The sequence below is a fragment of the Streptomyces sp. NPDC059740 genome (assembly GCF_042733155.1).
GTDB lineage: Bacteria > Actinomycetota > Actinomycetes > Streptomycetales > Streptomycetaceae > Streptomyces.
This window is the reverse complement of sequence record NZ_JBHWGP010000001.1, coordinates 482,226-597,568: the sequence shown is the minus strand read 5'-3', so window position 1 is coordinate 597,568 and position 115,343 is coordinate 482,226. Positions and strand designations below refer to the sequence as shown.

94 protein-coding genes, 3 tRNA genes and 1 pseudogene (2 of these 98 cut by a window edge) are annotated in these 115,343 nt (G+C 72.6%); 37 read left to right on the top strand and 61 right to left on the bottom strand.

Translation table 11 applies throughout. From position 1 onward, the window contains the following. Positions 1-1,399 carry the 3' portion of a VWA domain-containing protein gene (locus ACFV3R_RS02250; RefSeq protein WP_385573845.1) on the top strand. 152 nt of this gene lie to the left of the window's left edge, so 1,399 of the gene's 1,551 nt are visible here — the last part of the coding sequence; its start codon lies beyond the left edge, outside the window; the stop codon is at positions 1,397-1,399. Between the two features lie 90 nt (positions 1,400-1,489). On the opposite strand, the gene ACFV3R_RS02245 is transcribed toward ACFV3R_RS02250, so the two are convergent. The 4 genes from ACFV3R_RS02245 to ACFV3R_RS02230 all read right to left on the bottom strand — a co-directional run bounded on the left by ACFV3R_RS02245 (position 1,490) and on the right by ACFV3R_RS02230 (position 3,992). Continuing rightward, positions 1,490-1,891 carry a hypothetical protein gene (locus ACFV3R_RS02245; protein WP_385573841.1) on the bottom strand — a complete coding sequence of 134 codons (402 nt, stop codon included), beginning with the start codon at positions 1,889-1,891 and terminating at the stop codon, positions 1,490-1,492. Positions 1,892-1,988: 97 nt separating this feature from the next. After that, positions 1,989-2,114, bottom strand: a complete 126-nt coding sequence (locus ACFV3R_RS02240) for a hypothetical protein (RefSeq protein ID WP_385573838.1) — start codon at positions 2,112-2,114, stop codon at positions 1,989-1,991. A gap of 230 nt (positions 2,115-2,344) precedes the next feature. Beyond that, a complete protein-coding gene (locus tag ACFV3R_RS02235; RefSeq protein ID WP_385573833.1) occupies positions 2,345-2,734 on the bottom strand; it encodes a DUF6415 family natural product biosynthesis protein in 390 nt (129 codons plus the stop codon). 76 nt (positions 2,735-2,810) lie between these two features. Then, positions 2,811-3,992, bottom strand: a complete 1,182-nt coding sequence (locus tag ACFV3R_RS02230) for a helix-turn-helix domain-containing protein (RefSeq protein ID WP_385573828.1) — start codon at positions 3,990-3,992, stop codon at positions 2,811-2,813. Between the two features lie 208 nt (positions 3,993-4,200). On the opposite strand from ACFV3R_RS02230, the gene ACFV3R_RS02225 reads away from it, so the two are divergent. Next, entirely contained in the window at positions 4,201-4,683 is a 483-nt protein-coding gene (locus ACFV3R_RS02225; RefSeq protein ID WP_385573823.1) for a hypothetical protein, read from the top strand. 324 nt (positions 4,684-5,007) lie between these two features. Here ACFV3R_RS02225 and ACFV3R_RS02220 read toward each other — a convergent pair whose 3' ends face one another. Then, positions 5,008-6,150 carry an FAD-dependent monooxygenase gene (locus ACFV3R_RS02220; RefSeq protein ID WP_385573819.1) on the bottom strand — a complete coding sequence of 381 codons (1,143 nt, stop codon included), beginning with the start codon at positions 6,148-6,150 and terminating at the stop codon, positions 5,008-5,010. Positions 6,151-6,317: 167 nt separating this feature from the next. On the opposite strand from ACFV3R_RS02220, the gene ACFV3R_RS02215 reads away from it, so the two are divergent. Further along, entirely contained in the window at positions 6,318-6,653 is a 336-nt protein-coding gene (locus ACFV3R_RS02215; protein WP_385573816.1) for an ArsR/SmtB family transcription factor, read from the top strand. A gap of 286 nt (positions 6,654-6,939) precedes the next feature. Here the strand turns inward: ACFV3R_RS02215 and ACFV3R_RS02210 are convergent. After that, positions 6,940-7,176: pseudogene (locus tag ACFV3R_RS02210) on the bottom strand (SDR family oxidoreductase); the annotation flags it as partial. Between the two features lie 42 nt (positions 7,177-7,218). Between ACFV3R_RS02210 and ACFV3R_RS02205 the strand changes: the two are divergent. Then, positions 7,219-7,389 carry a hypothetical protein gene (locus ACFV3R_RS02205; protein WP_385573812.1) on the top strand — a complete coding sequence of 57 codons (171 nt, stop codon included), beginning with the start codon at positions 7,219-7,221 and terminating at the stop codon, positions 7,387-7,389. Between the two features lie 124 nt (positions 7,390-7,513). Here the strand turns inward: ACFV3R_RS02205 and ACFV3R_RS02200 are convergent, their stop codons facing one another. From ACFV3R_RS02200 to ACFV3R_RS02190, 3 genes are all read right to left on the bottom strand, one after another. Then, positions 7,514-7,789: a hypothetical protein gene (locus ACFV3R_RS02200; RefSeq protein ID WP_385573808.1), complete on the bottom strand. Its 276-nt coding sequence runs from the start codon at positions 7,787-7,789 to the stop codon at positions 7,514-7,516. A 362-nt stretch (positions 7,790-8,151) separates the two neighbouring features. After that, positions 8,152-8,433, bottom strand: a complete 282-nt coding sequence (locus ACFV3R_RS02195) for a helix-turn-helix domain-containing protein (protein WP_385573805.1) — start codon at positions 8,431-8,433, stop codon at positions 8,152-8,154. After that, positions 8,433-8,918, bottom strand: a complete 486-nt coding sequence (locus ACFV3R_RS02190) for a DUF2975 domain-containing protein (protein WP_385573802.1) — start codon at positions 8,916-8,918, stop codon at positions 8,433-8,435. Before ACFV3R_RS02190 ends, ACFV3R_RS02195 begins: the two co-directional genes overlap by 1 nt. 330 nt (positions 8,919-9,248) lie before the next feature. On the opposite strand from ACFV3R_RS02190, the gene ACFV3R_RS02185 reads away from it, so the two are divergent. Further along, the gene (locus tag ACFV3R_RS02185) at positions 9,249-9,659 is read left to right on the top strand and encodes a VOC family protein (RefSeq protein ID WP_385573798.1); all 411 of its coding nucleotides are present in this window, start codon (positions 9,249-9,251) and stop codon (positions 9,657-9,659) included. Between the two features lie 36 nt (positions 9,660-9,695). Here the strand turns inward: ACFV3R_RS02185 and ACFV3R_RS02180 are convergent, their stop codons facing one another. After that, a complete protein-coding gene (locus ACFV3R_RS02180) occupies positions 9,696-10,802 on the bottom strand; it encodes a MarR family transcriptional regulator (protein ID WP_385573793.1) in 1,107 nt (368 codons plus the stop codon). Positions 10,803-11,460: 658 nt separating this feature from the next. Further along, positions 11,461-12,297 carry a DUF1206 domain-containing protein gene (locus ACFV3R_RS02175; protein ID WP_385573790.1) on the bottom strand — a complete coding sequence of 279 codons (837 nt, stop codon included), beginning with the start codon at positions 12,295-12,297 and terminating at the stop codon, positions 11,461-11,463. A gap of 403 nt (positions 12,298-12,700) precedes the next feature. Between ACFV3R_RS02175 and metG the strand changes: the two genes are divergently transcribed. Continuing rightward, positions 12,701-14,419 (top strand): methionine--tRNA ligase, encoded by a 1,719-nt coding sequence (metG, locus tag ACFV3R_RS02170; RefSeq protein WP_385573787.1) that lies wholly within the window; start codon positions 12,701-12,703, stop codon positions 14,417-14,419. A gap of 171 nt (positions 14,420-14,590) precedes the next feature. On the opposite strand, the gene ACFV3R_RS02165 is transcribed toward metG, so the two are convergent. Both ACFV3R_RS02165 and aspS read right to left on the bottom strand, forming a co-directional pair. Beyond that, complete coding sequence (locus tag ACFV3R_RS02165; protein WP_385573783.1) at positions 14,591-16,234, bottom strand: hypothetical protein; 1,644 nt, start codon at positions 16,232-16,234, stop codon at positions 14,591-14,593. A 273-nt stretch (positions 16,235-16,507) separates the two neighbouring features. Further along, positions 16,508-18,274 (bottom strand): aspartate--tRNA ligase, encoded by a 1,767-nt coding sequence (aspS, locus tag ACFV3R_RS02160; protein WP_385573778.1) that lies wholly within the window; start codon positions 18,272-18,274, stop codon positions 16,508-16,510. A 343-nt stretch (positions 18,275-18,617) separates the two neighbouring features. Here aspS and ACFV3R_RS02155 point away from each other — a divergent pair, with 343 nt between their 5' ends. Next, positions 18,618-20,879, top strand: coding sequence for a SpoIIE family protein phosphatase (locus tag ACFV3R_RS02155; protein ID WP_385573775.1), 2,262 nt, complete (start codon positions 18,618-18,620; stop codon positions 20,877-20,879). 185 nt (positions 20,880-21,064) lie between these two features. On the opposite strand, the gene ACFV3R_RS02150 is transcribed toward ACFV3R_RS02155, so the two are convergent. The 3 genes from ACFV3R_RS02150 to ACFV3R_RS02140 form a co-directional block, all read right to left on the bottom strand. Then, positions 21,065-22,258, bottom strand: coding sequence for an AI-2E family transporter (locus ACFV3R_RS02150; RefSeq protein ID WP_385573772.1), 1,194 nt, complete (start codon positions 22,256-22,258; stop codon positions 21,065-21,067). Between the two features lie 230 nt (positions 22,259-22,488). After that, positions 22,489-23,460, bottom strand: coding sequence for a pirin family protein (locus ACFV3R_RS02145; protein WP_385573768.1), 972 nt, complete (start codon positions 23,458-23,460; stop codon positions 22,489-22,491). Between the two features lie 224 nt (positions 23,461-23,684). Continuing rightward, on the bottom strand, positions 23,685-24,161 hold the full coding sequence (locus tag ACFV3R_RS02140) for an SseB family protein (protein ID WP_385573764.1): 477 nt from the start codon (positions 24,159-24,161) through the stop codon (positions 23,685-23,687). Between the two features lie 404 nt (positions 24,162-24,565). Here ACFV3R_RS02140 and ACFV3R_RS02135 point away from each other — a divergent pair, with 404 nt between their 5' ends. The 6 genes from ACFV3R_RS02135 to ACFV3R_RS02110 all read left to right on the top strand — a co-directional run bounded on the left by ACFV3R_RS02135 (position 24,566) and on the right by ACFV3R_RS02110 (position 29,936). Further along, a complete protein-coding gene (locus tag ACFV3R_RS02135; RefSeq protein WP_385573760.1) occupies positions 24,566-26,392 on the top strand; it encodes an acyl-CoA dehydrogenase in 1,827 nt (608 codons plus the stop codon). A 150-nt stretch (positions 26,393-26,542) separates the two neighbouring features. Then, complete coding sequence (locus ACFV3R_RS02130; RefSeq protein WP_385573757.1) at positions 26,543-26,743, top strand: hypothetical protein; 201 nt, start codon at positions 26,543-26,545, stop codon at positions 26,741-26,743. Further along, positions 26,740-27,138, top strand: coding sequence for a type II toxin-antitoxin system death-on-curing family toxin (locus tag ACFV3R_RS02125; RefSeq protein ID WP_385573752.1), 399 nt, complete (start codon positions 26,740-26,742; stop codon positions 27,136-27,138). Before ACFV3R_RS02130 ends, ACFV3R_RS02125 begins: the two co-directional genes overlap by 4 nt. A 99-nt stretch (positions 27,139-27,237) precedes the next feature. Further along, on the top strand, positions 27,238-28,530 hold the full coding sequence (locus tag ACFV3R_RS02120; RefSeq protein ID WP_385573749.1) for a M18 family aminopeptidase: 1,293 nt from the start codon (positions 27,238-27,240) through the stop codon (positions 28,528-28,530). A gap of 140 nt (positions 28,531-28,670) precedes the next feature. Then, positions 28,671-28,895 carry a hypothetical protein gene (locus ACFV3R_RS02115; RefSeq protein WP_385573745.1) on the top strand — a complete coding sequence of 75 codons (225 nt, stop codon included), beginning with the start codon at positions 28,671-28,673 and terminating at the stop codon, positions 28,893-28,895. A gap of 363 nt (positions 28,896-29,258) precedes the next feature. Further along, positions 29,259-29,936 (top strand): DUF4232 domain-containing protein, encoded by a 678-nt coding sequence (locus tag ACFV3R_RS02110; protein ID WP_385573739.1) that lies wholly within the window; start codon positions 29,259-29,261, stop codon positions 29,934-29,936. Between the two features lie 67 nt (positions 29,937-30,003). On the opposite strand, the gene ACFV3R_RS02105 is transcribed toward ACFV3R_RS02110, so the two are convergent. After that, positions 30,004-31,968 (bottom strand): NHL domain-containing thioredoxin family protein, encoded by a 1,965-nt coding sequence (locus ACFV3R_RS02105; RefSeq protein WP_385573735.1) that lies wholly within the window; start codon positions 31,966-31,968, stop codon positions 30,004-30,006. 136 nt (positions 31,969-32,104) lie between these two features. On the opposite strand from ACFV3R_RS02105, the gene ACFV3R_RS02100 reads away from it, so the two are divergent. The 3 genes from ACFV3R_RS02100 to ACFV3R_RS02090 all read left to right on the top strand — a co-directional run bounded on the left by ACFV3R_RS02100 (position 32,105) and on the right by ACFV3R_RS02090 (position 35,084). Beyond that, a complete protein-coding gene (locus tag ACFV3R_RS02100) occupies positions 32,105-33,241 on the top strand; it encodes an NADH:flavin oxidoreductase (RefSeq protein ID WP_385573731.1) in 1,137 nt (378 codons plus the stop codon). A gap of 191 nt (positions 33,242-33,432) precedes the next feature. Then, positions 33,433-33,927, top strand: coding sequence for an LURP-one-related/scramblase family protein (locus tag ACFV3R_RS02095; RefSeq protein WP_385573727.1), 495 nt, complete (start codon positions 33,433-33,435; stop codon positions 33,925-33,927). A gap of 335 nt (positions 33,928-34,262) precedes the next feature. After that, a complete protein-coding gene (locus ACFV3R_RS02090; protein ID WP_385573724.1) occupies positions 34,263-35,084 on the top strand; it encodes a maleylpyruvate isomerase family mycothiol-dependent enzyme in 822 nt (273 codons plus the stop codon). Between the two features lie 105 nt (positions 35,085-35,189). On the opposite strand, the gene ACFV3R_RS02085 is transcribed toward ACFV3R_RS02090, so the two are convergent. The 7 genes from ACFV3R_RS02085 to pdhA all read right to left on the bottom strand — a co-directional run bounded on the left by ACFV3R_RS02085 (position 35,190) and on the right by pdhA (position 43,014). Continuing rightward, a complete protein-coding gene (locus ACFV3R_RS02085) occupies positions 35,190-36,509 on the bottom strand; it encodes a nitrate/nitrite transporter (protein ID WP_385573719.1) in 1,320 nt (439 codons plus the stop codon). Continuing rightward, positions 36,506-37,186 (bottom strand): GntR family transcriptional regulator, encoded by a 681-nt coding sequence (locus ACFV3R_RS02080; RefSeq protein WP_385573714.1) that lies wholly within the window; start codon positions 37,184-37,186, stop codon positions 36,506-36,508. The genes ACFV3R_RS02085 and ACFV3R_RS02080 overlap by 4 nt, the downstream gene beginning before the upstream one ends. Before the next feature lie 514 nt (positions 37,187-37,700). After that, positions 37,701-38,426 carry a transglycosylase family protein gene (locus tag ACFV3R_RS02075; RefSeq protein ID WP_385573710.1) on the bottom strand — a complete coding sequence of 242 codons (726 nt, stop codon included), beginning with the start codon at positions 38,424-38,426 and terminating at the stop codon, positions 37,701-37,703. A gap of 265 nt (positions 38,427-38,691) precedes the next feature. Continuing rightward, positions 38,692-39,192 (bottom strand): NUDIX domain-containing protein, encoded by a 501-nt coding sequence (locus tag ACFV3R_RS02070; protein ID WP_385573707.1) that lies wholly within the window; start codon positions 39,190-39,192, stop codon positions 38,692-38,694. 140 nt (positions 39,193-39,332) lie between these two features. Next, complete coding sequence (locus tag ACFV3R_RS02065; RefSeq protein WP_385573703.1) at positions 39,333-40,826, bottom strand: dihydrolipoamide acetyltransferase family protein; 1,494 nt, start codon at positions 40,824-40,826, stop codon at positions 39,333-39,335. Positions 40,827-40,849: 23 nt separating this feature from the next. Next, a complete protein-coding gene (locus tag ACFV3R_RS02060) occupies positions 40,850-41,833 on the bottom strand; it encodes an alpha-ketoacid dehydrogenase subunit beta (protein ID WP_385573700.1) in 984 nt (327 codons plus the stop codon). A gap of 2 nt (positions 41,834-41,835) precedes the next feature. Continuing rightward, on the bottom strand, positions 41,836-43,014 hold the full coding sequence (gene pdhA, locus ACFV3R_RS02055; RefSeq protein WP_385573697.1) for a pyruvate dehydrogenase (acetyl-transferring) E1 component subunit alpha: 1,179 nt from the start codon (positions 43,012-43,014) through the stop codon (positions 41,836-41,838). A 465-nt stretch (positions 43,015-43,479) separates the two neighbouring features. On the opposite strand from pdhA, the gene ACFV3R_RS02050 reads away from it, so the two are divergent. Further along, entirely contained in the window at positions 43,480-44,532 is a 1,053-nt protein-coding gene (locus ACFV3R_RS02050) for a phosphotransferase (RefSeq protein ID WP_385574254.1), read from the top strand. A gap of 148 nt (positions 44,533-44,680) precedes the next feature. Here ACFV3R_RS02050 and ACFV3R_RS02045 read toward each other — a convergent pair whose 3' ends face one another. After that, positions 44,681-46,264, bottom strand: coding sequence for a protein kinase (locus ACFV3R_RS02045; protein ID WP_385573694.1), 1,584 nt, complete (start codon positions 46,262-46,264; stop codon positions 44,681-44,683). A gap of 582 nt (positions 46,265-46,846) precedes the next feature. Between ACFV3R_RS02045 and ACFV3R_RS02040 the strand changes: the two genes are divergently transcribed. Continuing rightward, complete coding sequence (locus ACFV3R_RS02040; protein ID WP_385573690.1) at positions 46,847-48,538, top strand: protein kinase; 1,692 nt, start codon at positions 46,847-46,849, stop codon at positions 48,536-48,538. 145 nt (positions 48,539-48,683) lie between these two features. Beyond that, positions 48,684-49,991: an MFS transporter gene (locus ACFV3R_RS02035; RefSeq protein ID WP_385573687.1), complete on the top strand. Its 1,308-nt coding sequence runs from the start codon at positions 48,684-48,686 to the stop codon at positions 49,989-49,991. Positions 49,992-50,264: 273 nt separating this feature from the next. Here ACFV3R_RS02035 and ACFV3R_RS02030 read toward each other — a convergent pair whose 3' ends face one another. The 8 genes from ACFV3R_RS02030 to ACFV3R_RS01995 form a co-directional block, all read right to left on the bottom strand. Then, complete coding sequence (locus ACFV3R_RS02030) at positions 50,265-50,822, bottom strand: bacterial proteasome activator family protein (RefSeq protein WP_385574252.1); 558 nt, start codon at positions 50,820-50,822, stop codon at positions 50,265-50,267. Between the two features lie 363 nt (positions 50,823-51,185). Beyond that, positions 51,186-52,118: a hypothetical protein gene (locus ACFV3R_RS02025; protein WP_385573684.1), complete on the bottom strand. Its 933-nt coding sequence runs from the start codon at positions 52,116-52,118 to the stop codon at positions 51,186-51,188. Between the two features lie 853 nt (positions 52,119-52,971). Further along, a complete protein-coding gene (locus ACFV3R_RS02020) occupies positions 52,972-53,958 on the bottom strand; it encodes an NAD(P)H-quinone oxidoreductase (RefSeq protein ID WP_385573680.1) in 987 nt (328 codons plus the stop codon). A gap of 258 nt (positions 53,959-54,216) precedes the next feature. After that, the gene (locus tag ACFV3R_RS02015; RefSeq protein ID WP_385573676.1) at positions 54,217-55,890 is read right to left on the bottom strand and encodes a molybdopterin molybdotransferase MoeA; all 1,674 of its coding nucleotides are present in this window, start codon (positions 55,888-55,890) and stop codon (positions 54,217-54,219) included. 1,252 nt (positions 55,891-57,142) lie between these two features. After that, positions 57,143-58,174, bottom strand: a complete 1,032-nt coding sequence (locus tag ACFV3R_RS02010) for an NTP transferase domain-containing protein (RefSeq protein ID WP_385573673.1) — start codon at positions 58,172-58,174, stop codon at positions 57,143-57,145. A 100-nt stretch (positions 58,175-58,274) separates the two neighbouring features. Continuing rightward, positions 58,275-60,071, bottom strand: a complete 1,797-nt coding sequence (locus tag ACFV3R_RS02005; RefSeq protein WP_385573670.1) for a dihydrolipoamide acetyltransferase family protein — start codon at positions 60,069-60,071, stop codon at positions 58,275-58,277. Next, the gene (locus ACFV3R_RS02000) at positions 60,068-61,123 is read right to left on the bottom strand and encodes an alpha-ketoacid dehydrogenase subunit beta (protein WP_385573667.1); all 1,056 of its coding nucleotides are present in this window, start codon (positions 61,121-61,123) and stop codon (positions 60,068-60,070) included. Before ACFV3R_RS02000 ends, ACFV3R_RS02005 begins: the two co-directional genes overlap by 4 nt. Then, positions 61,120-62,292, bottom strand: a complete 1,173-nt coding sequence (locus ACFV3R_RS01995; protein ID WP_385573664.1) for a thiamine pyrophosphate-dependent enzyme — start codon at positions 62,290-62,292, stop codon at positions 61,120-61,122. The genes ACFV3R_RS02000 and ACFV3R_RS01995 overlap by 4 nt, the downstream gene beginning before the upstream one ends. A 192-nt stretch (positions 62,293-62,484) precedes the next feature. Between ACFV3R_RS01995 and ACFV3R_RS01990 the strand changes: the two genes are divergently transcribed. After that, positions 62,485-63,075 carry an Lrp/AsnC family transcriptional regulator gene (locus ACFV3R_RS01990; protein WP_385573661.1) on the top strand — a complete coding sequence of 197 codons (591 nt, stop codon included), beginning with the start codon at positions 62,485-62,487 and terminating at the stop codon, positions 63,073-63,075. 63 nt (positions 63,076-63,138) lie between these two features. Here ACFV3R_RS01990 and ACFV3R_RS01985 read toward each other — a convergent pair whose 3' ends face one another. After that, on the bottom strand, positions 63,139-63,720 hold the full coding sequence (locus tag ACFV3R_RS01985) for a TetR/AcrR family transcriptional regulator (protein WP_385573658.1): 582 nt from the start codon (positions 63,718-63,720) through the stop codon (positions 63,139-63,141). A 7-nt stretch (positions 63,721-63,727) separates the two neighbouring features. Then, positions 63,728-65,263, bottom strand: a complete 1,536-nt coding sequence (locus tag ACFV3R_RS01980) for a 3-hydroxyacyl-CoA dehydrogenase (protein ID WP_385573653.1) — start codon at positions 65,261-65,263, stop codon at positions 63,728-63,730. Positions 65,264-65,480: 217 nt separating this feature from the next. Between ACFV3R_RS01980 and paaN the strand changes: the two genes are divergently transcribed. After that, complete coding sequence (gene paaN / locus ACFV3R_RS01975; protein WP_385573650.1) at positions 65,481-67,163, top strand: phenylacetic acid degradation protein PaaN; 1,683 nt, start codon at positions 65,481-65,483, stop codon at positions 67,161-67,163. 191 nt (positions 67,164-67,354) lie between these two features. Here the strand turns inward: paaN and ACFV3R_RS01970 are convergent, their stop codons facing one another. The 3 genes from ACFV3R_RS01970 to ACFV3R_RS01960 form a co-directional block, all read right to left on the bottom strand. Then, positions 67,355-68,095 carry a TrmH family RNA methyltransferase gene (locus tag ACFV3R_RS01970; RefSeq protein ID WP_385573646.1) on the bottom strand — a complete coding sequence of 247 codons (741 nt, stop codon included), beginning with the start codon at positions 68,093-68,095 and terminating at the stop codon, positions 67,355-67,357. Positions 68,096-68,200: 105 nt separating this feature from the next. Further along, positions 68,201-69,553: an HTTM domain-containing protein gene (locus ACFV3R_RS01965; RefSeq protein WP_385573643.1), complete on the bottom strand. Its 1,353-nt coding sequence runs from the start codon at positions 69,551-69,553 to the stop codon at positions 68,201-68,203. Between the two features lie 11 nt (positions 69,554-69,564). Continuing rightward, the gene (locus ACFV3R_RS01960) at positions 69,565-70,239 is read right to left on the bottom strand and encodes a DUF5819 family protein (protein WP_385573638.1); all 675 of its coding nucleotides are present in this window, start codon (positions 70,237-70,239) and stop codon (positions 69,565-69,567) included. Positions 70,240-70,807: 568 nt separating this feature from the next. Between ACFV3R_RS01960 and paaA the strand changes: the two genes are divergently transcribed. From paaA to ACFV3R_RS01935, 5 genes are all read left to right on the top strand, one after another. After that, positions 70,808-71,797, top strand: coding sequence for a 1,2-phenylacetyl-CoA epoxidase subunit PaaA (paaA, locus tag ACFV3R_RS01955; RefSeq protein WP_385573633.1), 990 nt, complete (start codon positions 70,808-70,810; stop codon positions 71,795-71,797). After that, the gene (gene paaB, locus ACFV3R_RS01950) at positions 71,794-72,084 is read left to right on the top strand and encodes a 1,2-phenylacetyl-CoA epoxidase subunit PaaB (protein WP_385573630.1); all 291 of its coding nucleotides are present in this window, start codon (positions 71,794-71,796) and stop codon (positions 72,082-72,084) included. The genes paaA and paaB overlap by 4 nt, the downstream gene beginning before the upstream one ends. Next, positions 72,081-72,893, top strand: coding sequence for a 1,2-phenylacetyl-CoA epoxidase subunit PaaC (paaC, locus tag ACFV3R_RS01945; protein ID WP_385573627.1), 813 nt, complete (start codon positions 72,081-72,083; stop codon positions 72,891-72,893). Before paaB ends, paaC begins: the two co-directional genes overlap by 4 nt. Continuing rightward, the gene (gene paaD, locus ACFV3R_RS01940) at positions 72,887-73,534 is read left to right on the top strand and encodes a 1,2-phenylacetyl-CoA epoxidase subunit PaaD (RefSeq protein ID WP_385573623.1); all 648 of its coding nucleotides are present in this window, start codon (positions 72,887-72,889) and stop codon (positions 73,532-73,534) included. Before paaC ends, paaD begins: the two co-directional genes overlap by 7 nt. A gap of 452 nt (positions 73,535-73,986) precedes the next feature. Beyond that, entirely contained in the window at positions 73,987-75,018 is a 1,032-nt protein-coding gene (locus ACFV3R_RS01935; RefSeq protein ID WP_385574249.1) for a 2Fe-2S iron-sulfur cluster-binding protein, read from the top strand. 371 nt (positions 75,019-75,389) lie between these two features. Here ACFV3R_RS01935 and ACFV3R_RS01930 read toward each other — a convergent pair whose 3' ends face one another. From ACFV3R_RS01930 to ACFV3R_RS01920, 3 genes are all read right to left on the bottom strand, one after another. Then, entirely contained in the window at positions 75,390-75,734 is a 345-nt protein-coding gene (locus ACFV3R_RS01930) for a rhodanese-like domain-containing protein (RefSeq protein ID WP_385573620.1), read from the bottom strand. A gap of 332 nt (positions 75,735-76,066) precedes the next feature. Continuing rightward, a complete protein-coding gene (locus ACFV3R_RS01925; RefSeq protein ID WP_385574246.1) occupies positions 76,067-76,993 on the bottom strand; it encodes a hypothetical protein in 927 nt (308 codons plus the stop codon). 277 nt (positions 76,994-77,270) lie between these two features. Further along, complete coding sequence (locus ACFV3R_RS01920; RefSeq protein ID WP_385573615.1) at positions 77,271-78,812, bottom strand: DUF2252 domain-containing protein; 1,542 nt, start codon at positions 78,810-78,812, stop codon at positions 77,271-77,273. Between the two features lie 288 nt (positions 78,813-79,100). On the opposite strand from ACFV3R_RS01920, the gene ACFV3R_RS01915 reads away from it, so the two are divergent. Further along, positions 79,101-79,493, top strand: a complete 393-nt coding sequence (locus ACFV3R_RS01915; protein WP_385574243.1) for a MarR family winged helix-turn-helix transcriptional regulator — start codon at positions 79,101-79,103, stop codon at positions 79,491-79,493. A gap of 239 nt (positions 79,494-79,732) precedes the next feature. Here the strand turns inward: ACFV3R_RS01915 and ACFV3R_RS01910 are convergent. Continuing rightward, positions 79,733-79,816 (bottom strand) — tRNA-Leu (locus tag ACFV3R_RS01910). 1,155 nt (positions 79,817-80,971) lie between these two features. Here ACFV3R_RS01910 and ACFV3R_RS01905 point away from each other — a divergent pair. The 6 genes from ACFV3R_RS01905 to pknB all read left to right on the top strand — a co-directional run bounded on the left by ACFV3R_RS01905 (position 80,972) and on the right by pknB (position 88,994). Then, complete coding sequence (locus ACFV3R_RS01905) at positions 80,972-81,784, top strand: FhaA domain-containing protein (RefSeq protein ID WP_385573612.1); 813 nt, start codon at positions 80,972-80,974, stop codon at positions 81,782-81,784. A 10-nt stretch (positions 81,785-81,794) separates the two neighbouring features. Then, positions 81,795-82,316 (top strand): FHA domain-containing protein, encoded by a 522-nt coding sequence (locus ACFV3R_RS01900; protein WP_385573608.1) that lies wholly within the window; start codon positions 81,795-81,797, stop codon positions 82,314-82,316. A gap of 129 nt (positions 82,317-82,445) precedes the next feature. Next, positions 82,446-83,966 (top strand): Stp1/IreP family PP2C-type Ser/Thr phosphatase, encoded by a 1,521-nt coding sequence (locus tag ACFV3R_RS01895; protein ID WP_385573604.1) that lies wholly within the window; start codon positions 82,446-82,448, stop codon positions 83,964-83,966. Between the two features lie 29 nt (positions 83,967-83,995). Further along, positions 83,996-85,378 (top strand): FtsW/RodA/SpoVE family cell cycle protein, encoded by a 1,383-nt coding sequence (locus ACFV3R_RS01890; protein ID WP_385573600.1) that lies wholly within the window; start codon positions 83,996-83,998, stop codon positions 85,376-85,378. Then, entirely contained in the window at positions 85,375-86,850 is a 1,476-nt protein-coding gene (locus ACFV3R_RS01885) for a penicillin-binding transpeptidase domain-containing protein (protein ID WP_385573597.1), read from the top strand. Before ACFV3R_RS01890 ends, ACFV3R_RS01885 begins: the two co-directional genes overlap by 4 nt. Before the next feature lie 146 nt (positions 86,851-86,996). Then, on the top strand, positions 86,997-88,994 hold the full coding sequence (gene pknB, locus ACFV3R_RS01880; RefSeq protein ID WP_385573592.1) for a Stk1 family PASTA domain-containing Ser/Thr kinase: 1,998 nt from the start codon (positions 86,997-86,999) through the stop codon (positions 88,992-88,994). 327 nt (positions 88,995-89,321) lie between these two features. On the opposite strand, the gene ACFV3R_RS01875 is transcribed toward pknB, so the two are convergent. From ACFV3R_RS01875 to ACFV3R_RS01855, 5 genes are all read right to left on the bottom strand, one after another. Then, complete coding sequence (locus ACFV3R_RS01875; protein WP_385573588.1) at positions 89,322-89,978, bottom strand: class E sortase; 657 nt, start codon at positions 89,976-89,978, stop codon at positions 89,322-89,324. A 226-nt stretch (positions 89,979-90,204) separates the two neighbouring features. Then, a complete protein-coding gene (locus tag ACFV3R_RS01870; protein WP_385573585.1) occupies positions 90,205-91,449 on the bottom strand; it encodes a class E sortase in 1,245 nt (414 codons plus the stop codon). A 194-nt stretch (positions 91,450-91,643) separates the two neighbouring features. Beyond that, positions 91,644-92,306 carry an aminodeoxychorismate/anthranilate synthase component II gene (locus tag ACFV3R_RS01865; protein WP_385573582.1) on the bottom strand — a complete coding sequence of 221 codons (663 nt, stop codon included), beginning with the start codon at positions 92,304-92,306 and terminating at the stop codon, positions 91,644-91,646. After that, positions 92,303-92,479 (bottom strand): hypothetical protein, encoded by a 177-nt coding sequence (locus ACFV3R_RS01860; protein WP_385573578.1) that lies wholly within the window; start codon positions 92,477-92,479, stop codon positions 92,303-92,305. The genes ACFV3R_RS01865 and ACFV3R_RS01860 overlap by 4 nt, the downstream gene beginning before the upstream one ends. Positions 92,480-92,684: 205 nt before the next feature. Then, the gene (locus ACFV3R_RS01855) at positions 92,685-93,464 is read right to left on the bottom strand and encodes a DUF881 domain-containing protein (RefSeq protein ID WP_385573574.1); all 780 of its coding nucleotides are present in this window, start codon (positions 93,462-93,464) and stop codon (positions 92,685-92,687) included. 141 nt (positions 93,465-93,605) lie between these two features. Between ACFV3R_RS01855 and crgA the strand changes: the two genes are divergently transcribed. Next, entirely contained in the window at positions 93,606-93,860 is a 255-nt protein-coding gene (gene crgA / locus ACFV3R_RS01850) for a cell division protein CrgA (protein ID WP_385573571.1), read from the top strand. A 276-nt stretch (positions 93,861-94,136) separates the two neighbouring features. Here the strand turns inward: crgA and ACFV3R_RS01845 are convergent, their stop codons facing one another. Both ACFV3R_RS01845 and ACFV3R_RS01840 read right to left on the bottom strand, forming a co-directional pair. Beyond that, positions 94,137-94,973, bottom strand: a complete 837-nt coding sequence (locus ACFV3R_RS01845; RefSeq protein WP_385573568.1) for a rhomboid family intramembrane serine protease — start codon at positions 94,971-94,973, stop codon at positions 94,137-94,139. 380 nt (positions 94,974-95,353) lie between these two features. Beyond that, positions 95,354-95,881 carry a peptidylprolyl isomerase gene (locus ACFV3R_RS01840; RefSeq protein ID WP_385573565.1) on the bottom strand — a complete coding sequence of 176 codons (528 nt, stop codon included), beginning with the start codon at positions 95,879-95,881 and terminating at the stop codon, positions 95,354-95,356. A 323-nt stretch (positions 95,882-96,204) separates the two neighbouring features. Between ACFV3R_RS01840 and ACFV3R_RS01835 the strand changes: the two genes are divergently transcribed. Then, the gene (locus ACFV3R_RS01835; protein WP_385573561.1) at positions 96,205-96,915 is read left to right on the top strand and encodes a DUF5324 family protein; all 711 of its coding nucleotides are present in this window, start codon (positions 96,205-96,207) and stop codon (positions 96,913-96,915) included. 175 nt (positions 96,916-97,090) lie between these two features. Here ACFV3R_RS01835 and ACFV3R_RS01830 read toward each other — a convergent pair. Then, a tRNA-Ala gene (locus ACFV3R_RS01830) sits at positions 97,091-97,163 on the bottom strand. A 148-nt stretch (positions 97,164-97,311) separates the two neighbouring features. Here ACFV3R_RS01830 and ACFV3R_RS01825 point away from each other — a divergent pair. Together ACFV3R_RS01825 and ACFV3R_RS01820 are read left to right on the top strand one after the other, a co-directional pair. Next, complete coding sequence (locus tag ACFV3R_RS01825) at positions 97,312-97,863, top strand: helix-turn-helix domain-containing protein (RefSeq protein ID WP_385573558.1); 552 nt, start codon at positions 97,312-97,314, stop codon at positions 97,861-97,863. 271 nt (positions 97,864-98,134) lie between these two features. Next, a complete protein-coding gene (locus ACFV3R_RS01820) occupies positions 98,135-99,760 on the top strand; it encodes a serine/threonine-protein kinase (RefSeq protein ID WP_385573553.1) in 1,626 nt (541 codons plus the stop codon). Positions 99,761-99,850: 90 nt separating this feature from the next. Here ACFV3R_RS01820 and ACFV3R_RS01815 read toward each other — a convergent pair whose 3' ends face one another. From ACFV3R_RS01815 to dnaA, 11 genes are all read right to left on the bottom strand, one after another. Continuing rightward, entirely contained in the window at positions 99,851-101,362 is a 1,512-nt protein-coding gene (locus tag ACFV3R_RS01815) for a hypothetical protein (RefSeq protein WP_385573550.1), read from the bottom strand. A 208-nt stretch (positions 101,363-101,570) separates the two neighbouring features. Beyond that, entirely contained in the window at positions 101,571-101,705 is a 135-nt protein-coding gene (locus ACFV3R_RS01810; RefSeq protein WP_003958712.1) for a DLW-39 family protein, read from the bottom strand. 348 nt (positions 101,706-102,053) lie between these two features. Then, a tRNA-Ile gene (locus ACFV3R_RS01805) sits at positions 102,054-102,127 on the bottom strand. A gap of 115 nt (positions 102,128-102,242) precedes the next feature. Next, positions 102,243-102,860 carry a DUF3566 domain-containing protein gene (locus tag ACFV3R_RS01800; RefSeq protein ID WP_385573547.1) on the bottom strand — a complete coding sequence of 206 codons (618 nt, stop codon included), beginning with the start codon at positions 102,858-102,860 and terminating at the stop codon, positions 102,243-102,245. A 194-nt stretch (positions 102,861-103,054) separates the two neighbouring features. Continuing rightward, complete coding sequence (gyrA, locus tag ACFV3R_RS01795) at positions 103,055-105,718, bottom strand: DNA gyrase subunit A (protein WP_385573543.1); 2,664 nt, start codon at positions 105,716-105,718, stop codon at positions 103,055-103,057. Between the two features lie 101 nt (positions 105,719-105,819). Continuing rightward, positions 105,820-107,904, bottom strand: a complete 2,085-nt coding sequence (gene gyrB, locus ACFV3R_RS01790; RefSeq protein WP_385573538.1) for a DNA topoisomerase (ATP-hydrolyzing) subunit B — start codon at positions 107,902-107,904, stop codon at positions 105,820-105,822. A 715-nt stretch (positions 107,905-108,619) separates the two neighbouring features. Then, positions 108,620-109,099: a DUF721 domain-containing protein gene (locus tag ACFV3R_RS01785; protein ID WP_385574240.1), complete on the bottom strand. Its 480-nt coding sequence runs from the start codon at positions 109,097-109,099 to the stop codon at positions 108,620-108,622. Positions 109,100-109,215: 116 nt separating this feature from the next. Then, entirely contained in the window at positions 109,216-110,382 is a 1,167-nt protein-coding gene (recF, locus tag ACFV3R_RS01780) for a DNA replication/repair protein RecF (RefSeq protein ID WP_385573535.1), read from the bottom strand. A gap of 168 nt (positions 110,383-110,550) precedes the next feature. Further along, positions 110,551-111,432 carry a phosphogluconate dehydrogenase (NAD(+)-dependent, decarboxylating) gene (gene gnd, locus ACFV3R_RS01775; RefSeq protein ID WP_385573532.1) on the bottom strand — a complete coding sequence of 294 codons (882 nt, stop codon included), beginning with the start codon at positions 111,430-111,432 and terminating at the stop codon, positions 110,551-110,553. Positions 111,433-111,600: 168 nt separating this feature from the next. Next, positions 111,601-112,731 carry a DNA polymerase III subunit beta gene (gene dnaN / locus ACFV3R_RS01770; protein ID WP_385573527.1) on the bottom strand — a complete coding sequence of 377 codons (1,131 nt, stop codon included), beginning with the start codon at positions 112,729-112,731 and terminating at the stop codon, positions 111,601-111,603. A gap of 1,179 nt (positions 112,732-113,910) precedes the next feature. After that, positions 113,911-115,343: the 3' portion of a chromosomal replication initiator protein DnaA gene (gene dnaA, locus ACFV3R_RS01765; RefSeq protein ID WP_385573522.1), read on the bottom strand. It continues 793 nt past the right edge of the window; only the last 1,433 of its 2,226 coding nucleotides appear in the window; the start codon falls outside the window, past its right edge; the stop codon is at positions 113,911-113,913.

Below are 115,343 nucleotides of genomic sequence, written 5' to 3'. Positions count from 1 at the left end.
GGCCCGCGAGGAGTCCGTTCCCCAGAACGATCCCGCCCTGCCCGCCGCACGCACCGCACCGTCCGAGGCCACCGCCGACGTCACCGCCGAGGCCGCCCCGCACCGCGAGGCGGATGCCGAGGGCACCACGGCCACCGCCCCGAGACCGGCCTCAGGGGGCACCGGCGCGTCCGGCGCCGCCCCCGAGGACACCGCCTCGGCCACTCCGGAGCACCCCACGGCGACCGAACCCTCGGTCCCCGCCCAGAGCCCGCCCCGGGACACCGCCGCCGGCCGCGGCTCCTCCGCGGCGGACGCTTCCTCGGAGGACGCCAGCGACCTGGTGCGAAAGGCGTTCGACAGCGCCCGCTCCGCGGACCCGGCAGCGAGCGCACGCGTGGCCACGGCCGAGGCCAAGGACGAGCGCCGCGCGGACACGGCGGACGGCGGCCAGGCGGAGACGGAGGCCGAGGCCAGCGCCGGGGCCGAGGAGGAAGGCAAGGCGGAGGCCGAGGCCACGGAGGGCGGCAAGGCGGAGGCCGAGGCACCCGGCACCGAGGAGACCTCCGCCCGCGAGGCCGAGCCGGCCGCCCCGGCTGAGGCAGCCGCCCCGGTGACCGCCCCCGCCCCGGAGGCCGACCTCGCTCCTGCGCCTGCCGCAGCCCCGGCCGCCGCAGCCGTCCCCTCCCCGCGGGCCGCCGCGGCCCGCACCACCGCCCTCAAGAAGCGGGCGCCGGGCCTGGTGAGCCTCTACAAGGCGGCCGGGACCTCGCTGAAGAAGCACGGCCTGGCCGGTGAGCGCGCCGCCGTCTACCTCGTGCTGGACCGTTCCGGCTCGATGCGCGGCTACTACCGGGACGGCACCGTCCAGCACCTCGCCGAACAGGCCCTGGGCCTCTCCGCGAACTTCGACGACGACGGCACCGTCCCCGTCGTCTTCTTCTCCACCGAGGTCGACGGCACCGCCGAGCTCGACGTGACCTCCTACGAGGGCCGCATCGAGGAACTCCACGCCGGACTCGGGCACATGGGCCGCACCAACTACCACGCAGCCGTCACCGCCGTCATCGAGCACTACCAGGCGTCCGGCAGCACCGCCCCCGCCTTCGTCGTCTTCCAGACCGACGGCGCTCCCACCTCGCGGGCGGAGGCGGAGAAGGCGATCTGCGAGGCCGCCGCCCTCCCGATCTACTGGCAGTTCGTCGGCTTCGGCGACCCGGAGTCCAAGGCCTTCGACTTCCTCCGCAAGCTCGACGGCCTCACCGTCCCCGACCGGCGCAAGGTGGCCAACACCGGCTTCCTGCACGCCGGCAAGGACCCCCGTGCGATCACCGACACCAAGCTCTACTCGCAGCTCGTCGCCGGCTTCCCGCAGTGGCTCGCCGACGCGCGGGCGGCAGGCGTGGTGAAGGACGCCTGACCTGCGCGAGACGGTCCCACCGGGGCCGCGCTCTCTCGAACCGGGCCCTCTCGTCGCGCGACGAGGGGGCCCGGTTCGTTGCGGGGAGGCTCACCGCAGAGGGCAGGCGTAGTCGGGGCGTCGTTGGTGGGGGCAGGCGATCAGGTTGAGGGACAGGAACCGCTGTCCGCTCACCCACCACCCGCCGACCACGTCCTCCCCGGCCAGCAGACGTCGCACGACCTCGCCGGGGTCGGCGACCGGAGCGTAGGTGCCGGTGAACGCCCCGCGGTGCTCGGCCAGCCGGTCGGCCCACCACCCGGCCGCCTCCTTGGGCTCCTGGAAGGTCCCCTTGACGACTCCGGCCGGCTTGAGCAGCCAGTCGGCACACTCCAGCGGCATCACGGCGGCGGACCGGAAGTCGGGGCTGCCCGGTCGGCGGTGGGCGTCGCCGGGCCTGATCAGGGTCTGGCCGTCGCCCAGCCAGGTGTACGCGTGGTGGTGCAGGGTCACAGGTCTCCTCCGGGTCACCGGTATCCGCCGGTCGGCAGGCGACCCCGCCGCCGGACGGGGCCGCCTGGTTCAACGAGGGTCGGTACGGGGCTGTGGGTCAGGAACGGCCGCAGCCGTCACCCTCGTCACAACCTCCGGCGGTCTCGCCCCCGTTGTCGCCCCCTCCGTCGTCGTCCTCGTCCGGGAAGACGGCCAGGTTGACCGCCCGCAACAGGTCACGCATCGTGGACCTCCTGTGTCGTGCCGGTCCGGCTTGTCCGGACCGGCTGGTGCAGTGCTCCGGGTCCCGCTGGGGACCCGACCCGTCCGGCCGGGAGTCTTGGCAGGCACCGGCCGGGCGGGGGTCTGGGGGTACTGGTGGTACTGGGCGTGGGCGCTCAGCCGCAGGCGATGCCCACGGCGAGCAGGGCGGCCGCAACGGCGAGAACCGTGAGGTACATGGCCGCCGCCTCCCTACGCGGACGCATCGGCGTCCAGTTGCGCCAACAGCCACTCGCAGCCCCGTGCAAGCTGCTGCGCGCCCGAGTAGGCGGCGCCCGCGCTCGGGGCGATCGGCCGGGCGTGCAGCGCGGTGAGGCGTTGGAGGTGGATCTCCATTCGGCTGCGGTCGAACGAACCGCGCGGCATCTTCTCGGCGAGGCCGCGTCCCTCGTCGAGGAGTACGGCCAGGTGGCCGCGGAGGGCCAGGTGGAGGAGGGCGACCTCGTCGTGGACGAGGCGGGCACGGCTTTTGGCGCGCACGGCGGCGATGGTGGCGTGGATCGTTTCGACGTCCACGAGGAGCGGCCTCGTACGGTCCGGGCCCATCACAGTGGACTTGTCCAGGGGAGTTTCGTGACTCACACCATCAGGGTGGCCAAGGACCAAGGCCTCAACTGGCAAGAGCGACTGCCAGTTGAGGCCCTGGATGCACTCAGGGTCACATTCCCAACCACTGGGCGTACGCCGAGAAGCTGTCCGGCACCGATCGGTAGTGCGAGGTGAGGTCCTCCATGGTCTGTCGCACGACCGGGCTGTACCGGATCTGTTGGGGCGCCACCGAGCGCGCGAGTCTCAGTGTCCGGTAGGCGTCCTCAGGCTTGCCGGACCACAACTGGGCTCGTGCCACCTCTGCGTGGTGGTGGCCGATCCGGGAAGCGGGAAGGGTGTCCAGGGCCGCCGCGCGCGAAGCCTCGACGGCTTCGGGGTACCGGCCCATTTCGACAAGTGCCGCAACCCTGTGCAGCGTGACGTTCGCCGGGCCGAAGCTCACCCACAGGGTGCGTTCCGCCGGTCCGGTGCGGGCGGCGATCCGGTCGGCCTCGCCCAGATGCCCCGCCATGCCGTCGGAGTCCCCGTCCCGCGCTGCGAGAATCGCGGCTCCCAGGTGGAGCTGTCCGGTCACGACGTCCCGCGGGCGCCCTGCTTCAGCCTGCTCGACCGTCCGCAGCCCCACGGTCACGAGGCGCTGTCCCGTCTCGTACTGGGCGGCCCGGAGGTAGGCCAGCCCACGGAGGTACTGGCGCAGCGTCCCGAGGACGGCGTCCGAGGCCCGTTCCGCCGCCCATGCGAGTCGGTCGAGTGCGACGCTGGCGAGATCGACATAGCCCAGCTTCGTCGCCACGTCGTACGCCGACCTGTACAGGCTCGCCAGCGTGCGCCACATGGCGTCCGAGGGATCGAGGTGGGCAGCGGTCGTCGCCTCGTACACCAGTCCCGGCAGCACGGCGGCGGCCTGCTTGATGTTGGTGTCACGGACCGTGGCGCACAGCTGGTCGGCCGCGGCGGCGATCGCGGCCTGGCCGCGCGGCGACACCCCGGGCTCAGGCCCGAGGTCGTAGACGTCCAGCGACTCACGGATCGGTTGGATGAGCGCGTCGAACTGATCGGTACGCAGCTCGTCGAGGTATGGCTGCCCGGTGATGTCGGTGACCGGTACGGAGAGGGCGCGGGCGACGGCGCCGACGAAGGCCGGGGTCGCCGGGGCGGTGCCCTGCTCGACCTTGGACACGAGGGAGACGGACACGTGTGCTCGGTCGGCGAGACCCTGCTGCGTGAGGTGGCGCAGGGTGCGCAGCCGCTTGACTCGCGCGCCGGTGTGTTCGGGCGTAACGGGAGGCATACTGTGCTCCGTTCTGACTCGACACCAGAACGGTACCGCCCAGCCCGGGACCGCGCCCACGGCAGAAGGCCCTCGGCACCACGGTGGTCGACGGCCCTGACGACCGACACAGCGCCGGCCGTTCGTACGCCGGCCGACCGGGACCGTGCCGTCCGCGCACTGGGGTGCGGAGCCCGTCCGAGACGTCCTGCAACCTGAGGAGCGCCCCGTGCCCACGATCGCCGTGACCGGCCACATGGATCTGAGCCCCGACACCGTGCCCCTGGTGAGGAAGGCCCTCAGCGCGCTGCTGGTGGACCACCGCGACGGCGAGTTGGTCGGGGTGACCTGTCTCGCCCGGGGATCGGACACCCTGTTCGCGGAGGCGGTCGTCGAGGCGGGTGGGCGGCTGGTGGTGGTGCTGCCGTCCGCCGACTACCGGGAGGCGAAGGTGAAGCCCGACCACGCGCCGGTCTTCGACCGGCTGGCCGGTCTCGCCGAGGTCGTCGTGATGCCGCACGAGACCGCCGACCGCGCGGCCTACGCAGCGGCCAACGCCGAACTGCTGGCTCGGGCGGACCGGCTGGTGGCCGTCTGGGACGGCGTGCCGCCCTCGGGCAGGGGCGGCGGGACAGCGGACACCGTCCAGTTGGCGCAGGAGTCCGGGTTGCCCGTGGACGTGGTCTGGCCGGCGGGAGCCGCCCGCGGGTGACCGCTGCCGCCCGCGGGTGACCGCTGCCGCCCGCGGGTGAGCCCGTCCCGACGAGCCGGGCGTCTTCCTGCCGGTTCACCGACGGGCGCGCTCCGTCGGGAACCAGGACAGACCGTGCGCACAGGTGGTGTGGGGTGGCCGCCGAGGTGGGACGGCCGCTCGCGCAGGCGCGGTAGGCGCCGCGGCGAGGGTGTCCCGTCAGGCCCCGGGGCGGGGGCAGCCGGTCCGCTCGCGGCGCGAGGCGCACGGCCACTGCGTGGAGTGCGCCTCAGGCTGAGGCGTGACGAAGGTCGGGGACCGGTGACCGTTCGGTGCGGACTCGGTCTACGCGTTCGCGGCTTCGTGAGTGGCGATCCGGTTCGTGCGACTGACCGCGCGGCCCACCGCGTTGCGCACCGCGAGGCCCGGCCGGGTGCGGGGCACCAGGAGCCTGGAGAGCACACCGACGCGTCGCTGCCGCGGGCCTACCTCACGGCGGAGCCGCGACTCGTAGGCGGCGAAGGCGCGGGTGTGGTCCCCGGGTTGGGCGGCGAGCTCTTCCGCGAGGGCGTACGCGCCCGCCATCGCCATGCTGGACCCGTCACCCAGCAGAGCCGTCGCCGCCGCCGCGTCCCCGAGCAGTACGACCCGTCCGCGGGACCACGAAGGCACCCGGACCGTGGTCAGGGGGTCGAAGAACGGAGCCGGGTGGGCGAGGAACGCCGCCACGAGTTCCGGTGCCCGCCACCGCACGTCGGCGTAGGCGTCGGCCACGGTCTGCTTGTGAAGGGCGAGGTTCTTTCGGTCGTAGGGCGCCGGCTGTGCGGCCCGGAAGGTGAAGATCGCGAGCGGGGTGGTCCGCGAGGGGTGGACGACCAGCATCCGGTTCGGCACAGTCAGCATCGTCATCTCGCTCGGGTCCTCGACGGCGTCGGGGCCCAGCGGCACGGTCGCGCCGTACAGGCCCAGGTCGCTCGCGAACTGCCGCTCGGGGCCGAATACCAGGCGCCGCACGGTGGAGTGCATCCCGTCGGCACCGACCACCAGGTCGAAGCGCCGCGGTGCGGACCGTCGGAAGGTGACGTCGACCCCGCCTCCGTCCTGGTCGAGAGCGGTGACCGTGTCGTCGAACAGGAATTCGGCCTCGGTCTGCGCGGACCGGTGGAGCACTTCGGACAGGTCGGCCCGGGTCACCTCGACCGTCGGTGCCTCGTCCGAGGTGAGCGGGAGTCGCAGGATTCGCCTGCCGTCGGGGTCGAGCAGGGACAGTGACCGATTGCGGGTGGCGAGCTCGCGGAGCTGCGGGAGGACGCCCATGCGGTCGGCGACCGGTACCGCGGGCCCCTTGACGACGATCGCGCTGCCACCGGAGCGCAGCTGCCGGGCATGTTCGACGACCGTCGGCCGGTAGCCGTTTCGGGAGAGCCAGTACGCGAGTGCGGGCCCTGCGATCCCGGCACCGACTATCAGCACCTCGGGCTTCTTCATGACGATGACCTCTCGGAACGTTGATGACCAGGTCCCCGGTGGGTGTTCGGGGCGGGTCTCAGGGCGGCGGCACGGGCAGCGCAGCCACCTAAGGTACGAAGAACTTCGTACCTTAGGGGAGCATACGCTTCAGGTACGATGCAAGTAGTACCTGGAGGGAGTGTCGCGTGACCGGGAAGAACCTGGTCGGCCCGGAGGCCGACGCGCTCGATCTGGGTGCGGTGTTCCGCGCCCTCGCCGACACACACCGTCGTGCGGTGTTGACTCAGTTGGCCGCCGACCGCAGTGACAAGGAGCGGGGCTGCAACTCGTTCGATCTTCCGATCTCGAAGCAGACCCAGACTCACCACTTCCGCGTCCTGCGCGAGGCAGGTCTCATCGACGAGATCGACTACGGCAACCGCAAGGGCATCCGTCTCCGACGCGCGGACATCGAGAAGAGGTTCCCCGGGCTGCTCGCCCTCCTGGGAGCAGAGCCTCCGGGCGATACCGCACCTCGCTGAGGAGTCAACGCAACTGGTGAATCCTCGGCAGCGGTGGTTCTAGGGCGTCTGCGGGTCTCGCGAAGCCGAAGGCGGGAAAGCCTTCGGCTTCGCGCCCGTCGCGACGAGGGAGCCGACGGACCGCACCGGAAACCAGGTGCGGTCGCGGTGCAGCGCGCACCAGTGATGACAGCGTTGCATGGAGCGTCCCTGGATTCGGCCTGGCCCCGCTCAGCCACGACCTGCCCGCAGAGTTCACCGTGGCGCCGCCGCCTCAGCCGCGTCCCGCCACTGAGCACCGACGCCCCCGCACCTTGCGCGGCAGCAGCTCACGGGCCAGCGTGCGCGTCATCGACCGCAGGGCCGCCTTGCTCGCCGAGTAGACACTGAGCGCGTCCAGCCCCAGGACGTTCACCACCGACGTGGCGAGGACCACGCCGCTGCCCTGGCGCAACAGCGGCGCCAACGCCTCCACCGTGAAATACGGGCCCTTGGCGTTGATGTCGAAGAGCGCGTCGTACATCTCCTCCGTCGTCGCGTCGAACACCGTGTCGCGATCTTCCCTGCCGGTGACCGACGCGCCGCGGTGCGCGAGGACATCGCCCTGGTGCCCGTCGTCGACATCGACCCCTGCGAAGTCGTACTGGTCCGGCGCGCCGACGACCCGAACCCACTGCTCGGATCACTGGAGGACGCCGCACGCACCCTGCTCGGCACACCCTTCCGACGGGATGCCGTGGAACTGCCGGCCAGTTGATCCCCTCGTTCTCCTCTGCCACTTCCTCGGGAACAAACAGAGCCAGGACGAGGAAGCGGCGGGACGCGGCTCTCTCCGGGGGCTTTGTCGCCGCATCGGAACCCGCGGTCTGAACCATTGGCCGTCACCGGTGCACGCGAAGGGTCGGCAACACCGACGTGTGCACCCCTTCCCGGTCCAGGACGCGCTGCGCCAGGCGGCGCACGGCGCACCACCCGGGGTCCCTGCCGAGCGCTTCCGGCGTCCATCGGTCCTTGTTCTCGTGGCCCGACATCTCGTCGAAGATCGAGTTGATCAACCCCAGGTCGGACAGCGCGGCACGGTCGAGGAGCCCCTCCTCCACCAGGCGCTCCGTCATGCGGAAGGCGTGATCGAAATCGAGGGCGATCTCGTCCGTCAAGACTCCGCCCCTTTCCAGCCATTCCGCCTGAGCCGACGCAGGCGCCGCCGCGACCGTCAACGCCTCGATCAGAAGTCGCCGACGAAACGAAGAATTAGTCTCCACAGCGAAACCGTCCCACTCCTCCCCGAGCAAGAAAACGCCTTTTCGACTGCCCCGGCGACTGACCTGAGGCGCTGGACGCCTGGGTCTCCGTACGACAGAGCACCGGCGAGGGCGCTGGGGACTGCCCGAGCGCGGCGGACAGGTCGGGGGCGGACAGGTCGGGAAGAGAAGGCAGCGGGCAGGTCGGCCGGCGCCGGTGGTGCGGTCGCGCCGGGTCGCCTTGCACGGGGATGCGACCGCCTGCCCCGGGCTCGTCATCAATGAGCCGGGTCTTCGGCGACCTCGGGATCTCCGGCGTCCTCTCCGTGCTCGCCGTCCCCGCCGTCCCCGGTCTCGTCCGGCTCCCAGCGCAGCAGGTCGCCAGGCTGGCACCGGAGCGCCTCGCAGAGCGCGGCGAGCGTCGCGAAACGCACGGCCTTGGCGCGGCCGTTCTTGAGTACCGCCAGGTTGGCGGGGGTGATCCCCACGCGGTCCGCGAGCTCGCCCACGGACATCTTCCGCCGGGCCAGCATCACGTCGATGTCGACGGCGATCGGCATCAGATCACCTCGTCCAACTCGGCCTTCATCCGGCCCGCTTCGACATCCCGCGCGACGGCCTGGGCGAGCAGCTGCCGCAACACGAGGACGATGAGCGCGACCCCCAGGATGGCCAGGCCCACCCCGGCCATGATCACGGTGACGCCCGGGTCGGCCCGCTGACCCGGGGCGTTGAGGGCCGTGACCGTGAACCAGACGAGGGCAGCCGCCACGATCGCGCCGATCACGCCGTCCACGTACCGGAAGGCAGCGGGGGAGAACACCGTTCCCCGCCGCACCATCGCCAGCAGCCGCCACACACAGACCCCGGCGACCTGGACCGTCACCATTCCCAGAATCGTGACCAGCCGCAGCGGGGTCAGCGGGAGCGACCCGTCCTCCGGGTCGGTGAACAACGCCCACACCATCAGGACCTGTATCAACACGGTGCCGGCGAGCACCACCACGAGGACGGCGCGTAGCGCACGCACTGCCAGCTTTCCCATGAGCCACCCCTCCGATCGAATTGCGATGGGAATCTATCGAATCTCGATAGGTCGCGCAAGGTCGGGGGCGAGTCCGGCGCTGCTCGGCGCTGCTCGGCTCGGCGCTGCTCGGCTCGGCTCGGCGAAGAAATGGACCGGGAGGGCCCCCTGGGCGGGGGTCGCAGCCGGCTCGCGATGGGTCGTGGCGGCCGTCCGGGCGTCGCCCGGGACGCCTCCGAGGACACGTCCGAGAGGAGCGGAAGGGCCTGTCAGTCCCGGACCGTACGATCACCGCACCACGGCACACTCGCCGTCCGCCACCGCGCGGTCGCCCGCCTTACGGAGGACCTCATGACCGTCCGCGTCACCGACTTCGACCACCTCGTGCTGCGCGTGCGCGACATCGAGCGGTCGCTGGCCTTCTACACCGGCGAACTCGGGCTGGCGCCGGTGCGCGTGGACCGTTGGCGCCAGGGCGAAGTGCCCTTCCCCTCCGTCCGCGTCAGCCCCGGCACGCTCATCGACCTGGTGCGGGACGAGGACGCCGCGGCGGACGGCCCGCCCCGCACCAACGTGGACCACATCTGCCTGGTAGTGGAGCCCGTCGACTGGGACGAGGTCATCGCCTCCGGCCGGTTCACCGTCCTCGACGGCCCCGGCCCCCGCTTCGGCGCCCGCGGCACCGCGCAGTCCCTCTACGTCGAGGACCCGGACGGCAACGTCGTGGAGCTGCGCTGGTACCCGGAGCCCGCCGCCGACTGAACCGCCGGGCCCCGCACCCGCGTCAGCGCCCGCGCCTCACCCGGCGGCGCCGGCCGGTGCCGCCGCGAACCCGCCCCTGCGCTCACGGCAGGCGGCCCGGATGCGCTCGACGTGGCCTCGGACCGACTCCCGGGCCACCGGCCCCGGCGGCGTGGGCTCGGGGGCGCCCCGGCAGTCCCGGCACAGGCCGCCCGGCAGGGCCTGAGGCCGGCCCGGGCGGCCGCACTCGGCGCACTCGGCCCACCACCGGTGAGGCGCCGCCGCCTGTGGCGTGGCGGGGGCGGGCGGCGGTGGCGCCTTGTCGCGCAGCCGACGGCGCAACAGTCCGGCCGGGGCATGCACCTCCTCCGGCAGCCCCGCACTCAGCGCCTGCACCACCTGGGCGGGCGTCATCCCCAGAGCGAGCCACTGCGCCACGCCGTCCTCCAGAGCCGCGCACTCGGCGGCCGAGAGCACCAACCGGTGGTCTCGGTGGCCGAGTTGCACCAGAAGTTCGTAGGCGCGGGAGCGCTGCTCGGGGACGCCGACCACGCGCATGCCGCCGCTCCCACCGCAGGCCGCGTCGGCCGGGGCGGCAGCGGAAGGCGGGCGCCCGCCGCGCCGCTCCGGTCCGTCCGGGGCTCCGCCACCCCCGTCCGCCGCACCACCACCGTCGTCACCGTCACCGCCCCCGGACTCACCGCCACCACCCCCGCCCCCGGCCTCGCCGTCGCCCTCGGGCGCCACGGGAGCGGCCGAGCGCTCGGCGGCGGGAGCTGCCGTCGGGCCGATGACGGTTGGGGGGCCGACGGGGGCGACGGGGCTTACAGGGGCAACGGGGGTGACGACGGTACGCACGGTTGACCCGGGAGCGGGTGACGGTTCCGGGATGGTGGCTGACGTCGGTTGCGGGGCGGTGAGGGCCACCTTGCCCCGGGGCGGTCGGTCGCAGTCGCAGCCGGTGTCGGCCAGGAACGCCGTCCACCAGGCGTCTTCCCGGGCGGTTCGGGAGAAGAACGTGCGGGTCACCAGGCGGGCGTGGCCCTCGCCGACGCCGCCGCGCACCCGGCGCAAGTGCCCGGCCTTCTGGAGGTTGCCCAGTGCCGTCGCCACGGCCTGCTGGCCGTAGCGGTCCTGCGCGGCGTCCAGCGCCTTCACACTCATCAGCGCACCTTCGGGCAAGCGATCGATATATGCCGCCAGATAGCGCTCGCGTTCGGGAAGATGCGCGAAATCGTCCGACCCGCGCGGCTCCTGACCAGGGCAGGAGCGTTTGCCGTACCCCTCGCTGGCCATGGGGTGTGCGGAAGGGGCGGTGTCGGAGCTAGTCTGCGGAGCAGCCACGGGCGAGTCTCTTCCTCGTTCGTCGGTATCCAGCGGAACGGAGGTTTTGGCTCCCCCGCTGGGACGACCCGGCGAGTTCTTCTCGCCGCGTCCTGGCCCCGGCGTATCGGTGTTGGCGCACCGGCCGGGGCCCTTTTCACGTTTGGCGAGAACCTAGAACGCGATCACCCGTCGTGGCAAATCGAGTTCGGAACGTCACAAAACCCTGCTCGCGCGCCTCTAGCGCGCGCCCCGCGCGCCCCCACCTCACCGTGACGGGGGCGGGAGGGAGGGTTCTTTCCCCCACCACCCTTTCCTCAAAGAGAAGGCTCGTATCTCGCCGACCGGATCTCGGATCTGGGGTCTTTTCCGAGGGACTCGGAACTCGGGTGCCGAAAAAAGGCCGGGAAGGTCGGGAAGCCGAAAAGGCAGGGGAGGAGAGGAAGGGAGAAGAAAGCAGAACGCCTCAGACCCTGCGCCACCGCGCCGAAGCGCAGCCTCAGACCCTGCGCCACCGCGCCGAAGCGCAGGAGAACACCCCGAAGAGGGCCAGCCCCACCGCGACGACCGCCAGCAGCCACGGGCCCACCGGGGTCTCCGCGAGGCTGCGCAGTGTGTCGTCCATGCCCTTGGCGTCGGACGGGTCGTACTCGATGCCCGCTCGGACCGCGAAGACGCCCGCCGCCCCGAAGACCATGCCGCGGGCCACGCCCCCGGCCACCCCGCAGGCCACCACCCCAGTGCGCACCCGTCGCGCCATCTCGTACGTCTTGAGGTGCTTGCAGAAGGTGCGCTGCACGGCGCGCACCGCGATGACGACACCGGCGACGGCCACCCCGACCCCGGCGGCGCCCACCAGCCACACCCCGCCCGGCAGTCCGAGGGCCCGGGCCGTGACGTCGCGGGAGGTGCGGTCGCTGCTCGAACTCCCCGCGCCGGTCGCGAAGGAGAGCACGGAGAAGGCGCCGACGCCGTAGAAGACACAGCGGCACAGCGAGACCAGCCGCTTGCCCACGCTTCCACCGTTCGCACCGGAACGCCCGAAGGCCGCCTCCGACAGACGCCACAGCGCCATCCCCGCCAGGCCGAGCCCGATGAGCCAGACCAGCACCAGACCGAACGGCCGGCTCGCGACCTCCTGGAGTGCCCCGCTGCGGTCGGCCTGCCGCCCACTCCCGTCGTCACCGAAGGCGATGCGCAGCGCCAGGAGGCCGACCAGGACGTAGATGACCCCGCGGGCCGCCAGGCCCCAGCGGGCCGCGGCGTCCAGCACGGGGTGACCGGCACCGCGTGCGGTCCGGCGGACCCGTCTTCCCACTGCTGCTGCTTCGACCACGGCTGACCCACCCCTCGGCTCGAATCGGACGGGCGGCCACGAGGCCGCACCGACGCCCTCCGGCGCTTCCGCGAGCGACCGCTGCCGGACAGGCCCGGCCGCGTCCCGCGCTCCCGCACTCGGCTGACGTCGTCCGACCGTCTGCCCCCGCCCGCCCGGCGAAAACGAGCCCGGCCCCCGCGCACCGGCGCTCGCGGGGCGCACCCGAGACCCGGGTCACACCCTCGTCCACCATCCTCCCGAGACCCGAGTCACACCCGCGCCCGTCCCCTGCCCGAGATCCGGACCACGCCGGTCCGCAGGCCGGAAAACCCCCCGCCGCCGCCCCCGTCCGGTCGCGTACGATATTGACGTTCCGTAGAACAAAACCTCACTTTCCGTAGCGACTTGGGAGCAGCCGGCAATGGCTCGACACCTCATCACCAGCGCCCTTCCGTACATCAACGGGATCAAGCACCTGGGCAACATGGTGGGGTCCATGCTCCCGGCGGACGTGTACGCGCGGTACCTGCGCCAGCGGGGCCACGACGTCCTCTACATCTGCGCCACCGATGAGCACGGCACCCCCGCGGAGCTGGCCGCCAAGGAGGCCGGGCAGTCGGTCGAGGAGTTCTGCGCCGCCGCCCACGACGCGCAGAAGGCCATCTACGACGGCTTCTCGCTCGCCTTCGACCACTTCGGCCGCAGCTCCTCGCAGGAGAACGTCGAGCTCACCCAGCACTTCGCGCGGAAGCTGAACGAGAACGGCTTCATCGAGGAGCGGGCGATCCGCCAGGTGTACTCCAACACCGACGAGCGCTTCCTGCCCGACCGCTACATCGTCGGCACCTGTCCGCACTGCGGCTACGACAAGGCCCGCGGTGACCAGTGCGAGAACTGCACCCGCGTCCTGGACCCGACCGACCTGATCGACGCCCGCTCGGCGATCAGCGGCTCCAGCGACCTGGAGGTCCGCGAGACCAAGCACCTCTTCCTCCTGCAGTCCAAGCTCCAGCACGAGGTCGAGGGGTTCATCGACGCGGAGAGCGAGGAGTGGCCGACGCTGGCGTCCTCCATCGCCCGCAAGTGGCTGACCGAGGGCCTCCAGGACCGCGCCATCACCCGCGACCTGGACTGGGGCGTGCCGGTGCCCGCCGACACCTGGCCCGAGCTGGCCGCCGAGGGCAAGGTCTTCTACGTCTGGTTCGACGCGCCCGTCGAGTACATCGGCGCCACCAAGGAGTGGGCGGACGCCGCGGCCGACGGTGAGAGGCGCGACTGGAAGTCCTGGTGGTACCAGGCGGAGAACGTGCGCTACACCGAGTTCATGGCGAAGGACAACGTCCCGTTCCACTCGGTGATGTTCCCCGCCACCCAGCTCGGCACCCGCGAGCCGTGGAAGCGCGTCGACTTCCTCAAGGCCTTCAACTGGCTGAACTACTACGGCGGGAAGTTCTCCACCTCGCAGAAGCGCGGCATCTTCACCGACGCCGCCCTGGAACTGCTGCCCGCCGACTACTGGCGCTACTTCCTGATCGCCAACGCCCCGGAGTCCGACGACACCTCCTTCACCTGGGAGCTGTTCGCCGCCACCGTCAACAAGGACCTCGCCGACGTCCTCGGCAACTTCGTCAACCGCGTGCTCTCCTTCTCCCGCAAGCGGTTCGGCGAGACGGTCCCGGCCGGCGGCGAGCCCGGTGAGGCGGAGGCGAAGCTCGGCGAGGAGGTCGCGCGGCTGCTCGCCGAGTACGAGGGCCACATGGAAGCCGTCCAGTTCCGCAAGGCCGCCGCCTCGCTGCGCGCCCTGTGGAGCGCGGGCAACTCCTACCTGGAGGAGAAGGCGCCCTGGCTGGAGATCAAGACGGACAAGGAGGCCGCGGCGCTCACCCTGCGCACGGCGATGAACCTCATCCACCTGTACGCGGTGGTCTCCGAGCCGTTCGTCCCCGCCTCGGCGAAGGCCATGCGCGCCGCGTTCGCGTTGGCCGACGACACCGCCGCGTGGGTCACGCCCGAGCAGGCCCGCGCCCTGGACACGGTGCCCGCGGGCACCGCCTTCACCGTCCCGCCGGTGCTCTTCGCCAAGATCACCGACGAGGACCTGGAGTCCTACCGGGAGCGCTTCGGCGGCTCCCCGGAGTAGGACTGCCGCACCGCTGAGCACACCGGCGCCCGGACCCACCTCGTGGTCTGAGGGCGTCCGGCGTGAAGGGGCCGGCACACGGCAGGTCCGTGTGCCGGCCCCTTCGCGTGCCGGCCCCGCATCGCCCTGCTGGCGACTTCCCGCCGCGGGGCGGTACCGGCCCGCCTCACCTCACGGGCGGCCCTCCCCGGGAAGCGCCACGTACGCACGCAACCGCCCCCCGCTCAGCCCGGACACCACAGGCAGCGTCACCCGCCGCCAACCGGTGGCCCAGCGTGGCCGACGGCGCGCTTCGGGGACCACGACGGCGACCGGCTGCGACCGGGCAAGGCGGACCAGCCCCGCCCCGGTGATGCTGCCGTCGTGCCCGCCGACCTGCCGCGAGGCGCACCCCGCCCGGTAGGCGATGCGGAGCGCCTGCTCCCCGCTGATCACGCAGGGCGACCGCACCCCCGCCCCGTGCAGCGCCTCCGCGACCTCCGCGATCGCCGTCTGTCCCCGCAGGGTGCGGGCGTCGACCGTCCGTAGGACCCCGAACTGCACGGCCTCGTGCCCGAGCAGCACCGCGATGAGCACCGCCACCGCCCAGGGCCGCACCCGGCCCACCGGGCCCCGGCCGCCCCCGGCCCCCCGAGCCGCCTCCTTGCCCCCGGCGACCGTACGCGTCAGCGCGAACAGCACCCAGGCCGCCGGCAGGACGAGCTGCACGTAAGCGGGGAGCAGGAAGCGGGGCGCGGCGTAGTCCACGGTCAGCAGGTACGGCAGGGCCGCCGCCGTCCCGGCCAGCAGCGCCACCCGCAGCGGACGCGTCCGGTCGAGCACCGGTTCGCCATCCCCCACCGGGAGGAGGCCGGGAGCCTGCGCCCGCCCCCGGCCCGCCGCCGCGACCCACACCGCCGCCGCCACGGTCAGCGCGCCCAGCGCGAACCACCACAGGCCCGTCTCGGGATGGCGCCAGGGCAGGGTGCAGGGGCGGCACAGGATGCTGCCCTGGAGGGCGCGCACCTGGTCGTCGAAGGAGACGTGCCAACCCAGGCCGCCCTGGATCTCGCTGGCCCGGTGCAGCCGGCGCGCCAGGCCCCCGTAGGAGGTGTACGCCTCGACCACCCACTGCGCCCCACCGACCACCAGTCCGCCGAGGACCGCCACCGGGAGTGTCCGGCGCAGGCCGCCCCGGCCCCACCACCACACCGACACCAGCAGCGGGCACGCCAGCCACACCGCGTCCGTCGGCCGCATCAGCGCCGCCACCGCCACGGCCGCCCCCACCCCCAGGGCCTCCCGCCGCCCCGCCCGGCCGCAGGTCACCGCACGTGCCACCCACCCGGTCGCGGCGAGACCCGCGAAGGCCACCCACAGGTTGGGCATGACCTGCGGCCCGTAGAACAGCGTCGGCCACAACCCCGCGAACAGCGCCCCGGCCAGGACGAGGACGGGCGTCGGCAGCAGTCCGCGCCACAGCCACAGCCCCAGCACCAGCGCGGCGGCCGACAGCAGCGCCAGGCAGCTGTGGAGGACGACGGGCGAGGAGGTGACCGCCAGGACGGGGGCGACCAGGAAGGTGACGCCCCGGGCGCGCGGCGCGCTGAAGAAGGCGGCCGGGACACGGGGGTCGACCTGGCTGACGTACACCGTCTCGTCCCAGCCCAGCCACCGCCCGGGCACCACGAGCAGGAGCTGGACGAGGGCGAAGGCGGCGGCCACTGCGGCAAGGGGCAGCAACGGCGAGCGGACCGGTCGCGGCGGGCCGCCCGGCGCGGGGGGAGCGTCGGGTGCGGGCGGCTCCGGTGCGATGGCGGGCTGGTTCTGCTGCATGGCGCCACGCTGGGGCAGCGGGGCGGCCCGGGGCCGTCAGCGAGGCCGGGAAGGAGTCCGTACGGGCGGCCAGGTGGCCCCGCGCGGAGCACATCGGGCTGGTGGTCCTATCAGCCGATCACCGAGACGCGCACCCGGGGCCGCGGGCCCTCGCCCGTCCCACGCAGCCACCCCGCACACGCGCGACCGCGCCGGGCGGCGGCCCGGCGCGGTCGTGTGTGCTCGTGTCCGTGTCCGTCCGTGGTGCCGGTGGCACCACTCGCGGCGGTGGCCCTACTTCGCCTGCGGCGGCTTGCGGAGCGAGAGGTGCAGCTCCTTCAGCCGCGACTCCTCGACCTCGCTGGGGGCGCCCATCAGCAGGTCCTGGGCGTTGCCGTTGAGCGGGAAGGCGATGGTCTCGCGGATGTTGGGCTCGTCCGCCAGCAGCATGACGATGCGGTCCACGCCCGGGGCGATGCCACCGTGCGGCGGGGCGCCGAACTTGAACGCCCGCAGCATGCCGCCGAACTCCGCCTCCACCGTCGCCCGGTCGTAGCCGGCGATCTCGAACGCCCGGTACATCACGTCCGGCTCGTGGTTCCGGATGGCGCCGGAGGACAGCTCCACGCCGTTGCAGACGATGTCGTACTGCCAGGCCAGGATGTCCAGCGGGTCCATGGTGTTCAGCGCCTCCAGGCCGCCCTGCGGCATGGAGAACGGGTTGTGCGAGAACTCGATCTTCCCGGTGTCCTCGTCCTTCTCGAACATCGGGAAGTCGACGATCCAGCAGAAGCGGAAGACGTTCTCCTCGAAGTGGCCGGTACGGCGGGCCGCCTCGACCCGGACCGCGCCCATGATCTTGGAGACCTCGTCGTACTCGCCCGCGCCGAAGAACACCGCGTGGCCCGGCTTGAGGCCGAGGGAGTCGGTGAGGGTGGCGACGTTCTCCTCGGTGAGGAACTTCGCGATCGGGCCGGAGAGCGCGCCCTCCTCGCCGACGCGGACCCAGGCCAGGCCCTTGGCGCCCTGCTCGGAGGCGAACTCGCCCATCTGGTCGAAGAACTTGCGGGGCTGGCCCGCCACGTCCGGCACCGGCAGGGCGCGGACGTGCTTGCCGGCGAAGGCCTTGAAGCCGGAGTCGGCGAACACCTCGGTGACGTCGACCAGTTCGAGCTGCGCCCGCAGGTCGGGCTTGTCGGAGCCGTACTTCTCCATCGCCTCGCGGAACGGGATGCGCGGGAACGGCGAGGTGACGTGGCGGCCGCCGCCGAACTCCGTGAAGAGCTCGGTCATCAGCTTCTCGACGGGGCCGAAGACGTCCTCCTGCTCGACGAAGGACATCTCGATGTCGAGCTGGTAGAACTCGCCCGGGGAACGGTCGGCGCGGGCGTCCTCGTCGCGGAAGCAGGGCGCGATCTGGAAGTAGCGGTCGAAGCCCGCGATCATCAGCAGCTGCTTGAACTGCTGCGGCGCCTGCGGCAGGGCGTAGAACTTGCCGGCGTGGAGGCGGGAGGGCACCAGGAAGTCGCGGGCGCCCTCGGGGGAGGTCGCCGAGAGGATCGGGGTGGCCATCTCGTTGAAGCCCAGCGCCGTCATCTTCTGACGCATCGCGGAGATCACCGCGGTGCGCAGCATGATGTTGCGGTGCATGCGCTCGCGCCGCAGGTCCAGGAAGCGGTACTCCAGGCGCCGCTCCTCGTTGACGCCGTCCTCCTGGTTGATGGTGAACGGGATCTGGTCGGCGGCGCCGAGCACCTCGACGTCGGTGACCTCGATCTCGATCTCACCGGTGGGCAGGTCCGGGTTGACGTTCTCGGCGCCACGGTTCCGGACCCGGCCGTCGATGCGGACGACGGACTCCTTGGTCAGCGAGGAGAGCTGCTCGTTGGCCTCGGTGCCGGGACGGGCGACGAGCTGCACCAGACCGTAGTGGTCGCGCAGATCGAGGAAGAGGATGCCGCCCAGGTCACGTCGATTGTGCAGCCAGCCGCTCAGGCGGACGTCCGTGTCGACGTCCGTGGCCCGAAGCTCACCGCAGGTGTGGGACCGGTACCGATGCATCGCTCATCCAAGTCGTCGCGAGTCGAGGCGGGGGCCGCCGGAGGCGTCGTCCGGTCCGGGCTCCCCGGTATTGCGTAACCGCTTCAGGTTACCGGTAGCCCCACGGCCCCTGCCGGGCATATACCTGACAGGCCGGACACCCCCCGGGACGGCACGGGTGTCCGCCGGACCACGCCGCCGGGCCGCGGCCCCGGGCCCTTGCCTGCCCGGGCCTGCCGCGCCCACGGGCCCTCGCGTGTCGCCGCCTGCCGCCCGCACCGCCTCCCCGCACCCGGCGTCCGGACCCCCGGGCGGGGTCCCCACCGACTGGTGAGCCCCCGGCGAATCCCCATAAAGTGGTGCAATGCGCACCGAGGAGCTCCTGGCCGGCCTGGCCACCGGGCTGTGGCGCTGGGACCGGGTCGCCGGCCGGCTCCACCTCGACGCCGAGGCGGCCCGGCTGTTCGGCCTGCCCCCCGAGCCCACCGCGGTCAGCGACGCGGTGGCCCGCGCCCGCTTCCACCCTGTGGACTTCGCCCAGGTCAACGGCTCGCTCGGCGACTCCCTGCTGGACCGGCCGGCCGAGGTGCGGCTGCGCATCGTCGACGAGCGGGGCGCCGTCCGCCGGGTGATCCGTTCCCGGTTCTTCGCCGTCTCCCGGCCCGAGGGCCCGGCGGACCTGCACGGCATGTCCCAGGAGGTCCCCGAGACGGAGACGGGCCCCGAGAGCTCCTTCTCCCCGGCCGTCGGCGACTGGCGCCGCTCCCGCGAGGCCTTCCTGCTGGACGCCGGCCGCGAGCTGGCCGAGGCGCGCTCCACCCAGGACGTGCTGCGGGTGGCGGCCGGCCTGTCGTTGCCGGGGTTCACCCCCGAGGGGCTGGTGGTCTTCGGCCCGGAGGGCGGCCGGCTCAGGACGATCGGCTGGCACGGCTACACCAAGGAGGACAAGCGGGCCTTCATGGACCTCCCGCTCGACTCGGAGTACCCGGCCGCCGAGGTGATGCGCACCGGTCGGCCCCTCTACCTCGCGTCGCCGCAGGAGTACCAGAGCCACTACCCGACCATCTGGCCGATGATCTCCCACTTCGACCGGAACTCCTGGGCCTACCTGCCGCTGGTCCACCGCGGTGCCGTGATCGGCGTGTGGATGGCCGCCTTCCGCCACCCGGTCTCCTTCACCCCCGACGAGCGCTCCGTGCTGACGACCGTGGCCCGCATGATGGCGGCGGCTCTCGCCCGCGCCGGCGAGCAGGAGTCCCAGTACGAGCTGAGCATGGGCCTGCAGCGCAGCATGATGCCCGCCGTCCGCCAGGACCTGCCGGGCCTGCGCCTGGCCGCCCGCTACGTGCCCACCGGCGGCGGGCTGGAGATCGGCGGCGACTGGTACGACGTGATCGCCCTGCCCTCGGGGCGCACCGCGCTGGTCATCGGCGACGTCCAGGGCCACGACGTGCGGGCCGCCGGGATCATGGGGCAGCTCCGGATCGCGTTGCGGGCCTACGCGGCCGAGGGGCACCCGCCGGACGCCGTCCTCACCCGTGCCTCGCACTTCCTCAGCGACATCAACGACACCGGCTTCGGCCGCTCCGACCCGCGCTTCGCGACCTGCCTGTACGCGGAGGTCGACGCCCGGGACGGCCTCCTGCACATCGCCCGGGCCGGCCACCCCGACCCGCTGGTGCGCATGGTCGACGGCACCCTGCTGGCCCGCCCCACCGCCGGCGGCCTGCCGCTGGGCCTCATGGCGGACGCCGACTACCCCGTCACCCGTCTGGGGCTGGAGCCCGGCGAGACGCTGCTGATGTGTACCGACGGGCTCCTGGAGACCGGGGGGCACGACATGGACAGCGGCTGGGCCCGCCTGCGCCGCGCCATCGAGGGGTTCGACGCCTCGCGCGCCGGACCCGGGGCCGCCGAGCCCGTCCCCACCGAGTTCTCCCCCGACCGGGCCGGCACGCCGGACGGAGCCGCCGGAGATCTCGACGCCCTCGCCGACGCACTGGTCGACGCCGTCATCGGCCCCGCCTCGCACCGGGGCACCGGCCCGCTCGCGGCCCACCGCGAGGACGACGTGGCGCTCGTGCTGCTCGCCCGCGAGGGGCAGCGCTGGCCCGAGGACATGGCCTCCGGCCTGCGGGGGAGGCAGCCGTCCCGCCGAGCGGTGATGACGGTCGCGCAGACCGAGCCGGACCGGATCGCGGCCGCCCGGCGCCAGCTCCGCGACATGCTCCACGACTGGGCCGACCGGGACCAGGTCGACTCCGCCCAGCTGATGGTCTCCGAGGTCATCACCAACGTCCTCACCCACACCGACGCCGACGCCCTCCTCGTCGCGGAGATCTCCGGACCCTGCGGCCGCCGCAGGCTCCGCGTGGACGTCGCCGACGCCAGCGAGGAGCTGCCGCACCGCCGCTCACCCGGCGAGCTCGCCTCCTCCGGGCGCGGCCTGGTCCTGCTGGAGTCGATGGCGGGCGCCTGGGGCGTCGACCCCCGCGGCGCGGGCAAGTCCACCTGGTTCGAGCTGTACGAGGACGCCCCGGCACCGGCGACCGCGCCGTCCTCCACGGCCGGCGGGACGGCGGCCCTGGAGGAGGCCCCGGGCTGGGCGGACGCCGAACCGCTGTGAGACGGGCGGCCGGCGACCTGCTCTGACCGGTGACCTGCTCCGAGGGGGCGGCCGACGGGAAGCCAGGGGGAGAGCGACGGGCGTGCGGGGACGGACGGTGGTCCGGGCCGGTGGTCCGGGCCGGTGACCGGGGGCCGGTGACGCGGGGCCGGTGTGCTGCGGCGTGCGCCGGGCAGCCTGAGGCCTCAGCGGCCGGGCCCACCCGTCCCGCCCGTACCACCGGTCCCGCCGGTCCCGTTGGTCCCGTCGTCCTCGTCGCGGTCGCCGCTCCCGCCCTCGGCCTCGCCCGCTGACGGGGACGGTTCCTCGGGGCCCACGGCCGCCCGCCGCAGTTCGTAGAGGACCCCGGTGCCGGCCGCCGTCAGCGGCACCGCGAGCAGCATGCCGACGATGCCCGCCACGCTCGCGCCCGCCGCGATCGCCAGCAGGATGACGGCCGGGTGCATCTGGACCGTCCGGCTCTGGATGAGCGGCTGGAGGATGTGGCCCTCCAGCATCTGCACGGCCACCACGACGCCCAGCGTCCACAGCGCGACGGCGAACCCGCGGTCGGCCAGCGCCACCAGGACGGCGAGGGTGCCGGAGACGAACGCGCCCAGGTAGGGGAGGTACGCCCCGACGAAGACCAGCGCCCCCAGCCCGAGCGCCCCGGGCACCCGCAGCACCACCAGCCCCACCGCGATGCACACGGCGTCGATGAGGGCGATCAGGGTCGTGCCGCGCATGAAGCCCTCGATCGCCTGGAAGCCGCGGTGCGCCATCCGCTCCAGGTAGGGCGCGGCGTTGCGCGGCGCCCACTGGTGGAGGACCGCGGTGAACCGGGGCGCGTCGCGCAGGAAGAAGAAGGTCAGCAGCAGCGCCAGGACGGCCGCGCCCACCGACTGGGCCACGACGCTCACCCCGGTCAGCACCCCGGAGGCGGCCGTGGAGCCGAACTTCGCCAGCAGTTGCCGGGCGTGCGCCGCCAGATCGTCCAGCGAGGCGTTGGCCACGCCGAGGTGGCGGGCCACGTCCTCGATCGAACGCCGCAGCGAGGTGAGGATCTGGGCACCGCTGTCCGCCAGTGCGCTCCCGACGACGTACCCGGCCCCGCCGACCACCACGACCAGGAGGGCGCAGGTGAGCCCGGCGGCCAGGGAGCGGTTCAGGTGCAGCCCGGCCAGCCTGCGGTAGACCGGGTGCAGCAGGCCGGTGGCGAGCAGCGCGAGCAGGACGGGGGTCACGGCGGTCCGCAGCTCCACACAGAGCCAGACCGCCACCGCCCCGACAGCCGCGACCAGCAGCGCCACCCCGCACCAGGCAGCGGTTCTGCGGGCCGCCGCAGGCAGCAGGGCCGCACCGGGGGAGCCGGTCGCCGGAGCGGTGGGCTTGGCACGCATCCGGCCAGTGCACCACGGGTCTCCGGGCCCGCCGGGCATCGACCCGCACCGGCCGCCGATGCCCCCCGACCGGCCGCGGGTGCCGCCCGACCGGCCGCGGGGCGGAACCGGAGCGCCGCGGGGGCAGGGCCGGACGGGCGGGTCGACGGGGCAGGAGGGGCACGGGGGAGGACGGGGCGAGGGGGCAGGGCGGGCGGGACGGCCTGCGCGCCCGTGCCGCCGGTGGGGTGCTACAGGCCGCCCTCGGTCATCCCGTGCACGGCCGGGACCGTGCCCAGCCGGCCCTTCTGGAAGTCCTCGAACGCCTGCTGGAGCTCTTCCCTGCTGTTCATGACGAACGGGCCGTAGTGGGCCATCGGCTCCCGGATCGGCTGCCCGCCGAGGAGGACGACCTCCAGGTCCGGCGTGTGTGCGTCCTGCTTCTCGTCCGCGCGGACGGTCAGCGAGTCGCCGGCGCCGAAGACCGCCGTCTGCCCCAGGTGGATCGGGCGCCGCTCGGCACCCACCGACCCGCGCCCGGCCATCACGTACGCCAGGCCGTTGAACTCCTCCCGCCACGGCAGGGTGACCTCCGCGCCGGGCGCCACCGTCGCGTGGACCATCGTGATCGGCGTGTGCGTGATGCCCGGGCCCTCGTGGCCGCCCAGCTCGCCGGCGATGACGCGCAGCAGGGCGCCGCCGTCGGGCGAGGTGAGCAACTGGACGGAGCCGCTGCGGATGTCCTGGTAGCGCGGGGCCATCATCTTGTCCCGGGCCGGGAGGTTCACCCACAGCTGGAGCCCGTGGAAGAGCCCGCCGGAGACGACCAGTTGCTCCGGCGGCGCCTCGATGTGCAGCAGGCCGGAGCCCGCCGTCATCCACTGGGTGTCGCCGTTGGTGATGGTGCCGCCACCGCCGTTGGAGTCCTGGTGGTCGAAGATCCCGTCGATGATGTAGGTGACGGTCTCGAAGCCGCGGTGCGGGTGCCAGGGCGTCCCCTTCGGCTCGCCGGGCGCGTACTCCACCTCGCCCATCTGGTCCATCATGATGAACGGGTCCAGGTGCCGGTAGGCGATGCCGGCGAAGGCCCGGCGCACGGGGAAGCCCTCGCCCTCGAAGCCGGCGGGTGCGGTGGTCACGGTCAGGACGGGCCGCTGCCGCGCCGCGGCGGGCGCGGCCACTCGGGGCAGGGTCAACGGGTTCTCAACGGTCACAGCGGGCATGACGGCCTCCTCGGTCGCTCGCCATCAATTTAGTTGAATGGTGAACCACTCGCAAGGCGCCCTCATTCCCGGGACGTCGGCACGGGCGCCCCGGACAGCACGAAGCCGCCCACGAGGGGCGGCTGGGGACGGGGCGGAGGGGAGGCGGACCGGGTGAGGGCGTGACCGTGGACGGGACCGTCACCCCCGGCCGGCACGGGCCGGGATGCAGCCTGCCGGCGGGCTCAGCCGTACATCGTCCGCATGGCGTAGTCGACCATCTGCTCCACGGCCTGCGCGTCGAAGACCATGCGGTGCTCGCCGTCCATGTCCAGGACGAAGCCGTAGCCGGTGGGCAGCAGGTCGAGGACCTCGGCCCCCGTGATCACGAAGTACTTGGAGTCCTTGCCGGCGTACCGACGCAGCTCCTTGAGCGAGGTGAACATCGGGATGACCGGCTGCTGGGTGTTGTGCAGCGCCAGGAAACCGGGGGTGTCACCGCGCGGGCAGTAGACGCGCGAGGTCGAGAAGATGCCCTGGAAGTCCTCGGCGGACATCGAGCCGGTGGTGAAGGCCCGTACGGCGTCGGCCAGCGAGGGCGGGGACGGCTCCGGGTACAGCGGCGGCTGGGCGCCGTAACCGCCCTGGGCCGGGGGCTGCTGCGGCGGGGGTGGCGCGCCGTATCCCTGCCCCGCGCCCGCGTGGGAGTCGTAGCCGTACATGGATCACAGAGTAGTCAACTCGCCGCCCCGCGGGGCCCACGGTCCGCACCCCAGGGCGGCGCCGGGCAGCGGAAACACCACTTTCCGGACAGCCGGGCCACCCCTTCCGGCCACCGCGCGGCCGACCGGGCCCGGCGACCACCCCGGGCCCGGCCCCCGGCACCCGTCACCCGGGCTCTGCCCCACGCCCCGCCCGAGACGATCCGCTCACACCCCGGGGGCAAGGGTTGCTTCTTATTACCGACGGGTAGCATCATGAACGACAGCTACTGCTACTTCCCGGTACCGGGTCGGCAGGACTGACGGGACCGACAGCCGCACCACCGGCAGGCCGGCACCACGCCTGTCCTTCGTCCAACCCCCTCTTCCTCGTCTCCCCTCGGATCCCTACGGAGTCGTTCGCCATGGGCCACTACAAGTCGAATCTCCGCGACATCGAGTTCAACCTCTTCGAGGTGCTCGGCCGCGACAGCGTGTACGGCACCGGACCGTTCGCGGAGATGGACGTCGACACCGCCAAGAGCGTGCTCGCGGAGACCGCCCGGCTCGCCGAGAACGAGCTGGCCGCGTCCTTCGCCGACGCCGACCGCAACGCACCGGTCTTCGACCCGACCACCAACACCGCCCCCGTCCCCGAGAGCTTCAAGAAGAGCTACCGGGCGTACATGGACGCCGAGTGGTGGCGGCTGGGCATCCCGGAGGCCATCGGCGGCACCACCGCCCCCCGCTCCCTGCTCTGGGCCTTCGCCGAGACGGTGCTGGGCGCCAACCCGGCGGTGTGGATGTACGCCTCCGGCCCCGCCTTCGCGGGCGTCCTGCACGAGGAGGGCACCGAGGAGCAGCACAAGATCGCCCAGCTGATGGTCGACCGGCTCTGGGGCTCCACCATGGTGCTCACCGAGCCCGACGCCGGCTCCGACGTGGGCGCGGGCCGCACCAAGGCCGTGCAGCAGCCGGACGGCACCTGGCACATCGAGGGCGTGAAGCGGTTCATCACCTCCGGTGAGCACGACATGTCCGAGAACATCGTGCACTTCGTCCTCGCCCGCCCCGAGGGCGCGGGCCCGGGCACCAAGGGCCTGAGCCTGTTCATCGTGCCGAAGTACGACTTCGACTGGGAGACCGGCGAGCTCGGCGAGCGCAACGGCGTCTACGCCACCAACGTCGAGCACAAGATGGGCCTGCGGGTCTCCAACACCTGCGAGATGACCTTCGGCGAGCGTCACCCGGCCAAGGGCTGGCTGCTGGGCGAGAAGCACGACGGCATCCGCCAGATGTTCAAGATCATCGAGTTCGCGCGGATGATGGTCGGCACGAAGGCCATCGCCACCCTCTCCACCGGCTACCTCAACGCGCTGGAGTACGCCAAGGAGCGCGTCCAGGGCCCGGACCTCGCCGCCTTCACCGACAAGACGGCCCCGCGCGTCACCATCACCCACCACCCCGACGTGCGCCGCTCGCTGATGACGCAGAAGGCGTACGCGGAGGGCATGCGCGCCCTCGTCCTCTACACCGCGACCGTCCAGGACGAGATCCTCGCCAAGGAGTCCGCCGGTGAGGACGCCTCCGCGGCCCACCGCCTGAACGACCTGCTGCTCCCGATCGTCAAGGGCTACGGCTCGGAGAAGTCCTACGAGCAGCTCGCCCAGTCGCTGCAGACCTTCGGCGGCTCCGGGTACCTCCAGGAGTACCCGATCGAGCAGTACATCCGGGACGCCAAGATCGACACTCTCTACGAGGGCACCACGGCCATCCAGGGCCAGGACTACTTCTTCCGGAAGATCGTCCGGGACCAGGGCCAGGCGCTCACCGTCGTCTCCGAGGAGATCAAGAAGTTCCTCGCGCAGAACACCGGCGGCGAGGAGCTGGAGCAGGCCCGCGGCGAGCTGGCGAAGGCCGCCGCCGACCTGGAGGGCATCGTCGGCGCCATGCTGACCGACCTGGCCGCCACCGAGAACGACGTGAAGTCGATCTACAAGGTGGGCCTGAACACCACCCGCCTCCTGCTGGCCTCCGGCGACGTCGTCATCGGCTACCTGCTGCTGCGCGGTGCCGCCGTCGCCCAGGAGAAGATCGGAAGCGCGAACGCCAAGGACAAGGCGTTCTACGCCGGCAAGATCGCCGCGGCGAAGTTCTTCGCCCACACCGTCCTGCCGCACGTCGCGGTCGAGCGCGGCCTGGCCGAGAGCGTCGACCAGTCGCTGATGGAGCTGGACGAGGCCTCGTTCTGAGCCGTCCACGCTGACCGTGCGGGCGCGAGACGCCTGCGCACCGGCCCGTCCCCCGGAAACCTCCGGCGGGGCGGGCCTTGTGCTTGGGGGCGTGGGGTGTGGGGTTTCCGGCGGGGCGGTGACTGGTATCAAGGCCGGTATCATGGGCTCATGGCCTGGACCATGCGACTCAGTGAAGAAGAGGAAGCGCTGCTGGCGGCCCGCGCGGAGGCTGAAGGCCGCTCCAAGCAGGAGATCGCCCGGGACGCCCTGCGGCTCTACCTCAGCGACCGCACGACGCGGTTCGACCGCGCCAGGACCCGGGTGCTGCGGGACCACGCCGAGACCTTCTCCTACCTGGCGGACAAGTGACGCACACCCGGGGACACACCACGTACCTGGAGCTGGAGGAGGTCCTCCAACTCGCCGAGGACGTCCTCGGGGTGGCCCCCGGGGTCCGCGACGCCGGCCTGCTCGCCGCGGCGGTGGAACGTCCCCGCACCGACGTCTTCGGCAGCGAGGTCTACCCGCGACTGGCCGAGAAGGCCGCTGCCCTGCTCCACTCCCTGGCCCGCAACCACGCCCTGGTGGACGGCAACAAACGGACGGCCTGGGCGAGTTGCCTGGTCATGCTCTACATGAACGACGTCGTCCTCAAGGCACCCGACCCGGTGACCGAGGGCGAGTTCGTCCTGGAGGTCGCGCGCGGAGAGCTCGACGTCCCCGAGATCGCGCACCGGCTCCGCGGGTGGGGCGTGACCGACTGACCGCGGGCTCCACCGGGCCGGAGGGTACCCGGCGCTGCGGCCGGGCGCTGTGCCCGCACCCTCCCGGCCGGCCGGGGCCCGCTCCTTATGCTGGCCACCATGAGCGCAGACCTCCGCTTCGACCGCGGCCACTCCGATGACCTGATCTCCTTCCTCGCCGCCAGCCCCTCCCCGTACCACGCGGTGGCGAACGTGGCCGACCGGCTGGAGCGGGCCGGGTTCCGTCGGGTCGCCGAGACCGACGCCTGGGACGGCGAGGCCGGCGGCCGGTACGTGACGCGCGGCGGTTCGGTCATCGCCTGGTACGTCCCGGAGGGCGCGGACCCCGCCACGCCGTTCCGGATCGTCGGCGCCCACACCGACTCCCCCAACCTGCGGCTCAAGCCGATCCCCGACGCCGGCTCCTTCGGCTGGCGGCAGCTCGCCGTCGAGATCTACGGCGGACCGCTGCTGAACTCCTGGCTCGACCGGGACCTGGGCCTGAGCGGACGGGTCACCCTCGCCGACGGCAGCGACCACCTCGTCCACGTCGACCGTCCCCTGGCCCGGGTGCCGCAACTGGCCATCCACTTGGACCGGTCGACCAACGAAGGCCTGAAACTGGACCGGCAGCGCCACCTTGCGCCCGTCTGGGGCCTGGGCGAGGCCACCGAGGGCGACATCCTCTCCTTCGCCGCGCAGGAGGCCGGCCTGGACGCCGCCGCCGTCCGCGGCTGGGACCTGATGCTGCACAGCGTCGAGGCGCCCGCCCACCTCGGCCGCGACCGCGAACTGGTCGCCGGGCCCCGCATGGACAACCTGCTGTCCGTGCACGCCGGCACCACCGCCCTGCTGGCCGCCGTCGCCCGCGGGACCGACCTGTCGTACGTGCCGGTCCTCGCCGCCTTCGACCACGAGGAGACCGGCAGCCAGTCCGACACCGGCGCCGACGGCCCGCTGCTCGGCAACGTCCTGGAGCGTTCCGTCCTCAGCCGCGGCGGCACCCTGGAGGACCGGGCCCGCGCGTTGGCCGGCTCGGTCTGCCTCTCCTCCGACACCGGGCACGCCGTCCACCCCAACTACCCCGAGCGGCACGAGCCCGGCCACCACCCGGCCCCCAACGGCGGCCCGATCCTGAAGGTCAACGTCAACCAGCGGTACGCCACCGACAGCAGCGGGCGCGCGGTGTTCGCCCGGGCCTGCGAGCGGGCCGGGGTGCCGTGGCAGACCTTCGTCTCGAACAACACCGTCCCGTGCGGCACCACCATCGGCCCCATCACCGCCGCCCGGCACGGCATCGCCACGGTCGACGTCGGCGTCGCCATCCTCTCCATGCACTCCGTGCGCGAACTGTGCGGTGCCGACGACCCCGGCCACCTCGCCTCGGCGCTGGCGGCCTTCCTCACCGACTGAGGCGTCCTCGCACCATGCCCGGCCGGTGCGGGTGGTGACGGCTCATCGCCTCAGCACCCGCACCGAATGACCGGCTTCGCCTCGGGTACACGGTCCGCGACGGCCCGACAAGCCAACGACAGTGTGGGAGGCGCGATCCAATGGGCATGGGATGGTGCATCGGTCTGCTCGGAATAGGCGCGATCCTCACGTTCGCAGTGGACTGGCACTTGGCCGGTATCAACATCCACCTGGTCGGGGTGATCCTGATGGCCGTGGGCATCATCGGCATCGCCTCGTACATCAGCATCTTCAAGCGCCGGCGCATGCAGCCGCCGAGCCCCGCGGCACCGGTGGTCGAGGAGGACCACCGCTTCTACCGGTGAGCCGCCCTCCCCTGCCCGGTGCCACCTGGCGGCGCGGTGGGCCCACGCCCACGGCAGCATCCGAGGCCGCCCCGCGCAACCCGCCGGGGCGGCCTCGGATGCTGCCGAAGATTCCGCGGCCCGCCGAGCGTGGGACAAGCCCCCCAGAGCCCTGCGGTCCGTCGACGTCACACCGCCCGTGGCAGGCGGCCCTTTCCGCCCCCGGGCGGGCCGCCACCGACCTCGCGCTGTCACCCGTCACCGGATGTTCACCGCACCCCCGCACTCTCCCCAGAACGCCGGCGCTCCGCTGACTATCGTGGGGGACCGCTCGGCGCCGGGCAGACCGGTCCGCGCCGTCCGCGTACCGCCCAGGGGGAAGAGATGACCAGCCGAGATCGCCGCACCCGTACCCGTCCCGCCGCGCTCGCCGCGCTGAGCGCCGGCCTGTGCGCCACGCTCGTGCTGACGGGCTGCACCCACCACACCTCACGCAGCCGTTCGCACTCCACCTCCTCCAGCAAGTACCGCATCGGCAGGCACCGCACGAGCACACCGGCGACGCCGACCCCGAGCCGCACGACGAGCGCGTCCTCGATAGGCCGCTGCTCGCTGATGCGCCCGTATCTCTCGTCGGTCAAGGGAGAGGACGGCGACACCCGCATGCTGCTCACCGCGCGCAACCGCTCCAGCCGCACCTGCCGGCTGGAATGGCGGCCGCTGCTCGCCTTCGTGAAGAAGGGCACCCCCGACTCCGCACCGCGGCACCCGCTGCCCGCCGCGGACGTCAACAAGCCGTTCCTGGGGCACGGCAGCGTCACCGTGAGGCCCAACTCCCGTGCGTACGCGGTCTTCCGCGTCGAACCGGCCGGCTCCACGAAGGGCACCCTCATCGACTCGGCCCACTACACCGCTGAGTTGGACCTCGGGGACCGCGACGACGAGATGATCACACACACCAAGGTCGACCAGAACGAGTTCAGCTTCCGCGTCCTCGGGACCCCGAAGCTGACCTGGTGGACCAACTCCCGCTACCGGGCGCTCGGTTACGACCTCGGCTGAGCCGACGCCCCCGTGCCTCCCGAGTCGGCCGCCCGGGAGGCGTGAGCGGCACCTCCAGGTGTATTGATCACGAGCGCGCGTCCATCCCCGCCAGCACCAGCGCCAGCCGGCCCGTCCCGCCGGGCGTGACCCGCACCGGCACGCCCCAGTCCTGCTGGTGGACGTGGCAGGCCGGGTACTCGATCTCCGGTGCGTCGTCGCAGGAGGCCGCCATCGCCGAGACGTGCAGTACGCCCTCGGTGACGCCCTCGGCCAGCCGCAGCTCGCGGAAGAGGTCGGTGCCGGTGCCGGCCCCCTCGGCCAGCAGCTCGGGCGGGGTCGAGCTGACCAGCAGACGCGTGGACGGGCCGTAGCGGTCGTCCAGCTTCTGGCCGGCCGGCGCCTGGAAGACCACGTCGAGGCTGAGCGTGCCGGGGGCCACCTCGGTGGCGGCGCGCTGGGTGCGGTGCGCGACGGCGTCCACGGCCACCGCCTCCTCGGGCAGGCGCAGCCGGGTCAGCCGGTGCCGCGCCGACTCCACCACGACGATCTCCGGCACCGCGCCGGGCCCGTCCCCCGCCACCAGCACGGCGTCCGAGGGCTCGCGCAGGTCGGTGGCGAGGGTGGTCACCTCGCCGGTGGCGGGGTCGTAGCGGCGCAGCGCGTGGTTGTAGGTGTCGGCGACCGCAACCGAGCCGTCGGGCAGCGCCGTGACGCCCAGCGGGTGCTGGAGCAGTGCCTGCCCCGCCTCGCCGTCCCGGTGGCCGAAGTCGAAGAGCCCGGTGCCGACGGCGGTGTGGACGAAGTACCCGGAACCGCGGGCCGCCCCGCCCGCGCTGGGGGCACCCGGGCCCGCCCCGGGAGCGTCGGAGCCGGTCTCCCGCTCGGGCCGGCGGTCGATCCAGCGCACCGCGCTGGTCTCGGAGTCGGCGACCCACAGCCGGTCCCCGGCGGCGGCGAGCCCCGAGGGCTGCGCGAACCACGCCTCGTCGGCCGGGCCGTCTACCAGCCCCTCGTTGGTGGTGCCCGCCGCGACGGCGACGGTGCCGAGGTCCGGGTCCCAGGTCCACAGCTGGTGGACACCGGCCATGGCGATCCAGACGCGGTCCTCGAAGACCGCGACGTCCCAGGGGGAGGAGAGGTCGACCTCGCGGGCGGCGCCCGTCGTCGGGGAGCCCTGCCACCACTGCCGGCCGGTGCCCGCCACCGTCGCGACCTCACCAGTGACCAGGTCGTAGGTGCGCAGCGCGTGGTTGACGGTGTCCGCGACGACCACGGTCCGCGCCGCACCGCCCTCCTCGGCCGGGAGCAGCGCGAGGCCCTGCGGCTCCTGGAAGCGGGCGGTTGCGGCGGGGCCGTCGACGAACCCCCGCCCGCCGTCCCCGATCCGCCGCACCACGCTCTCGCCGTCCGCCGCGAGCTCCACGAGCTGGTGGCGGGTGGTGTCCGAGACCAGGAGGTTGCCGCCGGGCAGCCGCAGGGCCTTGCCGGGGAAACGCAGGTCGGTGGCGACCGGCTCCGGCGGCACGTACGGGCCGTCGCCGCGCCGCAGCGTGCCCTTGGCCTCGTGCTCCGCCTCCAGCTCGGCGACGAGCGCCTCGATGGCGTGGGCGTGCCCCTCACCCGCGTGCTGGGCGACGACGTACCCCTCGGGGTCGATCACGACCAGCGTCGGCCAGGCCCGGACCGCGTACGCCTTCCAGGTGGCCAGCTCCGGGTCGTCCAGCACCGGGTGCTCGACGCCGTACCGCTCCACCGCGTCCACCACGGCCTGGTGCTCCGCCTCGTGCACGAACTTCGGCGAGTGGACCCCGACGGTCACCACCGTGTCGCTGTGCCGCTCCTCCAGCTCCCGCAGCTCGTCCAGGACGTGCAGGCAGTTCACGCAGCAGAAGGTCCAGAAGTCGAGCAGGACCACGCGTCCACGCAGGTCGGACAGGGTGAGGTTCTTACCCCCGGTGTTCAGCCAGCCGCCCTTGCCGATCAGCTCGGGGGCACGGACACGGGTACGGCGCGGGGACGCGGGCGCGGGGGTGGGCGCGGGATCGTTCATCTTTCAAGGGTGCCATCCCTGCGTCCCCCGCCCGCCCCGTGACCTCCGCCACGAAACCGCGGCCGGGGCCCGCTGCGCGAAATAGCGGGGGCACGTCGCGGCGTTGCCAAGGGCATCCCGACCCGAGGAGTCCCCCGTGACCACCGCCACACCTGCCGAACCCGTCGCCGTGCAGCCGCTCTTCCGCCCCTTCTCCATCGGTGAGCTCGAGCTCCCCAACCGGGTCGTGATGGCGCCGATGACCCGCGAGTTCTCCCCCGGTGGCGTACCCGGTCAGGACGTCGCGGAGTACTACGCCCGCCGCGCCGCCGGCGGCACCGGGCTGATCATCACCGAGGGCACCTACGTGGACCACGCCTCGGCCGGCACCAGCGACCGCGTGCCCCGGTTCCACGGCGAGGACGCGCTCGCCGGCTGGGAGAACGTGGTGCGCGCCGTGCACGCCGCGGGCGGGCGCATCATGCCGCAGCTGTGGCACGTGGGCGCCGCCCGCGCCGCCGGCGCCCCGCCCGTGGTGGAGGCACCCGTCGTCGGCCCGTCGGGGCTGGCGCTGGACGGCACCCCGCTGGGTGACGAGCGCTCCACCCTGACCGGTGCCGACCTCGACGAGATCATCGCGGCCTTCGCCACCGCCGCGGCCGAGGCCCAGCAGCGCGGCTTCGACGGTGTGGAGCTGCACGGCGCCCACGGCTACCTGCTCGACCAGTTCCTGTGGAGCGTGACCAACCGGCGCACCGACTCCTACGGCGGCGACCTGGTGGCCCGCACCCGCTTCCTCGCCGAGATCGTCGCGGCCGTGCGGGAGAAGGTCTCGCCGTCCTTCCCGGTGGTGCTGCGGCTCTCGCAGTGGAAGCAGAGCGACTACCAGGCGAAGCTGGCGCAGACCCCGCAGGAGCTCGACGCCCTGCTCACCCCGCTGGTCGACGCGGGGGTGGACGTCTTCCACGCCTCCACGCGCCGGTACTGGCTGCCGGAGTTCGAGGGCGACACCGACCTCAACCTCGCCGGCTGGGTCAAGAAGCTCACCGCCAAGCCGACCATCACCGTCGGTTCGGTCGGCCTGGACAACACCTTCACCTCCTCCTTCGCCGGCCACCCCTCCTCGCGCTCCGACATCGCACCGCTGCTGGAGCGCCTGGAGCGGGACGAGTTCGACCTGGTCGCCATCGGCCGCGGACTGCTGGCCGACCCCGAGTGGGCGGCGAAGGTGCGGGACGGCCGCGCCGAGGACATCACCGCCTTCTCCCGCGAGGTGCTCGCCGCCCTGAGCTGAGCCGCATCGAGCCGAGTGGGGCCGGTGCGTACGGGCCCGGCCGGGCGGGGGCCGCGTCGCCCCACGGCCGGGCCCCGCGGGCGCCCGGACAGGCCCGTCCGCGTCACCACGGCGTGGACGGACCGGGGACACTTCGCGGTGATCCGCTGCGCCGGACGCACGTCGCGGCCGGATGGGGGCAGTATCCGGGCATGAGATTCCAGGTACACGACCGCATCTTCGGCATCGGCGACGACTACTGGATCGACGACGAACACGGCCGCCACGTCTACCTCGTGGACGGCAAGGCGCTGCGGCTGCGCGAGACCTTCGAGATGAAGGACGCCGACGGCCGCGTCCTGATCACCATCCACAAGAAGTGGTTCGCGCTGCGCGACACCATGGTCATCGAACGCGGCGGGGAGGAACTGGCGACCATCCGCCGCAAGCGGCTCTCGCTGCTGCGCAACCACTACCGCGTGGAGCTGGTCGACGGCACCGAGCTGGACGTCAGCGGCTCCGTCCTGGACCGGGAGTTCGCGGTCGAGTACGACGGGGAGCTGCTCGCCGAGATCTCCCGCCGCTGGCTGAGCCTGCGGGACGCCTACGGGGTCAACGTGGTCCGGGAGGACGCCGATCCCTCACTGCTGATCGCCGTCGCGGTCTGCGTGATCCGGCTCGCCGAACGGGAGCACGAGGACGACTGACCGGGCGGGCACCCCCGGCTCACCACGGGGGCGGCGGACGACCGCGGGCGGCTGCGGACCTGCGGTCGCGGCCCGCGCGGGCGCCGACTCCGCTGCCGCGTCCGGGGGTTCGCTTCCACCCCTCCCCGGTGGGCCGGCCGCGGCCCGCGGGCCGTCGCCCGCCGGCCCGGCCCGGCCGGGAAAGGCGCGCACACTACCACCGCCCGACCGCCTGGTGCCCGGCTCCTGCGCGGAACTGCCTACGATGGTCGTCCGAAAGCACTGCCGGGGTGCCCGTGCGGAGCGTAACTTAACTGCACAGAAGCAGCCCGCGTACGAACCGTCCGAGGGGTCCCGTGACCGTCCACCCAAGCCTCCAGTCCTCCATCGACGCCTGGACCCACTCCATCGAGGCGGTCACCGAGTTGGTGACACCGCTTGCCGAGCCGGAGTGGAACCGGGCAACGGACTGCCCCGGGTGGTCCATACGCGATGTCGTCTCCCACATCATCGGGTTGGAGTGCGAGGCGCTCGGCGACCCGCGGCCCATACACAGCCTGCCCCGCGACCTCTACCACGTCCGCAGCGAGTTCGCCCGCTACATGGAGGTGCAGGTCGACGTCCGCCGGCACCACACCGCCCCCGAGATGCTGGCCGAGCTGGAGTACACCGTCATCCGCCGGTCCCGTCAGCTGCGTGAGGAGAAGCGCGCGCCGGACGCCGTGGTGCGCAGCCCCATCGGGGAGCGGACGCTTGAGGAGGCGCTGTGGCTGCGCGCCTTCGACGTGTGGGTGCACGAACAGGACCTTCGCCGGGCGTTGGGCAAGCCCGGCAGCCTCGACTCCCCCGGTGCCTACGTGGCACGGGACACCTTCCTGCGCGGCCTGCCCAAGGTCGTCGCCAAGGACGCCGGTGCACCGGCCGGTTCGGCAGTCGTCTTCGACGTGAGCGGCCCGGTGGAGTTCATGCGCACCGTGCGCGTGGACGAGCAGGGAAACGGCACCATCGACGGCAGCGTCTCCCTCGGCCCGCTGGCCACCATCACCACCGACTGGGAGACCTACGGGCGTCTGGCGGCGGGGCGGGTGCGTGCAGCCGCGGTGACCGACCAGGTCAAGTGCGACGGTGACGAGGCCCTCTGCGCCGCGATCCTGGAGAACTTCGCCGTCACGCCGTGACGGCCCGTCCCGCGCCCGCCCGGCCGGGCGGAGGCGCGGAGGACGGTCGCGGGGCGGTGTGCCGGGCCGGCGCGGAGGAGCAACCTCCGCGCCGGCGCCGGGCGTTCAGGCGGGCACGTGCACGGTCTCCACGCGGCTGGCCACGATCCGCTCCCGCTCGCGGCGGGCGGCCTGCGGGCGCAGCCGCAGGACCTGGCCGACGCCGAGTGCCTGGAGCACGAACACCACGAGGAACGCCAGGTGGTAGTTGTCGCCGGTGGCGTCGAGGAGGAGGCCCACCGCGAGGAGCGTCGTCATCGACGCGGTGAACCCGCCCATGTTGACGATGCCCGAGGCGGTGCCCTGGCGCTCCGGAGGGTTGGCCGGCCGGGCGTAGTCGAAGCCGATCATGGAGGCGGGACCGCAGGCGCCGAGGACCACGCACATCGCCACCAGCACGGACATCGGTGCGTGCGCCCCGGGCCAGGCCAGCACGATCGCCCACATCAACGCCGTGGCGCCGACGGTGCCGAGCACCAGCGGAGTGCGGGCGGCGTGGTGGCGGGCGATGACCTGGCCGTAGACGAGCCCTACGACCATGTTGGACACCACGATCAGTGTCAGCAACTCGCCTGCCGTGCCCCGGGAGAGGCCCTCGGACTCCACCAGGAACGGCATGCCCCAGAGCAGCAGGAACACCATGGCCGGGAACTGCGTGGTGAAGTGCACCCACATCCCCATCCTGGAGCCCGGCTCCCGCCAGGTGGCGAGGATCTGGCCGCGCACGTAACCCTTCTCGTGGGTGGCGCGCTCGACCGGTGCCGGCGCGTACCCCTCCGGGTGGTCCTTGAGGAAGAGCAACACCAGGGCCAGGACCAGCAGTCCGCCGACCGCACTGCCCGCGAAGGTGGTGGTCCACCCCAACTGGTGCAGCAGGCGCGCCAGTACGAGCGTGGAGACGAGGTTGCCCGCCATGCCGATCAAGGCGGCGACCTGGGCGACCATCGGGCCGCGCCGTGCGGGGAACCAGCGTGACCCCAGGCGCAGCACGCTGATGAACGTCATCGCGTCACCGCAGCCGAGCAGGGCCCGCGAGACGAGGGCGGCGGGGTAGGAGGCGGCGAGGGCGAAGCCGAACTGGCCCACCGTGTAGAGCACGATGCCGAGAACCAGGACCCGCTTGGTGCCGAGGCGGTCCACCAGCAGGCCCACGGGTATCTGCATGCCCGCGTACACCAGGAGCTGGAGTATGGAGAAGGTCGACAGCGCCGAGGCGTTGATGTGGAAGCGTGCGGCGGCGTCGAGGCCGGCGACCCCCAGGCTGGTGCGGTAGGTGATGGCGACGAAGTAGACGGCGACGCCGATGCCCCAGACCGCTACCGCGCGGCGCCCACCGGGTGGGTCACCGGGCAGGCTGCACGGCGGCGTCGTGCTGGTGTTGCTCATCGGTCCTCCCCCCGGGCGAGATGACGCACCCAGCTCACGTGCCGGTGGACGGCGTCCACGGCGGCTTCCGCGTCACCGTCCCGCAGTGCCTGGAGGATCTCGCCGTGCTCGGTGATGTTCTTGGCGATCCGGTCGGGATGGGCGTGCATCACGGCGATCCCCATCCGGAGCTGCCGGTCGCGCAGCTGCTCGTAGAGGCGGTCAAGGATGCGGTTGCCCGCACTGCGGACGAGGGCGGCGTGGAAGTGACGGTCCGCGACGGACACCGCGGCCAGGTCGCCGGCCTCCGAGTGGTCCCGCATCTCGGTGAGCCGTGCTTCGAGTTCCGTCAGGAGCGACTCGGCAGCGGGTACGGCCCTTCGCGCGGCGTGCTCCTCCACCAGCAGGCGCGTGTCGACCACGTCGGCGATCTCCTGCGCGGAGACCGGCAGGACCATGGCGCCCTTCTTCGGGTACAGCTTGATGAGGCCCTCGACCTCCAGCCGGAGCAGTGCCTCGCGCACGGGTGTCCGGGAGACCCCCACCGCGGTGGCGAGCTCACCTTCGGTGAGCAGCATGCCGCCCTCGTACCGGCGGTCGAGCAGGGCCTGTTTGACGTGGGCGTAGACGCGTTCGGCTGCGGGCGGCGGTTTGACCGGTGCCACGGGCGCGGCGGCGGAGGTGGCGGGAGTGGACATGCGTACAGGATAGATACAACAGCTCTTCGTACCACCGGTAGTCCGTATGACGGATGGTGCTGCCGGTTCACCCGCCCGCGCAGAGGTCGCACCCGCGACGCACACACCCCCGGCGCACCACCCCCGTACCGTCGGCTGCCACCGCTGTCACCGCTGTCACCGCTGGCATCGCTGTCACGCTGGCACCGCTGTCACCGCTGTCACCGCTGCAACGCTGTCACCGCTGGCACCGCAGGCGAGTCCTCTCAGCCGTTGTCTGGCCGGGAGAGGGGGAGTCCGGAGGGGAAGCCGGGTGAAAGCCGGAGAAGGCCGGTCGGCGTCCGGAGTCGGAGGGGGACGTCGGACGGGTTCTGGGACGTCGGGTGGTTCTGGACTTCGGGTGGTTCTGGAATTCGGGTGGCTTCTGGGGAGGAGGGCTTCCGGCGAAGGTCCTGGGTGGCTTCGCTGGGGGCCTCGGGTGGCGGCCCCGGGAAGGGAGACCTCAGGTGGTGAGTGGGGGATGGCCGGTGGGCCCTCAGGCGTGCAGTCGCAGGTGCTGTCCCGGCCAGATGTGGTCGGGGCCCTGGGGGAGCTTGCTCTGGTTGAGGGCGACGAGTGCGGCCGTACCGCCCTTGACGTGCATCCGCTCGGCGATCACCGACAGGCAGTCGCCGGGCTGCACGACGTAGTCCCCGTTGCGGTGGGCCTGGGCAGCGCGGTTCTGCGGGGCGGGCAGCGAGCGGGAGGGGACGGCGGCCCGGGTCGAGGCCGAGGGCGGCTCGGAGTCCACGGTGGAACCGGCACCGGAGGAGTCGGTGGCGGAGGTCAGCGGGGCGGCCGGCGCCTGGGGGCGCGGGGCGTGCACCGAGGGCTGACCACTGCTTGTGTCCGAGCCCGTGAGTCCCAGCCGTCCGCAGTTGGGCCAGGCGCTGACCCCCCGGTCGGCGGCGATGCGGTTGGCAACCGCGATCTGCTCGGCCGGGGTGGCGAGGTCGGCGCGGGGAGCGTACTGGTGGCCGCCGTAGGCCTTCCAGGTCTGCCGGTCCATCTGGAGGCCGCCGTAGTAACCGTTGCCGGTGTTGATGTCCCACCGGCCGCTGCTCTCGCAGTCCGCGACACGTGACCAGTCGACCGAGGGGCCCGCGCGGTGCGGTGCTGCGGTGGCGGTGCCGCCGAGGCCCAGTGCGCACAGCAGCGCCACAAGCACCGCAACGAGGGGGGCGGCGTACCTGCGGGACCGCTCCAGGACGGACGACGTCATGGTGGGCTCCTTGGACGGGCTGGTCGGCCCGGAATGCGGTCGCATCCCGGGTGGTCGCCCACCCAAGAAACCCGTCAATAGGCTTTTCCGTCTGTCACCTGAGACCTGTACGCGGCGTGTTTCACCCACGCGGCGCAGCAGGACGTCACGGATGACGGGCCCGGTCGCCCCGCACACCCGCGACCGGTACGAGGAGCCGACAAGCCGACCGCCGGTGGGGCAGTCCCCACGGACCGGGCCGGACGCGACCGGGGCGGGACCGTGGTCAGTCCGCCACCGCCAGGAGCCCTTCCGCCACCAGCCGCTCGATGGCCTGTCGGCCCGCGGGGGCGCAGCGGGCCCGGTCGGCCGGGCCGAGCCACGCGTACTCGGCGATCTCCCGGCCGACGACGGGGGACACGTCCTCGGGGCCGCCCTCGAAGCAGGTCATGCGCAGCGGCCGGCCGTTCTGGCCGTGCGCCACGTCGTGGATCGTGAACCGTTCGACCAGGTCGGCGGGGTCGACTACGAGGCCGAGCTCCTCGCTCAGCTCGCGGCTGAGGGCCTCGGGGGCGCTCTCCCCGGCCTCGTACTTGCCGCCGGGCAGGTAGAAGACGTCCCGGCCACGGGTGCGCACGCTCAGCAGGCGGCCCGCACGGACGTGGAGCCAGGCCACCGAGTGCAGGGGAGCGGTGGGCGGCGCGGTGGCCTGCTGAGGCGCGGGGGCGGGATCGGGGGCACCACCGGCGTCGGGGGTGGTTTCGGGGGAGGCGTTCGCTGCGGACATGCCTCCATCCAACAGTGGCCCGGTCGGCCCGGGGGGCCGCGGGGCCGTCGCGCTGCGGGGACGGAGGCCGTCCGGTACCGGAACGACCCCGCCCCCGGAAGGGGGGCCTTCCGGGGGCGGGCTCTCACGTCCAGCGGTTGTCACACCCAGGTGATGAGGCGCTTGGGCTGCTCCAGAACCGCGGCGATGTCGGCGAGGACCTTCGAGCCCAGCTCGCCGTCGACCAGCCGGTGGTCGAAGGAGAGCGCCAGAGTGGTCACCTGGCGCGGCTTGACCTTGCCCTTGTGGACCCAGGGCTGCAGCTTGACCGCGCCGAAGGCCAGGATCGCCGACTCGCCCGGGTTCAGGATGGGCGTGCCGGTGTCGACGCCGAAGACGCCGACGTTGGTGATGGTGACGGTGCCGCCCGACATGTCGCCGGGGGCGGTCCGCCCCTCGCGGGCCGTCGTCACCAGGTCGCCCAGGGCCGCCGCCAGCCGCGGCAGGGTCAGGGTGCCGGCGTCCTTGATGTTGGGGACGACCAGGCCGCGGGGCGTGGCCGCGGCGATGCCCAGGTTGACGTAGTCCTTGCGGACGATCTCCTGGTTCTCCTCGTCCCAGGCCGCGTTGATCTCCGGGTTGCGGCGGATCGCGACCAGCAGGGCCCGGGCCACCAGCAACAGCGGGTTGACGCGCAGCCCCGCCATGTCCGGGTCCTGCTTGAGCTCCTGGACCAGCTTCATCGTCCGCGTCACGTCCACGGTGACGAACTCCGTGACGTGCGGGGCGGTGAAGGCGCTCGCCACCATGGCCTGCGCGGTGGCCTTGCGGACCCCCTTCACCGGGACCCGGGTCTCCCGGGCGGCGAGGAGGTCCCCCTGCGGTGCGGCGGTGCCCGGCCCGGACGCGGCGGCCTCGGCCGCGGGTGCCTGTGCCGGCTCCCGCAGCGCCTGGGCGGCGGCGTGGACGTCCTCGCGGGTGACGACGCCCTCGGCGCCGGTCGGCACCACGGACGCCAGGTCGACGCCCAGGTCCTTGGCCAGCTTGCGCACCGGGGGCTTGGCCAGCGGCCGTACCCCGGTGGCCCCGGTCGCCTGGACCGGAGGCGCGGCCGGCGCCGGGACCTGCGGGGCGGGCGCCTCGACGGCGGGCGCCGGGGGCGCCACGGGGGCCTTCGGGGCGTCCGGGGAGCCGTTCAGCTCGGCCTGCACGGCCGCCGAACCGGCGCCCGCGGCCTGCTGACGGCGCGGGCGGCGCCGGGTGGAGGAGGGCGCGGCGCCGTAGCCCACCAGGACGGCCTGGCGGCCCTGCGGCTCGGCGTCCTCGTCCTCGGCTCCGGCCTCGGCGGCGGCCGGGGCCGGAGCCGCGGTTGCCTCGTCCCCGTCCCCGGGCCGGGTGTCCACCGAGATGATCACCGTGCCGACGTCCACCGTGGTGCCCTCGTCGAAGCGGATGTCGCGCACCACCCCGTCGAAGGGGATGGGCAGCTCCACGGCGGCCTTGGCGGTCTCGACCTCGCAGACGATCTGGCCGTCGGTGACGGTGTCGCCGGAGGCGACGTGCCACTTGAGGATCTCCGCCTCGGTGAGGCCCTCGCCGACGTCCGGCATCCTGAACTCGCGGACGCGCTGGGCGCCCTGTGTGCTCGCGGTCATGGTCATGACTCTCTCAGCCCCCTCTAGTACGCCAGCGCGCGGTCGACTGCGTCGAGTACCCGGTCCAGCCCGGGCAGGTACTCGTCCTCCAGCCGTGACGGCGGGTAGGGGCTGTGGAAGCCGCCGACCCGCAGGACGGGCGCCTCCAGGTGGTAGAAGCAGCGCTCGGTGATGCGGGCGGCGATCTCCGCGCCCGAGCCGAGGAAGACCGGCGCCTCGTGGACGACGACCAGGCGGCGGGTGCGCTCCACCGAGGCCTGGATCGCGTCGAAGTCCAGCGGCGAGATCGAGCGGAGGTCCAGGACCTCCAGCGAGCGCCCCTCCTCCTCGGCGACCTTCGCGACGTCCAGGCAGGTCTTCACCATGGGGCCGTACGCCACCAGGGTGAGGTCGGTGCCGGCGCGCGCCACCTTCGCGGCGTGCAGCGGGGCGGGGATCGCCTCGGTGTCGACGCGGCCCTTGTCGTGGTAGCGGCGCTTGGGCTCGAAGTAGATGACCGGGTCGTCGCCGGAGATGGCCTGCTGGAGCATCCAGTAGGCGTCCTCGGGGTTGGCGGGCGAGACGCACTTCAGGCCGGGGACGTGCGCGAACAGCGCCTCCGGCGACTCGCTGTGGTGCTCGACCGCGCCGATGCCGCCGCCGTAGGGGATGCGGATGACGACCGGCAGCTTGACCGTGCCGAGCGAGCGGGCGTGCATCTTGGCGAGCTGCGTGACGATCTGGTCGTACGCGGGGAAGACGAAGCCGTCGAACTGGATCTCCACCACCGGTCGGTAGCCGCGCAGGGCCAAGCCGATGGCGGTGCCGACGATGCCGGACTCGGCGAGCGGGGTGTCGATGACCCGGTCCTCGCCGAAGTCCTTCTGCAGGCCGTCGGTGACCCGGAAGACGCCGCCGAGCTTGCCGACGTCCTCACCCATGACCAGGACCTTCGGGTCGGCCTCCAGGGAGGCCCGCAGGGACGCGTTGATCGCCTTCGCGATCGTGGTCTTCTCCAGGACCGCCATGATCACTTCACCTCCGCGGAGTCCGCGTCGGCGAAGGACGCCTGGTACGCGGCGAACTGTGCACGTTCCTCGTCGACCAGCGCGTGCCCGTCGGCGTACACGTTGTCGAAGATCGCCATGTCGTCGGGGTCGGGCATCGAGCGCACCGCCTCGCGCACCCGCCTGCCGAGCGCCTCGGCCTCCTCGTCCACCGCCGCGAGGAAGGCGTCGTCCACGGCGCCCTCGGCCAGCAGGTAGGTCTTGAGGCGGGCGATGGGGTCCTTGGCGGCCCAGTCGTCCTGCTCCTCCTGGCTGCGGTAGCGCGAGGGGTCGTCGGAGGTGGTGTGGGCGCCCATCCGGTAGGTGAAGGCCTCCACCAGCATCGGGCCCTGGCCGGCCCGGGCCCGCTCCAGGGCCGCCTTCGTCACCGCGAGGCAGGCCAGCACGTCGTTGCCGTCGACCCGCACGCCGGGGAAGCCGTAGCCCTGGGCCCGCTGGTAGAGCGGGACGCGGGTCTGCTTCTCGGTGGGCTCGGAGATCGCCCACTGGTTGTTCTGGCAGAAGAAGACCACCGGCGCGTTGTAGACCGCGGCGAAGGTGAAGGACTCCGCCACGTCGCCCTGGCTGGAGGCGCCGTCGCCGAAGTAGGCGATCACGGCCGCGTCCGCGTTGTCCTTCTGCAGGCCCATCGCGTAGCCGGTCGCGTGCAGCGTCTGCGAGCCGATCACGATGGTGTACAGGTGGAAGTTGTTGCTGTTGGGGTCCCAGCCGCCGTGGTTCACGCCGCGGAACATGCCGAGCAGGTTGGTCGGGTCCACCCCGCGGCACCAGGCGACGCCGTGCTCGCGGTAGGTGGGGAAGACGTAGTCCTGATCGTGCAGCGCCCGGCCGGAGCCGATCTGCGCCGCCTCCTGGCCCAGCAGCGAGGCCCACAGTCCGAGCTCGCCCTGGCGCTGCAGGGTGGTGGCCTCCCCGTCGAACTTCCGGGTGAGCACCATGTCGCGGTACAGGCCGCGCAGCTCCGCGGGGCTCAGGTCGACGCTGTACTCCGGGTGCTCGACGCGCTGCCCCTGCGGGGTCAGCAGTTGGACGAGCTGGTCCTGCTCCTGGGCCGCCGCCGGGGTCGGGGCCGACCCCTTCGCTGCGGCGCGCTTGCCGCCGCGTCGCGGTGTCTTCCGCGCGGCAGTGCTCTCCACGGTCACGTGCTGCTCCTCCGTCTGTACGGCCCCCGGGGTCCACCGGTGGCCGTGTTGCGGGCTCGCCCGGTTCGGTACGGCGCACGGGGTGGGTGCGAACGCTGGCGAATCCGGGTGGAACCAAGAGCCCCAGGGACCGGCCTGCAGTTGCACGTTACCCACTGCCGTCGCTCCAGCAAAACCAACTCTGACCTGGGATTTTGCTTGGATTTCCGAGTAGTTGGCGGGGGGCGGGAACACCTGCTGGTCACAGCCTCGCAAGGGTCTGGGACACCGGCACGTTATAGGGCCGATGCGGGGGACGGGAAGAGTCCGTGACCGCCGCCCGCCCACCGCGTGCGGCGGTGAGGGCGGAGGAAACCGCTCCGCTTCCGGCCGCTGCCGCTCGCCGTCGGGCTGCCTCCCGGGCCTCCCCTTACCCCCCGCACCTCTACGATCCCAAGCGTGCCGTGCCCGTCCGACAGCCGTGCGGTGACGCACGCCCCCTCACCGCCGCCCGCGCCGGAGCGTGCACCCCTGCTCGACGCGCTGCTGCGCCACCATCCGCGGCTGGGGGAGCCCCTGACCTGCACCTCGATCGCCGAGGGCCTGCTCAACCGTGGTTGGTGCCTGACCACCACCCGCGGCAGGTACTTCCTCAAACACCACCTCGACGGCGACGGCCCCACCCTCCACCGCCAGCACCGCGCCACCCACCGCCTGCACCTGCTCGGGCTGCCCGTCGCACCCCCGCTCACCTCCGCCGACGGCCGGACCGTCACCGTGGTGGCCGGTGCCTGCTACGCCCTGCACCCCTGGGTGGCAGGCCGGCACCTCGCGGGCGCCGACCTCTCCCCCGCCCAGTGCCACCGGCTCGGCGCGCTCCTGGGCCGGGTCCACACCGCGCTCGACGAGGCCATGGCCTGCGAACCGGGCGAGGCGACGGCGACCGCCGTCGCGACGGCCCCGCCCCCCTGCGCCGACCCGCGGCACACCCGGCGCGAGATCGACGCCCTGCTCCACCTGGTACGCCGGGCCCGCCCCCGGGACGGCTTCGACGAGCTGGCCGAGCACCGGCTCACCGAACGCCGCACCCTGCTGGAGGCCCACCGCCACCGGCGCCCCGGCCCACCCGCCGCGCCGGTCACGAGCTGGGTCCACGGAGACTTCCACCCGCTGAACCTCCTCTACCGCAAGGGTGAGCCCGCCGCGATCGTCGACTGGGACCGGCTGGGCGTCGCCCCCCGGGCCGAGGAGGCGGTACGGGCCGCGGCCATCTTCTTCGTCCGCCCCTGCGGCACCCTGGACCTCCCGCGGGTGCGCCGCTACGCCACCGCGTACCGCGACGCCGCCGGAGCTGACCCGGACGAGGTGGCCGAGGCCGTCCACCGGGTCTGGTGGGAGCGGCTCAACGACTTCTGGACACTCCAGTGGCGCTACCGCCACGGCGACCGGCGGGCCGACCCGCTCTTCCCCGCCGTCGCCGCGCTCGCCGTCTGGTGGACCGGGCACTACGAGGCCGTGCGGGAGGCGTTCTGCGGGTGAAGGGGCACGGGCGAGGCGGGCGGGGGAGGTGCGGGCAGGGCTGGTGCCGGACACCGGGAGGTCACCGGACCCGGGCATGCGACGGGCCCGGCACCGGAGGGTGTCCGGGGCGCCGGGCCCGTCGCGGGGGTCTCGCGGGCGGTGCGGCCTACTGGACGATGCCGCCGTTGCTGTTCTGTGCGGGGGGCGAGGCGCCGCCGCTGGGCTGGCCGCCGTCGCCGCCGTCGTCCTCGCCACCGGTGTCACCCGTCGGCTGCCCCGTGGGGTCGGACGAGCCGCCGGTGGGCTCCCCGGTCGGACCGGTCGGTTTGTCCGAAGGGCCGTCGCTCTCGTCGCTCTGCGAGGGCGAGGGGCTGGTGCTCGGCGAGGCCTCACCGCTCGGGCTGCCGTTCTCCTCGCCCCAGCCGCCGCCGTAGCTGCCCTGGTCCGTCGGATCCTCGCTCGGCGTCTCGTCCGTCTGGTCGTCGGAGGGCTTGGTGGCGGAGTGGGAGCTGGAGGTGTGCGGCTGCGGGGTCTGCCCGCTGCCGTGGTCCTTGTTCAGGGCCAGGGCCACTCCGACGGTGGCGGCGATCACCAGCAGCGCGGCGATGATCCACCACTTGCCGCGCCCCCCGCGGCCGGGCGACGGACTGGCGCCCGGGTAGCCGCCGTCGTCGTCGCCCCGCTGCGGCAGGATCGGCTGCGCGGTGGTGTGCCCGCCGCCGCCGTAGGGCATCGCCCTCGTCCCGGCGATGCCCGCCGGCGGGGTGGCCGCGGCCTCCGCCGCCACGTAGCCGGTGTTCCAGGTCCCGGTGTGCCCGCCCTGCTCGTGCAGCATCTGGAGGGAGTACTGGACGAGGTTGCGCATCTCCTCGGCGCTCTGGAACCGGTCGTCCGGGTCCTTGGCCAGCGCGCGCAGCACCAGGCCGTCCAGCTCCGGCGGCACCGCGTCGGACACCTGCGAGGGCGGCACCGGGTTGTCCTGGACGTGCTGGTAGACCACCGACAGCGGGCTCTCGCCGGTGAAGGGCGGGCGCAGCGTCAGCAGCTCGTAGAGCAGGCAGCCGGTGGCGTACAGGTCGGAGCGGGTGTCGACGGTCTTGCCGAGGGCCTGCTCGGGCGAGAGGTACTGGGGGGTGCCCATGACCATGCCGGTCTGCGTCATCGTGGACTGGGCGCCGTGCAGCGCCCGCGCGATGCCGAAGTCCATCACCTTGACCGCGCCGTTCCCCGTGATGATCACGTTGGCGGGCTTGATGTCGCGGTGGACGATGCCGTGCTGGTGGCTGTAGGCCAGCGCCTCCAGGACGCCCGAGACGATGATCAGCGCCTGGTCGGCCGGCGGTGCCTCGGCGTTCAGCAGCAGGTCGCGGATGGTGTTGCCCTCGACCAGCTCCATGACGATGTACGGCACGGTGTTGCCGGCGAGGACGTCCTCACCCGAGTCGTAGACCGCGACGACCGCGTGGTGGTTCAGGCCGGCGACCGACTGCGCCTCGCGCGTGAAGCGCGCCTTGGAGACCGGGTCCTCGGCGAGGTCGGAGCGGAGCAGCTTGACGGCGACCGTGCGGCCCAGCCGCACGTCCTCGGCGGCGAAGACCTCCGCCATGCCACCGCGTCCGAGCCGGCGCGTGAGCCGGTAGCGTCCGTCGCCGACCAGGCCGCCGTTTCCCCAGGTCTCCGGAACGTCCGGAACGGAGGAGCCGGCGGACTCTGGTTCGGACGGGCCCTGGGGGCTCTGCGTCTGTGCCATCGGTCCTCGCCGTCATTCGTCGCGTGCCGGGGAGGCCGTCACGCGGTGGTACGTCTCGGTCTTCGGTAGAGCACGCTACAGGCTCCCGGGTACGGCGCGGTCCGCCGCGAAGGAGCCGGGAACCGCGGGCTGCGTCCCAGTGTCGCAAGTTCGGGGAAATGCTCCGAAAAGCGGAGACAGGGGGACGGAAGAGGGACTGCCCCCCGGACCGCGGCGCGGCCCTGACCCCGCACGGGGCCCGGCCGCGGGCCCGGTCGGCCGCGGTCTCGTCCCGCAGTGTCCGCAGTGACCAGATCTTGCACATCTGGTCACGGAACGGGCACACGGCTTGACGTGTCACCGCCCTCGGGCAGACTTGCCTCGGAGATCCAGACCGAATGGAGCCGGGCGCGCGACGCCCCCGCGGGCCCGCCACACACAGCCACCAGGTGCACCCGCGGGCCTGACCGCAGCCGCACGCCGGCCACGACGGTCCGCCTCCGCAGGGAGCAGGAGACCGGGCCGCGACGACGACGGTCACGGCAGAGCAGTACTCAACGCACGTGCGCGCCGCAGGACGAGCGCCGGGGGGGACGCGGGACGATGAGCCAGGACGGCGCTCAGGGCACCTACGAGGGCCGCTCGGTCGGCAGGGGGCGCTACCAGCTGCGCGACCTGCTCGGCGCGGGCGGCATGGCCGCGGTCCACCTCGCCTACGACACGGTCCTGGACCGTGAGGTGGCGATCAAGACGCTGCACACCGAGCTCGGCCGCGAGGCCGCCTTCCGGGAGCGCTTCCGCCGCGAGGCGCAGTCCGTCGCCAAGCTCACGCACACCAACATCGTCTCGGTCTACGACTCCGGCGAGGACGAGCTCGACGGCGGCATGGTGCCGTACATCGTCATGGAGTACGTCGCCGGCGACCCGCTGCGCACCACGCTGGACACCGACATCGCCCAGCACGGCGCGATGCCCGCCGAGAAGGCCCTCAAGATCACCGCGGACGTCCTCGCGGCCCTGGACGTCAGCCACGAGATGGGCCTGGTCCACCGCGACATCAAGCCCGGCAACGTCATGATCACCAAGCGTGGCGTGGTCAAGGTCATGGACTTCGGCATCGCCCGTGCCATGCAGTCCGGCGTGACGTCGATGACACAGACCGGCATGGTCGTCGGCACCCCGCAGTACCTCTCCCCCGAGCAGGCCCTGGGGCGCGGCGTGGACGCCCGCTCCGACCTGTACTCGGTGGGCATCATGCTCTTCGAACTGGTGACTGGGCAGCTGCCGTTCGACGCCGACTCGCCGCTGGCCATCGCCTACGCCCACGTCCAGGAGGAGCCGCCGGTCCCCTCCAGCATCAACCGCTCGCTGCCGGCCGGCGTCGACGCGCTGATCGCCCGGACGCTGAAGAAGAACCCCTCGGAGCGGTTCCCCACGGCCGAGGCCATGCGCGAGGAGTGCCTGCGCCTGGCGGGCAGCGGCCAGACCGGCGGCACCCCGCTGATCATCAGCGAGGGCCCCCGGGCCCGGACCAGCGGCGCCTCGGTGGCCTCCACCGTCTTCCCCACCGCCAGTCCGACGACTCCGCCGCCGCCCACCGTCCAGCCGACCTACCAGCCCCAGCAGCCGGGCCCCTACGGGCCACCGGTGGGCATGGCCGGCCCGCACACCCCGCCGCCCCCCACCGCCTACGCCACCCCGGCCCCGGGCCCCGTCCCCGGGCCGGCGCCGATGACCCCGCAGCCGTTCAACGCCGGGATGCAGCCCCCCACCGCGGGGATGCAGACCCCGCCGCCCTACTCGGGCACACCCGCCCCCGTGGGCGGCGGCGGCGCGCGGAAGAGCAACACCGCGGTCGTCGTGGTCTCGGTGATCGTCGGCGTGGTCATCCTCACCGCCCTGGCCATCGGCATCGGGCTGAGCGTGGGGGACGACAGCGGGAGCGGGGACGACAACGGAGGCTCCTCCCCGGAGCCGACCTACTCCTCCGACTACTCCTACTCGTCGAAGCCCTCCGTCACGGGGGACAGCATCAGCACTTCCGAGTGCACCGGGGCCGCGGAGAGCGCGGCGAACCCGGGTAAATACCTGATGCCCTTCTTCCACGGGAAGACCATCGAATCAGTGAAAGCCTGCCTGAACGCGGTCCACTGGAAGTACACCACCAAGGAGGCGCCCAACAGCCTCTACGCCAAGGGCGTCGTCATCGACCAGTCGCCGAGTGCCGTCGCGTGGTGGAACCCCAAGACCGACGACCCGATTCAGCTCACCGTCGCGAACGGGAACAGCGAGTGATCCGAGCGCGCCATCGGTTGGTCAGCGTTCCGAGCCACCGTTGTGCAGGAGACCCGCAACCCCACCGAGCAGCCGTCCGTGAGGGACGGACCGTGGTCCTGACAGGCCTGTAGGTGGTTTGCCCACGCCGCCGCGCCTTGCTTGGATGCCGTGTCAGCACCGGGTCGTCCGATGCGGCGCGAGGTGCGGGGGAAGCGTGGGCAGACGGGCGCTGGGCAGGCGGTTCGGGTGGCTGTGGGGGGCCTACGCGGTCAGTGCGTACGGGACCGGGTTCGGCTTCGGTGCCCTCCCTCTGATCGCGATCCTCGTACTGCACTCCGGATCGACCCGGGTGGCGGCGCTGGCGGCGACGGGACGGGCCGTGGGGGCGGTGCTCGCGGTGCCGCTCGGCCCGTGGGTGGAGTTCCGCCGCAAGCGGCCGGTCATGATGGCCATGGACCTGATCCGGTTCGCGGCCCTGCTGAGCATCCCCGCAGCGTTCGCACTGGGCCGGCTCAGCTTCGCCCAGCTCCTGGTCGTCTCCGTTCTCGTCGCCGTGGCCGACATCGTCTTCAAGGCGGCCGGCGGCGCGTTCCTGAAGGCCCTGGTGCCACCGGAGGACCTGCTCGTCGCGAACAGCCGGTTCGAATCCACCACCTGGACGGCGACGGTGGTCGGACCTCCGCTCGGCGGGGCCGCGATCGGGCTGTTCGGCCCGGTGACGACCGTGCTGGCCGACGCCGTCAGCTACCTCCTCTCCGCGCTGGGCATCCGCGCGGTCGGCGGTACGGAGCCGCGCCCGGAGCGGCTTGGTACGCCCCGACTGCGCGCCGGCGACCTGGTCGAAGGCTGGCGCCACATCCTCAGCCACCCCGTGCTGCGTCCGCTCTTCCTCAACGGGATCGTGGTCAACGGACTGATCATGGCCTCCGAACCGCTGCTCGCCGTGCTCCTGGTGGACCGTCTCGGTTTTGCGCCCTGGCAGTACGGGCTGGTCTTCGCGCTGCCCTGCGTCGGAGGTTTCGTCGGTTCACGCCTCGCACACCCGCTCACGGCACGGTTCGGCCGGCACCGGGTGCTCCTCGTCGCCGGGGCGCTGCGGGCACTCTGGCCCCTGGGGCTGGCGTTCGTACGGCCCGGTGCGGTGGGGATGGTGCTCGTCATAGTCCTCCAGTTCGGCCTGGTGACCTGCTGCGGACTGTTCCAGCCGGTGCTGGCGACCTGCCGGCTCGACCACACCTCCCCCGACCGGGTCGCCCGCACCCTGTCCGCGTGGTCGGTCAGCAGCAGCGCCGCCATCGCCACCCTCACCGCAGCCTGGGGCCTGCTGGCCTCCCTCACCACCCCGCGCACCGCGATCGCAGCCGCCGGAATCCTCCTGCTCGCCACACCGCTGCTGCTCCCGCGCCGCGAGCGGGCGCCTGAGGACAGGCTGACCGGTGCCGGGGTCCGACACGTCGCCGACGGGGTCTGAGGCCGACACGTCCTCGCTGGGGTTGAGGGCTGACACGTCCTCGCCGGGGTTGAGGGCTGACACCGCCACGGCCGTGCCTGCGGCCGACACCGCCGTCGCCGGGGCCGAGGCGGGAGCCGCGGTCCGTCCCTGAGACGGCGGGGGCACCCGTCCCGGTTCCGTTCGGCCCGGCCGGGGAACGGGACAGGCCGGTCGCGCAGGTGCGCGACCGGCCTGCGGAACCTCAGCAACCGCGGTGCCCGACCCGGGTCAGCCGGCCTTGCCGGCGACCCGTCAGAGGTAGGGGCCGGAGCGGGCACCGCCCTGGGGGCCGTGCTCGTCGGCGTCACCACCGGGAACCACGCCCGGCGGCAGTGCCCGGCGCATCTGCTCCAGCTGGGCCCGCGCAGCCATCTGCTGGGCGAACAGCGCCGTCTGGATGCCGTGGAAGAGCCCTTCCAGCCAGCCGACGAGCTGTGCCTGGGCGATGCGCAGCTCCGCGTCGGTGGGCACGGAGTCCTCGGTGAAGGGGAGCGACAGTCTCTCCAGCTCCTCCACCAGCTCCGGGGCGAGTCCGTCCTCCAACTCCTTGACGGAGCTGGCGTGGATGTCCTTCAGGCGGGCCCGGCTCGCTTCGTCCAGCGGTGCCGCCTTCACCTCCTCCAGCAGCTGCTTGATCATGCTGCCGATGCGCATGACCTTGGCGGGCTGCTCGACCATCTCGGTCACCGGGATCTCACGAGGCTCCTCGTCGCCCTCCCCGCCCTGGGAGCCGCCACCGCCCAGAGCCATCCCGTCCGGGCCCACCACCAGGACCTGCGGGTTCTCCTGCGAGCGTTCGTTCGTCGGCATCATCGTCGTCCTTCTCCTTGCCTGGGACCCCGCCCGCGGACGGGGAGGAAAACGCGCCCTTCGCTTCCGTGACCGCCGGACGACGGAACGCGTCGCCGCCGCCCGCCCTGGGCCGCGACCCGGACTCAACCGCTCACGGGTGCCACCACCTGCCGGCGGCCACCGAACGGAGATGCGGGCCACCCCGACATTGTCTCGTACGAGCTGCGGACGCCGCGGTGGTGCCTGGCAAAAGCGCCACAACCGGAGCCGGGAAACGCACGCGAGGGGGTGTGGAGGGGGGCGGTGCAGCGGTGCGGCGGGGCGGTGCGGCGGGGCGGTGCGGCGGGCCGGGCGGAGCCGGGCGGCGGTCAGGAACGGCGGTCAGGAGCGGCGCATCCGCCACCCGATGAAAGCCAGCCCCAACCCGGTGAGGACGAGGCCGGCTCCCATCGGCAGCACCCGGTGCACACCGGCCGTCGACCCCGGAGCCGCGTCGGAGGCGGAACCTGCCCGGTCCTCGTCCTCGTACGGTGGCGCCGCCTGCGAGACGCCGGGGGTCTGCGGCCGCTCCGCGGTGGACGGTGAGGGCGAGAGGACACCGGTCCACCGCCCCGGCCCCGGCACCTCGAAGGCGGAGGGCGTGGCCGAGGCGCGGGCGTCCCCGGGCTGGTACGGCCGGTCCGGCTCTCCGCTGCCGGGCGCCCCGGGGGACCGACGCGTCGGCGAGGCCGAGCCGCCGGGCCGCAGACTCCCGGAGCCGTCGGCTGTTCGAGGAGCGGAGGGCGCCGTTCCGTCGGGGGAACCTGGGCTGTCACCGGCGGTGGGGCCGCCGGTCACCGGCGGTCCGGGATACGGTCCGCCCTCCTCCGGTGCATAGGCGGCGTCCGGCTCGCGCCCCGCCCGGGCTTCGCCCTCGCCCTCGTCCTCGCCGGAGTCCGCGCCGGAGTCCGCGGCGGTCCCACCGTCCCGCCCCTCGCCTCGCCGGTCGGAGCTGCCCGCGCCCGGGCCGTCGGACGTGTCGGGGCCGGTCGAGGCGCGCTCCGTGCCGCCCGAGCCGTCGCCCTGCCCGGTCTCCGTCGACTCCGCCGCCCCACGCCCGGGGCTCCGGCCGTGCGAGAGCGCTCCCCGGCCCCGGTCGTGCCGGGTGGGGCCGTGCCGGGAAGAGCCGCTAGCCCCGGGGCTGCCCGGTGAGGGGACATCGTCCTGCGCACGGTCCGGGCCGGAACCGTTCGCCTTCCCGTCGTCGGTCTTCGAGCCGTCCGTCTTCCCGCCGTCCGTCTTTGCCCCGTCCGTCTTCCCGTCGTTCCCCTTCACGCCGTTCGACTGAGCCCCGTCCGTCTTCGGGTGGCTGGTCCTCACTCGGCCGGTCTGAGGGCGGCCGGTCCGGGGGTGGCCGGTCTGGGGGCGGGTCCTCGGGCCGTCGTCCTGTGGATCGTCGGCGGCTGGGGCGGGGGGCGCGTCGGGGTTCGGGGGGGCGCTGTTCTCCGCGCCCGGCACCCCCGGCCCACCGGGCCCGTCGCCCCGGGCCTCCGTCCGTCGGGGGCGTACTCCGCGCGCTCCCGCACCGCCCGCGGAGGCCTGCTGCTTCACCGACCCGGCACCGCCCACGGAGGCCTGCTGCTTCACCGACCCAGCACCGCCCGTGGGGGTCTGCTGCTTCACCGACGGCACGGCCTTACGGATCACCGCCCCGGCAGCCAGGTCCGGGACCCTGGAGAAGGCCGGTGCAGTCCGCACCGCGCCCCGGACGGGACCGCCGGGCGCCGCCATGGCGGCCAGGGACGGCGAGAAGGAGAAGACCAGCAGACCGATGGCGACACCGCGGCGGACGCCTGGAACCACGACGCGCCCCTCCCGTGCCGAGCCGTCGACGAGTTCCCAGGTTCACACGGGGACCCACACTGGCCATCTCGGACATACCGGACACGGGGACAACAGGGCCCACTCATCCCCGGTTGGCCGCCTGGCAGGGCCCCGCCCCGGGTCCGCCACAGCTGGGGCTGCGGTCTCGGGGCGGGGTGGCTGCGGGTAGTCCGGGCTCGGGCGGTACCCCCGGGGCGGTCGCCCCCGGGGCGGTCGTGGGCCGGCAGGGGCCTCGCGGACGGCGCGGGTCGGACGGGGCCCTACCGGACGGCACGGGACGGCCCTGGCCCCGGACAGGCGGGCCTCAGGCCCCCGGGACGGTCAGCACCACCTTGCCGACGTGCTCACCGGCGTCCACCACGCGGTGGGCCTCGGCGGCTTCCGGCATGGGCAGCGTGCGGTCGACGATCGGCCGGACCTGACCGTTCGCCAGCAGCGGCCAGACGTGTTCGTGGACCGCCGCGACAATGGCCGACTTCTCCGCGAGCGGACGTCCCCGGAGCGAGGTGGCGGTCAGCGCGGCCCGCTTGCTCAGGAGCGCACCGAGGTTGACCTCGCCCTTGGCGCCCCCCTGCAAGCCGATGATGGCCAACCGCCCGTTCACCGCTAGAGCCCGGACGTTGGGCTCCAGGTACTTCGCGCCGATGATGTCGAGGATGACGTCGGCACCCCGGCCCTCGGTGGCCTCACGCACCTCCGTCACGAAATCCTGCTCGCGGTAGTTGATCAGCACGTCGGCACCCAACTCGGCGCACCGGTCCAGCTTCTCGGCGCTGCCCGCCGTCACGGCAACCCTGGCGCCCGCCGCCTTGGCGAGCTGGACGGCCATGGTGCCGATGCCGCTGGCGCCGCCGTGCACCAGCAGGGTCTCGCCGGGCCGCAGGTGCGCCACCATGAAGACGTTCGACCACACCGTGCAGGCCACCTCGGGCAGTGCCGCGGCGGTGGCCGGGTCCATGCCCTCGGGGACCGGCATGACCTGGCCCGCGGGCACGACGACGCGCTCCGCGTACCCGCCGCCCGCCAACAGGGCGCAGACCTCGTCGCCGACCGCCCAGCCCGTCACGCCCGGGCCCACAGCGGCGATCCGGCCCGCGCACTCCAGGCCCGGGTAGGGCGGCGCGCCGGCCGGCGGATCGTAGAAGCCCTGGCGTTGCAGAAGGTCAGCCCGGTTCACGGCGGACGCGGCCACGTCGATGAGGACCTCGCCCTCGGCCGGCTCGGGGTCGGGCACCTCCGCCCACACAAGGGCTTCGGGGCCGCCTGGTTCGGGAATGGTGATCGCTCGCATGGCCGCGAGGTTAACGCGATTCGCCTCACCGCGGCGGAGCGGCGCCACCGGTCCGAGGACGCACGGGGCCCACGGAGCGCCGACGGCCGACCCTCCCCACGGATCAGCGCGTCGAGCCGTCGACGGCCCCGCTCCGGCTCCGCATCGCCCCCGACGCCGCTCGGCCCACGGCCCCCGGCCGTCAGCCGTCAGCCGTCAGCCGTCAGCCGTCAGGGGCTTCCGCGGCGGACGCTGCGCCGACGTGGGCTCGGGCAGCGGTCACGTCGTTCCGCCCGCCCCCGGCACGAGCACGGCATGACCGGCCGAAGCCCAGGGAACCTCGACCAGCTCCACGTCCTGCCCCCGTTCCGCACCGCCCGGCTCGATGACCGCCAGGGCGTCCGCCACGGCGATGCCCCGCAGCATCGCCGGTCCGTCGAAACGGAGCGGAGCGGCCGTCACCTCGCCGTCCTCGGAGTCCTGGTACACCACGGGAGCCAACCGGACGTCGCGTGGGTGGCCGGGGAGGTCCTGGGTGATCGGCGCGTGGTACGGCAGGGGGGCAGGGCGACCGGCCAACGTCCGCACCAGCGGCTCGACCAGGGTGAGCAGTCCTGCCACGGCCGCCAGCGGATTGCCCGGCAACCCCACCAGGTGGCGCCCGGAGGGGAGCCGTGCCAACAGCATGGGGTGGCCCGGGCGCACCCCGACCCCGTCGACCAGCATCTCCGCGCCCAACCGCCGCAGCGTGGGACGCAGGTGGTCCACCGGACCGGCCGCCGTGCCGCCGGTGGTGACCAGCACGTCGGCGTCCGAGCAGGCCAGAGCCTCGTGCAGGGTCTCCGCGTCGTCCCCGAGGTGGCGTGGCGCCCGCACCTCAGCGCCCGCAGCCCTCAGCCACGGCTCCACCATGGGGCCCAAGGCGTCACGGATCCTGCCGTCCTGCGGGAGGCCTTCCCGCAGCAACTCGTCGCCGAGTACGAACACCTCGACGCGTGCCCGGGGGTGGACCGTCAGCTCGTCGTACCCGGCCGCGGCGGCCAGGCCCAGGACGGCGGGGGTGACCAGCGTGCCCGACCTCAGCAGCGGCTCCCCGCTCCGGCACTCCTGGCCCCGCGGCCTGACGTCCTGGCCCGGCGGCACCGCTCCGCTCGAGTACAGCCGCGCGCTGCCGTCGGAGTAGCCCTTCACCTCTCCGCGTTCGCTGCGGAGTACGGCAGTGGCACCGCCGGGGATGCGGGCGCCGGTGGCGATGGCGACGGCGTGCCCGTCCGGCAGGAACGCCTCGGCGCCGTCCCCGGCCAGGATGCCGGGCCCCGACGCCGGGATCGTCCACGAGCCGGGTCCGGCGACCGCCCAGCCGTCCATCGCCGAGGTGTCGAACGGGGGGAGGTCGCTGAGCGCACTGAGCGGCGCCGCCAGTACCCGGCCGAGCGCCGCGGCCAGCGGAAGGGTCACCTGCGGCAACGCGCGTCCCGGAGCACCGCCCGCGACCGCCCGCGCGGTCCGCCACGTGGCCGGCCCGGACCGGCGTGCGATGTTCCACGGTTCCGCGTCGTGCCCTGACCGCACGTCATCCCCCTTCCCCGAGCCGTGACCCGACCGTGAGCCATGCCCCGACCGTGAGCCGTTCTCCGGGCCCGCGCCGCTGTCCCGGCCTGAGCCGTTCTCCGGGCCCGCGCCGTTGTCCGGGCCGGAGCTGCCCTGCGGTCGCGAGCCTTTCTCCGAGCCGGAGCTGCTTTGCGGGCCTGACGCGAAGGTCTGGTGGTCGGAGGCCTGGTGGTCGGAGGCCTGGTGGTCGAATGCCTGGTGGTCGAAGACCTCCCGGCGCCCCGGGGGTGCAACCTGCCGCCTTCCGGATGGTGCCTCCGGCTCCTGCCCGTGCCGCGGCTCTTGTCCGGCGTCCGTCGGGGGCCGTAGTGCGTCGTGCGGAGCCGGTACCGCTTCCTGCACGGCCGAGCCAACCGCGGTCGCGGAAGGGGCCCCGTCGGACGTGGCGTGGGAGCCCGCCACCGTGGCATGCGTGCCGGCAGCCGCGGGAGAACCGCCGGCGACCGTGGCATGCGGGCCGGCGGCCGTAAGGGGAGACCCGCCGGCGGTGGCGGGCAGCTGCGCTGCCTGCGGACCGGGCGGTGCGACCTGTGAGGCCGGCCCGGGGGTTTCCGGCACCGCGACCGGGCCCTGCGCCCCGTGGCTGAAGCCCGCCGACGGACCCGGGGACAGGCTCGCTCCCGTGCCGGACGCCGGTGCGGGGGTACCCGGTCCGTCCGCAACCGCGCCGACATGGCGGGCCTGTCCGACCGGCCCCCCACCGTCGGCGGTGACCTGCGGTGTCGTCACGCCGTCGGCGGTGAATGGCGGTGTCGTCGTGCCGTCGGCGGTGAACGGCGGTGTCGTCGCCCGGGTCGGCCCGCCGGTTCCGCCTGACGCGGCAGTCAGATGGGGCAGAGAGACTGACGCGGTGGTCTGTGCACCGATGACCGGATGCTGCGTCGGTGCCGCCTCCTGGCCATGAGCAGCCTGTGCGTGCGGCCCCGCGCCATACGGACCCGAGCCGTGCGGGCCCGCCTCATACGGATCCGAGCCATCCAGACCCGGGCCGTACGCAGCCGCCTCATAAGAAACCGCATCGTGAGCCGGTTCGTAGGGGCTCGGAGTGGCGAACGCGTCAGGAGCCGCTGGGATCGGTGGTGGGGCCACCGGAGCAGGAGGCGGGGCCGCTGGGGAGGGAGGCGAAACCACCGGAGCGGAGGGCGACGCGGTGGCGTTCGAGGCGCAGAGGGCGCCGGGGTGCCAGGACACGTACTCGGCGAGCGGGTCGGGATCGTCCGCTGCCGGGCCACGGCTGTCCGTGCCGGTCTCGGCAGCGCGCGGGACGTCCCCGGCAACCGGCGTCGGGACGGGGGAGGAGGCGGGGCCGTTCGTCGTCCCGGGCCGGGCCGGGCCGGCCCCGGGCGCCCACCGTGCGGGGCACGGACAGGCGAATGCCCCGGAGTCAGCCGTGGGGCTGGGCTGCTCCGCGACGATTCCGGGGAGGGTGCCCCCGGAATCAGTACTCCGACGCTCTCGCGCGCTGTTGGCGAGGGCCAATGCGTCGTCGTACTCGCCGGGTTGGTTGGAAGTCATCCGGATCGACTCGCCTTCTCTCCCCCGCGGCCCCCGTGGTCCTGTCGGTCACTCTTCGCATCCAGAGCGTGTGTGGTGCTCAGTTCCCGTCTCCGTCAGCCTCCGCGGCCCATCGCCGGGCAAGCTCGGCGACACCCGCCGCCAGCTCCGGGACGTCCTTCCCTTGCTGCGCCGCCGCATAACCGACCAGGAAGGTCGTCAACGGAGCAGCCGGACGGGCCACCCCGTGCGCCGCATCCCGCGCCAGGTCGAGCAGAGCACGGGTGTCGACGTCGAGGTCGATCCCCAGTTCTGCCTTTGCTGCAGTGATCCATTCATCCAACACGTTCCCATGCTCCCTGATCCTGGTTCGTGCGGCCCTGAGGTCCTCCCAGGTGTCGCAGTCGAATGACGCCTCCCCCGTGGGGTCTGCCACCCGGTGCACCCTGAGCCCCGCCAACAGGAGCCGGAAGGGCAACCCCGCCAAGGAGGCGTGCTCCGCGTGCAGAAGCGCCAGCTCGCGACGGAGCGCCTCGGCCCGGTACACCGCGAGCAGCGGCTGGTCACGTCCTCCGGCGTCCCGCAGGAGTGCGCCTTCGCTCACCCCTGACGCGCCGGCACCCCCCGCCACGGGCAGGCCGTGTGCCGCACCGACGGCCTGTCCCGCCCCGGGGCCGTCTGCCGCCCCGACGGCGTGTCCTGTCCCGAGGCCGACTGCTGCCCGGGGCTCGGCGCTCGGACCGGCCTCGTCTGTGGCCGCGCGCAGGAGAGCTTCGACCGTCTCGGGGGTGAGGAAGGGGTGGTCGGCCGCGACCACCAGCACCCACTCGGCGTCCACGTGCCGCAGTCCTGCGTGCAACGCCGCCAAGGGCCCCGATCCCGGCGGGTCCTCCAGTGTCCGCACCACGGGACGGGGGCTGGGCCTGCGCGGTCCGACCACGACGGTCACCCCCGCGTCCGCACAGGCGGACAGGGTGCGGTCGAGCAACGTGCGCCCGCCCACCGACTGGGAGGGCTTGTCCACCCCTGAGAGGCGCCGTGCGGCACCTCCGGCCAGCACCACCGCGTCGTACGGCGGGCACCGGCCGGGCTGCCGACGGTCGTCCGGGGACACGTACTGATCTGATGCCACGTGCCGAGTATCGCCGCCCGCACCACGTGGCGGATCGACGCCCCGGTCACGTCATCGTCAAGGACCTCTCAGGCCCCGGGCATGCCGGGGCCAAAGCCCGTCACAGCGCCCGTATCAGCACCTCGGGCCGCTCCACGCAGTCGGCGACGAACCGGAGGAACCCCCCGGCGACCCCACCGTCGCACACCCGGTGATCGAAGGTCAGCGACAACTGCACCACCTTCCGCACGGCCAGCTCACCGTCGTGCACCCAGGGCTTGTCGGCTATGCGGCCGACGCCGAGCATGGCCGCCTCGGGGTGGTTGAGGATCGGGGTGGACCCGTCCACCCCGAAGACACCGTAGTTGTTGAGCGTGAAGGTGCCTCCGGTCAGTTCGGCGGGGGTCAAGGTGCCGGACCGTGCCGCCTCGGTGAGCCGGCCCAGCTCGACGCTGAGCCCCTCGACGGTACGGCGCTGTGCGTCGCGGACCACCGGGATGACCAGGCCCCGGTCGGTCTGCGCGGCGAACCCGAGGCTGACCGTGGAGAAGCGGAGGATGTCCCCCGTCTCCGGGTCGACGCTCCCGTTGAGGGCGGGGAAGCGTGCCAGAGCCGCCGTGCAGACCCGTGCCAGCAACGCCAGGACCGACACCTTGGGCCCGCCGTCGGCGTTCAGGCGGCTCCGCAGTTCCAGGAGTGCGGTGGCGTCCGCATCCGTCCAGCAGGTGGCGTCGGGGATCTCCCGGCGACTGCGGCTCACCTTCTCCGCCACCGCCGCCCGCACGCCCCGCAACGGGGTGCGCACCACACCGTCCGACCCGCTCGTGCCGTGCAGGCCCGCGCCCGCAGCCTCCGGAGGGCGGCTGCCGGCCCTCCCGAGGTGTGCGTCCGGCGCGGGGGAGTGGCCGTTGACGGTGACCACGTCCCGCCCCGGTGACGATGCCCCCGCTGCGGCCGGGGCGGCTCCCGCGCCGGCCGAGACGACCGACCCGGGGCCCTCCGTTGCCGTGGGGACGGCCCCGGCCGGCGTGGTGAGCCGGCTGCCGGCGCCCGGAGCACCGGGTGCACCCGACGGGCCCGATGCTGCCGGCAGCCCGGCCCCCGGGCCCGGGCGGGCAGAGCGGGAAGCCGCCCGGTGGATGGCCTGCTCCACGTCGGCGCGCACCACCAGTCCGTCCGGTCCGGAGCCGGACAGGTCCCGGAGGTCGATCCGGTGCTCGCGCGCCAGACGCCGTACGAGCGGTGAGATCACCGCCACCGGTCCACCCGCTTCTGGGACACCCTCGCCCTGCGGCACCCGCAGCCCGTCGCCGGCGTCGGCCGGCCCACTGCCCGCGGCTGCCCGTACGTCAGCAGAAGGCCCCGTGGTCGATGCGGCGGAGCGGGCCGCATCAGCTCCCGCGGCAGCACCGGACATGCCGGCCGCCCCGGTCACGACGGGGCGCCGCACCCTCCTGCGCCGGGCCGCCGCACCGCTGCTCGTGCCGTACCCCACGAGGACGTTGCCGGAGCCGGAGCCCGCCTCCTCGCCTTCCCCCTCGTGGCTCCGCGCCGGGACGTCCGGGTCACGTGCCGGGAGGCGCGCGTCGGCGGTGCCTGCTGGTGCAGGGCGTCCGCCGGTGCCGGTGCCGGTCCCGCCGCCGTCGCCGTCTCCGTCTCCCTCTCCAGGGGAGTGCACCGCGACGGTGAGCAGTACCGCCCCCACGGGCAGTTCCGCTCCCTCCTCCCCGAACCGTGCCGTGACCACGCCGCCGTACGGGCAGGGCACCTCGACCAGGGCCTTGGCCGTCTCCGCCTCCACCACCGGCTGGTCGACCTCGACGACATCGCCCACCTCGACCAGCCACCGCACGATGGTGGCCTCCGTCAGCCCCTCACCCAGGTCGGGGAGGGGGAACTCCCGCACCCCGGCCGTCACCGCGCACCTCCCGCCGCCGGACCGATCGTGAGCTCGGACTCCCACTGCAACCGGGCGACCGCGTCCAGCACCCTGTCGACGCCCGGCAGATGGTGGCGCTCCAGCTTCGGAGGGGGGTAGGGGATGTCGAACCCGGTGACGCGCAGGACCGGTGCCTCCAGGTGGTGGAAGCAGCGTTCCGTCACCCTTGCCACTATCTCTCCGCCCGGTCCGGCGAAGCCCGCTGCCTCGTGCACCACAACGGCACGCCCCGTCCTGCGGACCGAGGAACAGACCGTCGCGTCGTCGAAGGGTACGAGGGAGCGCAGGTCCACCACCTCCAGGTCCCACCCCTCCTCGCGGGCGGCCTCCGCCGCCTCCAGGCAGACCGGCAGTGACGGACCGTAGGTGAGGAGGGTCGCGTCGCGGCCGGCGCGCCGCACCACCGCGCGGCCGATCGGCGCCACCCGTTCCGGCTCCTCGACCGACCACTGCTCCTTGGACCAGTACAGCCGCTTGGGTTCGAGGAAGACCACCGGATCATCGGAGGCGATGGCCTGACGCAGCAGGCCGTAGGCGTCGGCGACGGTGGCCGGCGTCACCACGTGGAGGCCGGGCGTGGCCATGTAGTACGCCTCCGAGGAGTCGCTGTGGTGCTCCACTCCGCCGATGCCCCCGCCGTAGGGGATCCGCACCGTCAACGGCATCGGCACCGTGCCGCGGGTGCGGTTGCGCATCCGTGCGACGTGACTCACCAACTGCTCGAACGCCGGGTAGGCGAAGGCGTCGAACTGCATCTCCACCACGGGCCGCAACCCGTACATGGCCATGCCGACGGCAGTACCGAGGATTCCCGCCTCGGCCAGCGGTGTGTCCGTGCAGCGTTCGTCCCCGAAGCGAGCCGTCAGCCCGTCGGTGATGCGGAAGACGCCGCCGAGCGTCCCCACGTCCTCGCCCATCACATGGACGGTGTCATCGGCCGCCATGGCGTCGTGCAGCGCCCGGTTGAGCGCCTGGGCCATGGTGACCGGCGGTGCGGCGACCGTGGCCGGCGCGGTCTGGATCGCGGTCATGAACGAAACTCCCCCCTGGTTCGTGCCGTCTCCTCCTCGGCGGCCAACTCCTCCCGCAACTGGGCGGCCTGCTCGGCCAGGCGGGGCTCGGGGCCCGCGTGGACGTGTGCGAAGAGGTCCGCCGGATCGGGGCGCACCTCCTGTTGCAGGCGCTCCCTGAGGTCCGCTGCCATCGCCTCCGCAGCGGCAGTCGCCTCCTCGACGAACTCGGCGGTCAGTTCGCCCCGCTCGGCGAGTTCGGCCCTCACCAGTTCCGTCGGGTCGTGCGCCCGCCACGCGTGGACGTCCTCCTCGCTGCGGTAGCGGGAGGCGTCGTCCGCGTTGGTGTGCGCCTCGACCCGGTAGGTGAGCGCCTCCACCAGGGTCGGGCCCTCGCCTCGCCTGGCGCGGTCCACGGCCTCCCCGAGCACCGCCTCGACCGCGGGGGCGTCGTTGCCGTCCACCAGCCGCCCCGGCATGCCGTAGCCGACGGCTTTGTGCGCCAGGCTGGGGGCGGCGCTCTGCCGCTCGACGGGCACCGAGATGGCGAAGCCGTTGTTCTGCACCAGGAAGACCACCGGGGCCCGCCAGACGGCGGCGAAGTTCAGCGCCTCGTGGAAGTCGCCCTCGCTGGTTCCGCCGTCCCCCACCATGGCCAGTGCCACCACGTCGTCCCCCCGCAACCGGGCGGCGCGCGCCAGCCCCACCGCGTGCGGGAGCTGGGTGGCCAGCGGCGTGCACAGCGGAGCCACCCGGCAGGCGAGGGGGTCGAAGCCGGTGTGCCAGTCGCCGCGGAGCAGTGCCAGGGCTGCCACCGGGTCGACGCCCCGGGTGACGACGGCGAGGGTGTCCCGGTAGCTGGGGAAGAGCCAGTCCCCTTCCGCCAGGACGTTGGCGGCAGCCACCTCGCACGCCTCCTGCCCCGTCGAGGAGGGGTAGACCGCCAGGCGGCCCTGCCGGGTGAGGGCGGTGGCCTGTGCGTTGAACCGGCGCCCGCGCAGGAGCTGGGCGTACAACCCGCGGAGGCGACTGGTGGACACCTCGCCGCGACGGTCCGTACCGAGCAGCCGGAACGGCTCGGCGTCCGGCAGGAGGGGTGCGGGGTCGACGCGAGGACGCCAGCGCGGTGGGGACACCGGCCGGTGCTCGGTGTCCCGGCTGCTGCCGCCGGGCCGGTCCAGGACCGTCATGACGGGCACCTCCTCGATGCGAAGGGGAAGCACGGAGCCCGTACGGCCCGTGCCGGAGAACCGGAGAAGATCTCCCTACCGATTGTTCGGTCGCCGACGCGATTTGGCTACAGGCGGCCTGACCCTGTGGACAAACGGTTATCCACAGCCTGTGATGGCGGCAGCGTGTACACGAAGGGGAGGCGACGCGACGTGCCCGACGAACGAATGGCTCACTCGACCGGACAGTTCACCCGTACGGGTGAGGAGTTGCCGCACGCCCGCTCCGTGGAACCGTCCGAGTCCTCCGAGCCGGGCGAACGGCTCCCTCCCCGGCCCCTCGACGACATCGACCGGGCGATCCTCAGCCTCCTGGAGGCCGACGGCCGGGCGTCGATACGTTCCGTGGCCGAGCGCGTCCACGTCTCCCGCGCCAACGCCTACGCCCGGGTCAACCGGCTGCTCGACGACGGTGTCATCCGCGGTTTCGGAGCCCGCATCGACCACGAACGGGCAGGTCGGACGGCCTCCGCCTACATCACGTTGAAGATCGTGCAGAACTCCTGGCGCTCGGTGCGCGAACACCTCAGCAGGCTCCCCGGGGCGGCGCACATCGCACTGGTCAGCGGGGACTTCGACGTGCTCCTGCTGGTCCACGCCAAGGACAACCACACCCTGCGCGAACTGGTCCTCACCCGCATCCAGTCCATGCCGGGCGTCCTCAGCAGCCGGACGCTGCTGGTCTTCGAGGAGACCTCGGTCGACCAGGGGGCGGACCGGCCCGACGGGGCCGCGGGAGGCTGAGCCCGGCAGCGCGCGGGCGAGCCGGCGCGTCAGGCGCCGCAGGGCAGGTCCAGAGGACGCCGTCTAGCGGCGCAGCCCCGAGAAGGCGGTGTGCACCACGCCGTCCGCCACCTCCGCACTGCTCAGCGAGGTCCGCCGCTCCGGGCGGTACCACTCCGCGATGGAGTTGACCATGCCGAACAGCAGCCGGGTCGCGAGCCGCACGTCGACGTCGGCCCGCAGGTCCCCCTCGGCGACGGCGGACCGCAGCAGCTCCGCGACCCGGTGGTCGAACTCCCGGCGACGCTCCATCGCCCACCGCTCGGTGGCGGTGTTGCCCCGCACCCGCAACAGCAGCGTCACGTACGGCAGCTCCGCGATCAGCACCTCGACCACCCGCCGGGTGACGTGCTCCAGCCGCTCGATCGCCGGTCCCTGCGTGGCCGCCGGCTCCTCCAGGACGGCGAAGAGCCCGTCGAGTGCCCTGCTTATGGCACGCCGCAGCAGTTCCTCCTTGCCCTTCACGTGGTGGTAGATGGAGGACTTGGAGATACCGGCCGCCTGCGAGAGGTGCTCCATGGAGGTGCCGTCGTAGCCCCGTTGGTTGAACACCTCGACGGCCACCGCGAGCAGGGTGTCGGGGGTGTACGTGTCTCGCTTGGCCATGCCCTGATTACAGCACTCGCCACCCACGGGTGGCACAGCGCCGCAGGGCGCGGGAGGGCGCGTACCGCTCCTCGCCGTAGGAATGCCGCATTCCGTCCAGGAGGGAGCAGAGCCAGTCCGCCCCCAACTGCTCCAGCCAGTCGAACGGCCCGGCCGGGTAGTTCACCCCCAGCCGCATCGCCAGGTCGATGTCGGCCGGGGTGGCGACGCCACGGGCCGCGGCGTCGGCGGCGATGTCCACGATCATCGCGACGGTACGGGCGACGATCATCCCCGGCACGTCCTCCACGAGGCTGACCTGCGCACCCATCGCCTGGAGGAGGCCGACCGCCTCCCGCACGTCCTGGTCGGTCGCCGCCGCCGAGGCCGCCAGCGCGAGCCTGGTGGCGGTGCGGTAGTCCAGCGCCAGGTCGACGTGGAGGCGCCGGCCGCCCGCCGGGAGGTGGTCGTCGGCCGCTCGGCCGTCGGTCAGCGCGAGCACCGCGCCGGACGGCAGCTCCACCCGTCCCGGCGCGTCCCCCGGCTCGGACGTGACCTTCACGCCCGCCTCCTCCAGGAGTTGCGGCCAGCTCGCGGCGGGGGCGGGCAGGATGCCGTGGACGGTGACGGCGGTGGGCGCCGGCTCCCGCGGAGCGGTGCGGGGAGGCGGCACGGCGGCACCGGCGGCCGAGCCGTCCGCAGCCGCCTCGAACCATCCACTCCCGGCCTTCCGGCCCAGCCTGCCCGCCTCCACGAGCCGGCGCTGGGCCAGCGAGGGCGTGAACTTGGGGCTGTGGAAGAACGCCTCCCACACCGACCGCGTCACCGCCTCGTTGACGTCCTGGCCGATGAGGTCGGTCAGTTCGAAGGGGCCCATCCGGAACCCGGCCGCCTCCCGCAGCACGGCGTCGACGGTGGCCGGTTCGGCCGCCCGCTCCTCGTGGAGGCGGAAACCCTCGGCGTAGAACGGCCGGGCCACGCGGTTGACCACGAACCCGGGGGTGTCCGCACACCGCACCGGCGTCTTCCCCCAGGCGGCGACGGTGTCGAAGGCGGTGGTGGCGGTGGCCTCGCCGGTGGCGGGAGAGCGGACCACCTCCACCAGCGGCAGGAGCGGGGCGGGGTTGAAGAAGTGCAGGCCCACACAGCGTCCGGGCACCCGCACCGCACCGGCGACGGAGGTGACCGACAGGGAGGAGGTGTTGGTCGCCAGCAGGCACCGTTCGTCGACGACGTCCTCCAGGGCGGCCAGGAGCTGCTGCTTGACGGTCAGGTCCTCGGCCACCGCCTCGATGACGAGTGCGGAGCCGGCGAGGTCGGCCGGCTCGGCCACCGGGCGGAGCCGGGCCAGGTGGGCGTCCCGCTCGCTCGCGGTCAGGCGACCCTTGACCACCAGCCGGTCCAGCCGCGCCGCCACCTCCTGCACGGCTGCGGCCGCCGCCCCCGGCGCGCTGTCGTACACCGTCACCGGATGGCCCGCGACCAGGGCGACCTGGGCGATCCCCCGGCCCATCGTCCCCGCACCGACCACCGCCACCGCGCTGTCCACCGTGAGAGCCGTCATGCCGCGCATCCTGCCGCAGAGGTTTTCCACAGGTCCACCCCGCACCCTCTTGCCCCGACCGATCGTTCGGTTACTCTGAAGCAAGTCGCCTCACGGTGTCACCGGCCCGGCCGAGAGCACCGCAGGGGTTACCGGCCGTCCGACGTGCCCGCGCCCGCCGCCACGCCTCCGTCGGCCCGACCGAGCTGCACCGGACCTGCTGAGGAGTTGATGACCGATGGCCACCGCCCCCGCCCACACCGCACTCGTCGACCGGCACCGCCCCACCCTGGACGCGGCCCTGGAGGCGATCCGCAGTCGCGCCTACTGGAGCCCGCACCCCGAACACCCCAAGGCCTACGGGGAGGAGGCGGCGCAGCAGGGACGGGCCGCCTTCGAGAGCATCCTGGGCCACCGCATCGACCTGCCGCAGCCGGGCACCGACGACTGGGTGGGCGAGGAGGTGTCGCCCTACGGCCTCACCCTGGGGGTCACCTACCCCCATCCCGACCCCGACGTCCTGCTGCCGGCGATGCGCGCGGTCCTCCCCGCCTGGCGCGACGCCGGACCGGAGCTGAGGGCAGCGGTGTGCCTGGAGGTCCTCGCCCGCATCAACGCCCGCAGTCACGAGTTCGCCCACGCGGTCATGCACACCACCGGCCAGGCCTACCCGATGGCCTTCCAGGCCGGCGGCCCCCACGCCCAGGACCGTGCCCTGGAGGCGGTGGCGTACGCCTACGCCGAGCAGACCCGCACCCCCGAGCGCGCCGAATGGCACAAACCCCAGGGCCGGCGCGAGCCTCTGGAACTCGTCAACACCTTCACCGCCGTACCGCGGGGCGTCTCCCTCCTCATCGGGTGCAACACCTTCCCCACCTGGAACGGCTACCCGGGCCTCTTCGCCTCCCTGGCCACCGGCAACCCGGTGCTGGTCAAGCCGCACCCCCGCGCCGTCCTGCCGCTGGCCCTGACCGTCCAGACCGTGCGCGAGGTGCTGGGCGAGGCCGGCTTCGACCCCGACCTCGTCTGCCTGGCGGTCGACCGCCCCGGCGAGGGCCTGGCGAAGGAGCTCGCGCTCCGGCCCGAGGTCCGCATCATCGACTACACCGGTTCGACGGCCTTCGGGAACTGGCTGGAGACCCACGCCCACCAGGCCCGCGTCCACACCGAGAAGGCGGGCGTCAACACTGTCGTGGTGGACTCCACGGCCGACTACGCCGGCATGCTGGCCAACCTCGCCTTCTCCCTGTCCCTGTACAGCGGCCAGATGTGCACCACCCCGCAGAACCTCCTCATCCCGAGGACGGGCATCACCACCGACCAGGGCCCGAAGTCCTACGACGAGGTGGTGACCGACCTTGCCGGCGCCGTGACGCGCCTGCTCTCCGACGACGCGCGCGCGGTCGGCCTGCTCGGTGCTGTCGTCAATCCCGGTGTGAGCGAGCGGTTGGCGGCGGCACCACAACTGGGCGAGGTGGCTCTGGCCTCCCGCGCGGTGACGCATCCCCAGTTCCCCGAGGCCACGGTCCGCACCCCGCTGATCGTCAAGGTCGACGGTGCCACCGAGGAGACCGACCCCGCCCACCTGCGCGAGTGGTTCGGGCCGATCTCCTTCGCGGTCGCGGTGGACTCCACCAAGGACGCCGTCGAACTCCTGCTGCGGACCGTGCGGGAAGCCGGGGCGATGACGGTGGGCGCCCACACCACCTCGCCCGAGGTCGAGGCCATGGTGGAGGCTGCCTGCCGGGAGGAGTGCGCCCAGCTCTCGCTGAACCTGACCGGCGGCGTGTACGTGAACCAGACCGCGGCCTTCGCCGACTTCCACGGCACCGGCGGCAACCCGGCCGCGGACTCCGCCCTGTGTGACGCCGCGTACGTAGCGGACCGCTTCCGGACGGTACAGGTGCGCAGGCCGGCGTAGGGCAGGCCCGGCAGCGCCCTGGCCACCGCTGAGACTCCGCCGACTCGCCGGGAACCGGCGGGAACCCGGGGGAGCCCCTCAGGGGACGCCGGGACGGCTGCCGGGTCACCGGGGCCGGGCGCCTCAGGGGCAGGCCGGCGGGTGCCTCACGGGGCGGGCCCCAGGGCCGCAGGACTCGCCGGGCAACTGCCTCAGGCGCCGGAGATGTGGGCGTGGCGGCTGATCCAGGCGTGCATGGCGATCGCTGCGGCAGCTCCCGCGTTGATCGACCGGGTGGAGCCGAACTGGGCGATGGAGCACACCAGCGAGGCGTGGCGACGCGCCTCCTCGGTGAGCCCCGGCCCTTCCTGGCCAAAGAGCAGCACACAGCGCCGGGGCAGGGGCGTGGTCTCCAGCGGGACCGCACCGGGCAGGTTGTCGATGCCGATGATCGGCAGCCCCTCCGCGGCGGCCCAGGCGGTGAGCTGCGCGGTGTCGGGGTGGTGGCGGACGTGCTGGTACCGGTCGGTGACCATGGCTCCCCGACGGTTCCAGCGCCGGCGCCCCACGATGTGCACCTCCTTGGCCAGGAAGGCGTTGGCGGTGCGGACCACGCTGCCGATGTTGAAGTCGTGTCCCCAGTTCTCCACCGCCACGTGGAAGTCGTGCCGCCTGGTGTCCAGGTCGGCGACGATGGCCTCCCGCTTCCAGTAGCGGTAGCCGTCCACGACGTTGCGCCGGTCCCCGGCGGCGAGGAGCTCGGGGTCGTACCGCGCGTCCTCGGGCCACGGCTCGGGGTGGGGCCCCACCCCGACCTCCGTGGCGAAGCCCTCGTCGTACTGGGCTGGCAGCCCCGAACCGTCGTCGACGGGCAACGGTGGCGGCGCACCGGTACGGGAGGCCGCCACGTCGTCCGCCGGACCGCCCGGTACCGGGGTCTCCTCTGTGCTCATCCGACGAGGGTAAGCGGGCAGACCGTCCCCACACCGGCCGCCCTCCTCCACGCCGGCCGGTCAGCCCACCGTGACGCCGGGCTCCGGGGGCGGAGCTCAGCCGAGTCACCCCGCGGCTGCCGTGTCCTCGGCCGGGGCCGGCAGTCCCTTGGCTCCACCGGGCACCGGCCCCGCCGCGTCCGTTGCGCCGGTCCGGTCAGGGCCCCTCCCCGTCCGGCCGCCATCGAGCCCGGCTCCGCCGCTGCCGTACCGCTTGCCGAGAGCGGCCACCCGCCGGCCCACGGCACGCAGGAACGAGGTCGGCAGGAAGACGGCGTCTGCGGTGATCATCGCGAGCGAGAAGAAGGGCAGCCCCAGCAGGACCGCGATGGAGAGGTGCTCGCAGATCATGCCGACCAAAAGCACGTTCTTCAGCCGGCGGTTGAAGACGGTGAAGGGGAAGGCGACCTGCACGACCACCGTGCCGTAGGTGATCAGCATCATTATGGTGCCGTGGCCCGCCAGGAGGTGGGAGAGCTCCGGCCAGGGCGAGAAGTAGTGCAGGTTCATCGGGTAGTAGACCGCTGTGCCGTCCTGCCAGCGACCGCCCTGGATCTTGTACCAGCCCGCCGTGGCGTAGATCAGGCAGACCTCCACCATGATCACCAGCAGCGCACCGTTGTGGATCAGCCGGGTGAGGACCTCCAGCAGCGGGCGCAGCTCCCCGGAACGCCGCCTGGCCACCCACCACAGGCCGTGGGCAGCCCACATTCCCCAGAACGCCAGGCTCCAGCCCACCAGCGGCAGGGGCCCGTCGTGGAACCAGTACAACCCGTAGGCCCCGCCCACCTGGGCCACCAGGAGCACCAGGCCGGAGAGCGACCAGAGCGCCACCCCCACACCGTCGCGACCGGGGGGCGCGGCTGCGGCCCGGCGGGCCCGCCGGGCGTCCAGCGACCAGACCTGCCCGCACCGGGTCATCACGAGGTAGAGGGACATGATGTGCAGGACGTTGTCGCCGCCGTCGCCGAGCAGGATGCTCCGGTTGAGCAGCGAGAGCACACCCACCATGAAGAGGACGGACATCGTCCGGGTCCGCCAGCCGACCAGCAACAGGGCAGCGGCGATCACGGCGAGCCCGTAGACGAGGTTGAACCACACCTCCCCGTCCGACCACATCAGCACCGAGAAGGAGTGGTTGGTCGCCAGGAGTTGATGGGCGAGTTCCGCGTCGAAGGGCCCTCGGGGTCCGTAGAGCTCTTCACGGTGCGGCCACTCGCGCAGGAGGAAGCACAGCCAGGTCAACGCGAACCCGATGCGGATGACGGCCGTCTGGTACGGGGCGAACGCCACCGCCGTCACCTTGCGGAAGCCGTGTCCGAGGGCCTTCTCCAGGCGCGTCTCGACGACGACCTCGGGTGCGGCTCCGGGAGCGCCCGCCGGGGCACCGCCCGCTGCCGGCTGGGCGGAGCGGGACATGTCAGGAGGAGTCACTTGTCGGTCGCCCCCTCGGGCAGGTCGTCGGCCCTGATGTTCCACCACGGCACCTCGCGGTACACCGGCTTGAGGTCGATCCGCTCCGAACTCCAGGGCGGCGGCGGCACGGCGATGGTCTTGGACCGGAACTGGACCTGTTCGACCCGACCCTGCCGCACCCACTGGTCGCTCATGCGCAGCATCGCCAGGCGCCGCAGGAACCGCTCGGACATCACACCACGCTGGCCCGTCGGCTGGTTCTGGTCGTTGTGCGAGCCGAGGAAGACCTCCCAGGCACGCCGCAACTCGTTCTGGCTGGCGTGCGAGGGGAAGGGGTTGTGGTGGATCGCCGCGCCGTCCTGGGCGGTCAGGTCGGTCCATGCGGTGACGGTCGTGCCGCCGTCCCCGCCACCCGACCGGGGACGGACCCTGGCACGCACCTCGACGTCGATGTTCTGCTGCACCGGGTTGGGCGCGAACAGCTTCCAGTTCTGCTCGTACTCCGGGTACACGTAGTCGTACACAGCCTGGCTGTGCTGCTTGCTGACCGTGTTGGCCGGCGCGACGTGGAGGAACACCATGGCCAGGTGCACGAGCACGGTCAACGCGACCACGCACGCCACCACCACGGCGACCGCGCGGGCCGGCGCCGACAGTGCGGAGACCTGCACGTCGACCTCTCCGGGCACCAGGGAGCCTTCGCCGGGGGGCACGGGCGGCCGGCCCGGCAGTACGGGCACGTCCTCCGGGGCGCGCTGACCCGGCAGCGCAGGCCGGCCGTCACGGGACCCTCCGTGCGCCTTCTCGGGCGGCAGGGGGGAGCGGCGTCCGCCGGCCGAAGCGGTCACCTCCGGGGCGTCGGGCCCGGCGGGCGCCGTCGGCCCCGCCTCTCCCGTCGCGCCCCGCGGTCCGGCCTCCGCCGGGTCGGTCCGGCGCGGGGGGAGCTCCGGCCCTGCGCTCTCCTCCGAGGCGCCGGCGAGCCCGTGCCGCCCGGCTGCCGCCGTCGGTGTCCCGTCTCCCGTGGTGGTCGACGCCGGGCCCTCTCGCCCCGCTGCCGGCCCAGGACGGGCACCTTCCCCGTCTGACCCCATCTCCCGCCCCGTTCTGAGAACCATGCGGACCCTCTCCGCGAGGCGAACGGTACCGACCCGGCCCTGCCCGCGCAGCCTCCCCCCGAGTTGTCCACAGGCTTGACACCCGCCCCGGACCACCTCAACATGGAACCGAACGATCGGTCGGTCGGGAGAGGGGGCAGTCATGACGACGACCATGCCGGGGCCCGAGGCCCTCGCCGCCGGGTTCGACGCGGCCATCGCCGAGGACGTCCGCATCGAACCCAGGGACTGGATGCCCGACGCCTACCGAGCGGGGCTGGTCCGCCAGATCGCGCAGCATGCGCACTCGGAGATCATCGGCATGCAGCCGGAGGCCAACTGGATCACCCGGGCCCCCTCGCTGCGCCGCAAGGCGATCCTCATCGCCAAGGTCCAGGACGAGGCGGGCCACGGCCTCTACCTCTACGGCGCCGCCGAGACGCTGGGAGTGGCCAGGGAAGAACTCCTGAGCAAGCTCCACTCCGGCCGCCAGAGGTACTCCTCGATCTTCAACTACCCGACGCTGACCTGGGCCGACGTCGGCGCCATCGGGTGGCTGGTCGACGGCGCCGCCATCACCAACCAGGTGCCGCTCTGCCGCTGCTCCTACGGGCCGTACGCGCGGGCGATGGTCCGTATCTGCAAGGAGGAGTCGTTCCACCAGCGGCAGGGCTACGAACTCCTCCTCGCTCTCAGCCGCGGCACCTCCGCCCAGCACGCCATGGCCCAGGACGCGGTGGACCGCTGGTGGTGGCCGTCCCTGATGATGTTCGGCCCGCCTGACGAGGCATCGGCCCACTCCGCACAGTCGATGGCCTGGAAGATCAAGCGCCACTCCAACGACGAACTGCGTCAGCGCTTCGTGGACATCTGCGTACCGCAGGCCGAGTCACTCGGCCTCACCCTCCCCGACCCGGACCTGGTCTGGAACGAGCAGCGCGGTCACTACGACTTCGGTGCCATCGACTGGGAGGAGTTCCGCGAGGTACTGGGCGGCAACGGCCCCTGCAACACCGACCGCCTCGCCCGTCGGCGCTCAGCTCACGAGGACGGCGCCTGGGTACGCGAGGCAGCCGCCGCACACGCGGCCAGGCACGCCGGTGAAGACCCGGCGGCCCGGCGACGTGACCTCATCGAGGAGACCTCAGCATGAGCGATTCCGGCACCTCACCGCTGTGGGAGGTCTTCGTCCGCCCCCGGCGCGGCCTCGCCCACACCCATGCCGGCAGCCTGCACGCCCCCGACGCCGCCATGGCCCTGCATCACGCACGCGACCTGTACACCCGGCGCGGTGAGGGGGTGTCGATCTGGGTGGTGCCCTCCACCGCCGTCACCGCGGCCTCCCCGGACGAGAAGGACTCCTTCTTCGACCCCGCGGCCGACAAGGCCTACCGCCACCCGACCTTCTACGAGGTCCCGGAAGGGGTGCGGCACCTGTGACCGGAACCTCCGCTCCCGCCACGGGGGCCCCGCAGGCGCCGCCCGGCACCACCGCCCCCGGCGCTCCGGCCCCTCTCACCACCGTTCTGCCGCAGGACCACCCCCTCCGCCCCGCGGCGCTCGCCCTGGGAGACGACGCCCTCGTCCTCTCCCACCGCCTCGCGGAATGGGCCGGACGCGCGCCGGTCCTGGAGGAGGAGGTCGCCCTGGCCAACATCGCGCTGGACCTCCTCGGCCAGGCCCGGTACCTGCTCTCCCTCATCGACGACGAGGACGCACTCGCCTACCTCCGCGAGGAACGCGACTTCCGCAACGTCCAACTCGTCGAGCAGCCGGGCGGCGACTTCGCGCACACCATGGCCCGGCAGCTCTACTTCTCCGTCTACCAGGAGCTGCTGTACACCGAACTCGCCACCGGCCCCGCCCCGCTGTGTGACCTGGCCGCGAAGGCCGTCAAGGAGTGCGCCTACCACCGGGCCCACGCCGAGCTGTGGACACTGCGCCTGGGCGACGGCACCGCTGAGAGCCACACCCGGATGCAGCGGGCCCTGGACGCCCTGTGGCGCTACACCGGTGAACTCTTCGCTCCGCTGCCCGCTCTCGACGTCGACTTCGAACGGCTCCAGGCCCTCTGGCGGACCAGACTGACCGAGATCCTGGAGCGCGCCACCCTCACCCTCCCGCAGGGCTCCGCCCACGGTGCCTGGCGAGCGGGAGCAGGACGACAGGGACTGCACACGGAGCCGTTCGGCCGGATGCTCGCCGAGATGCAGCACCTGCACCGCAGCCACCCGGGGGCGACATGGTGACCAAGGGCGGAGCGGTCCACCTGCCCGGCGAGACCGCTCCGGACCACACAGCCCCACCGCCTTCCCTAGCTTCCTCCAGCCTCAGCCCGGACCAACCCGGTGACCGCCCGACACCGCTGGAGGAACACCTGCGGAGGTGGGCGGGACAGGTCGCCGACCCCGAACTGCCCTTCCTCACCCTCACTGACCTCGGCGTACTCACCGACGTCACGATCGACCCCGCGGGCGCGGTCACGGTCTCCCTCACCCCGACCTACACCGGCTGCCCGGCAGTCGAGGCGATGGCCGACGACATCCGCCGGACACTACGGGCCCACGGAGTGCAGGACGCCCGGGTCACCACCGTCCTCAGCCCCCCATGGACGACGGACCGCATCACCGAGGAGGGCCGGCGCAAACTGGCCGAAGCCGGAATCGCACCACCCCGTCCCACGGGCCGCACAAGCCACTGCCCCGCAGGCGCCACACCTTCAGGTACCTCTACGTCCCCGGGACCCGTGCCCGTGGACCTGGCCGTGCGCTGCCCGCAGTGCGGGTCCACCCGGACCACGCTGCTGAGCCGGTTCTCCTCGACGGCATGCAAGGCGCTGCGGCGCTGCGAGGAGTGCCGCGAACCCTTCGACCACTTCAAGGAGTTGTGATGTTCCACCGGCTCCGGGTCTCGCAGGTCGAACATCTCACGGACGACGCGGTGGCCATCACTCTCGACGTCCCACCAGAGCTCCGCACCACCTTCCGGCACCTTCCGGGCCAGCACGTGACCCTGCGCAGGCCCCCCACCCCGCTCCAGGACACCTCTGAGCGCGCCGCCGAGCAGCCGCCCCTCCCACCGCCCCCGGAAGCGCTACCGGTCGAGACTGGCACCGCGCACCAGCGGGCCGGCTCAACCCCTCCCCCCGGCGCCACCGTGCCGCAACGGCCGAACGACCCCTTCCACCCTCCCCGGCCTTCCGGCACGGTGTCGACGAGCCTGGTGGAGGCTGCCATCGGGACCGCCGGCCCCGGCACCACAGCAGACACCGTCACGCGCACCGCGCAGGACGGGCCCGACACCATCAGCGGCTCCGCCCCAGCCCTAGCCGTGGCCGCGCCCCTGCCGGCGGGGTACACCGCCCCTCGGGCCGCGGACGAGGTCACCCGTCCGCTGGCTCCCGAGGTGCGGCGCACCTACTCGGTCTGCTGCCCGCCCTCTCCGGGCACGACCTTGCGGGTGGGGGTCCGGCAGGTGGTGGGCGGCGAGTTCTCGACCTACGCGGTCAAGGAGCTGGCGGTCGGCGACCTTCTCGACGTCATGGCTCCCACCGGCCGTTTCGTGCTGCCACCGCAACCGGGGCACTTCGCCGCAGTCGTGGGCGGCAGCGGCATCACCCCCGTGCTGTCGATGGCCACCACCCTCCTCGCAGAGGAGCCGTCAGCCCGCTTCACCCTGGTCCGCAGCGACCGCAGCAGCGACTCGGCCATGTTCCTGGAGGAGGTCGCCGAGCTGAAGGACCGTTACCCCGACCGCTTCCACCTCGTGCACGTCCTGACCCGCGAGGAACTCCAGGCCGGTCCGGTCTCCGGGCGACTGGACGAGGCGAGGCTCACTACCCTGCTGCCCGCCCTGCTGACGGTCTCGGCGGTCGACGGCTGGTACCTCTGCGGCCCCCTCGGACTGGTCCGGTCCTCCACCTCCGCACTGCTCGGCCTCGGTGTACCCAGGCATCTCGTGCACCAGGAGATCTTCCACGCGGAAGAGACGGACACCGACCCGGCCACAGGCCGAGCCACGGACACAGACACCACCGGCGCCCCTTCGCGAGAAAACCGTGGCGCACCGTCCTCGACGCCAGCGCCCTCGACGCCACTCGACGCGACACTGACCGGCACCCTCCACGGGCGCTCGGGCACCTGGTCCTCGGGCCGGTCCGAGACGGTGCTGGAGACAGTGCTGCGCCACCGGCCGGACGCCCCGTACGCCTGCCGGGGCGGTGTCTGCGGCACCTGCCGGGCTCTGCTGGTCGACGGCGAGGTCCACATGGCCCGGGACTTCGCGTTGGAACCCGGCGAGGTATCAGCCGGGTACGTCCTGACCTGCCAGTCCCGCCCGGTGACGGCCCACGTGGAGGTCGACTTCGACCGCTGACAAGGTCACCAGGACGACGACCGGAGAGCCCCGGACAGCACGGAGTTCCAAGGCCCCGGCCACGCGCCACACGCCACAGTGCCAAGCTCCGGGTGGCCCGGGGCCTCCCGGGCCCCAGAAAGGCTTCCGGCGGTCCCACGGCAGCAGCGGACCCAACCCCGCCCGGGCCAGGACCACCAAGCCCACCCGGGCCCGGACCACCCGGGTCCGGACCACCAAGCCCGCCGGCCCCGGACCACCAGGACCATCGGGCCGCCGGCTCCGTCGGATCACCGAGCCCATCAGGCCGCCGGCCACCCCAGCCACCTACCCGACGGCCGCAAGCCGCCCGGGCACGCCCACGGGGCCGGTCCATGCCCCGGCCGCTGCGCTCAGACGACTGCGCCCGGCTTGCCCTCGCCGGTCGTCACGGGACGGCCGGCCGCTTCCCAGGCCTGCATGCCGCCGCTGACGTTGACCGCGTCGACGCCTTGCTGGAGGAGGTACTGCGCGACCTGGGCCGAGCGTCCGCCGACCCGGCACAGGACGTAAACGGGGGCGCCCTCCGGCGCCTTCTCGACCAGTTCGCCGTACCGCGCGACGAACTCGCTCATCGGAATGTGCAGCGCACCCTCGGCGTGGCCGGCCTCCCACTCGTCGTCCTCCCGCACGTCGAGCAGGAAGTCGTCGGCGGAGAGGGCATCGACGGTGACCGAAGGCAGAGAACCCATAGACATGCCTCCGAAGCTACCCGAAGACGGCCCTTCCGCCGGTCCGCGCACCCCGCCCAGTCCTACGGCGCTCCCGCCGGCGCCCGGACCGAGCCACCCACCCGCGCGGGATCGGCCAGGCCAAACAGTCGGGCCCGGTCCCGCACTCACCTGAACCCGGGCACCAGCTGGGCTCCGCGGGCCGGGGCAGTGACCGGCACCGGGCCAGTGACCAGCCCCGGGCCAGTGACCGGCTCCGGGGCCCAACGGCCTCGGGAAGGGCGGAAAGGAGCCGGGGAGGGAAAGGGCTGTCCACCCCGCACCGCCCCCACCAGAAGGGCTTCAGGCCGCCGGCAGCCCTAACCGGCCAGCGCCGCCAGTTCCGCCTCACGCTGCGCGAGCTCGGCCTCCAGCTTCTCGGCGATCTCCGCGAGCAAGGCGTCCGGGTCGTCGGGGGCCAGCCTCAGCATGGAACCGATGGCGCTCTCCTCCAGCTCGGTTGCCACCGCCGCAAGCATCTCCTTCCGCTCGGCCAGCCACTCCAACCGCGCGTAGAGCTCCTCGGCACGGCTGAGACGCCTCTCCTGCGGAGCGGGGCCTGCCTCCCACTCCTCCGTGAGCTTCTGGAGTTCGGCCTCGTCCCCCAACGCGTAGGCGGCGTTGACGCGGGCAATGAACTCGTCCCGCCGGGTCCGCTCGGTCTCGTCGGACGCGAGGTCCGGATGGGCTTTGCGCACCAGTTCCCGGTAGATGCGCCGCGCCTCGTCGCTCGGCCTGACCTTCCGCGGGGGCCGCACGGGCTGGTCGGTCAACATGGCCTGCGCCTCGGGGAACAGCCCCTCCGGTCCCATCCAGCCGTCGAAGAGTTCCTCCACGCGCGGCATGGGCTGCACCATGGCGCGCGCCTCCTGGGCCCGCCGCACGTCCTCCGGGTCACCGCTGCGCGCGGCGATCGCTTCGGCGATGCGGGCCTGCAACTCGTCCAGCCGGGCGTACATCGGTCCCAGCCGCTGGTGGTGGAGGCGGGAGAAGTTGTCCACCTCCACCCGGAAGGTCTCCACCGCGATCTCGAACTCGATCAGCGCCTGCTCCGCGGCGAGCACCGCCTGAGCCAGCCGGGAGGTGGCCGCGTCCTCTCCCTCCGCGCCCCTCTCCCCGGCTGTGTCCCTCTCCCCGGCTGCGTCCCCGCCCCCCGCGGATCCCCCGGGGGGAACGGCCCCGTCGCCACCGGGCGGGGCGGTCGCCACGCGGTCCTCGTCCCGGCCAGCTTCCGCGGCCCCGGCCACGTCGCCGACCCCCTCGGCCAGGTCGCCCCCGGCCCGCCCGTCTTCGGCCCCGTCCCCTTCCGACCGGTCACCGCGCGGCCTGTCCGCCCGCGGAGCCCGCGAGCCGGGACCACCACCGTCCTCGGGTGAACCCGCCCCTGCCGCATCGTGAGCAGCATCCCGTCCGCCGGCCTGGGCGGCACTGTCGTCGGGCCCGTACACACCCCCCTGCGCGTGCGTGCCGTCCTGCGTCTGGTCAGGCTGCGTGTTCGTCACCCCGCCAGCGTAAGGGCCTGCCTCACCCCTCCTGCTCGACGGCCAGACGGCCGCCGGCTATCGCCTTCAGCAGGGCGCCGTGATCGGCCTCCGTCCGGTCGGCATAGGCCACGGCGAAGTCCGCCACCGCTTCGTCCAGCCGCTCGCCCTTGCCGCAGTACCCCGCCGTACGTCGCGCGTCGGCGCCCCGGGCGTGGGCCCTGGCCAGGAGCGTGCCGGTCAGCCGGGCGTACTCCACCAACCGCGGCGGGGACAGTCTGGCCGTCTCCACCCGCCCCTTGCGGTTCCTGAACTGCCGGACCTGGAACGCCCGCGAGCCCACCGGAACCCTGAATCCGGGGGCCGCCCCGGCCCCCACCCCCGTTCCCCCCGCCTCATCGGCTCCACCCGCCTCGTCCGTTCCGGCCGCCCTGTCCGCTCCCGGCCACGCCATTCCGGTGCCCTGGCCACCGCCGTTGCCCGGGCCCCGGAGTGGAACGCTCGTCCAGCCCAGCAGCGGGTCACCCGCGACCTGAAGATGCCGCTGGCCCAGCACCACCCGCCGCGCATCGTTGCCCCACCGGGGCTGGGGGAACCCGGCGGCCGTGGCAGGGCGGGCCCAGGAGGCGGGCGCCGCCTGCTTGACCTGGAGGACGAGCGGCTTCCCCACCGGGTCCGACAGGAGGACCACATAGGACCGCAGCCCCACGCTCCCGGTGCCCACGACCCGGAACGCCACGTCCTGGACGGTGTGACGGGCGAGCATCAGCCGGCACTCGTGCGGGACCGTCCGCAAGTACCCCGTCAGCGCACCCGCCACCGCCGCGGCCTCCTCGTCCGGCACCCGCCGCAGTACCGGCGGCGCTTCGACGAAGCGCCGGGCCTCCCCCTCGCCACTCGTCGCCTTCGCGGCGAACCGCGAACTGGTGTTGCGGTGTGCCTTGTCCGCCGCCCTGCGTATCTCCGCAAGCAACCCACGGGCGTCGGCGTGGGTCAGCAGCGACTCGTCGCTGAGCGCCTGCCAGGCCTCCAGGACCGGCAGGCGGGCGAGCAGGCGCACCGTCTTGCGGTAGGCGCACACCACCTGGCGGGCCGCGTCCCGGCAGGTGTCCTCCGTACCGCCGGCCTCCCGCCCCGCCAGCACGAAGGAGGTGGCCAGCCGCTTGAGGTCCCACTCCCACGGCCCGTGCACCGTCTCGTCGAAGTCGTCGAGATCGAGGACGAGACGGCCCCGGGCGTCCGCGAAGAGGCCGAAGTTGCCCAGGTGCGCGTCACCGCAGAGGCGGGTCCCGACGCCGGTCACCGGTGTCCCGCCCAGGTCGCGCGCCATCACCGCCGCGGCGCCCCGGTAGAAGGCGTAAGGGCTCGCCGCCATGCGTCCCCACCGAAGCGGCGCCAGCTCCGGCAGCCGTCCCGTGTGTGAGGCCTCCAGCACGGTGACGACGTCCGGGCGACCCCGGGCGGAGGGGACCCGGGCGTGCTGTGAGCGCGGCACGCTCCGCCGTATCGCCTTGCCCGCCGCCTCGGCACCACGACCGGTGGTCTCCAGCCGTGCGAACCCCCGCACATGCGGTACACGCGTCATGACGATCCCCCGCTCCGCCTTGCCGTCCCGCCCGTCACCCGTTCTTCGTGGCGACGACGTTACCGACCCCGTCGACGCCTGTGGGGGCCTGTGGAAAACCCTGGGCGCGGATCCGGGGGCGCACCGCACTGACGTTGTACTGTGCAACTACGAGAGGAAAGGCGAGCGCTCATGGCTTCCCGACCAGCGACGACCCAGAAACCTGTCACCAACTCCGCGTCCCCTCCGGCACCACCTGCCGTCCCGCAACCGCCCCGCGACGTCACCGTGGAGCGGATCCAGCAGGAGATGACGGCTTTCGCCCGCCGTGCACGCGCCCTGGCGGCCAGGGTCCATCCCGAGCTCTCCCTGGTCTCCTACACGCTGCTCGCGCACCTGGAGGAGCGGCAGGGCTGCCGCGCGACCGACCTCGCCGCCTACTACATGCTGGACAAGTCCACCGTGAGCCGGCAGGTCGCCACCCTGGAGAGCCTCGGCTTCGTCGAGCGCCGCCTCGACCCCGCCGACCACCGCGTCCAGGTCCTGCACCCCACCGCGAAGGGCACCGAGATGCTGGCCAACGTCACGGCCAGCCGCCGCCGGGCCTTCCACGAGCGGCTCTCGGACTGGGACGAGGCGGACCTCGCCCGCTTCGCGGACTACCTGAGCCGCTACAACGCCTCCCAGACGGACCCCGCCTGACCCCGTCCGACCCGCCTGCCCCTCAGGGGGCTGACCGCCCCAGGAGCCTGTCCCACCCCCTCACCGACTGCCCGCACCGGGGCCAAAGGAGCAGTCACGGGACCGACGGGCGCCACGGTGCATCACGCCCGTCAGCCGGCCCTGCGGGAGGGACGAGAGTACGAACGAGGACGAGACCTCGGTCGAGCACACCGCGATCAAAGCAAAAGGACCCCAGGAAAACCTGGGGTCCTTCTCTGTGCGCGAGGGGGGAGTTGAACCCCCACGCCCTTTCGGGCACTGGAACCTGAATCCAGCGCGTCTGCCTATTCCGCCACCCGCGCATTGGGTGTTGTCTTCAGATCCTCCCACACTTCCCGGACTGCTTTCTTCCGGTCCGTCTGGGCGGCGCCCTGTCGACATGCAGAACATTAGCACGCCGTGGCGGGTGGATTCACATGCCTTCGGAGCCGCCCCTCACCCCCGCCGGTCGCCCCTCCTCCGCACACCGCACGGCCCGCGGGACCGAGGAGGCGCAGGCAGGCGGCCCGCGGGCCGCCTGCCCACCGGCCACGACCACGACCACGACCCCCCGTCCAACTCGGACGATCTCCGTAGGGCGCGGACGATCTTCGTACGCGGCATGAGAGACCACCGGCCTCGTCACCACGCCCGACCGCAGGCAGCCGCCCCCGGCCCGGGCACCAGCCGGTCCGGCAGCACGAAGCGGACAGCCACCACGGAGAGCAGGGCGACAGAGGACCACCGCGAAGTGCACAGCAGCAGACGCCCGGCGCGAGGAGCACACCCGTGAACGGCCACCCCGAAGCACTGGCCGGTGAACGACCGCCCCGAAGCGCTCGGCACAGAGACCGGGGCCACGGCCTCCAGCTGCCGACCGGACCGCACGACCGCAGAGCCCGTCCGGGACCAGCGGGCCGGGGCCGCCCTCCCCTGCAGGGCCCCGCCTCCACCCGCCTGCCGCCCCCGCAGCCGCCGTGCCTCACCGGCCCCGCGCAGCCGCCCGCACCGCCCCCGCTGTGACCTTCCCCGCCCCCGACCGAAATCCCTTCGGAGCCCGCTGTGACCCTTCGCACGCGCTCCCGATCGGCACGCCCACGCACCGGCGGTGACAACCGCAGGCCACAGCGCCGTACCGCGGTCCCTCCCGAGGCTTCGACGGACCGGCCCCCGACGACGTCCTCACAATCCGAAGCGGTAGCGTCCGCTCCCATCGTGATCGGCCCGCACAGCACCCTCACGGTTGGGGGACACTGTTCTCAGAGGCCCCTTACCATCGCTCTCGCAGGGCGTCGGGGGGCCGGTCGCAGAGCCGACCGATCGCGGGTCATCAGCAGGTGATCCGTGGGCAACCTTGTGAGAGGCGACACTCGTCCCCCGGGGCGGGAAAGGGGAACCACCTGAATTCCCCACGCGTGGATACGATCAGTAAGCAGTACCAGGACGACTGCGCAGAAGACTGAGGAAGGAGGTGCCCCGTGGGAGTACTGAAGCGCTTCGAGCAGCGACTCGAGGGTCTCGTCAACGGCACCTTCGCCAAGGTGTTCAAGTCCGAGGTCCAGCCCGTGGAGATCGCGGGCGCCCTGCAGCGTGAGTGCGACAACAACGCCACCATCTGGAACCGGGACCGCACCGTCGTCCCCAACGACTTCATCGTCGAGCTCAGCCCGCCGGACTTCGAGCGGCTGAGCCCCTACAGCGGTCAGCTCGGCGAGGAACTGTCCAGCATGGTGCGCGACTACGCCAAGCAGCAGCGGTACACCTTCATGGGCTCGGTCAAGGTCCACCTGGAGAAGGCCGACGACCTCGACACCGGCCTCTACCGCGTCCGCAGCCGCACCCTCGCCTCCAGCACCTCCCAGGCGCAGGCCGGCCAGGGTCCCGCCGCGCCGCAGCGGCCCGCGGCCCCGCCGCGCCCCGCCGCCGGCCACGTGCAGGCCCCCCCGATGCCCGCCTCGCCGCCGCCCGGCGCAGGCCGGCCGGCCGACGGCTGGGGCCGGGGCGGCGCACAGACCCGCCGCTGGATCGAGATCAACGGCACCCGCCACCAGATCAACGGTTCGTCGATGGTCCTCGGCCGCAGCACCGACGCCGACGTGCGCATCGACGACCCCGGGGTCTCGCGACGCCACTGCGAGATCCGGACCGGAACCCCCTCGACCGTCCAGGACCTCGGGTCCACGAACGGCATCGTGGTGGACGGCCAGCACACCACCCGCGCTACCCTCCGCGACGGCTCGCGGATCGTCGTGGGCACCACCACCATCGTTTTCCGGCAAGCCGAAGGGTGAAGCGGGGGCAATGTCAGAGCTGACCCTCACGGTCATGCGGTTGGGTTTCCTCGCCGTACTGTGGCTGTTCGTCATCGTGGCCGTACAGGTCATCCGCAGCGACCTGTTCGGCACGCGCGTCACACAACGCGGCACCGCCCGCCGCGGCGCCCCCGACCCGCGTGCGCAGCGCCAGTCGGCTCCGGCCCAGCAGCGCCGGCAGGAGTCGGGCAGGGGCGCGAGCCGCCAGCGTCGCGGCGCCCCGACCAAGCTCGTGGTCTCCGAGGGCTCCCTCACCGGTACGACCGTCGCGCTCCAGGGCCAGACGATCACTCTGGGCCGGGCGCACGACTCCACGATCGTGTTGGACGACGACTACGCCTCCAGCCGGCACGCCAGGATCTACCCGGACCGCGACGGGCAGTGGATCGTCGAGGACCTCGGGTCGACCAACGGCACGTACCTGGACCGGACCCGACTCACGACGCCGACGCCGATCCCGCCGGGTGCCCCCATCCGCATCGGCAAGACCGTCATCGAGCTGCGGAAGTAGTACGACAATGAGCGAGCGGAGCGAGCGAGCCGCGGCGGTCCCCTCCGCGGATCGGCGCGTGCTCCCGACCGGAGGGTGGGCAGTGTGGCTCGAGACCGGCTGTACCCCGAGCCGACGGGCGAGGTGCGCATGAGTCTTTCCCTGCGCTTCGCCGCCGGATCGCACAAGGGCATGATCCGTGAGGGCAACGAGGACTCCGGTTACGCCGGGCCGCGGCTGCTCGCCATCGCCGACGGCATGGGCGGGCAGGCTGCCGGTGAGGTCGCCTCCTCCGAGGTGATCTCCACCCTCGTCCAGCTCGACGACGACGTGCCCGGCTCCGACCTGCTGACCTCGCTCGGCCAGGCCGTCCAGCGCGCCAACGACCAGCTCCGCGTCATGGTCGAGGACGACCCGCAGCTGGAGGGCATGGGCACCACGCTGACCGCCCTGCTGTGGACCGGCCAGCGCCTCGGGCTCGTCCACGTCGGCGACTCCCGCGCCTACCTGCTTCGCGAGAACCACCTCACCCAGATCACGCAGGACCACACCTGGGTCCAGCGCCTGGTCGACGAGGGCCGCATCACCGAGGAGGAGGCGAGCACGCACCCGCAGCGCTCGCTGCTGATGCGCGCACTGGGCAGCGGCGACCACGTCGAGCCCGACCTCTCCATCCGCGAGGTGCGCCCCGGCGACCGCTACCTGATCTGCTCCGACGGCCTGTCGGGCGTGGTCAGCCAGGAGACGCTGGAGGAGACCCTCGCGGCCTTCCGTTCGCCCGCCGAGACGGTGCAGGAGCTGATCCAGCTCGCGCTGCGCGGCGGCGGCCCCGACAACATCACCTGCATCGTCGCCGACGTCCTGGACATCGACGACAGCGACACCCTCGCCGGCCGCCTGAACGAGACCCCGGTCATCGTGGGCGCCGTGGCGGAGAACCAGCAGGCCGTCGGCGACTCCGGCGCCCTGCACCTGCCCGCCGGACGCGCCGCCGAACTCGGCCGCAACCGCGACGTACCGCAGCAGGGCGGCGCCTTCGGTCCGCCCGGCAGCGGCTCGCCCGACGCCGCCGCCCAGCCCATGGGGTCCTTCGGCGCGTACATGGACGAGGAGTACGTCAAACCGCGGCGCAGGGGCCGGTGGCTGAAGCCCTCGCTGATCATCATCCTCGCCCTGGCGATCGTCGGCGGCGGCCTCTACGGGGGCTACCGCTGGACGCAGACGCAGTACTTCGTCGGGGCCAACGACGAGCACGTCGCCCTGTACCAGGGGATCAGCCAGGACCTGGCCTGGATCAGCCTCAACAAGGTCTCCCAGGACCACCCCGAGATCGAACTCAAGTACCTCCCGGTCTACAAGCGCAAGCAGGTCGAGGAGACCATCGCGTTCGACAGCCGCACCCAGGCCGCCGACAAGGTCACCGAACTCGCCCGCCAGGCGAGCGCCTGCAAGACCAAGGAGACCCGGGACGCCGCCGCCAAGCAGCAGGGCTCCGGCACCTCCAAGCGCGGCAAAGCGGGCGACTCCCCCGCCGACAAGTCCAACGACAAGGTCGGCACCTATGCCGCGCCTTCCAGCAGCCCGTCCCCCTCGTCGAAGCCCAGTGCCTCCCAGCCACCGTCCCCCTCACCGGAGGAGCAGGAGCTGGAGAAGGACTGCAGCACTCAGTAGACGAGGGGTAGGGGGCCGGAGACACACTCATGAGCAGCACCAGTAACACCACCACCATCGGCACCATCGGTGCCCCGAGCCGGCGCAACACCGAACTGGCGTTGCTGATCTTCGCGGTACTGATCCCGGTCTTCGCGTACATCAACGTCGGTCTCGCCAAGAACGGCTCCGTTCCGGCGGGCGTCATCGGCTACACGCTGGGCCTCGGCCTCCTCGCAGGCATAGCGCACCTGGTGGTGCGCAAGTGGGCGCCCTACGCGGACCCGCTGATGCTGCCCATCGCGACGCTCCTCAACGGACTCGGCCTGGTCCTGATCTGGCGACTGGACCAGGAACCCTCGCTGGGCAGCGCCATGGCGCCGAACCAGCTGATGTGGTCGACCCTGGGCATCGCCCTCTTCCTCGCGATCGTCGTCTTCCTCAAGGACCACCGCGTCCTGCAGCGCTACACCTACATCTCGATGGTCGTCGCGCTGGTCCTGCTCATCGCCCCGGCCTTCTTCCCCGGCCGGTACGGCGCCAAGATCTGGATCACCATCCCGGGCCTGGGTTCGCTGCAGCCCGGCGAGTTCGCCAAGATCATCATCTCGATCTTCTTCGCCGGCTACCTCATGGTGAAGCGCGACGCCCTGGCGCTGGCCAGCCGCCGCTTCATGGGCATGTACCTGCCCCGCGGCCGCGACCTCGGGCCGATCCTGATGATCTGGGCGATCAGCCTGATGATCCTCGTCTTCGAGACCGACCTGGGCACCTCGCTGCTCTTCTTCGGCCTCTTCGTGATCATGCTGTACGTGGCCACCGAGCGGACCAGCTGGATCGTCTTCGGCCTGCTGCTCAGCGCCGGCGGCGCAGTGGCGGTCGCCTCCTTCGAGCCGCACGTCCAGGGCCGCGTCCAGCACTGGCTGCACCCGCTGGCACTGGAGAACGGCGGCGTGACCGAGACGGCCCAGGCCATGTACTCCTTCGGCTCCGGCGGCATCCTCGGCTCGGGCCTCGGCCAGGGCTACTCCCGGCTCATCCAGGGCATCGCGGCCAAGAGCGACTACATCCTCGCCACCGCAGGCGAGGAGCTGGGCCTGGCCGGCCTGATGGGCATCCTGCTGCTGTACGGGCTGCTCATCGAGCGCGGCATCCGCACCGCGCTGGCCGCCCGCGACCCCTTCGGCAAGCTGCTGGCCGTCGGCCTCTCCGGCGCCTTCGCGCTCCAGGTCTTCGTCGTCGCGGGCGGTGTCACCGGACTGATCCCGCTGACCGGTATGACCATGCCGTTCCTGGCCCAGGGCGGCTCCTCCGTCATCGCCAACTGGGCGCTCGTGGCGGTCCTGCTGCGCATCAGCGACACCGCGCGCCGCCCGGCCCCCGCGCCCGCCCCGTCCCCCGACGTCGAGATGACCCAGGTGGTCCGTCCGTGAACAAACCCCTGCGCAGGGTCGCCATCTTCTGCGGCCTCCTCGTGCTAGCCCTCCTCGTCCGCACCAACTGGGTGCAGTTCGTCCAGGGCGACGACCTCAAGAACGACCCGCACAACCGCAGGGTTGCCATCGAGCGCTACAGCACGCCGCGGGGCAACATCGTCGTCGCGGGCGGCAAGTCCGTCACGGGGTCCACCGTCACCGACACCGGCGACTTCAAGTACGAGCGCACCTACAAGGACGGCCCGATGTGGGCGCCGGTCACCGGCCGCGCCTCGCAGGCCTTCGGGCAGACGCAGCTGGAGAAGCTGTACGACGGCATACTCACCGGCACCGACGACAGCCTTTTCTTCAGCCGTACGGTTGACATGTTCACGGGTGAGAAGCAGAAGGGCGGCGACGTGGTCACCACGCTGAACCCCGCCGCCCAGAAGGCCGCCTACGCCGGTCTGACGAAGAACCCGGGCACCAAGGGCGCGGTCGCCGCCATCAACCCGCAGACCGGGGCGATCCTCGCGCTGGCCTCCGCCCCCTCGTACGACCCCTCCGACATCGCCGGCATGGGCTCCAAGGACGGCAAGGAGTGGACGAAGCTCCTGAAGTCCAAGGACCAGCCGATGCTGAACCGGGCGCTGCGGCAGACCTACCCGCCCGGTTCCACCTTCAAGATCGTCACCGCCTCCGCAGGCCTGGAGAACGGCCTCTACGACAACGTCGACGAGCACACCAAGTCGCCGGTGCCCTTCTACCTGCCGGACACCAACCACCAGCCGCTGAACAACGAGGGCAACATCCCCTGCGAGAACGTCAGCATCCGTGAGGCGCTCCGGCTCTCCTGCAACAGCGTGTTCGGCAAGATGAGCGCCGATCTCGGCAACGACAAGATGCGGGCCGAGGCCGAGAAGTTCGGGTTCAACAACGCGGAGATCGACACCCCGGTCTGGCCCGCGGAGAGCGTCTACCCGAAGGACAACCGGCCGCAGAACGCCATGGACGGCATCGGGCAGGCCTCCAACCGCGCCACCCCGCTCCAGATGGCGATGGTGGCCGCCGCGGTGGCCAACAACGGCAAGCTCATGCAGCCGCACATGGTCGACCAGCTCGTCGCCCCCAACCTCAACGTGATCAAGCAGTTCAGCCCGAAGGTGATGAGCACCCCGCTCACCCCCGAGCACGCGGCGATGCTCCAGGACGCCATGAAGACGGTCGTCGACAAGGGCACCGGAACCAGCGCGCAGATCCCGGGCGTCGACGTGGGCGGTAAGACCGGTACCGCGCAGAACGGCGAGAACAACAGCAAGACGCCTTACGCCTGGTTCATCTCGTACGCGAAGCAGGGCAGCGGGTCCCCCGTCGCCGTGGCCGTCGTCATCGAGAGTTCCAACACACTCCGGGACGACGTCGCGGGCGGCAAGCTCGCCGCTCCCATCGCAAAAGCCGTGATGGAGGCGGTTCTGGACGGCAAAAAGTGACCCAGGTCACCCCCGTACCGGTCGGGTATCGGGTCCTGATCGAGGCCGGGGTCGGCGTGTCGTCCCGGGTACGGTAGGGCCGAACAGCACACCGCCGGACCACACGCACGGTGCGGTCGGGACCCACGGAGAGGGCTGGAGTAGCTATGGAAGAGCCGCGTCGCCTCGGCGGGCGGTACGAACTGGGCTCGGTGCTCGGTCGAGGCGGCATGGCCGAGGTGTACCTCGCCCATGACACACGTCTCGGGCGCACCGTCGCTGTGAAGACGCTGCGGGCGGACCTTGCCCGTGACCCGTCCTTCCAGGCCCGCTTCCGCCGTGAGGCCCAGTCGGCCGCCTCGCTGAACCATCCGGCGATCGTCGCGGTGTACGACACCGGCGAGGACTACGTCGACAACGTCTCCATCCCGTACATCGTGATGGAGTACGTCGACGGTTCCACCCTCCGTGAGCTGCTGCACTCCGGCCGCAAGCTGCTGCCCGAGCGGTCGCTGGAGATGACCGTCGGCATTCTGCAGGCGCTGGAGTACTCGCACCGCAACGGGATCGTCCACCGCGACATCAAGCCGGCGAACGTCATGCTGACGCGCACCGGCCAGGTCAAGGTGATGGACTTCGGCATCGCCCGTGCCATGGGCGATGCGGGCATGACGATGACGCAGACGGCCGCGGTCATCGGCACCGCCCAGTACCTCTCCCCGGAGCAGGCCAAGGGCGAGAGCGTCGACGCCCGCTCCGACCTGTACTCCACAGGCTGCCTCCTCTACGAGCTGCTGACGGTCCGGCCGCCCTTCGTGGGCGACTCCCCGGTCGCGGTGGCGTACCAGCACGTCCGGGAGGAGCCGCAGACCCCGAGCACCTTCGACCACGAGATCACGCCGGAGATGGACGCCATCGTCCTGCGCGCGCTGGTCAAGGACCCGGACTACCGCTACCAGTCGGCGGACGAGATGCGGGCCGACATCGAGGCGGCGCTGGACGGCCAGCCGGTCGCGGCGACCGCGGCCATGGGCGTCATGGCCGGCGGCTACGGCGCGCAGGACCAGCCGACGACGATGCTCCGCGCCCAGGAGCCGGCCGGTCAGACCACAATGCTGCCGCCCATGAACCCCGAGGACGGGGGCTACGGCTACGACGACCGCCCCGACCGGCGGCGCGGTGGCGGCGGTGGTGGCGGCAAGAAGCACACCTCCACGATCATCCTGGCGGTCGCCGGCGTCCTGGTCCTGGTCGGTGCCATCTTCATCGCCAAGGCGATGTTCGGCGGTGGCGGTGTCGGCAACGGACAGTTCGACACACCCGACCTCACGGGCAAGACCCTCAGCGAGGCCAAGGCCGCAGGTGTCAACCGTGGGTTCAAGGTCGTCAAGGGTGACTCGCAGCCCTGCGACAACGTGGAGAAGGGCCAGGTCACCAAGCAGTCCCCGGGCGACGGTTCCCAGATCAGCAAGAACGACACGGTCACGGTCACCCTCTGCTCGGGCGCCGAGAAGATCACTGTGCCGAGCGTGACGGGCTACACGCAGGAGGAGGCGGAGCAGGAGCTCAAGGACAAGGGCTTCGAGAACGTCACCACCAAGCCCGTCACCTCCGAGCGCGACAAGGGCACCGTCGTCGACCAGGACCCGGCCAAGGGCGAAAAGGTCTCCAAGGACACGCAGATCACCCTGTCCATCGCCAGCGAGAGCCCCACCGTGCAGGTGCCGGACGTCACCGGCAAGGGCTTCGACGAGGCGAAGGCCCAGCTGGAGGCCATGGGCTTCCAGGTCCAGAAGGGCGAGGACCAGGAGACCGGTGACGCCAACCAGGTCGGCAAGGTCGTCGCGGAGTCCCCCAACGGCAACACCCAGGCCAAGAAGGGCTCCACGGTCACCCTCAACGTCGGGAAGGCGCCCGAGCAGACGACGGTGCCCAACATCGCCCCGGGCACCGCTCTGAAGGACGCCAAGAACGCCCTGCAGAGCGCCGGCCTCCAGCCGGACGTCAAGGGCCCGAACGATGACAACGCCAAGGTGGTCATGACCCAGCCGGGCGCCGGGCAGCCCGTCAACAAGGGCGACAAGGTGACCCTGGTGACCATGTCCGGGGACGGCGGCAACCACGGCCAGCCGGGCGGCGGAGGCTTCATCGGAGGCCAGGGCTGACCCTGCCGGTGAGGCTCCGCCAGGAGCGCACGCGCTGATCACTGAGGGCCCCGGCACCGCGCCGGGGCCCTCAGTCATTGCGGCGGTCCCGGCTGGGGCGGACGGACCGCCGCCGCCACTCCGTGACCACGGCTCGCGACCCACCACCGCACGCGGTGAAGGTCGGGACACTCGCATCCGGAACCGAAGGCGGAGGGCCCGGGTCTCCGGCTTCCTGACGTCTCCGAAGCCGAGGGGACCTCCTCCGGCGGACCTCCTGGGGCGGCACCCGTCCACCAAGGCGGCGGTTACCGCAAGCGCACACCGCTGCGGCGGACCGCCCCTGCGTCAGTCCAGTTCCTTGGGCGGCGTCCGGTCGGCGTCGACCTTCTGCGTCCGCTCCAGCTCGCCCCAGACCACGTACCGGTAGGTCGAGGTGTACACCGGCGTGCAGGTCGTCAGGGTGATGTACCGGCCCGGCTTCTTCTTGCCGGACTCCTTGGGCACCTTCTTCAGCACGTCGGTGTCGTACTTGGAGGTCTGCGGGAGCGTGGCGAAGATCCGGTAGACGTACCAGGTGTCCCGCGTCTCGAAGACGATCGGGTCGCCCTTCTTCACCTTGTCGATGTTGTGGAACTTCGCACCGTGGCCGTCCCGGTGCGCGGCCAGCGTGAAGTTCCCCTCCTTGGCGTCCGGCAGCGCTGACTTGACCGGCTTGGTGTAGTAGCCGGCAACTCCCTTGTTGAGGACGGGCGTGCCGGTGCCCTTCATGACCAGCACCTCACCGTTGCGCATCGCGGGGACGTGCAGGAACCCAATGCCGTCCTTGGTGTCGAGCGCTCCCGGGCCGGTGTCCTTCGGGGCCTGCGCCCAGTGCTTGCGCACGGTGTCGCTCTGCCGGTGGGCGTCCCGGTCGGCGAGGACGTTGGTCCACCACAGGGAGTAGACGACGAAGAGCGCGAGCACCAGGCCGACCGTGATCATCAGCTCCCCGATGACACTCACGGTCGTGGCGAGCGCCCCTCGCCTGCGACTGCCGCGCGGGGGAGTGGCCGCGGCGCCGGGGGACGGCGCCTCCTCGGCCTCTCGGGGGCCGGGGACGGTGACTGCCTCCCCGTCCTCCCCGGCCTTCCCCGTAGACGGCGTGGCCCCGTCCGACGACACGCTCCGGCGTGCGGGCGGCTCGGCGTCGTCATGTCCGGTGGCAGTCACCGCGTTCCCCTCCGTGGTCTCAGTTGACCAGCGCGTCCGGTTTGCCCTCGCTGCGGGGCCGCTCCTCGACCATCTTGCCCCAGACGATCAACCGGTAGGTACTCGTGAACTCCGGCGTACACGTGGTCAGCGTGATGTACCGGCCTGGCTTGGTGAAGCCCGATCCCACCGGGACGGGCTTGATGACGCTGGTGTTGGACGGCGAGGTCTGCGGCAGCATGCTCGTCACCTCGTAGGTGTAGAAGGTGCTGCTGGTCTCCACGACGACCTTGTCGCCCTTGACGAGCCGGTTGATGTAGCGGAAGGGCTCGCCGTGGGTGTTGCGGTGGGCGGCCGTGGCGAAGTTGCCCTGCTTGTCCCAGGGCATGGCCGTCTTGAGGGCGCCCTGGTCGTAGTGGCCTACCATGCCCTTGTCCAGCACCGCCTGTTTGCCGACCCCCTCGGCGATGGGGGCCCGCACGTCCAGCTTCGGGATGTACATGATGGCGAAGCCCTGACCGGGCGAGAAGGCACCGGCGCTGCGGTCCGGCTCCTTGCTGGAGTTCCACTGCTGCTGGAGGTTGTTGGCCTCGCCCCCGGCCTCGTTCCCCGCGCGCACGTTGGTCCACCACAGCTGGTACGTCACGAAGAGCAGCATCAGGACGCCCAGGGTGATGAACGTTTCGCCGATGACCCGGCTGACGATGATGCTCGCGTTGTCCTTCTTGGCCCGCTGCTCCAGCCGCCGGGCCTCCACCCGGGAGAGCGGCCGCTTCTCGCCCTCGCCTTCCCCCGACTCCGTCGCCCCTGCCCCGGACGCTGAGGCGGCGGGCCGGCCCCTGCGGTGGCGTCTGGCCGCCTGCTGCGCCGCCTTACGCCGGGCAGCTCGCCCACCGGGCACTGTTTCACGTGAAACAGCGTCGTCCGGGTCCGGCTCCGGAGCCCGCGGACCGGCTGTACCCGTGGCAAGGAGATCGGTCGGCTGACGCAGTGCCATGGTCTCGTTGTCCATCGCAGGTTGGCTTCCCACGGGCTCCTTCCGGCGCGGGGCCGGGCCGTGTCTCCGCGAACCGGTCGCCTCGTAAGGGGAGGAAGCGTGCGGTGGGTGGGGAACATCGACCGGACCGCCCGTCGGGCCTCCCACCGGATCGGTCAACGGATCGGTCAACGGGTTGGGCAACGGGGCGGTCAGAGGGTCGGTCAGCGGGTCGGCGAGCCCGCCGACCACGTCCTCCCAGGAACCCGCGTGGCGCCCTGCCGCACCTCTGCTCCCCCCGCCCTGCATGCCGCCCCCCTCGTAGGCCCCGCTTTGGCCCTCCCAGAGCCGCCCTGCGCCCTCCCCGTGCCGCCCCCGGGCCCCTTGCTGGCCACTCCGGTCCGGCGTCCCCTGGTGCGCCCCCCAGGACCGCTGGGTCTCGCCGTACCGACTCCGCCGGTGGGGGTCGGGCAGTGCGTCCTCGCGGTCGGGGTGGGGTTGGCTCACGCGCCGGCCTTGCTGCCGACCACCGGGGCGAGCCCCGCCGAACGCTCCACAGCCTCGGTGTCCCCGCACTCCGTCAACCAGTTGGCCAGCATCCGGTGGCCCCACTGCGTCAGGACCGACTCCGGATGGAACTGGACGCCTTCGACCGCGAGTTCACGGTGGCGCATGCCCATGGGGATGCCACCGTCCGTCCAGGCCGTGACCACCATCTCGGCGGGGACGGTGTCGGGCTCCACCGCGAGCGAGTGGTAGCGGGTGGCGGTGAAGGGGGTGGGCAGCCCCGCGAAGACACCTCCGCCCTCGTGGGAGACCTCGGAGGTCTTGCCGTGCAGCAGCTCGGGGGCCCGGCCGACCACTCCGCCGTAGGCCACCGCCATCGACTGCATGCCCAGGCAGACGCCGAAGACGGGCAGCCCGGCCGAGGCGCAGTGGCGCACCATGTCGACGCAGACACCGGCGTCCTCCGGGGTGCCGGGGCCGGGGGAGAGCAGCACGCCGTCGAAACCGTCCGCGCCGGGCCCGGTGCGGAGGGCGGCGTGCGCGGTGTCCACCTCGTCGTTGCGCAGCACCTCGCACTCGGCACCGAGCTGGTAGAGGTACTGGACGAGGTTGAAGACGAAGCTGTCGTAGTTGTCGACTACGAGAATCCTGGTACTCATCGGACGGCGGCCATCCCCTCGTCGACGGTGACATCGTTGAACGGCAGCAGCGGCTCCGCCCACGGGAAGACGTACTGGAAGAGGACGTAGACGATCACCAGGACGAGCACAGCCGAGAGCAACGCCTTCACCCACGCGTTGCCCGGCAGATGCCGCCAGATCCAGCCGTACATGCTGACGCTGCCCCTACCTTGCCGATGACGGTGACGCCCGTGTCGGGTCGATTGCCCCCCAAGAGTACGGGGCGCGGCCCGGCGGCGTGGGGGCAGCCGCAGGAAAACGGCGGCCCTGCTCCCGATGGTGTACCGCTCCCGGGGCGGTGGGCGGCGGGGTGCCGTCGGTCGGCGCCGCGAGCCCCTCGGGGCCGGCCGCCCGGCCTCAGTGTCCCGGCGACGGAACCGGCTGCGCGTAGTGCAGGTCGATGTTGCCGTGGTAGCCGGGCAGCGTGGTGTGGTCGAGCATGTCGACCTTCCAGCCCAGACCGTAGGCGTTCACGTACAGCAGGTAGTTCTGGATCGCCGCCGAGGCGGTCAGCGCCGCGTTCAGCTTGTTGCGGTTCCCGACCGCGGTGATCTTGTAGGGCGGCGAATAGACCCGCCCCTGGAGGATCAGGGTGTTGCCGACGCAGCGCACCGCGCTGGTGGAGATCAGGCGCTGGTCCATGATCCGGATGCCGGTGGCCCCGCCCTGCCAGAGGGCGTTGACGACGGCCTGCAGGTCCTGCTGGTGGATCACGAGGTCGTTGGGCTGCGGGTCGGGTACGCCGGGGACCTTGGGGGTGGCGTCGGGGGGAGCGTCGGTGAGGGTCACCGTCAGGCCCTGGCCGCTGACCGGCCGGGTTCCCGACTGCCCCTCCAGCGCCTTCAGCTCGGCCTGGGCGGCCGCGGTGGTGCCGTTGCCCCGGCCGCTCAGGCGGTCCACGTCGCCGCGCAGGGAGGCGTTGCGGTCGTCCTGCGCGTGGTTCTTGTCGCTGCGTTCCTGGATCAGGTCCGACAGCCGCAGCATCGAGTTGTCCGAGCGCAGGTCGGTGCCGCGGGCGGTGTCGAAGCTCACGAAGAAGAGGAGCCCCGCGAGGGCGAAGACGCCGACGGTGAGCAACCGCACGGGCCGCAGGCGGCCCCGGTCCGGACGGCGGGGGGAGTCGGTCGAAGTGCTCAACGTACCCTTACTCCTTACGACGCCTCGGAAGGACTACGCTAACGGACGCCCAGGGGGCGAACGACGGCTCCCCGAGGCGTCCCCCGGCACCGCCCCCGTGCACCCGCGCGGTCACGCAGCGCATCGACAGGAGAGTTCCTCGTGCCGAAGTCCCGCATCCGCAAGAAGGACGACTTCACGCCGCCGCCGGCGAAGACCACAGCGATCCGGTTGAACTCCGGTCGCCGCTGGGTGGCCCCGCTGATGCTGGCGATGTTCATCATCGGGCTCGCGTGGATCGTGGTCTTCTACGTCTCCAAGGGAGACCTGCCCCTCTCCGCGCTGGGCAACTGGAACATCGTGGTCGGCTTCGGGTTCATCGCGGTGGGCTTCGGCGTATCCACTCAGTGGAAGTAGCGCAAGCCCTGCCCAAGGCCATCCACACAGTTATCCACAGCCGGGGAAAACTTCAGAAGATCTGTGGATAACCCTTCGCCGGTTGACGCCGGTGTGACCTTTCGACGAGTGGCTCAGCCGATCGATCCCCTGTCCTGTCAGGGGAAACGTGCATTCGAGGAACTCCCCGCCCGACCGGCGGAGGGATCGCACACAGTTCGACACCCGCTGTGGACAACTGTCCACAGCGGGTGTTCTCGTCCTGCCCCGCGTGCGCGGCCCACCGGCCCCGGCGCCTCAGCCGAGGAGCACCGCGGTGCGCGCCCAGACCACCGCCACGATCACCAGCAGCGTCACCGCACAGGTCGCGCCCTGCACCAGGTTCCGACGCCCACGTGGTGCGTGGACCATGCCGAAGGCCACGGCAGCCCCCACCACCAGGCCGCCGACGTGTGCCTGCCAGGCGATCCCCGGCACCACCCAGGTGAAGACCAGGTTGATGACGAGCAGCACCAGCACGGGCCGCATGTCCTGGCCGAGCCGGCGCATCAGCACCGCCGTCGCGCCCAGCAGCCCGAAGATGGCTCCGGACGCCCCCAGCGAGGGCTGGTTCTGCGCCGCCAGCAGGTAGGACAGCGCGCTGCCGCCCAACCCCGCGAGCAGGTAGAGCGCGAGGTAGCGCACCCTGCCCAGCGCGGCCTCCAGCGACGGCCCGATCCACCACAACGACAGCATGTTCAGCGCGATGTGCGGGATCTCCTGGTGGAGGAAGACGGCGGTCAGCAGCCGCCACCACTCCCCCTCGGCCACCCCGACGACCTGGAAGGAGCCGGGGTCGACGGCCCGACCGATCAGCTCCAGGTGGCCGACCAGCGCCTGGTCGGCCAGTGAGGCCAGGAAGACCACCAGGTTGATGCCGATGAGGACCTTGGTGACGAGCCCGTAGGTGGAGGTGAGCCGGCCCCCGACGACCGTGCGGGGCCGGGTGGCCCGGACGCTGTGCGCCTCGCTCCGCGCGCACTCCGGGCACTGGTAGCCGACCGAGGCGTTGACCATGCAGTCCGTACAGATCGGCCGATCACAGCGGGTGCAGCGGATTCCGGTCTCCCGGCCGGGGTGCCGGTAGCAGGTCATCGGCGCGTGGTGCTGCGGCGGCGGCCCGGCCTCTCCCCCGCTCCCCGAAGTGCCCGACGGCCTCCCGGGGCCGTGGGGCGTGGCCCCTCCGGCCGGGCCCGTGGCGTCGCCGCTCCCCGGCGGCCTCGGCTCGTGCGGTCTGTCCGGGCTGGCCGGCACCTGGTCCATCGGTCCTCGTCTCTTCCCCTGCTGGCTGCTGTCGACCGGGGCATTCCCCGCACCGGCCGTCTCATCCCGGCTCGCGGTGCCCGATCGTCACCCGATCCGGCGGCCGGGCCACGCCGGCCCGCTCGCCGGCCGGTGACCGGGCGGGCACGCCGCGGGCCCCGCCCGATCGACGACCGGGCGGGGCCCGAAGGTTCCCCGGGGAGAGCGGTGCCTCAGCGGGTCTCGATGACGACCGACTCGATGACCACGTCGTTGACCGGGCGGTCGGTGCGCGGGTTGGTCTGCGTGGAGACGATGGCGTCCACGACCTTCTTGCCGGCCTCGCTGGTGACCTCACCGAAGATGGTGTGCTTGCCGGTCAGCCACGTCGTCGGCGAGACGGTGATGAAGAACTGCGAGCCGTTGGTGCCCGGGCCGGCGTTGGCCATGGCCAGCAGGTAGGGGCGGTCGAAGGCGAGGTCCGGGTGGAACTCGTCGCCGAACTGGTAACCGGGACCGCCGGTGCCGTTGCCCAGGGGGTCACCGCCCTGGATCATGAAACCGCTGATCACGCGGTGGAAGACGGTGCCGTCGTACAGACGGGCAGTGGTCTTCTGTCCGGTCGAGGGGTCCACCCACTCGCGCTCGCCCTGGGCGAGTTCGACGAAGTTCTTGACCGTCTTGGGCGCGTGGTTCGGCAGCAGCCGCACCTCGATGTCGCCCTGGTTGGTCTTCAGGGTGGCGTAGAGCTCTTCAGCCACGATCTACCTTCCGATAAGTCCTCACTGACGGCCTCCGATCCTCGCACGAACCCGCCCGAAGGTCCCACGAGCACCACCGGACCCCCGACCCGCCGAGCCGGCCCGCCTCCGCCCCGCAGTCACCTCCGGTGTCGCCCCGGCCGCTCCCGGGCCGCACCACCCGCCCCGTGCGACACCGATGCCCCGTATGCCCGGTCACACATGCCGCCACCGGGTGAAGCAGGCATGATCTTGCCTGGTATGGACAGGCGACACAGCAGACCTGGGGAGATGCCTGGGGAAACTCCCCCAGCCCCGGACACACCACCGAGGAGGAGGATCCCGTGACCCGCAAGGACAGCGTGCGCGCCGCGACCGACACGGCAAGGGACAGCGTGCGGCACGCCGCGGACGTGGTGTCTCCGTACGCCGAGCAGGCCGCCAAGGCCGCCGTGAGCTGCGCCCAGGAGGCCCGGACCCGTCTGGCGCCCGTGGTCGCCGAGGCCGCCCACCAGGCCCGCACCCAGTACGACTCCCACGTCCAGCCGCGCCTGGACACCGCCCGCAGCTCGCTGCCGCCGAAGGTCGACGCCGCCGCGACCCGCGCCGCCGCCACCACCCGCCGCGCCGCCCGCCAGGCCGGTGCCTACGCGGCGCCTTACGTGGAGCAGGCCGTCAACACCGCGCGCACCACGGCCGAGCCGGTGCGCGAGGAGGCCGTGACGCGCGGCGGCGCCGCGCTGGCCGCCCTGCGGGGCCAGGTGACCGCCGCCGAGATCGAGAAGCTGGTGCGCAAGAAGAACCGGCGCAGCCGCACGGGTCGCCTCGCCAAGCGCCTGGCGGTGCTCGGCCTGCTCGCCGGCGGGGCCGTCGCAGCCTGGAAGTGGTGGGACCGCCAGGCCAACCCGGACTGGCTGGTCGAGCCGCCGGCCCCCACCGACATCCCCGACCGCGCCCCGCTCACCGGGGACGCCGACGCCGGCTCCACCCGCCTGGACCCGGACGTCGAAGCGAAGCGGGACGAGGAGAAGAAGGGCAGCGGCGGCTCCCGGTGACGATCGCCTCCCACGGCGCCCCACCCTCCTCACGACCCCGTGCGCGCAGCCCCCGCGGCCGCCGCACGGGGTCGCCGGGTTTCCGGCCCCGGGCGCCACGGCGAGGAACCTGGCCCGCCCGGTACGACAGAACCCCTCCGGTCCGCGTTTCCGCAGCCCGGAGGGGTTCTTCCTGTGGAGCCTAGGGGAGTCGAACCCCTGACATCTGCCATGCAAAGACAGCGCTCTACCAACTGAGCTAAGGCCCCGTCGGCGACCAGGGTACCTGGTCGCGCAGGCCTTTCCCGACCGGGTATCGATCGCACTCCCGCCCCTTCGTAGGATTACCCCGCGAGATTCGCGGCAGCGAAGCGATCCGCAGTGATGCGATGCGGTCCGGGGAACAGGGGAGAAACCATGGACGCGAGCCAGCAGGAAGCCACCACCCGAGCCCGCGAGCTACAGCGCACCTGGTACGGCGAGCCCCTGGGCGTGCTCTTCCGCCGGCTCATCGACGACCTCGGCCTCAACCAGGCCAGGTTGGCCTCGGTCCTCGGCCTCTCCGCCCCGATGCTCTCCCAGCTCATGAGCGGCCAGCGCGCCAAGATCGGCAACCCCGCGGTGGTCCAGCGGGTGCAGGCCCTCCAGGAGCTCGCCGGACAGGTGGCGGACGGCAGTGTGAGCGCGGCCGAGGCCACCGGGCGCATGGAGGAGATCAAGAAGGCGGCGGGCGGCTCGGTCCTCACCGGCAACTCCACCCCCCACACCTCCTCGACCGGGGCGACGACGGTGCGCCGCGTGGTCCGCGAGATCCAGTCCCTGCTGAGGTCGGTCTCGGCCGCCGGGGACATCATCGACGCCGCCGACTCCCTCGCCGTGAGCCACCCCGAACTGGCAGAGTTCCTCCGGGTCTACGGCGCGGGCCGCACGGCCGACGCGGTGGCCCACTACGAGGCCCACCAGAGCTGAACCACCCGCGGGCCACTGCCCCGCACACCGCCGGCCCCGGGACGGCCGGCACCCCGCCCTCCCCCTCCGCACCGCAACGCCGTCCGGTCGCCGACCACGACCACAAAGGCACCGCGACCGCCGGGGGAGAACAGGCGGGGCCCGGGCACACGTCCCCCTGCCGCCGTCACCGAGCAGCGGCAGGCCGGCAGCGTCGCACGCGCCGTCCGGGCGGGTACGCCGGCCGGCACGCCACGGAGGGGAAGTTGAGCGTTGACGGACGGGGCGCGTGATGGGTGAGGTCTTCGCGGGACGCTACGAACTGGTCGACCCGATCGGCCACGGCGGCACCGGCGCGGTCTGGCGTTCCTGGGACCACCGGCGGCGGCGCTACGTGGCCGCCAAGGTGCTGCGGCAGAGCGACGCCCACACGCTGCTGCGCTTCGTACGCGAACAGGCGGTCCGGATCGACCACCCCCACGTCCTCACGCCGCTCAGCTGGGCCGCCGACGACGACAAGGTCCTCTTCACCATGGACCTCGTCGGCGGCGGCTCACTGGTCCACCTCGTCGGCGACTACGGGCCGCTCTCCCCCCGCCTGACCTGCCTCCTGCTCGACCAGCTGCTGGGCGGGCTGGCCGCCGTCCACACCGAGGGGATAGTCCACCGCGACATCAAGCCCGCCAACCTCCTGCTGGAGGCGACCGGGACGGGCCGCCCGCACCTGCGCCTGTCGGACTTCGGCATCGCGCTGCGCAAGGGCGAACCCCGGCTGACGGAGTTCGACATCGTCGTCGGGACCCCGGGCTACATCGCGCCCGAGCAACTCCAGGGCGAGGAACCGGACTTCCCCGCCGACCTGTACGCCGTCGGCCTGGTCGCCCTCTACCTGCTCACCGGGGCCAAGCCGGACGCCCGGGCACTGGTCGAGCTCTTCGGGAAGGGCACCCCGCCGCCACCGCGCGAGGTGCCCGGCGCGCTCTGGCAGGTGCTGGCCCTGCTGCTCCAGCCGGACCCCGACGCCCGCTTCAAGACGGCCCCGGGGGCCCGCAAGGCCCTGCTCGCGGCGGTCGAGGCGCTGCCCGAGGACACCGTCGACGACGAGGTGGTCGAGGTCTTCGACCACCTCGGCCCGCTGCCCGACGGCTTCGGCGCCGACGGGCCCGAGGCCCGCTCCCGGGGCCGCCACGGCCGCCGCCCGGCAGACCCCGGTCACAGCGCCGCCTTCGCCCAGGCCCAGACCCTCCCCGCACCCCCGCAGCCCGGCCCCGCCCCGGCCACCGCACCGCCCGGCCCGCACCCCGCCACGACGGGCTCCGGCCAGGACGGTGGCGAGGGCGGCAACGGCACGCAGGACCGCTCCGGCGAACACACCCCCTCCCGGGGCGAGGTCGGCCCCGCCCCGCAGCGGCCCCTCGTACCCCCCACGGTCGGACTGCCCCCGGCGCCCACGCACGCCCCGCCGCCGCCCGCTGCCCCACCGGCGGGCGGAACGGCCGCGACCGCCGCCCACGACGCGACGCCCACCCCCTCGGCCCCGCCGCCCCCGGCCTTCGGCCCGCCCGGCGCCGAACCCCAGCCGGCCCCGGCGCCCCACACGGCCACGCCCTACCCCGCACACCCCCACACCCCCACTGCGGCGCCCCACCTCCCCCACGCCCCGGCACCCGAGGCCGACGGCCTCCTCCCGCCCGCGCTGCCCCACCCCCTGCCGACCGCCGGCCTTCCCACGCCGGACGCCACCCCCGACACCGGCGGCCTCCTGCCCGCAGTGGCCCACCCGGTGCCGGCCGCCCTCCCGGAGCCCCTCAGTACCGTCCCGCGCCGGACCGGCCCGCCACGGGCAGCCGTCGTCACCCTGCTCGTCCTGGCGCTGGCCTGTATCGCCTTCGGCGTCTGGGCGTTGAGCGTCGGCTGAGGGCTCTGAGCGGCCCACAGAGGGCGCAACGGGATCGAGGAGCACCGGGAGGCACCCGGGCGAACGTCCGCCCCCTCAAGGCGTCCTGACTCACCCCCAGGACTGCGAGGTCGCCGGGGCCCGGCGCCTGGCCAGCACCGTCCAGCCGGCCAGCACGGCGAGCAGCGTCACGCCGGTGCCGATGCCGGCCCAGCCCGCGATCCGCAGCGGCGGCACCCCGCTGCCGGTTGCCGTGCCCGCGGAGCCGGTGCTTCCGCCGGCTCCCGCCGAACCGCCGGACGACGAGGAAGCCCCACCGCTGCCCGTCCCGCCGTGGCCCGCCGCCACCCCCGGATCGGGATCGGCGACCGAGAAGGCCCCCGGCGCCGCCCGGTAGTCCGGCGCCGCGGCGGGCCGCCCGACCACGTTGACCCGCAGCGTGAGGTCGACACCGTCCCCCCAGGACTTCGCGGCGGCCGGGGACAGCGACACCGCCAGGTAGTACGTCCCCGCCATCCGCATCGCCCCCACCGCCTCGTCCGGGTTCTCGCGGTTGCCGTAGGCCACCGGGGCGGTCCACAGCCCCGCGGAGTCACCCGCGGCGTCCACGGTGACGAAGCGGCCCCGGCCCACCGCGCCGCGGGCCGGGTTGTAGGCGCTCAGTCCCCAACCGTCCACCAGGGGCTGCGTACCCGCCCCGGAGCCGCCGAACTCGGCCCTGGCCTGGAGGCGTTGCCCCCAGTCGACGGGGACCCGGTAGAAGCGCGTCTCGCCCGGGGCCAGGTGGTCCCGCCAGACGCCGCTGTGGACCTCGGCCGCGTCGTCGAAACCCGTCCCCCCGCTCACCCGGCGCGCGCTGCCGTCGGGCGGCGCCGGTTCGCCGGTGCCGGACGCCGACGGGGAGGGCTGCTTCGGTGCCTCGCCCTTCAGGCCCGGCTCGGTCATCACCCGCAGCTCCACCGGCCACGGCTCGGCCGCCGAGACGACTCCGGCCCGCCGCTCCACCGCCACGTAGTAGACCCCGGCCGCCCGGCACGGCCCGCCCCCCTCACCTGCCCTGCGGACGGTGTAGTCGGCCACCGGGTACGTCATGCCGTCGGCCTGGAAGCGGGTGAGCCCCTGCGGCCCGCAGGCCCTGCCCTGCCCGTCCCGCAGGGTCACCGACAGGGAGTCCTCCCGGCCCTCGACCCTGGTACCCGGCACCGGCGCCGCCACCGCCGAGACGTACACGTCCGAGGTGGCGTCCAGCCTGACCGCGTAGTACCGGGTCTCCTCCGGCGCCACCTCGTCCGTGGAGAGGCCCGCCGCGAGGGTGGGCGCCTCCTTGCTGCTGTGGCCGCCGGTGACCTTGTGGGCCTCGGGGGAGGGCCGGTACGCCCTGGCCCCCGAACCGTTTCCGCTCCCCGAGGCGGGCGACCCGGACCCGCCGAGCACCATCCCCCCACCCGGTGCGTCCCCTGCGGCGTCCAGCCCTCGCGCCCCCGCTGCGCCGGCCCGTGCCGAGGTCCCCGCAGCCCACTGCTGCTGCACCGCTCCCCGGCCGGTCGCGGCCCGCGCCGCCGGCGCCCCGGCCGTTCCCACCGCCCACACCGCGACGGCCCCCGCCGCGAGGACCCGTGCCACGCCGGGCACCCCGGCCCCAGCCCCCCGACCTCGCACCACAGCCCCTCCCGGCACCTAGCCGCGCGTCACGGGTCACCGCGTCCCCACACCGACCGCGGCCCCGCCCGTCCGTACCCCAGCACGGTACGCAGACCACCGCCCCCACGCACAGGGCCCCGGTCACCTCTGCGGTGACCGGGGCCCGTACGAATCGACTGCGGGGTGCGACTCACACACCCGAACCTGCGGGCACGGAGTCGGTCGCCTCCGTCCACAGATCCTGCTCGGCGCGATCCGCCTGGATCTGGCGGTACACGAGGAGCCCGCCGATGGCGGCCAGTGCGACCAGGAGAAGCTTCTTCACCGCGCGACCTCGTCTTTCCTTGACGTAGGGGACCTCTGACGGCCGATGATACACACGGCCGATACCTGCCGGTTATCTAAGGAGCCCGCGAAGCCACGCCAGGCCGGGCGCCGTCCGCGGAGCCCGGCCTCGTCCACGGTGAGAGCGGTGCACGGCCCCTCGGGGCCTCGCCTCCGCCCGACTTCGAGGTCGCGCCCGCACGCGAATCCGGAACCCCGGCAGGAAGCGCGGAAGCCTCTCCGTGACGGCCCACCGCGACCCCGCCTCCGCCGGTCCGCACGCTGCCCGTCCGCCGCCGCGGACAAACCGAAGGGCCCCCACCATTCCCGGTGGGGGCCCTTCGCGCGGTGGGGCTAACAGGACTTGAACCTGTGGCCTCTTCCTTATCAGGGAAGCGCTCTAACCGTCTGAGCTATAGCCCCGCGCTGCCCCTGAAGATTAGCGCACTTCAGAGGCGTTCCCCAAATCGGCGGTGGCCGCCCGCTCAGGTGCGGCCGTGACCGGCGGGGAGAGCGGCGGACGGGCGGCCCCGGAGGGTCACTCGTCCTCGGCGAGCGTCAGTTCCACGCCGCCGACGAAGCCGGCCGACAGGTTGTAGAGGAAGGCGCCCAGGGTGGCGAGCGCGGTCGCCAGCACCACGTCGATCACCGCGATGACGGCGGTGAACACCATCACCCGCGGCAGCGACAGGAAGGACTGGAGGTCGAAGCCGCCGCCCCCGCCCGCGTTGGTGGCGTCGCTGATGGTGTTGCCCACGGTGGCGAAGACACCCATGGTGTCCATCACCATCCACAGCGCCGCGACGGCGACGACCGTGCAGACGCCCAGCGCCACCGAGAGCAGGAAGCTGACCTTCATCACCGACCACGGATCGGCCCGCGCGACCCGCAGCCGGGCCTTGCGGGTACGCGGCGTCGTGCGCGCACCGGTGCGGGGCCGCCGCACGCCGCCCTGCTGGCCGCCCGGGACCGTCGAGGCGGTCTCGTAGGCCTGCGGCGGCTGGTAGGGCTGGGCGCCGGCGCCACGCGTCCCGCCCTGCTGCGGCGGGGGCGTCGGCTGCGGCTGCCGCTGCGAGGGCTGCTGGGGATAGGGCTGGCGGGTGTCGGTCACGGTTCCCCCCTGGTAGGAGCCCTCCTGGCGGGGGCCGTCGTCCATCGTGGCGGTGGTGCAGCGGTGTGGGCCGCCCGGGCCGGTGCCGGGACTGCCGGTGAGGGGTCGGGCGCGAGGGCGGGCGACGCCGGTCGCAGGGACGTGGTGGAGCCGGACGCCGCGACAGGCGGTCCCTGGCCCCGCGGGGCCGCCGCACACCGCACGGCGTCACACGCTCCACTCACGTCCTGCTCCCTGCCTCACTCGCTCCCGGACTCGCCGTCCTCGGCCGCGCCGCCCTCGGTGCCGGGTGCCGCGGCTTCCGCCACGGACGCTTCCGCGCCCCCGTCGAGGGCCTGCTCGTCGTCCGGTTCACCCTCGGGAGCGACCTCCTCGGCCTCCCGACCCGCCTCGGCGTTCCGCGCGATGCCGACCACGGCATCTCGCTTGCCCAGGTTGATCAGTTGGACGCCCATGGTGTCACGACCGGTTTCACGAACCCCTTCGACCCGCGTACGGATCACACCACCGCTGAGGGTGATCGCCAGGATCTCGTCGGACGCCTCGACCACCAGGGCGCCGACCAGCTCACCGCGGTCCTCCACGATCTTGGCGGCCTTGATGCCCAGGCCGCCACGGCCCTGGACGCGGTACTCGTCCACCGAGGTGCGCTTGGCGTAGCCGCCGTCGGTCGCGGTGAAGACGTAGGTGCCGGCCCGCACCACGTTCATCGACAGCAGCTCGTCGTCCTCGCGGAAGCTCATGCCCTTCACACCCGAGGTGGCGCGGCCCATGGGCCGGAGCGCCTCGTCGGTGGCGGTGAAGCGGATGGACTGCGCCTTCTTGGAGATCAGCAGCAGGTCGTCCTCGCCGGAGACCAGCTCGGCGCCGATCAGCTCGTCCTCGCGCCCGTCCGGCATCTGCCGCAGGTTGATCGCGATGACGCCGCCGGAACGGGGCGAGTCGTAGTCCTTGAGCGGCGTCTTCTTCACCAGGCCCGACTTGGTCGCCAGCACCAGGTAGGGCGCCACGTCGTAGTCGCGCACCGCGAGGATCTGGGCGATCTGCTCGTCGGGCTGGAAGGCAAGCAGGTTGGCGACGTGCTGACCGCGCGAGTCCCGGCCGGCGTCGGGCAGCTCGTACGCCTTGGCGCGGTAGACCCGCCCCTTGTTGGTGAAGAACAGCAGCCAGTGGTGGGTGGTGGAGACGAAGAAGTGGTCGACGATGTCGTCCTCGCGCAGCTTGGTGCCACGCACGCCCTTGCCGCCCCGCTTCTGCGAACGGTAGTCGTCGGTCTTCGTCCGCTTGACGTAGCCGCCACGGGTGATCGTGACGACGATGTCCTCCTCGGCGATGAGGTCCTCGATGGACATGTCGCCTTCGAACGGCACCAGCTTCGAGCGCCGGTCGTCGCCGTACTTCTCCACCAGCGCGGTCAGCTCCTCGCCGATGATCTGGCGCTGGCGCTGCTCGGAGGCGAGGATCGCGCGGTACTCGTCGATCCGGGCCTGGAGCTCGTCGTGCTCCTGGATGATCTTCTGCCGCTCCAGGGCCGCCAGGCGCCGCAGCTGCATCTCCAGGATGGCGTTGGCCTGGATCTCGTCGATCTCCAGCAGGTCCATCAGGCCGCCGCGGGCCACCTCGACGGTGTCGCTGCGCCGGATCAGCGCGATGACCTCGTCGATGGCGTCCAGCGCCTTGAGCAGGCCGCGCAGGATGTGGGCGCGCTCCTCGGCCTTGCGCAGCCGGAACTTCGTCCGTCGCACGATGACCTCGACCTGGTGCGCCACCCAGTTGCGGATGAACGCGTCCAGCGACAGGGTCCGGGGCACGCCGTCGACCAGCGCCAGCATGTTGGCGCCGAAGTTGGTCTGCAGGTCGGTGTGCTTGTAGAGGTTGTTGAGGACGACCTTGGCGACGGCGTCCCGCTTCAACACGATGACCAGGCGCTGACCGGTGCGCGAGGAGGTCTCGTCACGGACGTCGGCGATGCCGCCGATCCGGCCGTCCTTGACCAGGTCGGCGATCTTCTGCGCGAGGTTGTCGGGGTTGACCTGGTACGGCAGTTCGGTGACGACCAGGCACTGCCGGTTCTGGATCTCCTCGACCTCGACGACGGCCCGCATGGTGATCGAGCCGCGCCCGGTGCGGTAGGTGTCCTCGATGCCGTTGCGGCCCACCACCAGCGCGCCGGTGGGGAAGTCCGGCCCCTTGATGCGCTCGATGAGGGCTTCCAGCAGCTCCTCGCTGCTCGCCTCGGGGTGGTCCAGCGCCCACTGGGCACCGGCGGCCACCTCGCGCAGGTTGTGCGGCGGGATGTTGGTGGCCATGCCGACCGCGATGCCGGCCGAACCGTTGATCAGCAGGTTCGGGAACCGGGCCGGCAGGACCGTCGGCTCCTTGGAACGCCCGTCGTAGTTGTCCTGGAAGTCGACGGTCTCCTCGTCGATGTCCCGGAGCATCTCCATCGACAGCGGCGCCATCTTGCACTCGGTGTAGCGCATGGCCGCCGCGGGGTCGTTGCCGGGCGAGCCGAAGTTGCCGTTGGAGTCCACCAGCGGCATCCGCATCGACCACGGCTGCGCCAGCCGCACCAGCGCGTCGTAGATCGAGGAGTCACCGTGGGGGTGGTAGTTGCCCATCACGTCGCCGACGACGCGGGCGCACTTGTAGAAGCCCTTCTCCGGGCGGTACCCGCCGTCGTACATGGCGTACAGCACACGGCGGTGGACGGGCTTGAGGCCGTCGCGGACGTCCGGCAGCGCACGCGAGACGATGACCGACATCGCGTAGTCCAGGTAGGAGCGCTGCATCTCCGTCTCGAGCCCGACCGGCTCGACCCGCATGCCCACGCCCTCGACGGCGGGCGCGGCGCCCTCGGCGGTCACGCCTTCCGGGATCGGTGGAGTGTTGTCGTCGGACATTGTTCGTATCGGTCCTTATCTGCCGTGACGGGCGCGAGGGGCCCCCGCCGCCTTAAGGGCGGGGGCCGTGAGCCGACGGGCGGCTGGGAGGTCGGGGTCGCTCAGATGTCGAGGAAGCGGACGTCCTTGGCGTTGCGCTGGATGAAGGAGCGGCGTGCCTCCACGTCCTCACCCATCAGCACCGAGAACAGGTCGTCCGCCTGCGCCGCGTCGTCCAGGGACACCTGGCCGAGCACCCGGTGGTCGATGTCCATCGTCGTGATCCGCAGCTCCTCGGCGTTCATCTCGCCGAGGCCCTTGAAGCGCTGCACGGAGTCGTCCCGGATGCGCTTGCCGTTCTGCCGCCCCAGCGCGATCAGCGCGTCGCGCTCCCGGTCGGAGTAGGCGTACTCGAAGTCGTCCCGGCCCCACTTGATCTTGTACAGCGGCGGACGGGAGAGGTAGACGTGCCCCTCCTCGACCAGCGGCCGCATGAAGCGGAAGAGGAAGGTCAGCAGCAGGGTGGTGATGTGCTGGCCGTCGACGTCGGCGTCCGCCATCAAGATGATCTTGTGGTAACGGAGCTTGGAGATGTCGAAGTCCTCGTGCACGCCGGTGCCGAAGGCCGAGATCAGCGCCTGGACCTCGTTGTTGTGCAGGATCTTGTCGATCCTGGCCTTCTCGACGTTGAGGATCTTGCCGCGGATCGGGAGGATCGCCTGGTACTGCGGGTCCCGACCGGACTTCGCCGAGCCGCCGGCGGAGTCCCCCTCGACGATGAAGATCTCGCACTTCGTCGGGTCGTTGGACTGGCAGTCGCTGAGCTTGCCGGGGAGCGAGGCGGTCTCCAGCAGGCCCTTGCGGCGGGTCAGGTCGCGCGCCTTGCGGGCCGCCACCCGGGCCGTCGCGGCCTGGATGCCCTTGCGGATGATGTCCGCGGCCTCGTTGGGGTTGCGGTCCAGCCAGTCCGTCAGGTGCTCGTGGACGACCTTCTGCACGAAGGTCTTGGCCTCGGTGTTGCCCAGCTTCGTCTTCGTCTGGCCCTCGAACTGCGGTTCGCCGAGCTTGACGGAGATGATGGCCGTCAGCCCCTCGCGGATGTCCTCACCCGTGAGGTTGTCGTCCTTCTCGCGGAGCAGCTTCTTGTCGCGCGCGTACCGGTTGATCAGACCCGTCATCGCGGCGCGGAAACCCTCTTCGTGGGTACCGCCCTCGTGGGTGTGGATGGTGTTGGCGAAGCTGTAGACACCCTCGGTGAACTGGGTGTTCCACTGCATCGCGACCTCCACCGAGAGCAGCCGCTCGGTGTCCTCCGCCTCGATGTCGATCACCGTGGGGTGGATCGTCTCGCCCTTGCGGGAGTTGAGGTACTTCACGAAGTCGACGATGCCGCCCTCGTAGTGGTACCGGACGGAGAGCGGCTTGCCCTCCTCGTCGACGTGGCCCTCGCGCTCGTCGGTGAGCTGCAGGGAGAGGCCCTTGTTGAGGAAGGCCATCTCCTGGAAGCGGCGGGCGAGCGTCTCGAAGCTGTACTCGGTGGTCTCGAAGATCGAGCCGTCCGCCCAGAACGTCACCGAGGTGCCGGTCTCGTCGGTCGGCTCGTTCTTGGCCAGCGGCGCGGTGGGGACGCCCTGCTTGTACTCCTGCGTCCACCGGAAGCCGTCCGTCTTGATCTCGACCTCGACGCGGGTCGAGAGCGCGTTGACCACGGAGACGCCGACGCCGTGCAGACCGCCGGAGACCGCGTAGCCGCCGCCGCCGAACTTGCCGCCCGCGTGCAGGACGGTCAGGACGACCTCGACGGCGGGCTTGCCCTCGGAGGGCACGATGCCGACCGGGATGCCGCGGCCGTTGTCGACGACGCGGACCCCGCCGTCGGCCAGGATCGTGACGTCGATGGTGTCCGCGTGACCGGCCATGGCCTCGTCCACGGAGTTGTCCACGACCTCCTGGACGAGGTGGTGCAGACCGCGCTCACCGGTGGAGCCGATGTACATGCCGGGACGCTTGCGGACCGCGTCCAGACCCTCCAGCACGGTGATCGCGCTGGCGTCGTACGACGCCTGCTCGGCAGGTGCCTTCACGGCCTGGGTCACGCCACTCACGGGCGCTTCGGGAACGCTGGGAGCCTCCTCCTCGCTAGAAGCCGTCTTGTTCTCGTTGAGGTCGCCGGAGTCGGCCACGAAGCGCCCTTTCTGGCACAGCACGAGCCGGTCTCCGTGGGCCGGAGGCGGCTACGTCGTCCTGCGTTTTCGACGTGTCCCGCGAACACGGCGGGATTGTCCACCAGTCTACCGGTAGCGCCGACACTAATGGGGGTTTGCAGGCGCCTGAGTCCTCATGTGCCGCCCTGAACTGCCGTCTGCCGACTCCCCATATGTGAGGCGGGGCCCCAGGACGCTGAAACGGGCACCCAGCGCTTCGGGTGGACAACCCGCGGCTACCACCGGCGAGGAACCCGTCCCACACCACCTGTCACAGCTGTGACCAGGCATGACGCGGGCGCTTGCGGGCGGGGAGGCGGCGGGCGGGACGCATGACCCTCGGACGGGCGGCCCGCGAGAGGGCCCGAGCCGCCCGGGGCACGGCGGCGGGCGGGGGCGAAGGGGGACGGGGGCCGGCCCGGAGGACCGGTCCCGGCGTTCGCGACGGCGGCCCGAAGTCGTCCGGTTTTGATCGCTTACCGGTATTCAAGACCGATTTCGACCGTTTAGTCATACTATCTACCGACCTGGCTGCGTTCGGCGGGACGCCCGACGATGCCGGAAGCCGACGACGAGACCTGACGCGGCCTCTGCGGCCGACCGCGCGGCCCGAGCTGCAGCACGGACGGCAGTGTGGGCCTCAGCGCGGGCCGGGCCACAGCCTGGGACCGGGGACACAGCGCGGGCCACGGGTACGGGAGCCGCGGGCCCGGGCCCGTCAGCCGTAGGTGTCGCCCGGGCCGGTGCTGCCGGGTGCGCGGAGTCCGCCGTAGCGCCGCACCGGTCCGCCCGGCCCGCGCACGGTGATCAGTTTCACGGTCCCGTGGCCGAGGTCGTGGTTGAGCCGCGCCACCAGTTGCGGCGCCAGCAGCCGCAACTGCGTTGCCCAGGCCGTCGAGTCGCAGTTGACCGTCAGGACCCGGGACTCCTCGTCGAAGTGGTCGGGCTCACAGTGCTGGGCTACGTCGCCACCCACGATCTGGGGCCAGCGCCCCATCACGCCACCCACCGCGGCCGGCGTCTCCCAGCCGCGTTCGGTGATCAGCCGGTTGATGGCGGCCCCCAGCGGCAGCGGGTCCCGGCCGTCGGACCGGGCACCGGAACGCAGGCCCCCGCGCCGGGCCTGCTTGCGCTGCTGCGCGGCGGCTCCCCGCTCCCGCGCCTGCGCCCTGGCCGCCACCAGCGCCTGCCGGGCCAGGTCGACGCCGGAGAGCCGGGCCGCGCCCTCACCGGCAGCCCTGCTGCCCGCCGCGTCACCGGAAGCGGGGCCACCGGAAGCGGGGCCATCGCTGCCGCCCGCCGACCCGTTCCCGCTCACCCGCCGACCCTCTCCACGGTGCCCTCGGCGACCGCGAACCTGGCTCCCGCCAGCGTCTCGGGGACGTCCTCCGGGACCGCGGCCGTCACCAGCACCTGCTCACCGGGGGCCACCAGCTCGGCCAGCCGCTCCCGTCGGCGGACATCCAGCTCGGCGAAGACGTCGTCCAGGACGAGGACGGGTTCGTTGCCCTCCGCGCGCAGCAACTCGTAGGAGGCCAGGCGCAGCGCCAGCGCATAGGACCAGGACTCGCCGTGGCTGGCATACCCCTTGGCCGGCATCTGGCCGAGCCCGAGCAGCAGGTCGTCGCGGTGCGGACCGACGAGCGTCACGCCGCGCTCGATCTCGTTGCGGCGGGCCTCGCCCAGCGCCGCCAGCAACGCCTCGTACAACTCCTCGCGCCCGTGCGGGAGATGGTCGCCCGCGGAACTCCGGTAGTCCAGCGCCACCGCCCCGCCGCCGGGGGCGAGCTGCTCGTAGGCCTTGTTGGTCAGCGGGGCCAGGGCGGTGATGAGGTCCAGGCGTTGCGCGAGCAGTTCGGCGCCGGCCTTCGCCAGGTGCTGGTCCCAGACGTCCAGGGTGGACAGGTCCGCCCCCTGGCTCGAACCGCCTCGCCCGGCGGGCCCGCCCGCACGGCCGCCGTGGCGCCGGGCCAGGGCGGCGGACTTCAGCAGGGTGTTGCGCTGCTTGAGGACCCGGTCGTAGTCCGCGCGCACCCCGGCCATCCGGGGCGAGCGCGCCGTGACCAGCTCGTCGAGGAAGCGGCGGCGCTCACCGGGGTCGCCCTTCACCAGGGCCAGGTCCTCGGGGGCGAACAGCACGGTGCGCAGGATGCCCAGTACGTCACGTGGTCTGACCTGCGAGGACCGGTTGATGCGGGCCCGGTTGGCCTTGCCCGGGTTGAGTTCGAGCTCGACGAGCTGCTGCCGTTCGCCCTGGGTGACCGCTGCCCGTACGACGGCCCGCTCGGCGCCCACCCGGACCAGGGGCGCGTCCGAGGAGACGCGGTGGCTGCCCAGCGTCGCCAGGTAGCCGACGGCCTCGACCAGATTGGTCTTGCCCTGCCCGTTGGGGCCCACGAAGGCCGTGACGCCGGGGGTGAGGGGGACCTCGGCCCGGGTGTAGGAGCGGAAGTCGGCGAGCGACAGGTGCGTGACGTGCATGGGGCGCGCCGGTCCTCCTCCGGAAACAGTGCTGCTACGACGCCGGGCGGCGGCAAGCCGGACGCTCACCGCCGCCCCGGGCGAAGCGGGGACGGCACGGGAGGCGCCGTCCGTGCCACGGGGCCTGCCGGCCCGCGTGGCGGTCGGGGCCACCGGGCCCCGAGGTGGTTACTTCTTGATGCCCTCGACCGCGTGGCCGCCGAACTGGTTGCGCAGCGCGGCGATCATCTTCATCTGCGGGGAGTCGTCCTGCCGCGAGCTGAAGCGGGCGAAGAGCGAAGCGGTGATCGCCGGCAGCGGGACCGCGTTGTCGATCGCGGCCTCGACCGTCCAGCGGCCCTCACCGGAGTCGGAGGCGAAGCCGCGCAGCTTCTCCAGGTGCTCGTCGTCGTCCAGGGCGTTGACGGCGAGGTCGAGCAGCCAGGAGCGGATGACGGTGCCGGTCTGCCAGGAGCGGAAGACCTCACGCACGTCGGTGACCGAGTTCACGGCCTCCAGCAGCTCCCAGCCCTCGGCGTAGGCCTGCATCATGGCGTACTCGATGCCGTTGTGAACCATCTTGGCGAAGTGGCCGGCACCGACCTTGCCCGCGTGGACGGAGCCGTGCTCGCCCTCCGGCTTGAGCGCGTCGAAGATCGGCTGGACCTTCGCCACGTCCTCGGCGTCACCGCCGTACATCAGCGCGTAGCCGTTCTCCAGGCCCCAGACACCGCCGGAGACGCCGCAGTCGACGAAACCGATCTGCTTGGCCGCGAGCTCCTCGGCGTGCTTCTCGTCGTCGGTCCAGCGGCTGTTGCCGCCGTCGACCACGACGTCACCGGGGGAGAGCAGCTCGCCCAGCTCGTCGATGGTCGACTGGGTGGCGGCACCGGCGGGCACCATGACCCACACCACGCGCGGCCCCTGCAGCGAGTCGACCAGTTCCCGCAGGCTGTGGACATCGGCGACGTCCGGGTTGCGGTCGTATCCGATGACGGTGTGGCCTGCGCGGCGGATGCGCTCACGCATGTTGCCGCCCATCTTGCCGAGACCGACGAGACCGAGCTCCATCAGAGATCCTCTTTGCGCCTAGTTGTTGCGTTGACGAACTTCTCCGAGCCTACGCCCGCACATGCGTGCACAGCTGTGGGCTCAGCCGCTCATCAGCGGATTCCCACCTGCCTGGTGGGAGATGCCCGAATGCCGGGCCTCACCGCTACCGCCCCCGCAGGCGACCGCTCAACCGGAGAGCCGGACGGGCATGATCAGGTACTTGTAGGTGTCGTCCGCCTCCGCGTCCACGGCGGGCTTGCCACCGAGCAGCGCGGGCTTGGTGGAGGTGGTGAAGGAGAGCTGGGCGACCGGGGAGTCGATGGCTGACAGGCCCTCCAGCAGGAAGCCCGGGTTGAAGGCGATGGAGATGTCGTCGCCGTCGAGCTGCGCGTCGACCCTCTCCACAGCCTGTGCGTCGTCGCTGGAGCCGGCCTCCAGGATCAGCACGCCCTGCTCGAAGCTGAGCCGGACCGGGGTGTTGCGCTCGGCGACCAGCGCCACACGCTTGACGGCCTCGACGAAGGGCGCGGTCTCGATGACCGCCACCGAGTTGAACTCGGTGGGGAAGAGGGTGCGGTACTTGGGGAGGTCGCCCTCCAGGAGCCGCGTGGTGGTGCGCCGCCCGGCACCCTCGAAGCCGATGAGGCCCTCACCGGCGCCGGAGCCGGAGAGCGCCAGCGTCACGGCGTCGCTGCCGCTGAGCGACTTCGCGGTGTCCAGGAGCGTCTTGGCGGGCACCAGGGCGACGGCGGAGGCGTCCGGGTTCTCCGGCTTCCACAGGAACTCGCGGACGGCGAAGCGGTAGCGGTCGGTGGAGGCCAGGGTGACGGTGTCGCCCTCGATCTCGATGCGCACGCCGGTGAGCACCGGCAGGGTGTCGTCACGGCCGGCCGCGATGGCCACCTGGGCGGCGGCGGAGGCGAAGACGTCACCAGGGATGGTGCCGGTGGCCGACGGCATCTCCGGCAGCGAGGGGTACTCCTCGACCGGCAGGGTGTGGAGGGTGAAGCGGGAGGAGCCGCAGACCACCGTCGCCCGTACACCGTCTGTGGAGATCTCCACCGGGCGGTTGGGGAGGGAGCGGCAGATGTCCGCCAGCAGCCGGCCGGAGACCAGGACCGTGCCGTCCTCCTCGACCTCGGCCTCCACCGAGACGCGGGCGGAGACCTCGTAGTCGAAGCCGGACAGGCTCAGGCTGCCGTCCTCCGCCTTCAGCAGCAGGCCCGCGAGGACGGGCACCGGCGGACGGGCCGGGAGGCTCTTCGCCGCCCACGCCACCGCCTCCGCGAGTACATCGCGCTCCACCCGGATCTTCACCGGAAACCGCCTCCTGCTGTCACTGGCTCTCGCCCTGCTGGCCTTCGTCGTTCGCGTTCGTCGGCTTCGGTCGCCGAGGAAGCCGTGGGCACCAGTCTGACAGCAGGCACGGACAGCCGTGGGCGCTCGGGGTCAAGTCGGGAAGAGGCCGTGCGGAGAGCGATCCACGAGTTGTGCACAGCCCCGGATTCTCAGTGACTTCCGAGCTCTCTCTACGTGGTCGTAGTAGTAGGTGCTGTGGAAACCGTGGATAACGGCTTCTGCGCAGGTCAGCAACCGTTTTTTGTCCACCGGGGCTGTGGGCGGCGGCCGTGGACAACCCGGCTTCGCTGTGGACCGTCGGCCGTCGTGCACATCCCGTGCACAGCCGACCCCCACTTCTCCCCAGTGCTGTCCCCAGCAATACCCGGCTTCTGCACAGCCCAACCCTGCACCATGGTGTGACGGCTTTCACTCGTCGCAGTGAGAGGCGGTGTCGGCTTGCCGAACAGTGGACAGCGGTGTGGAGAAGTGCCGCGATCTTGTGCACAACCCGGCGTTCCCTGTGGGGTGCCCGGTGGACAGTCGAACGGCCACCCTGTGGACACCCCTTCGTCCACATGCTGTGGACAACGCCCGGCCACAATTCCACACCCCTGTGACCTGCGGTGACATGCGCTCCACCGTGGGCGCTGTGGACATGATGGGGACAGTCTCGTCCTCCCCAGCGTGTGGACGCGGATTTCCCGGCGAATCTGTGGAGCACGCCCGTAACCTGCCGAAAAATCGAACACCGCGGGCCTTCCAGGGGGACGGACGGGGACGGGAGAGGGGCGCGGGGAGGGCGCTGAGACCGCTTTGGAGCGCTCCGGAACGGACTGCGGCAGGGCAACGAGCGCCGACTGACGGCTTCGGGAGAAGGCGGCCCCCGGCTCGGAGTGCGCGAGGGGAAGGGGACGTCGGCCGCCCCCTGGCTCACCCCTGGCAAACCCATGGACGTCTGCCGTGGCGCACCCGTCCCGGTGCCCGGTACGGCATGTGTGCGGCATCGCCCGGCGGTGGCAGGCGGCCCGACAGGCGACGACGGTCGGCGCGGTCGGTGGGTGGCATGGCCGGAGCGGGGCGCGACCAGAGCAGCGCGGCAGGAGCGGGGCGCTGCTGTGGTGCCGGTGTCCCGTCCCGCGCGTGCGGGACAGCAGGTCAGCTGTTCTTGATCCGGTTGGTCAGCTCGGTGACCTGGTTGTAGATCGAGCGTCGCTCCGCCATCAGCGCCCGGATCTTGCGGTCCGCGTGCATGACCGTGGTGTGGTCCCGGCCGCCGAACTGCGCGCCGATCTTCGGCAGCGACAGGTCGGTCAGCTCCCGGCAGAGGTACATGGCGATCTGCCGGGCTGTCACCAGCACCCGGCTGCGGGAGGAACCGCAGAGGTCGTCCACGGTCAGGCCGAAGTAGTCCGCCGTGGACGCCATGATCGCCGTGGCCGTGATCTCGGGGGCCGCGTCCTCCCCACCGGGGATGAGGTCCTTGAGGACGATCTCCGTGAGGCCCAGGTCCACCGGCTGCCGGTTGAGCGAGGCGAAGGCCGTCACCCGGATCAGCGCCCCCTCCAGCTCCCGGATGTTGCGGGAGATCCGCGAGGCGATGAACTCCAGCACCTCGGGCGGGGCGTTGAGCTGTTCCTGCACGGCCTTCTTGCGGAGGATCGCGATCCGGGTCTCCAGCTCGGGCGGCTGGACGTCGGTGATCAGGCCCCACTCGAAACGGTTGCGGAGCCGGTCCTCCAGGGTGACCAGCTGCTTGGGCGGCCGGTCGCTGGAGAGGACGATCTGCTTGTTGGCGTTGTGCAGGGTGTTGAAGGTGTGGAAGAACTCCTCCTGCGTCGACTCCTTGCTGGCCAGGAACTGGATGTCGTCGACGAGCAGGATGTCCATGTCGCGGTAGCGCTTGCGGAAGGCGTCCGCCTTGCCGTCGCGGATGGAGTTGATGAACTCGTTGGTGAACTCCTCCGAGCTCACGTACCGCACCCGGGTCCCCGGGTAGAGGCTCCGGGCGTAGTGGCCGATGGCGTGCAGCAGGTGGGTCTTGCCCAGCCCCGACTCGCCGTAGATGAACAGCGGGTTGTACGCCTTCGCGGGTGCCTCGGCCACGGCGACCGCCGCGGCGTGGGCGAACCGGTTCGAGGCACCGATGACGAAGGTGTCGAAGAGGTACTTGGGGTTCAGCCGGGCCGTCGGCTCCCCGGGTCCGGTGGCGGGCGCGGGCTGCGCGGCCAGCGGGCCGGGCGCACCGCTGGGGGCGGGCAGGTGCTGCCCGCCGCTCCCCTGGCCCTGGGCGAGGTGCGGCGGCTCCGGGGAGGGGCGGTGGTGGTCGTAGCGCTGACCGTCCCCGCGTCCGGTGCCGTGCTGGCCCGGTCCCCCGCCGTAGGGGTCGTGCCCCTCACGGTCGAAACCGCCGAGGCGCTGCTGCTGCCAGGTGTAGGACTCGCGGGACTCGTGCGATTCGCGCTCCTCGCGCGGCGGACCGCCGTGCGAGGAGCCGCCGGCACGTTCCGGCCCGCCTGCCGGGGCGCTCTCCTCCCCAGGGCGCTGGCTCTGCGGCCAGGCGCCCGGGTAGGCGGGCCGCGGCGGAGCGT

Coding starts and splice junctions, on each gene's coding strand:
- paaN (WP_385573650.1), top strand. CDS start 65,481: ATGGCCACCGCCCCCGCCCACACCGCACTCGTCGACCGGCACCGCCCC.
- ACFV3R_RS02145 (WP_385573768.1), bottom strand. CDS start 23,460: ATGCCCGCTGTGACCGTTGAGAACCCGTTGACCCTGCCCCGAGTGGCC.
- ACFV3R_RS01870 (WP_385573585.1), bottom strand. CDS start 91,449: ATGCAGGGCGGGGGGAGCAGAGGTGCGGCAGGGCGCCACGCGGGTTCC.
- ACFV3R_RS01890 (WP_385573600.1), top strand. CDS start 83,996: ATGAGCAGCACCAGTAACACCACCACCATCGGCACCATCGGTGCCCCG.
- ACFV3R_RS02020 (WP_385573680.1), bottom strand. CDS start 53,958: ATGCGAGCGATCACCATTCCCGAACCAGGCGGCCCCGAAGCCCTTGTG.
- ACFV3R_RS02130 (WP_385573757.1), top strand. CDS start 26,543: ATGGCCTGGACCATGCGACTCAGTGAAGAAGAGGAAGCGCTGCTGGCG.
- ACFV3R_RS02155 (WP_385573775.1), top strand. CDS start 18,618: ATGCGCACCGAGGAGCTCCTGGCCGGCCTGGCCACCGGGCTGTGGCGC.
- ACFV3R_RS01995 (WP_385573664.1), bottom strand. CDS start 62,292: ATGACGGTCCTGGACCGGCCCGGCGGCAGCAGCCGGGACACCGAGCAC.
- ACFV3R_RS02115 (WP_385573745.1), top strand. CDS start 28,671: ATGGGCATGGGATGGTGCATCGGTCTGCTCGGAATAGGCGCGATCCTC.
- ACFV3R_RS02185 (WP_385573798.1), top strand. CDS start 9,249: ATGACCGTCCGCGTCACCGACTTCGACCACCTCGTGCTGCGCGTGCGC.
- ACFV3R_RS02165 (WP_385573783.1), bottom strand. CDS start 16,234: ATGCAGCAGAACCAGCCCGCCATCGCACCGGAGCCGCCCGCACCCGAC.
- ACFV3R_RS02075 (WP_385573710.1), bottom strand. CDS start 38,426: ATGACGTCGTCCGTCCTGGAGCGGTCCCGCAGGTACGCCGCCCCCCTC.
- ACFV3R_RS02135 (WP_385573760.1), top strand. CDS start 24,566: ATGGGCCACTACAAGTCGAATCTCCGCGACATCGAGTTCAACCTCTTC.
- ACFV3R_RS01985 (WP_385573658.1), bottom strand. CDS start 63,720: ATGGCCAAGCGAGACACGTACACCCCCGACACCCTGCTCGCGGTGGCC.
- ACFV3R_RS01920 (WP_385573615.1), bottom strand. CDS start 78,812: ATGACGCGTGTACCGCATGTGCGGGGGTTCGCACGGCTGGAGACCACC.
- paaD (WP_385573623.1), top strand. CDS start 72,887: ATGGTGACCAAGGGCGGAGCGGTCCACCTGCCCGGCGAGACCGCTCCG.
- ACFV3R_RS01980 (WP_385573653.1), bottom strand. CDS start 65,263: ATGACGGCTCTCACGGTGGACAGCGCGGTGGCGGTGGTCGGTGCGGGG.
- ACFV3R_RS01970 (WP_385573646.1), bottom strand. CDS start 68,095: ATGAGCACAGAGGAGACCCCGGTACCGGGCGGTCCGGCGGACGACGTG.
- ACFV3R_RS02230 (WP_385573828.1), bottom strand. CDS start 3,992: ATGCCTCCCGTTACGCCCGAACACACCGGCGCGCGAGTCAAGCGGCTG.
- ACFV3R_RS02040 (WP_385573690.1), top strand. CDS start 46,847: ATGAGCCAGGACGGCGCTCAGGGCACCTACGAGGGCCGCTCGGTCGGC.
- ACFV3R_RS01965 (WP_385573643.1), bottom strand. CDS start 69,553: ATGTCCCGCTCCGCCCAGCCGGCAGCGGGCGGTGCCCCGGCGGGCGCT.
- ACFV3R_RS02070 (WP_385573707.1), bottom strand. CDS start 39,192: ATGTCCGCAGCGAACGCCTCCCCCGAAACCACCCCCGACGCCGGTGGT.
- ACFV3R_RS01895 (WP_385573604.1), top strand. CDS start 82,446: ATGAGTCTTTCCCTGCGCTTCGCCGCCGGATCGCACAAGGGCATGATC.
- ACFV3R_RS02085 (WP_385573719.1), bottom strand. CDS start 36,509: ATGAGCAACACCAGCACGACGCCGCCGTGCAGCCTGCCCGGTGACCCA.
- ACFV3R_RS02030 (WP_385574252.1), bottom strand. CDS start 50,822: ATGCCGACGAACGAACGCTCGCAGGAGAACCCGCAGGTCCTGGTGGTG.
- ACFV3R_RS02120 (WP_385573749.1), top strand. CDS start 27,238: ATGAGCGCAGACCTCCGCTTCGACCGCGGCCACTCCGATGACCTGATC.
- paaA (WP_385573633.1), top strand. CDS start 70,808: ATGACGACGACCATGCCGGGGCCCGAGGCCCTCGCCGCCGGGTTCGAC.
- ACFV3R_RS02140 (WP_385573764.1), bottom strand. CDS start 24,161: ATGTACGGCTACGACTCCCACGCGGGCGCGGGGCAGGGATACGGCGCG.
- ACFV3R_RS02180 (WP_385573793.1), bottom strand. CDS start 10,802: ATGAGTGTGAAGGCGCTGGACGCCGCGCAGGACCGCTACGGCCAGCAG.
- pknB (WP_385573592.1), top strand. CDS start 86,997: ATGGAAGAGCCGCGTCGCCTCGGCGGGCGGTACGAACTGGGCTCGGTG.
- ACFV3R_RS02110 (WP_385573739.1), top strand. CDS start 29,259: ATGACCAGCCGAGATCGCCGCACCCGTACCCGTCCCGCCGCGCTCGCC.
- ACFV3R_RS01860 (WP_385573578.1), bottom strand. CDS start 92,479: ATGTACGGCTGGATCTGGCGGCATCTGCCGGGCAACGCGTGGGTGAAG.
- aspS (WP_385573778.1), bottom strand. CDS start 18,274: ATGCATCGGTACCGGTCCCACACCTGCGGTGAGCTTCGGGCCACGGAC.
- ACFV3R_RS01915 (WP_385574243.1), top strand. CDS start 79,101: ATGACGGCTTTCGCCCGCCGTGCACGCGCCCTGGCGGCCAGGGTCCAT.
- ACFV3R_RS01865 (WP_385573582.1), bottom strand. CDS start 92,306: ATGAGTACCAGGATTCTCGTAGTCGACAACTACGACAGCTTCGTCTTC.
- ACFV3R_RS02240 (WP_385573838.1), bottom strand. CDS start 2,114: ATGCGTGACCTGTTGCGGGCGGTCAACCTGGCCGTCTTCCCGGACGAG.
- ACFV3R_RS02150 (WP_385573772.1), bottom strand. CDS start 22,258: ATGCGTGCCAAGCCCACCGCTCCGGCGACCGGCTCCCCCGGTGCGGCC.
- ACFV3R_RS02220 (WP_385573819.1), bottom strand. CDS start 6,150: ATGAAGAAGCCCGAGGTGCTGATAGTCGGTGCCGGGATCGCAGGGCCC.
- gnd (WP_385573532.1), bottom strand. CDS start 111,432: ATGGAGCTCGGTCTCGTCGGTCTCGGCAAGATGGGCGGCAACATGCGT.
- recF (WP_385573535.1), bottom strand. CDS start 110,382: ATGCACGTCACGCACCTGTCGCTCGCCGACTTCCGCTCCTACACCCGG.
- ACFV3R_RS02060 (WP_385573700.1), bottom strand. CDS start 41,833: ATGGCGGTCCTGGAGAAGACCACGATCGCGAAGGCGATCAACGCGTCC.
- ACFV3R_RS02195 (WP_385573805.1), bottom strand. CDS start 8,433: ATGCCGATCGCCGTCGACATCGACGTGATGCTGGCCCGGCGGAAGATG.
- ACFV3R_RS02095 (WP_385573727.1), top strand. CDS start 33,433: ATGAGATTCCAGGTACACGACCGCATCTTCGGCATCGGCGACGACTAC.
- ACFV3R_RS02065 (WP_385573703.1), bottom strand. CDS start 40,826: ATGACCGCGAGCACACAGGGCGCCCAGCGCGTCCGCGAGTTCAGGATG.
- ACFV3R_RS01930 (WP_385573620.1), bottom strand. CDS start 75,734: ATGTCTATGGGTTCTCTGCCTTCGGTCACCGTCGATGCCCTCTCCGCC.
- ACFV3R_RS02000 (WP_385573667.1), bottom strand. CDS start 61,123: ATGACCGCGATCCAGACCGCGCCGGCCACGGTCGCCGCACCGCCGGTC.
- ACFV3R_RS01825 (WP_385573558.1), top strand. CDS start 97,312: ATGGACGCGAGCCAGCAGGAAGCCACCACCCGAGCCCGCGAGCTACAG.
- ACFV3R_RS01845 (WP_385573568.1), bottom strand. CDS start 94,973: ATGACCTGCTACCGGCACCCCGGCCGGGAGACCGGAATCCGCTGCACC.
- metG (WP_385573787.1), top strand. CDS start 12,701: ATGGCTCGACACCTCATCACCAGCGCCCTTCCGTACATCAACGGGATC.
- ACFV3R_RS02080 (WP_385573714.1), bottom strand. CDS start 37,186: ATGTCCACTCCCGCCACCTCCGCCGCCGCGCCCGTGGCACCGGTCAAA.
- ACFV3R_RS01800 (WP_385573547.1), bottom strand. CDS start 102,860: ATGGACGACGGCCCCCGCCAGGAGGGCTCCTACCAGGGGGGAACCGTG.
- paaB (WP_385573630.1), top strand. CDS start 71,794: ATGAGCGATTCCGGCACCTCACCGCTGTGGGAGGTCTTCGTCCGCCCC.
- ACFV3R_RS01820 (WP_385573553.1), top strand. CDS start 98,135: ATGGGTGAGGTCTTCGCGGGACGCTACGAACTGGTCGACCCGATCGGC.
- ACFV3R_RS02105 (WP_385573735.1), bottom strand. CDS start 31,968: ATGAACGATCCCGCGCCCACCCCCGCGCCCGCGTCCCCGCGCCGTACC.
- ACFV3R_RS01900 (WP_385573608.1), top strand. CDS start 81,795: ATGTCAGAGCTGACCCTCACGGTCATGCGGTTGGGTTTCCTCGCCGTA.
- gyrA (WP_385573543.1), bottom strand. CDS start 105,718: ATGTCCGACGACAACACTCCACCGATCCCGGAAGGCGTGACCGCCGAG.
- ACFV3R_RS02045 (WP_385573694.1), bottom strand. CDS start 46,264: ATGGCACAGACGCAGAGCCCCCAGGGCCCGTCCGAACCAGAGTCCGCC.
- ACFV3R_RS02190 (WP_385573802.1), bottom strand. CDS start 8,918: ATGGGAAAGCTGGCAGTGCGTGCGCTACGCGCCGTCCTCGTGGTGGTG.
- ACFV3R_RS02035 (WP_385573687.1), top strand. CDS start 48,684: ATGCCGTGTCAGCACCGGGTCGTCCGATGCGGCGCGAGGTGCGGGGGA.